Source organism: Spartinivicinus marinus (assembly GCF_026309355.1).
GTDB classification, from domain to species: Bacteria; Pseudomonadota; Gammaproteobacteria; order Pseudomonadales; family Zooshikellaceae; genus Spartinivicinus; species Spartinivicinus marinus.
The window spans coordinates 2,805,156-2,920,498 of the sequence record NZ_JAPJZK010000001.1 but is presented as its reverse complement, the minus strand read 5'-3'; the positions used below and the strand labels follow the sequence as shown (position 1 = coordinate 2,920,498).

Here is a 115,343-nt window from a genome sequence, read left to right as displayed (position 1 = left end):
ACCTCCGGAAATAACCAGAAAGCCAATGCAGCAACTAACATCAAACAAGCTCCCATACCTAACCCCAACCAACCATATTGACGACAAGCTTGAATGTTATTGTGCCCTAGTTCATGGCCTACTTTTATGCCCGTTGCTTGGGCAATACCCATTGCAACCATAAAAGGCACAGTAATAGTTTGTATGGTTATTTGATGAGCCGCCAATGTGTCATTGCCAAATAATCCCATCATAAATGCTGTCGTTGAAAATAATCCCACTTCGGCAAGGTAAGTAATACCTTGTGGAATACCTAACTTCAATGTCTCTTTACAATAAAAACCAAGGCGGAGTTTTCCAATAAAGGCATTACGTTGTTCAGCTAACTTAGGATGGTAAAGTATGTAAGCAACTAGTAAAATAAAGCTCGTTATATGCACAACACTTGTTGCCACCCCGATACCCTTAATACCTAAATTAGGAAAACCAAAGCTGCCCGTAATTAATAGGTAGTTAATCGGTATATTCAGTAATACATCAATCCAGGCAATTATTGTGACTACTCTGGTATGGCCTAATGGCATTACCGTAAACCTTAGCGCTTGAAACCATAGCCCAGGCAACACTCCCCAGAAAAAACCCTGCAAGTATTGATCTGCAAGTTCAGTAGTGACTTCACTTTGCCCAGTTAAATTTATAAGTTCTCTAGCCCAAAACAGAACCAATAAAATCAATACTCCAAAACCGGTGGCTACGATTAAGCTGGCATAACTGTATTGTTTAACTGTTCCATCAGGTGTTTTATGTGCACAAGGTGCAATCAAATTTGAGGTTGCACCCAACACCCCCAATGCCAAGGTTAACAATAAGCCGGTTATAGTTACCCCTAGACCGCCACCAGCCAAAGCCTCTTTACCTAGGATTCCCATCATAATGGTGTCGGTTAAGCCTAATGCAACTAAGGCCACTTGAGACAAAATAATGGGCCAAGCTAAAGTAGAAAGCGCCTTTGCTTGCTTTGAAAAAACCGACAACTGTTTCATATTTCTTAACAACACTTCATATAAGAAAGGCAATATAAAAGTAGCCTACTGGGGACAGTAGGCATATAAAGGGTAGACCCTAATGGGAGTTAATAAGGGCATCAGCACATTCTCTACCTAGAGTTTCAACCTACCTGGATAGGTTTCAGCGACCAGGCACACTACAAGAGGTTTGGGCCAACGGTTGTGTGGGTACCTGGCTAAGTCGGAGCGCTGGTATCTGTGCTGATTAGGACCACTGACCCTCGCTTGAAGGACACAACCACTTAAAGGGCGCAATCAGCCCAAATACCCAGATATTTTGACATCTGGCGAAATATTTAGGCTCGGGTTATGATCAAGCAAACGTCAACGGACGCTTATTAATTTATTACTATCTCTTATTAACTATCAAACGATATTAATTCATGGTAGGTATGACAAAAACACATGTCTTGGCGAAGAAAAAACTTACCACCCCTAAAAGCCTTGCGTGCCTTCGAGGCCGCAGCGCGTCATGGCAGCTTTACTGAAGCAGCCACTGAGTTATTTGTTACCCAAGGCGCTATCAGTCGCCAAGTAAAAACCCTGGAAGACTTCTTCAACTGCCAACTATTTAAACGTACTTCCAGGGGATTGCAATTAACGCCTTCTGGTCACGACTTATTTCAAACACTTTCTGAATCCTTTGACGCTATTTGCCGTACAACAGACTATTTATTACAACCACGCAATCGATTAAATGTAGTTGTGCCTCCTACTTTCTCTGTTAAATGGTTATTGCCCCGGCTGGCTAAGTTTCAGCAGCTTCAGCCCAATATCGAGCTATCTCTTACTACTATGTGGGAGCAACATCATTATGATGTACAGCATGAGTTTCAGGCTGCTATTGTGAATGATGCTATCGTTGAAGTACCAAACCATGCTATTCCATTATTTAAAGAAACCATGGCACCTGTTTGTTCACCTGCTTTTTTAGCAAAGCATGAAATAAGCAATATCAGTGGACTTAGCACAGTTAATCTGCTTCATCCTACCCGAGACAAAACAGACTGGAAAAACTGGTTAAACGCCAACCATGTTAATAATATTGATACCGATAGTGGCTTAGTGTTTGATGCTATGGAACTAGCTATTAGTGCAGCTGTACGAGGTCATGGCGTTGCGATGGTTGACTTAACCATGGTGCAGGAAGAGCTTGAATTAGGTTATCTAGTAAAACCTTTCGATGAGTCGCTTGAAAATGGTATTGGTTATTTTTTGGTTCACTCTTTCGAGCAGCGATTTCAGCAACAAATAGAGGCGTTTAAAAACTGGTTATTTACTGAAATAGCGCTAGACCAACAAAGCGAGCCTAGCACTTAAGGGCTGATTTTCGGCAGGCCATCAGCATGCCTTCAAACCAACCCCTTGATTGCGAATTTACCAGAAGGCCAGAGACAGCAAACAATGATTAGAGGTGCCCCTAGATATTATTTCGCTTTTAAGGTTTTAACCCCTTCTTGGGTGCCAAGTAATAGGATGTCAGCAGGACGTCTGGCAAATAGACCATTAGTTACCACACCAACAATTTGGTTAATGGCTTCTTCTAGCTGAACGGCAGAGCCAATATCTAGGTTCCATACATCCAAGATGATGTTGCCATTATCTGTGACAGTGCCGTCTCGATAAACAGGGTCACCACCTAACTTAACCAGCTCTCGTGCTACATAACTGCGAGCCATTGGTATTACCTCAACCGGTAAAGGAAAAGCGCCCAACTTACCTACCAGTTTTGACTCATCTGCAATACAAATAAACTGCTCAGCCACAGCGGCTACAATTTTTTCACGAGTCAGCGCTGCACCACCTCCCTTAATTAAGTGCAGGTGCTCATTAGCCTCATCCGCCCCGTCGATATACCACTTGATTTCGCTGACCACATTCAGGTCATAAACAGGAATACCATGCCCTTTTAAACGCTCTGCACTTGCTTGGGAGCTAGCTACAGCACCATCAAAGCGATCTTTATAAGCAGCCAATGCATCAATAAAGTAATTGGCCGTTGAGCCAGTGCCAACTCCAACGATACTGTCTTCTTCCAATTGGTCAACAATCTGCTCAAGGGCAGTTTGTGCTACAGCCTGCTTTAATTCATCTTGGTTCATGAGTGTGTGTTCCTGGGAGGAGATTAATCAGTTAGCACATTATCCTACAAATAATCAGGATTTCCAGGCTACTCTTGTATTCTTAGCTCAAACAGTGTGAAATGCTGAGTTTATAATTATTTGGCACCATTTGCGCCAATATAATATATAGCCAAAGTGAATGGTTTTTAGGGGCGGCCGTCGAGCGATAAAGCCCCATGAGTTTATACAAAATAAATGATTGGGGTGAAGAGCGACGACAACAAACCCTAAAAATCATTCGCGAAGGATATACAAATTCAATTCCATATAGTTTAAATCAGTGTCTTAGTTATTATTATGCTTCAACCGTATGTAAAAAAAATTCTCGAAGCCCCTGTTTATGATATAGCAGTAGAAACTCCGCTAGATCATGCCACCTTTTTATCTGAAAGACTGCGAAACTCAATTTTAATTAAGCGAGAAGATTTACAGCCGGTATTTTCATTTAAAATTCGTGGTGCCTATAACCGAGTTGTACAACTCACCAAAGCCGAACAGCAACGAGGAGTTATTGCTGCATCTGCGGGTAATCACGCTCAAGGGTTAGCCTTAGCTGCACAGCGGCTTGGTATTAAAGCAGTCATTGTAATGCCACAAACCACCCCCGAAATTAAAGTAAAAGCCGTAAAGTCTCGGGGGGCAGATGTTATTCTTCATGGTGATGCATTTGATCAAGCTTTAGCTTACTCCATGCAGTTAGTGGAGAAGCATGGTTACGTTTATATTCATCCTTATGATGATATCGATACCATTGCTGGCCAAGGCACTATTGGTATGGAAATCCTCCGCCAGCATTCCGGGCCAATTGACGCCATCTTTGTACCTGTTGGTGGTGGTGGTTTAATTGCAGGTATTGCTGCTTATGTAAAATATTTGCGCCCAGAAACCCAAATTATTGGGGTGGAGTATGAAGAGTCTGCTTGTCTTAAAGCTGCTCTGGAAGCTGGGGAAAGAGTTGTTTTACCTCAAGTGGGTATTTTTGCTGATGGTGTTGCAGTTGCTCAAATCGGGCAGGAAACATTTGAAGTATGTAAGCATTACGTTGATGAAGTGATTACGGTGACTGCTGACGAAATCTGTGCCGCAATTAAAGACATCTACGATGATACCCGTTCGATCACGGAACCTGCTGGTGCTCTAGGTATTGCAGGCATTAAAAAGTATGTAGAACGCAAACAAATTAACGGGCAAACCTTATTAGCTATTGATAGCGGTGCCAATGTTAACTTTGATCGGCTACGCTATATCTCTGAGCGTGCAGAACTAGGAGAGCGCCGTGAAGCAATCATTGCAGTAACAATTCCAGAAAAACCCGGTAGTTTCAAAACGTTTTGCCAAACCTTAGGCAAGCGAAATATCACTGAATTTAACTATCGCTATTACGATAATAAACAGGCACATATTTTTGTTGGCGTGCAAACCAAGCCCGATACTGATACCAAAGAGCAGCTCGTTCAACAGTTGCAGGATGCAGGCTACCCTGTTGTTGATTTAAGTGATAATGAAATGGCAAAACTACATATTCGTCATATGGTTGGCGGCCATGCAGAAGCCGTAAAAGACGAAGTAGTTTATCGATTTGAGTTTCCTGAGCGGCCTGGCGCACTACTTAACTTTTTAAACAAGCTAGGGCAACGCTGGAATATTTCCATGTTCCATTACCGCAACCATGGAGCTGCTTATGGCAGGGTAGTGGTTGGTCTGCAAGTACCCAGCAATGACCGCGAAAAAGTGCCTGCGTTTTTAACTGATATTGGCTATCACTACTGGGAAGAATCTGAAAACCCTGCTTATCAGCTGTTTTTATCAAATCAGTAGTTTTTATAGATAGTTAAAAGTGAAGATTTTTATGGACTATTAGCGAGTAAGGGTTAGTGGTGGTTTTTCATCCTGGTGCGAGCAGGTGCGATTACGTCCTTGCTTTTTAGCCTGCATAAGCGCTGCTTCTGCTTGTCTCAATAATTCGTGACTACTGCTACCTGGTTGCGGGGTACAAGATGCTAAACCAATGCTTAAGGTAATATAGGTCGAAACATCTGAAAGGGGATGGCTAATGTAAGCATCCCCAATATTATGATGAATTCGGCGCGCAATTTCCTGAGCGCCTCGTAAATCAGTTTCAGGCAAAATTGCGGCAAACTCACCGCCACCATATCGAGCCAGTAAATCAGTACTACGAGTAATTGAACGCTTAAGAATACTCGCAATATCCTTCAAACAAATATCTCCTTGCTGATGCCCTTGGCTGTCATTATATTTTTTAAATCTATCTAAATCTGTCATCATGAGAGCAATAGGTTCATTTTGTCGAATGGCTCGGCTCCACTCCTCCTCAAGACAATTATCAAAATGCTTGCGATTAAATAGTCCGGTTAACGAGTCCCGAGTGGCTAAATTAATTAAGCGTTGCTCCATCTCTTTATTTGCAGTGACATCATGAGCCACAATTATTAAGTATTTTTTATGATGATGGTTAACCATGCGAGTTGTTATTTCTACCTGTAAAGCGCCGCCATCTTTTTTTATTACTTCCATTTGATAGATATTTGAGGTGAGTTTTCGTCGAGAGCTCATCGCTTTCTTTATTACTCGGTCCATTTTTTCAGCAATAAGCGTTCCTTCCTCGAGTGCTGCAACAAACTCTTCTTCTGTATAACCTAATGAAGCATAAGTGGACGTATTATAATAAAGCAGGTCTCTTGTTTCAGGGTCTACCACCATCAGTGCATCACGCGACTGATTAATCAGATCAAAAAACAGTTCAAGCTGAGTATTACTTTCCTTGAGTGTTTTTTCTGTTTCATTGCTCCTTGCAACTTCCTCCTTTAAACTGCTAATCGCTTGCTCAGCCGTACGGTCATCTAAATAAGAGCGACGCAATAGCACGATGCTGGTGCAAATCATCATGGTAAAAATAAAGCCTGAAAATAACACAACGGTTGGAAGCAATGATCGACTGCGGCTTACCAGTTCTGCACTAGGGTACGCTTGTACAACCCAAGGAGAGTGCTGATTAGGGTTAATCGTATGTTCAGCTGCTGGTTTACCAAAAAAGCCGCTGGGTTTTAGCACAGTAGATGAGAAATAAATAACCTTATTCCTTTCTCTAATCTCAAAATAAAATCCCTTATAAATAGGCAGCTGAGTGATACTTTCAACTAATGCTTTAACCCGAAATACTGCCACAATATAGCCATGAAAGCGGCCAGTTAAATCAAAGATAGGCGTATAATTAATAAAACCCTCCCCTCCCTGTTTCAACTGAATAACTTGAGTAATCACACTGGTTTTACTGCTAAAGGCGCGACGTAAATGCACTACGGCCGGATTATCAGCGGGCACTCGAAAATTCAATGCCTGTTCATTGCCTTCATAAGGGACCAACCAACGAATTTGGTAATCGGAGTCCATCCATTCTATCGCTTGAAACTCTGGGAAATCCTTCAGCAGTTGATTTGCATCAGCCATCCAGGTCGTCTTATCCATATCACCCTGGTGTGACCAGCGGGCAGCCATTCGCTCAACAGCTTTGCGTTGAGTATTCAAAATAGACGATATTCCATTCCCCAACTGCTGTGCAGTATGTTGTGCATGATGCGTTAAAAACCGTAAATCTTTTTTCTCCATGATTAAGGCAAATAACGTTGAGATAATGACCAGCACAATCGCCAAATAACCAGCAATCCACTGCGGTATTTTATCCTGAACGGTAGCCTGCCAGTTGGTGAAGGCTGCCAGTAAGCACAGTCCTATTGTTATTAGAGCAATATTGATCAGCAGACTGAAGCTTAGAATTTGAGCAAAACCATAGCTATCTGGCAGCTTTAGCGCCATCGCGATTAGCCCTGATGCACCAAAAATTAAGGGTATAGCAGCCAAACCACATTTATATAAGTGTGAGTTGCTAAAAAGAGGTAGTTTATCTGGTTTGATTAGGCATAACGCTGCACACACCAGGCTAACCGTGACACTGCCAGGTATCGCTATAACCTCATGATCATCCCCATCCAATGTTAATAGCTCATTCTCAACATAAAACTGTTGAATAGAAATGCCTTCAAATAGCGAGAACAATGCAGAAACAATAGCCACACAAGCGATGCCAATTGCCAGCCAGGCATTATGGAGACGGGCTACCATACCTATCCCTAGTAACATCAAACTGATAGCCACAGGTTGAGAAATTTCAGATACAAAAAGATAAACGCTGATGAGGGATACTAATAAGCCACCACCAACATTAATCCACTTAACTAAACTCGATTCTGTTGTAGGGGATAACACAGCTGCCCTTTCCTGCTCCATATTTCAAGCATAGTCACAACCGATTTAGTTGGCTAGAGCTTAATATACAGGCTTGTTATCCACTATTTTACTATTAATCAACTGATTGGCGAACTCATGTTATATGCATAAAACTGGTAAACGTCTTCAAAGTCATTTATTTTCTGGCAAGGTACTTTTTTGTAGTCATTGTGGACTGGTACCAAGAAAAACCAATGTCACCAGTGAAACAGTTATTACTTTATTAAACTCACCGACCAGGCACCATAGCTAAAATTTCATTCCACTGTTTTTCAGCTACTGGCATGATTGATAAGCGACTACCTCTTTGTACAAGTGGTAAATCCTTTAACAGAGGATTTTCCTTTAAGTGCTGCAACGAAACCAAGTGTGTGAACTTTTCTACAAACCGGATATCTACCATAAACCAGCGAGGATTATCGACTGTACTTTTTGGGTCAAAATAAGCGGAGTCCGGATCAAGTGCCGTATGATCTGGGTAAGCTTCTTTGACGACTTTCGCTATTCCTGCAATTCCAGTGTTTTTGCAACTGGAGTGATAAAAAAACACCAAATCCCCTTTGTGCATTTGATCACGCATCATATTTCTCGCCTGATAATTTCTTACCCCATCCCAGTGCTCTGTTTGATTAGGGCAATTGGCAAGATCGTCTATACTGAAAACACCGGGTTCAGACTTCATTAACCAGTAATTTGGCATGTAAGAAATATTCCTTGCGTTTTATATGCTAATTGGTTTTACTTCACACATATTTTAAACTGTGGCTATAGTCACGTTCATTCAATTAACTAATGAGTACAATTAAACCACAATGCTCATACGGCACATGTGAAGTACTTAGTCAGTGACTTACTTAGAGATCAATGTACTTCGTAGTCAAAGTACTTAGTAACTCAGGCCATTGGTGACTAGCAAACAACTAATACAAATAAGCGATAAATTTGCTACATAGACAATTGTTACATACATGGACCACAAAACAAGTAGCAATTTGCTCACCACAGTTTACTAGAACGTGTGTAGTAACACCGCTGAGAAAGATTAAAAGTCTCAGTGTGGCAATAAAAGAGCTTGTGACTGTCTTGCATACTGCAAAGACCACTTGGGGAAATTTAGTAATTAACTGAAAAACCAGCAGGGTTAGTGGAAATGACACAAAAAAACAAACCTGATTTTATGCTGGTGTTAGTTTTTATTTTTGGCTTGGGGGTGCTAACCACAGGTTTTGCTCAAATGACTTTGTCAAAAAGTTCAGCTGAGCTCGCCACCGTTACAAATAATGCTACACCAACAGTAAACCAATCAAACACCAAAACACAACGCACACTATAAATAGGTATACTCAAATAAATCCAGAGTACATAATTGCTTACTAGCAAGTCATTTAGCACTCCGACACCACTACATTGTTGTCTAGTGGTACACTTGCCTGCTAGCCATACCTTACCTAGCTATATAGTAATTACTATCGCTGGCAATTCCTGCCAGCGGAATATCCCAGCTAGCAGTGGGTAGTTTATCCACTTGTTGGCACTCATGGGCCAAACCTACCAAATTAGGGCGAGGCTTCAATGGATTTTTCACAATAAATTCAAAGGTTCTGTCATAAAAACCTCCCCCCATTCCTAAACGGCCTCCATATTGATCAAAGCCTACCAACGGCAACAATACTAAGTCCATCGCCCAAGCAGACTTTAGACGCTCAGTTCGTACAGTTGGTTCCAATATATTAAAGCGGTTAGGTGCTAGTTTTGTCTTCGGCCTATAACGAAGAAACCACAATCGATTATGATAAATAGGATGCAACACGGGTAAATAACAGTGTTTATTCATTTCCCAAGCTGCTTCAATTATTTTCAGGGGATTAATTTCACCATCATTCGCTAAATATACTGCTATATGTTTAGCCTTCAGAAATTCTGGTCTATTTAATAAAACTTTAAGTAGTCGCTGGCTAGCTAACTGTTGTTGCTGAAAAGTAAGTGCCTGACGAGCTTGACGCAACTGAGCTCTCAACTGTGTTCGTGACATAGGGTTTTGGACGTCTGATGAGTCCTCTAGCTGATTACAATCTAGCACCAGGATTTCTTTATCTGTTGTCTGGTTTTTAGTTATTATTAGCCGGTGTTGTTAGTGGAGGATAAACTACTGGAGTTAAAACCGCCCCCCAATCCGCCGCTGTCAATTGGGCCCTTGAACCCTAGGTTCAAGGTGGTGGCTGCTGAGATGTTTTGGGCTTTCCGCCTATAGCGGACTTGCACGCCGACACCTGCAAGGAGCCTCCAGTTCCTAAATTATCGGCTCAGGGACATTCATGACTGGCCAACAGAGCAGGGAGCTTGATTTCATTATATCGATTTGAGTTAGATTGTCGCCCCTTTTTTTATGAAAATTTCTAATCAAAAGCAGGCGTATCACCATCTGTTAATACTTGTTCGACTTTATCCAGCAAGGACTGCAACTGTGCTTGGGTATCTTCTTCTGCTAGCTGCCGCTGCTGGGCTAGCTGTAATAGTTCATGAGCAATATTCAATGCTGCCATGACAGCAATCCGCTCCAATCCAACCACAGCACCTCTTTCCCGAATCTCTCGCATTTTGTTATCTAGGTACTGGGCTGCATCAACCAGAGCACGCTGCTCTTCAGGTTTACAACTTACCCGATACCCTTTATCTAAAATATTAACTGTTGCTGTTTGTGTTGTTGTGTCACTCATGATTCTTGTTCCAGCGTTCTTAACCGAGTGATCATCGCCTCAACCTTAGTGCGGGCAATTTCATTTTTTTCTATCAAATATACCCGCTCTTCACGCCACTGCTGTTCATTGGCACGAAGCTGAGCATTTTCCTGTTTTAATTGTTCGCACAAGGCGACCAACTGTTCAATTTTATTTGCAAGCTGCTGAAATAAGTGATGATCCATTTTAAACGACTAAGGTATCAGGGTATAAGGCTTGCGATTACTATAGTGGGCCGTTCTGTCAGGGTCAATCCAACACCAGCTATTTCAACGCCTTCCTTTTAATATTAGGTTTTAAAATTACTCTTTATATCAGTAATCGCTTCACTCTTAAGGTGTACAGTAGTTTGCAATACCCTCAAATGTTAGGATAGAGACAAACTAAACATCTAGGTAGAATTGCAATGACAAATGCAGCTCAAACTTCTTCAGCAACTATTAGCTTTGATGATGTTGCTAACCTGTTTGTTTCATTGGAGCTGTTTGCCTCTCCAGCTGAATTACATGGTTTGTTAACAGGTATGCTAGCAGGTGGCCTGAAGTTATCAGCCGATAGCTGGCTTTGCCAAGTTCAACAACTGTTGGATATTGAAGAAGTGTTGCCTGATCAGGCTAAGGTTTTGCTAGTTTCCTTATATCAGCAAACAGAGGAGCAGTTGGCTGACCCTGAATACGGCTTTCGTTTGTTACTGCCAGATGACAACGCTGAATTGGAAAGTCGTCTGAAAGAACTCTCTAACTGGACTCATAGTTTTTTAGCTGGGTTTGGTTTATCTGGCCAGCAACAAGCCCAACTATCTACTGATGTAAAAGACATTCTTTTAGACTTTACTGAAATTTCACAAGTACAAAGTGAAGACATAGAAGAAGCAGACTCTAATGAAATGGACTGGCACCAGGTCACTGAATATGTCCGTATTAACGCAATACTGGTGTTTAGTGAGTGTGGCCCAAAAGGCTCTACTGAAAAAAGTGACAACCAGCTTCACTAGTTTGAATATACTAATTAGGGGTTAAACATAATAATGAAACAGCTACCCACTTCAGAATACAAACAACGTCGCTCCAATTTAATGGCAGAAATGGACGACAACAGTATTGCAATAATACCTTCAGCCCCCATCCAAATCCGCAATAGAGATGTTGATTACCCTTATCGACAAGACAGTGATTTTTATTATTTGTCAGGTTTTCCTGAACCTGAAGCGGTGCTAGTACTTATTCCAGGGCGTAGCCATGGCGAAGCCATTTTATTTTGCCGAGAAAAAGATCCAGAAAAAGAATTATGGGAAGGCTTACGAGCAGGCCAAGAAGGTGCTTGTGAAAAATACGGCTTTGATGATGCCTTTCCAGTCAGCGATATTGATGAAATATTACCAGGGCTAATTGAAGGCAAGTCTCGTGTTTATTATGAAATAGGCACCAATGAGATTTTTGACCGCCGAATGATGAGCTGGATTAATTCCATCAAAGCCAAAACTAAACAGGGGGCAGTTCCACCAGGCGAGTTTGTTGCACTTGACCATATTCTGCATGAAATGCGTATTTTTAAGAGTAAAGCAGAAATAGCGCTTATGAAAAAGGCAGCGGAAATTTCTGCCAATGCCCACTTAAGAGCTATGAAGGCCTGCCAACCTGGCTGTTATGAATATCAACTCGAAGCAGAGCTACTGCATGAGTTTGTTTACAATGGCTGTCGTGCAGTAGCCTATAACAGTATAGTTGGTGGTGGCGTTAATGCTTGCATACTACATTACACTGAAAATAATGATGTGTTGGCTGATGGTGATTTAGTACTGATTGATGCAGGCTGTGAGCTAGACCATTACGCCTCTGATATTACCCGAACTTTTCCGGTTAATGGCAAATTTAGCAAAGAGCAGCGAGCCATTTATGAACTGGTATTAAAAGCTCAATTAGCTGCAATTGAAGCAGTCCAACCAGGTAATCATTTTAATCAGCCCAATGATGTAACAGTGCAAGTAATCACTGAAGGGTTAGTTGAACTTGGTTTGCTCTCAGGTGATGTTGAACAACTAATTAAAGAAGAAAAATATAAACCTTTTTATATGCACAAAGCGGGTCACTGGCTGGGCATGGATGTACATGATGTGGGTGAATATAAAATTGATGGTGAATGGCGTAAATTAGAGCCCGGCATGGTACTCACCATTGAGCCCGGTATTTATATTGCCCCTGATAATGAAGATGTAGAAAAACGCTGGCGTGGCATTGGGGTAAGAATAGAAGACGATCTAGTCGTTACTGAATCTAGCCATATAGTCCTGTCAGCAGATGTGCCTAAAGAAGTTGCAGCAATAGAAGCTTTAATGGCCAAGTCAGCTTAAAGGTATTGTGAAAAGTGATGAGTGCCGTAGTTTTACAGCATACTCCATTAGTCGGTGATGCTAAATGACTCAAACTAACCAGCCTGACAATCATTTTCCTGTGGTGATCATTGGAGGCGGCATGGTAGGTGCTTCATTAGCGCTTGCCCTGCAAACTAGTCTAGCTAAACATAGTAACTCGCCTCCTATGCCTGTGGCGATTATTGAGCCTTACCCAGCCAATCAGCTGAGCCAGCAACCTAGTTATGATGCTCGTTCTACTGCATTATCTCTTGGTAGTCAGTTGTTATTAGAGCAGTTAGCCGTTTGGCAGTCACTGGCTCAGCATGCAACAGCAATCAAGCATATTCATGTGTCAGACCAGGGCCGGTTTGGCTTTACCCGAATGAGTGCAGATGAGTATCAACTGGATGCCTTCGGCTATGTGGTGGCAAATCAGCAGTTGGGACAAAGTTTATTCAAAGTAATCCAGCAATACCCTGCTATTGAGTTATTATCACCAGCAACTGCCAGCCAAGTAAAACCTTTACCAACAGGCTATGCCATTGAAGTACAACAGGGAGAGAAAAAAAGCTGGCTAACGACAGACTTGCTGGTAATTGCAGATGGCGGTCGTTCGCCATTAATCACCCAGCTGGGTATTAATGTGCAGTGTACGGATTATCACCAAACAGCCATTATTGCCAATGTAACAACCTCAAAACCTAATCAAGGCCAGGCCTTTGAGCGCTTTACTGAACAAGGCCCCATGGCTTTGCTGCCATTAGCTAAAAATCATTCAGCATTGATTTGGTCTATATACCAGGATCAAGCCCAGCAGTGGCTGGAAGCAACAGACAGCCACTTTCTTGAGTCATTACAAAAACATTTTGGTTACCGCCTAGGCCGCTTTACTAAAATAGGGCAGCGCTTCTATTACCCGCTCTCATTAAAATACAGCTCTGAGCAAATTCGACCTGGACTGGTGGTATTAGGTAATGCAGCACATGCCTTACATCCTGTGGCAGGTCAAGGCTTTAACCTGGCATTAAGAGATACCCTACAACTGGCGAACTTATTAAAAGACAGCTGGGAGCAACACGGAGCCATCAATGACTATGCCATTCTGCGTCGTTATTTAGCTTTACAAGAAAGTGATCAAATAATCACAATGCTTGGTAGTGACTGGCTAGTAAAAGCTTTCAGCAACCAACATACTGGACTATCCGTTGTTAGAAATATTGGTTTAGTTGGGCTAGATCTATTATCGGAAGCAAAAACTATTTTTACCAAGCAAGCAATGGGTGTCGGTTTTAACCAAACAAGCATTTAGCTTAGCAGCTTAACCTCAAATTAGCTTCAAGTTCCCTACCAAGCACGGATTATAGAGCGCGATTTATGAATAATATTAATACCACAGACATTATCATTATTGGTGGTGGACTGGTTGGTGCTACTTTGGCTCTAGCTTTGGCAAAAACCACTTCTCTCAGTATTGCTTTAGTTGATGCCTCCCCAATCCCCATCGAAAAACCTGATACATCAACTGCTGTGTTTGATAACCGGGTTAGCGCCCTAACCCATGCATCTTATAAGCTACTGGATAATCTTGGAGCCTGGAATGCTATTCAACAATCAAGAGTGCAACCTTTCCAACATATGATGGTTTGGGATGCTGAGGGAACCGGCCAGGTAAATTTTGATGCTGACTTAGTGCAACAACAGCAACTGGGGTATATTGCAGAAAACTCAGTTATTGTCAGTGCACTTCACCAGCAACTAAGCCAATACGATAGTATCAAACTAATCCCTAACAGCTCATTTAGTGAGTTAGTTGAAAATAGTGCTGAACAAGTAGTGATTAAACTCGCTACAGGCCAGCAATTAAAGGCCAAATTGGCTGTAGCCGCTGATGGGGCTCACTCCAAGCTACGCAGTCAAGCGAATATTCCACTATCAGAGCAAGACTATCGTCATCATTCATTAGTTAGCACCATACAAGCTGAGCATTATCATAATGATACCGCTTATCAGGCATTTTTACCTTCAGGCCCACTAGCCTTACTACCATTAGCCTCACAACAAAATCAGCACTTTGTCTCTATTGTCTGGTCAAGTTTTCCTGACCATATTCAGCATTTAAAAACTATTGATGAAGAGGCATTTTTGAGTGAATTATATGCTGCAACTGAAGGCTGTTTAGGTCAATTAATCAGCTGCTCTGAGCGAGTAAGTTTTCCACTAAGGTATCGTCATGCTCAATGCTATCATAATGACAGGGTGGTTCTGATTGGTGATGCCGGGCATACCATTCACCCATTGGCTGGACAAGGCGTCAACTTAGGTTTGTTAGATGCAGCTGTGTTAGCAGAAGAAATACAGCAGGCCTCTCAGCGAGGGGGGAGTTACAGCAATCCTCATATTTTGGAACGCTACGAGCGGCGGCGGCGAGGCCATAACCTGTTAATAGCAACCGCCATGCAAGGCTTTCAAGAGCTATTTCACCATGACAACCTTGCCCTACGAGTGTTGCGTAATAAAGGAATGAAGCTAGTGGATGGTTTGGCACCTCTTAAACAAAAACTTATCCAACAGGCAATGTTAATTGATAACAACCAATTACCTGAGTTAGCGCAATAACTAAAGCTAGTGCAATGAGAGCTATCTAACAGTTGTTTATAAAAGGTAATTGATTGATCAAATGCTAATCATTATCATTGGTAGGTGTTAGCATTTCAATAATAACCCCAAATAAAGAATCTCAAATAAATGAGTTAAGGTTTTCTCATGCTCAAATCTCTCAAGCACACCTGCCTGGCAGCTACTGCGGTTATCAGTGCATTCACCTCTATTTATGTAGCAGCTGAGGAAAAACTAGTCGTATATACCGCTCGTAAAGAGCATCTAGTAAAACCTATTTTTGACTTATACACCAAACAAACTGGTGTAAAAATTGACTATATTACTGATAGTGCTGGTCCTTTAATTACACGGCTTCAAGCTGAAGGTAAGAATACACCAGCAGATTTACTTATTACTGTTGATGCTGGCAACCTCTGGCAAGCTCAAGACAAGGGTGTATTACAGTCAGTTAAGTCCAAGACGTTAGAACAAAATATCCCTGCTCACCTACGCGACCCCAACAGCCACTGGTTTGGTTTATCAGTACGGGCTCGCACCATGGTATACGCCACTGACCGAGTAAAGCTGGAAGAACTATCAACCTACGCCAACCTAGCAGACAAAAAATGGGATGGCCGCCTGTGCTTACGCACGTCTAAGAAAGTGTATAACCAATCCTTAGTTGCCACTATTATTGAAAGACTAGGCAAAGAGAAAACTGAGCAAGTGGTTAAAGGCTGGGTAAATAACTTAGCAGCTCCTGTATTTTCTAACGACACGATGGCAATGGAAGCCGTTGCAGCAGGTCAATGTGATGTAACTGTCGTCAATACCTATTACTACGGTCGCTTATTAAAAGAAAAACCAGATACCAAGTTAAAGTTATTCTGGGCTAACCAGAAAACTACTGGTACACATGTGAATGTATCAGGTGCCGGAGTGACCAAATATGCTAAGCACAAAGCAGCTGCCGTGAAATTTTTGGAATGGTTAAGCACCCCCTCTGCACAAAAGATTTTTGCTGATGCTAATATGGAATACCCAGCTAATAGTGCAGTTAAACCAGCTAAGTTAGTGGCAAGCTGGGGAGAGTTTAAAGCAGACCAACTGAATGTTGATATTGCAGGCAGAAAACAAGCAGAAGCTATTAAACTGATGGATCGGGCCGGCTATAAATAACAACGTAATTTTGCGTATGGGCTACTAGTACTAGCTATCTTATTAATACACGCTACAATGCACAACGCTCGCCTTGGAAACTTGGCGGGCGTTTTGTTTTTTCAGTAGGTTATTCCTGTGCAATGACACATCATCGATTTTGGTTTTGGTTGGTTTGTGCTGTCGCTATCATCGTATTACTGCCAATCACGAATTTAATTATCAGCTGGAGCAATTTCCAAACAGATATCTGGCTTCATCTGATAGAAACTCAACTTGGCCAACTGTTGAGTAATACCTTTTGGCTGATTTTTGGTGTTTCTATTGGTGTGACAGTGCTTGGTGTAGGGCTAGCCTGGTTGACTGCCATGTGTGAGTTTCCTGGTCGTAAATGGCTGGACTGGGCATTAATGCTGCCTTTTGCGGTGCCAGCCTATGTAATGGCATTTGTATTTTTAGGAATATTTGAGTTCAGTGGCCCAATTCAAACCCAGTTGCGAGAATGGTTTGGGCCAGGCAATTATTTTCCAGCTATTCGCAGTACCGGTGGGGTGATCACGGTATTATCTCTGGTATTTTACCCTTACGTTTACATGCTAGCCCGAAGTGCCTTTATCAGCCAAGGCCGCGGCTTAATGGATGCTGCCCGTATTTTAGGTTTAACCCCCTGGCAGGCTTTTTTCAAAGTCACCTTACCGATGGCACGTCCTGCCATTGCGGCTGGTTTAGCCCTTGCACTAATGGAAACTCTGGCAGATTTTGGTGCTGTAGCCACATTTAATTACGACACCTTTACTACTGCTATTTATAAAGCTTGGTATGGTTTTTTTAATTTACAGGCTGCTGCTCAGCTAGCTACCTTATTATTGCTATTTGTTGCCTTAGCTGTTTTTATCGAAAAAAATGCGCGTGGCAGAGCCCGCTATAATCAAGATAGCCAACACCTATTTCATCGCTATCAACTCACTGGTTTGTTAGGTATTGCTGCAAGTTTATTTGCCTGCTTAGTTGTCTTAGTTGCCTTTATAATGCCAATAACTCAGTTGATTATCTGGGTGATTAAAACTGGTTTAACTGATTTTGATAGCCGCTTTTTATCCTTAGTTGGCCATAGTCTTAGTTTGGGCGCGATAGCAGCCGTCACTACAGTCACAATTGCCCTGTTGCTAGCAATTGCGCAAAAACAACCCAACCAGCGTTGGCTACCTAAAATGATTAATATTTCCACCTTAGGCTATGCTCTGCCAGGCTCAGTATTAGCTGTAGGAATAATGATGGGTTTTAGCTGGGTTGATAACCATATTTTTGCTGCATGGTTTAGTTGGATGGGAGAAGAGCCACGACAGGTGTTACTAGGAAGCCTGTTGGCATTAATTGTTGCTTATGGCATTCGCTTTTTAGCCGTTGCCTTTGGCCCAGTAGACAGCAGCTTATATAACATTAAGCCTTCAATCACTGAGGCGGCACGCAGCCTCGGCGCCAACTCAAAACGCATTATTTTACATATTTATTTGCCTATGATGACGCCCGGCGTGTTGACTGGAGCACTGCTGGTATTTGTTGATGTATTAAAAGAAATGCCCGCAACCTTACTAATGCGACCTTTTGGCTGGGATACCCTAGCAGTAAGAGTATATGAAATGACATCTGAAGGTGAGTGGGCAAGAGCTGCTCTACCAGCACTGACGTTAGTGATTGTTGGTTTATTGCCTGTTATTTTATTAATGCGACGCTCGAATAAGTATTAACATGTATTTTTTTGTAGTTTACTTTAGTTAATCTACGATAATACAAACTAACCAATTACAACAAAAGCAGCCTAAGACAGATACACCATTAGAGGGTAAATAACATTATGAGTAATATTCCTTCAGAATTACGTTATGTAAGCTCCCATGAATGGATTCGATTGGAAAGCGATGGCACAGCTGTTATAGGAGTCACTGACCACGCTCAAGAGCAACTCGGTGATGTCGTATTTGTTGAACTACCTGATCTAGGCGCAAATTTATCAGCCAGTGATGATGCAGGTGTTGTAGAGTCTGTTAAAGCAGCGTCAGATATTTACGCTCCAATATCAGGTGAAGTAGTCGCCGTTAATGAAGCATTAGAAGATGAGCCTGAACTAGTCAACTCTGACCCTTATGGTGACGGCTGGTTTTTTAAGGTAAAACTTACTAATGAAGAAGAAATAAACGAATTATTAGATGCGGAAGGCTACGCAGAACTATGCGAAAGTGAAGAGTAGCAGTTCCTAGCTTTGCACTAACAGGGCCTGCTATTAGCGGGCTCTATCATTGATCAGACTTTTTACCAAGATCCTTTAACTCAAACCACAGTTTCGGCTCATTGAGTGGCGTATTTACAGGTAAGATAGGATTGGGGATAGTGAATATTTTCCGCTGTTCCAGCTTAGCTTTACTTAATATCTCTTGATGATGCTCCATAAATAAGCGATCAAAACTACCATCTTCAATAGCCTGATACAGACCTTTACTCAACAGCCTGGCTAAACGTTGACCACCTTTATTAACAAAATAGTAGAATGCCGTTTTGTATTTAATAACAATACTATTTTCTACAACAATCCCTTTGTCAGCATGATTTTCTGCTTCAGCCCAAATTTCAACAATAGAACGAGGGAAATAATCAAAACGTCTTTGCGACAACATTTTGAAAAGACCTTCGTAAGAAGCTACCCCACTCACTTGAAAGCCATTTTCCCTTAAAATTACTGTGTCTGGCCAATCATGGCCTTGGCCAGCATATAGTGGTTTAAGCAAACCCAAGTGGGAAATGGCAGCAAATTTACGTTGATCTATCTCTCTAATAAGTGGTAGTCGCCAGCCAATCAACCCCTTATAAATCGGTACCCTGATAGGCAATAGCTTCTTCTCTCGGTCAATAGAGGTCATTGACCAAACCACATCTACAACCTTACCAAGTTCTAAAAGTTTCAGCGCCCTACCTTGTAACATAACGCCTTCACTAGGCTGAATTTGAAACGACTCACCTGATTTACTCAATCCTAAGTGCAATAGTTTTGCTGGGTATTGGGTACGCTTATCGTCTGCAGTTACAGGCCGAGGGTAAGTCACAATATCAGTTGCTTTAGCAAAAGCTATGGAGGTGGACAATATTAGGCCACAACTAGCAATGACACCAATTAGAGTGATATCAGTCATAGGTCGTACAATACAGCGCTACTCTTAACAAGTAATTGTAGCTGCTGTAATGGCACTGGAAATAAAGAGTGTCTCTAAACACTTAACCCTATGCAGAGAAGTCAGTAGCTTTTTGTAAGCGAACACAATCAAAGATTGAGTTCAGTTTCGGTTAATATCAACTATATAAACTATTGAAAGTCCGTATGTTTAGTGAATTACCCAGGCTAAACTGCAAAACTTTTTTGATATGTTGACCAAATGAGGACTGAATGCCTATAACTCAACTAAGACTTACTATACTAACCCTGTTAACTAGCTGCTTGCTCACTTTACTTTTAGGCTGCAGCTTCTCTCCATTGGTATCAGAAGACCCCTTAAGTGCTTCAGCTTCTGAACACACTATCACCAAAAGACTTGAGCAACACTATCAACACTGGCAAAAAGTACCCTATCGATATGGTGGAACAAATAGGTCAGGAATCGATTGTTCATCTTTCGTTCAACAAACCTATAAGACGATATTCAACCTTGAACTACCCAGATCAACCAAGCAACAAGCTCGCACAGGCAAAACAGTTTCACTAAAAAACCGTCGATCAGGTGATTTATTATTTTTTAAAACCAGCCGAAACTATCAGCATGTTGGAATATATTTGGGAAACAACCGCTTCTTACATGTTTCCAAATCCAAAGGGGTCATTATATCTAAGCTTAACCAGTCTTATTGGCAACGACACTACTGGAAAACAACACGAGTGTTGTAAAAATAAGGCAGACTGGAAACAACCCGGTCTGCCTTTTAAAAAGACTTATAAATTATTTCTGTGGATAAGTGTTACCTAACACGTTTCCACGAACCATTTGGTAATCCCTAGGGCCCATAATTGAAGTTTCAGACCATTTAATTACACCCACTTCGGGTGCTAACCATAGCTCAGTTACACCTGCATCCGCACAATTATTACGGAACGACAGTTTAATTATATTATCAAAGGTACCAGCAGGAACTTTTGCTTCTTCTGCACGGCTAGTAATTGTTACCTCACCATTATTACAAGGAGCAATGCTTACTTTCTGCACATTGCCTTCAGCTGAATTTAAATCGACAAACAACTGTACTTTTTTATCAGTTTCGGACCAAACGTATATTTTATTATCATCACTTAAATGCAACCAAAGGTCACCTAAACCACCAAAGTTTTTGAAGTACTTCCAGGTACCGTCATCTTCAACTACTTTTGATGGGATTTGCTGATTACTTTTTTCACCTTGATAAACAACATAGTCCCCAATAGTCATTGGAAGATAATTGTTTGCCACTGCATTACCAACAAAAGCAGCACTAATTAAAGTCGCTGTGGTGAGTATTTTTTTTGCTATTTTTTTCATAACTCTATCCTTTTATTTAATTTTTGAGTAATAATGTTTTTGGTGACAGATATGATAGCAAGTTAAATTTTTCTTTGTCATTAATCAACAGAAGAAAACCTACTAAAAACAACTTTCGTTTGTAAACGATACTTTACAAGCAGTTATTGGTAAAACAACAATACGTCTGAGTACTTATATGTTTTTCGCAAAACGCTACATCACACTACCAAGCACTACAACTAAGGTATAATGGCAGCCCGTACGAATGTTTTTTTAAGTATGACCACAAAGAGACGAAGCCTCACAATCCTGTAAATAACAAGTAATTAGGGTGAAAAACAACGACAAAACCTAAAAATCATTCGCAAAGGGTATAGGATCTTATAAAGTGATGACCATCTAGTCTGTTTCTCTTTTCTAACTGGTTTGCTACTATGCAGCTATTAGCAATATACAACTAAAGTAGAATTTCTTTTCTCTATAGGTATTCTTGCTAATTTTTACACCTAAAAACAAGTCCCGACTAGCACAAATAAAATAATTGGAGAACATTAACAATGGCAAAAAAAGTAGCTGTTATTCTGTCTGGCTGTGGCTTTCTTGATGGCGCGGAAATTCATGAATCTATTTTAACCCTGCTTAACCTTGACTTATTAAATGTAAATTATCAGTGTTTTGCAGTTGATATAGAACAAACAGATGTCATCAATCACCTAACTGGTGAAGCTACTCCAGAAAAACGTAATGTCTTAGTTGAATCTGCAAGAATTGCTCGTGGTAATATAAAGGATATAAGCCAGCTAGCTACCAGTGAATTTGACGCACTAATATTACCTGGTGGATACGGTGTAGCAAAAAACTTATCCAACTTTGCAGCTAAAGGGGCCGCAATGGATGTGCCTGAAAGTGTACTAAGAGCATGTCAGTCATTTGCAACAAATAGCAAACCTATTGGTTTAATTTGCATTGCTCCAGCCCTTGCCAGCAAAATTTATGGTGACTCTGTTATCTGCACTATTGGTAATGATGAACAAACTGCTGCTGCACTTGAAGAAATGGGTGCCCAACACCAAAGCTGTGCAGTTAGTGATATTGTTGTTGATGAAAAACATAGGCTGGTAACCACTCCAGCCTATATGTTAGCCAATCGTATCAGTGAAGCTGCCGAAGGCATTACTAAGCTAGTGAAGCAAGTCATTGCTCTTATTTAATACAACAGGTTGTGCTTAATGATACAATATCTCTAGAGTTCAATCGCCACCCCGAATATTACATTAATCCATAGAAATATTCGGGCTAGCGGTTAGTCCATTGACAACCAACTAAACGTTGGTACTAACTGATTGCTAGAGTATTGCAATATGACTACTGGATATGAAGAGTTTTTACCTGAAATTAAAGCCGCCGTTATGAGCTTTATTGACAAAGTCCCTTTCAATCAGTTGGTTGGTATGAAAATAACCAATGTCACTCCTAATTTAGTTGAAATGCACTTACCAATGAAGGAGGAGTTGATTGGCAATTATATCACAGGCATTTTACATGGTGGTGTTATCTCATCCATGATTGATGTCAGCGGTGGTGCCATGGCGCTGGTTGGGGCATTTTGCAAGCTAGAACATGTGGATATTCAGGAACGTATCCAACGTTTAGCCCGAGTGAGTACCATCGACTTACGAGTCGACTATTTGCGCCCAGGCAGAGGAGAAGGTTTTTATGTTAACTCCACATTATTACGATCTGGAAATAAAGTAGCAGTGACTCGGTCTGAGTTTTATAATAATCGAAATGATTTATGTGCAGTAGGCACAGGAACTTATTTATGTGGGTGATTAGCCCATAGCCCAGACAATAGAATAAAAAATAGTTAGAGATCTAAGCCTGATTATATTTATTCAATATAATCATTAATTTTTTATCTAACTCAACAATCTCAATAGCATTGCCCTCTGGATCATGCATAAAAATTAATAGCAGTCATTTTAAGCAATATATCTCCTTTTAAATTAATCTGTAGTTTCTATTTAATTTAATTTGTTTCATTCCAACAACCATCCTGACTCCGTTACTCTCATGCGATGATCAATTTTATCCATTACAGTACTTTAATACTTAAGCTATGATGGGATTAGTCTGACATACCATAGCTCAGATACAATGGTACTGCCAGGCTCTGTCATCGTACAAACACTTGACACTTGGCTACTTTATACCCAACTCAAATTAAACAGGGAGTGGCCCTAGTTTGCCTGAGGAAGGAAAGGTTGATTAGCAGTATATTGATAAATATCTCTGGGACATATTGCAATAGTTGTTGATACTCATCATCAGTGGTGATTTGTTTTCTATTCTGGTTTCTTATTACCTGAGTTTTCAGCTTATCAATGATAGTATCTAACTCTCTTAACTCAGACAGTTCAGTTAGTTCAGACAATTTTATTAACTCAAGCAATTCCTCCTTTATAATAGAAGGGTAAAATTTTAACTTGACGACTAAACTATGACTTTGCTTAGTTACAACACTATCTACATAGCTACTAGAGCCTACCCCATTGAATAATGTTTCTTTTATAAAAGTGAGAAAGTTTGCTACAACTAAAGGTATGGTAGCCGTTGCTGTGTGCGGCTTGCTGACTTTTTGTTCTCCTTGACTCAAAATACGAACAATTTTTAACCTAGCTAATTTATGAAGGCTGCTTTTGGTTTGAACTGAACAGGATTTCGCATGTTGATCAAACCGCTCTTTAGATTTTGAGTCAGTCAGCCGTAATTTCGCTGTGCTCCCATTCGATAGTACACCTAAGTAGGTTTCACTAAATGTGTTTGGGGCTTCTTGATAGGTATACAAATTAGCTGGTTGGCTAACACTAAAAATGGCAGGCATGAATTTTCTTAACAACAATAAATATCTACGACACTATATATACCTTATGCAAATGACGCGAAAGGCATACCCAAAGCGCAGGGCGTAATTTATCTTATGTAAAAGTTAGTTATTGCAGGATTTAGCAACTATTTTTTATATTTTTGGATATCCACTAAGAAACTAACAAACCTTTTCATCCTTTTCCAAACTTATATTGAATTTATTAGTAAATATACTCTCTTGATGCAAATGGGATTTATTCGCTACAGCTTGCTCCATGAGCAAAGCAACTAAAACAACGATGGTGCTTTAAGCTTATCCTGGTCGTAAGGGCTGCTGTCAATGTATTACCTATTTCATAATCTTTATCATCATCCACCAGGGTACAAGCATACACTTTGACTTTCCCACTTACTTTAACCAACATTTTACTATAAGCACACATAAACTGTTGTCTGCTTTCTTCTGTATGATAAGTAGTCATACAAGTTTCGCTTATTTCTGGTACTTCCACTGTACTACCTGGCTGAAAGAAATTTGGAAATGCAATAATATTAATGCTATCAGGCAAACCATACTGGCTTAATAATTGGTAAAAAGCCTGGTCTTGCTTGACCTTATCTTCATTAGGATCAACCATTTGTCTTGCGATAGAAACTTTGAAGCCGTTGTGATGGAGTAATTGCAGGCTCTGTAGAGACTTCACAAATGAGCCCTCCCCTCTCTCCTGATCATGTAATTGCGAGTTTACATAATCCAAACTTATCCGAAAAGCAATAGGATATTTAGTATCTTTTAAAGATAGAATACTGTCCATTCTTTTGAGCACTGGATCAGTACCATTGGTTAATACCAAACAGGGCTTATATTGTGCCGCATAGTTAAGGATTTTAACCATATCTTTAGCGACAAACGGCTCTCCACCAGTAAAGGAAAACTGTTGTACACCTAATGTTAGTGCCTCATGAATAAAAGGCTTAACATCTGCCAAGCGCATTAACTGTAATCGATTGTCACCAGGCTTAGAACCTTCTAAACAGAACGAACAAGACAAATTACAAGCTGTACCAATATGAAACCAAAGTTCATCTAAGCCTCGGGGTTGGATATATCCCCTTTTTTCTCCTTTACTGGTAAAGTGCCATTCATTACTTCTTTCTAAGCGACTACTTGCTATTAGCTCCATTTCACTACGCCTCTCTTAGCAACAACCTGCAACAGCTGCTCCTGCTTCATCCTTGGCAAATGGTAGTGTTATACCACAACCTTCAAAAGCACCATAATGCTTAGAGAAGTCACCAATAAATTGAAAATAAGGTTGAAATCGAGTTTCAGCTAGCATACGCCAGGTATTACCGCAGACAGGAAATACTTTTCCAGTTTCAATAATATGATGCTTATCGAGCACAAACTGTTCTTCATTATAAGGAATTGATCCATTATAAATAACCGCCTGCCCATAATCTTCACAATTACTATCTAATTTTGGCAGTTTAAATAATCGATAAGTGGCTGAATAAAAATTAATACTAGCTAGCTTTTGCTTAATTTCGCTCTGTTCTATTTTTATTACTCTGTCACTAACTAATCTTGGGTCTATAAACCCAGCTTGTTTAGCTATAGTTAGAAAGTCTTGCCAATAAAGTGCCCCACTTAGACATTCGCCGTATAATATAGGGTCATCAATTAGCTCTGGCGAAATTCGCCGATCAGCATAAACATCAGCAAAGTACATCTCTCCACCAGGTTTTAATAAGCGATATGCTTGCTTTAATACCGACTCTTTATCGGGTGATAAATTAATTACACAATTAGAAATAATTATATCAAAAGAGTTTTCTGCAAAATTAAGCTCTGCCAAGTTTTCAATATAACCTTTATAAAAAGCTACATTACTATTTTTAAAACCAAACTGCTGTTGGTGATAATCCAAAAACTGAGATGCAATTGCCAACTGTTCATCAGTCATATCGACCCCAGATACATGCCCAGACTCTCCTGCCAGCTGGGCTAAAACATAACAGTCACGGCCAGAACCACAGCCTAAGTCTAAAATTTTGCATCCAGTTAACCCTTCTGGAGCGACTAATCCACAGCCGTAATAGCGGCTCAATACGGTTTCATGTACATTAGCAAGGGCTTGTCGAATATGGGGAGGCAGTTTTGTGTCTGTAGTGCAAGCATTGGTTTTTAAGTCTTGTGAATTTTGCAAGACCTTTCCATAATAATTTTTGACCGTTTGATGCATTCTTATCTCCTATCACTGCCCGTTAGCCCTACACAGTAAGTATACTCTTCTTTGTGAATAATTATATAACCTGCTTTTACACGCTACAGGCATTATTAAAGGTTAGACCACAGAAAAGCTTGTAATCTTTCAATAGCAGAAGGGAGTAGAGAACTTCAACAAACTACAGAACGTATGACTAAGCATCAGCTCGGTCTAAACGCTGCAGAATAGTTAGATGTAAGCATGAACTATACTGAGAATATACCCTTTGTACTGGGTACAACTGAAATGTTGTGCAGTTTACCTTGCACCCAAATCAACAACATTAGTAAGCTCTAAAGAAGGAAGTGAAATAATAAACTTAGCACCTTTATCTGGCTGGCTTTCACAGATAATAGTTCCTTGCAGTTTCTGAGTAACAATATTGTAAACTATGTACATGCCAAGCCCTGTTCCTCCTTTGTTTACTTTTGTTGTAAAAAAAGGGTCAAAGATATGAGCAAGCGTTTCAGGATCCATACCTTTACCATCATCTGCTACTGTTAATACAACTGTATCTCCCTTTTCCTCAGCACCTACTTTAAGCACTCCAACAGCCCCCTCTCCAAAACCATGTTGCAATGCATTGCTAACTAGGTTTATTAATAACTGATGAATTGCTGCTGGGTAGGTTGATAAAAGAATAGCTTCATCAATATTTATGATGGTATTGATGCTTTTTGTTGGGTGCTGGGACAAAACAGTATCTACTACTTCTTCTACCTCTTCCTTTAATTTAACATTTTTAAAGACCGCTTTTTCTCTATCGCTAGCAAATCGTCGAATATTAGACGTCATTCGGTGTACAGAATTCAAATTTGAAGTAAGGGTTTTAATATGATTCTGGCAATTATGCAGAAGCGCTAAAATAACATTTTTATTGACTGATTCTTCATCACACTGATGCTCAGCTTCTAACAACTGATTTTGAAGGGCTTTAGTAGCTGACTTACTTGTTGATAAAGGATGCTCTATATCCTGAGTTATTCCTTCTAATAATCCACCTAGTGCAGCCATTTTTTCTGTTTCAACTAAAACATCTTGCTTTTGTTGTTGCAATGTTACATTAGCAGCATTACTATCTTCATTTGCAGATTCTTCACCAACTTTTTTATAAAGAACACCTTCATTATCAGAAATACTTGAATAGTGCTTATTACTTGCATAGTGTTGATAATTGTCATTTATTGCATTAACTAATATATCCAACTCATCATTTTCTTTACTTGGTCCACGTAATAAAGTCAGCTTTTTCGTAGCATCTCCTGGCTCAGTGCTTTTTAAATATTCAGACATTCTAATGAGATGGCGTGTTACAAGGTTCCAAAATACGAGTAAGATAACCACAGCTACAATTGCTGTTTTTATGCCATTTGAAACTAGAATAACTGCAAACTTATCTATAAGCCGACTATAAATCTGGCTCATATCAGCCACTACTTTCAATTTCCCTAAGTCAATTGGAGATGAGTTAAGAGGCTTAGCAATCAGCTCAAATTCTTCTTCTTTTAGAGTCCGGTCTGCTTCAATTTTACCAGCCTTCCAAACAACTTCATCGTCCTGGCGAATTTCGGCATATACCACTTCTGGTATTTGAACAAATGCATCTAGCTGAATTTTTATTTGAGGCTCATCAAATAACCATACCGAACGCATAATACTTGGCACACTAGAAGCCTTAATTTGTTGAAAAACGCCATTCATTCTGCGCATATCTTCCCAATAATCAAGCCCTAGCTGTACACTGGTAGTTAAAATAGCAATTGTAGTACTCACCCCAACAACAGCGATGAGTAATCGTTTGGCAACAGCTCCATATTTCTGTTTACTAAGCAGCATACCGTCAGTAACCTGTAGTAACTTGTAACACAACAAGCCACTTACATTGTAACCACATTACTTTTGTTCCACTTTTAGATGCACTTATAGTGGTGAGCCCTATGTACATCGTCATAAAAGTAATATTTGCACCTATATGGCAAACAATAGTCAAACTATTGTCATTTTTAAGAAATCTTTACTTAGCAATCAGTATAGACAAGAATTTAATAGATTTTTTTCACAACCGAGTGTAATCATTCACCAGTTTTAGTGCTATTTATTAAATTCATATAGAGCTTTATATTCAGCCGAACCTTTATATTCTAATAATGCTTTATTAATTATTTTTATGTCTTTGTGGCTCACTGTTTTTTTACTAAACATAAAATAGACAGGGTCAGCATTTACCACATATGGGTGAACTTCGATTTTATCCAGTATTCCTTGCTCCATTGCTTTATACTTCGCAGTTGGGGGCTCCATAATCAGGCCATCCACATGACTGGCTAACAGCATTTTGAGTGCTCTGTGGTCCACAAGTGGCATTTTCAACAGCAACTGCTCAAAGCTAGCATTTTTTCTAGCAGTATTATATTCATCCCCAAGCCATGCGCCTAACTCAACCAGTAAACGCATCTGTAAGCTAACAACATCAGACAGCTTGTTTAATGGCCATTGTTCAGCCTCTCCTTTTCGGACAATAATTCGATATTCTTCGTCACGATATTCAACACTAAATAGAGCATATTTTTTTCTTTCATCTGTAATTGAAGCAGTAGGCAGCATATCCAAATTGCCTTGCTTAATTTCTAACAAAGAGCGTTTCCAGGGCATTTCTATAAATTGATATTTGCAACCAGCTCTATCGAATACCCTTTTAATTACTAATGTATCAAGTCCCGTAACTTCTTTATGCTCATTTTGATATAAAAAAGGTTCATAACCATTCCAGGCGATTAAGAACATTTCTTTTTGACATTGAGCCAATACATATGAACTAGATAGCCCAAAGCAGACCAACAATAAGAGTAATACTTTTTTTCTTAGCGGCAAAACCACAGCCCCTACTACTTTTACTTTATAGTCAATGTTAAATTGATAGTATAGCTCACTGACTTACAGGGATATTTAAATGCCAACTTTAAATACTCAGCTAATAATAACTATCGACAAACTCATCAGTTGCAAGCTTAATAAGGACTTTCACACTACAACAGTCTTTCCCATTCAAGGAGGAGATATTAATCAAACCTTTAAACTAGAAGGCGCTAATCAGCAATTCGTTCTTAAGCTGCAATCTGGCGCGCCATCTGATTGGTTTCAACAAGAGTTCAATGGGCTAACTGCTATTCTGGCTACAAAAACAATGGATGCACCTGAGCCAATAGTATTTGGAGAATATGAAGATAGCCAGTTCCTTGTTTTGGAATATCTCAATCTAGTCACTACGGGAAATTGGTTTCAATATGGTGAGCAGCTAGCACTCTTACATAAAGCTAATAATGATAAGCAACACTTTGGTTGGCCCAGTGATAATTTTATTGGGCACACAGCTCAAAAAAATAGCTGGAATAATGAGTGGGCAAGTTTTTTTACCCAACAACGCATTGGATATCAACTGGACTTAGCAGTTAATAATGGCTACAAACTAACATTTTCAAACCCACAGATTATTGATGCTATTTACAATCAACTGAATGATCATCAGCCACTAGCATCTTTAGTACATGGAGACTTATGGAAAGGCAACACTGGTTTTGTTGAAACAGGACCAGTGCTATTTGATCCTGCCTGTTATTACGCAGACCGAGAAGTTGACCTTGCCATGACAGCGTTGTTTGGACGCTTACCCAGCGCATTCTACCAAGGCTATCAAACTGTTTATCCACTTGAAAAAGGCTATCAACAGCGCAAAACACTATATAACCTCTACCATTTACTTAACCACTTAAATTTATTTGGCAGAGGCTATTTAGAATCAGTAAACAGCACTATTCGTCAACTAATCTAGTTTCTTATACACTACGACAAGTGTTCACAGCATACTACCAGCTTACTCCACCAGTACATGTCCTCACCTGTTGATCAGTCATTGTAGCGGGCGGCGTATCAGTTCCTTCAACCCAACAACGAGCGCCTGTTGAAGATAAAGCCAAATAGCCATCAGTTACTTGTGGGCCACCAACAACTGGCTGGGCTGTAATCACATACATAGTTGCAGTGGCATTATTAATTCTCAAATCATGAGATGGATTAGTAGGGTTTGTTTCATCAATGGGTACTTGGTCTGGAAAAAAACCAGCATCAGGCACCCCCGTATTAGCTCCTCCATTTGCTAAGCCAGTATAACGAGCCGGCGACGCTTCTGTATAACGCCGCTCCATAGCATTGGCCATTTGCATTAAGGCAGACTGCGCATCAGCACGACGAGATCTCATAACATATTCTTGGTACGACGGATAGCCAACTGCTGCCAAAATCCCCACAATTGCAATGACTATCAGCAACTCTATTAAACTAAAACCTAATGCCAAAAGACCCAACCTGTCTAGTTTCATCATTATTTTTCTCTATTTTTATTGTGGAGGAGGTGCCATTTCTTCAGGTAATTCCCATATTTCATTAATATAGCTGGTATCGCCAAACTGTTTGATAGTAAATCCTATTACCATGCCTGGCTTTAAATCAACCAAGTTGCCAAACTCAGTTTTCAATAAATGCACCTTGGCATTGTTCCATATACTAAAATGCAGCGCGTCTGCTTCCAGAAAATTCTTTCCAGAATTAATCGTATTAATAACCCTTACCTGCTCAAACTGAGCAGGATAATAAGCTGGCAAATTATCAGTTACTATATTTTGCTCAGCAATATCTTCTGCATTTGCCAAGCTAACAACAAGCAGCATTGGCATAATATATAGTTTTAAGTACTTACATATCTTGACATATTTCATCACTTTAGCTCCAAAAGTTACTCAGAGTACAACTGTCTCCATGAGAGTCGCCCTGTATTCATTCCTTCCAAGTTGGCTCCAAAACTAGTTACTTTTCCACTATGCTGCTGTATCACTATTCTATTGCCAATAAAAGATGGGTCATTTGGTATTTCATCCAATCTAATACCTGATATGGATGTACCATTGGGCAAGCTATCTTTATCATCAAATGTTCCATCATTATTCAAATCAAATAAAACAGTGGTTTTTGACTGTCCTCCAGTAACTGGATCAATGCCTATCAAGAAACCGCCAGGCAATACCGCACATGCTAAAGCAGGGTTAGGTATTACAGTGCTTGTTAACAGACTATTACCAATTAAGAATAGCTTGCGCACAGCTCGTTCACCTGGGTATTCAATACCCCCTCCTCCTGCTTGGGTCGCATCAAAGTCAAGCCGCCAGCCCATTACATTTTTATCTTTAGAGTAAGTCACTGTTTTATTAGTTAAGCTTCTAACAGTAAAGCCACTGACCTGATTAACTTCATTAATAAAGTTTTGCTCAATTAGTTCACTTTTGCTGACAGGGTAACCTTTACTGGTAAAATCATCCCAAACACCATACATGGATTGAATATCCGTCGAGCCAATATCATCCTGTTTAATCCAAGTACCTGTGCCCACTACTACAATTACACCTGCTAACCCTGGTTGTGGGTTACGCACGACTATAGGCTGATTGACGATGGGCTGTGGGTTGCCATTAGGATCCGTTGCAGTAAAAATAATTTGTCGATTTTTCGCGTCATTCCAAGAGCCAGGGTTAGTTCCCGATAAATCAAACCGCCATAAGTTGCCTTGCAAATCACCAACATACACATAGTCAGTAGTTCCATTTCCATCTACATCTACTGCTCTAGGAATACCTAAGCCATTAGGAGTTAGCCCATCACTGCTTTCTGCCTTACCTTTACCGGTAACTGATTTATAGTAATCCTGATTGATAACCCAACTTCCATCAAGGCCACCATTTAATTTTGCAATAAACAGAGTTGCATCACCATCAACACTGCTACTGTTATAGCCATTACCAAAAATGGCTACCCATATTTTTTCTCCACCTTCCTTAGCATTTGTCATGGTAATAATGGGGCGACTATAGGTAAAACCCAAGTCAGCATCATCTTTTGAGGTAAACTCCCACATAACATTATTGGCAGCACCCGCTTCAGTTGCAAAAGTCGCTGGATTGGTAACATCCAGAGCAAATAAACCTTTACCACCAGCACCTAGTGCACCAATTAATACGGTATGCCAGGCATTATTATAAAAAGCATCATTAATACTAGGCTTTTCATCCACATACATTCTATGGACATAATCAGGGTGGGTCAGCTCAGTTAATTTATCAAAAAATATATTGGGTATATAAGCAAATACTTCTTCACCAGTATTAGCATTAAACCCATGGAGCATGCCATCATTAGCACCAACATAAAGCATTGGGGTTCGATTACTATTGGCTGAAGCAAAACTTGAATAGGGCTTACTGGTAGGATAAGGATCATTATCTCGGCCTGTAAATATAGGGGCACCAACATAGCTAGGAGTTGCATGAATGATGTCTCCTAACCGCCCTTTATTTTTTAAACGGCCACGAAACTGTCCCTGATCGGCTTTATCCCCTTCGTTAGATTGGTCACCTCTTAAGTAGGCAAGGCGCTCGTCTCCTATTTTACCATCATTATCGCCATAACCAGCAGGTAATGCGAATGGCACAGGGTTATCCAAATATGTTTTTTGAGTAGTATTTAAGTGAGAGTCATAATTAAAGGGAATACCTGTTTTTGTGCCATCGGCATTAACTCGATAAGTAATTATATTACGGTTATTGACACTGTTACCTGATAGTTTTTCATCCAGTTTTTCAGCTGCAGACCATAGTGTTGTATTCGTATCGACAATGCCTGTAATCGGATTAACAGGGTGAGCAAATACATCACCATTATTTAATTTAGGGTTATATACAGCTCGATAGGCTACTGAGTTTGTTTTAATACTTTGGGTATTAAATGCTACAGCACTGGCTGCACCAGAATCAGCCTGAATTCCTCGGAACATTTCTTGTAAACCCGCAACTAACTGGGTTGGATCACCAGCACTTAAGTAGTTGCCTCTCCCGTTGTATGCAGCATGTAACAAATCATCAACTTTTGCTAAATTACTCGCAAAGGGATTAGGCCAATTAAAAGCTGTTGAAGGGTTAGTGGGGAAATTGCTGACACTGCCTTTTAAGCCAAAACCCACTGTAAAAGTCGCCATATGCTGATGTAAGGTATCATCCGTTGTTAACGAAGTAGAACGCTCAATATCATATTTAGTAGTAGGCACCTTATTATCTAAGCCTGATAAATCCGTTTTATAATATTTCATTGCTACATCTGCCAGCGTTTCACTTACACCATCAGCAAACGCGCCGCCATCAAATTGATTACTACTGTTTTTATCCTGGTTACCTACACTAGGAGACCCACCATTATAAAAGCCATCAGTCATTAATAACGAATAATTTTGTTGACAAGTACCAATAGGAGCAGGTTGGATAGGGCAGTTAACACCACTAGCATCAAACCGGTTTCCAACTTCACAGGCAAAGTATTTACCTACATCGCGTAAGTTACTTCTTAGCGGAGTTCCTCTTGCAGGAATGGGTGTGCCGTATATTTTATCCAATAATGCTTTTTTATTTCCAGATAGTGCAGAAGCATTCATTGACGCCACAGGAAAATTATTTGCCTTGGTATTGATAGTGGTAAAGCCAATTCTCGCATTGGTTAAATCTTCCAAAACAAAACCTAAGGCTCCTTTTGCTACCAGATCTCTAGAACGGTAATAACTAAACCAGTTAGCAAAGTTTTGTTTAGTTTTTGCATCAGCATTTTTTATTCTAAATGCAGTTTGCTCACCATTTTCAAAAAGGCCATCACCGTCGTCTTTCCATGTATAATATTTAAATCCTACTGTAGAGCTACCTCTTGGAAATATTTCATTATCTTTGGTTAAGTCTATAAACTCTTTAGGGTCATAGGGGTTATCAGGCGCTTTAGTGACATCAATATCTGTAAATGGATTCCCATTTTTATCTAAACCAGGCCAGGGCTTGTATTCTTTATTAGGATCAAAATAAAGTTTATTAAAGTCACTGTTCCTAAATCGCCAGTTATTGGTTTCTGCCACATAACAATGAGAGCCATAAGTATTCGAATTAAAGTCTACACCATAGTAATAAGCATAAGTACAACCTGACTGATGGACGACAGTGCCACTTGCACCACTTATATTTGTTCCATTTGGTTGGTTAGCGGTCATTACACCTGAAGGCATTAATGCTTCCCAATCCATACTACCAGAGTCGTCAAACAAAATGACAACGTTTGGCTCAGCCCCAGGTGCGATTTCTAACGCATTTTGAGCTAAGTTTAGCGGCCCAGAATGTGATGATTGTAAAGTTATGATTGATGCAACTGCCAGCGCAATAGGCGTCCTTTTCATTATATGCTGCTTATGGCATTTCATTTTAGTACCCCTCAAAAACCCTAAACTACATTTGTTTTGCGAACATGCTTTGTAAAATAACTTGCGAGTCAGGTGAAGTACCCACTCCCCTTGCTGTTACACGAAAAACTTCAACTTCACCTAAAGCTGCACTTTCTCCGTAATTATCTTGATTCAAAGAAGCATTTTCAGGTTTTATGGTTGCGTAATTTTCTATATAGTATTCAGGAGTACCGCTAACCTTAAAGTCAGATTTTTTCTGCGAAGATATTTCCTTGGTATTAATATTTTTCCAGTTCTGCCACATAGAACTATCTGCAGCATTTTTAGAATAAAGACCATTTGCCCCAGAATCAGAAAAGTCAGCTAACGTTCCAATATTATTCTGCACAAAGGTTTCTGCATCCATTAATGTTGCTTCAGCCGTTTGAAATGCGACATTATAGTCTCTGAAATTTGCACTAATTTTAGAGTCCAGGTTAGTACGATCTACCGCATTAATACCAATAACTGATAGCACCAACAAAATAATTAAACTAATAAACAGCACAGCACCTTGCTGTTTAGCAGCTAATTTATATTGACCAATATTTTCAGATATTAATTTAGAATACTGCGGGTTCGGATATTTAGTTGTTAGCATTTTAACTACCTCTATTTCTTAGTCTTACCGTATGCGAAAAAGTCCTACGTAGTACACCATCACCTTGGGTTCCAATAGCATCGATTGAATTGACTGTTAGTTCCACCCTGGCAGTAATTACGCGATTGAAATCCGCCACTGCAGAGGCATTTTGATATTGATCAATTGTTCCATCAGGCGAACCGGCTGTCGTATCTACGCCATAAAGTATTTGTAAATTTTCTACTCCTCGTAATATTTCAACAGGGGCAGCAGCTGCTTGTCTCCTCCATAAAGAAAGTACTGGATTGCCTTGATTATTATTAATGTTATTTCCATTGGTATCTTGTGCTCTGCCAATGTAATAAACATTGGAAACGAATTTATAGATACTAGCTTCCCCAGGGTTATACCCTGGTCCATCAGTTAGCGGCTCATTTTTATTGCCAGGTGTAAATTTGCCACCTGCATTATGGGTTAAATTAATATGACCAGTTCCTTTTTGTATATTAGCACTTGTAACTTGAAATAATGTTGCTTTGGTGCAATCACTTATAATTACTATTTCATCATCTTCAAGTGTCGTATTATCTTCTATTTTCATATCTTCTGATGGAGAAGGGTTATTACTTACCAGAGAAGCCCCATTATCAATAACTCTTCTAATCACAATAACATCGGTATTTGCCTCAGGTGCGGGAGCCATACCTGAAATAAAAGCAGGTAATACAGGTGCCCAGGTTGCTCCATTACTGTTAAATCCTTCTATTCCTATATTAAATTGATAGGCAAAATCATCTCCAGTATTATTCAATACATTTTTTAGTGAAATATTTGATAAATTCGACAAACACCCCATGTAGCCAGCCATACGAATATCTTCACCAATAAGGTCAACCGCAAATCGGGCATTATCTTGCAAATTTGCAGTCCCTTGAATAATACGATAGGTTTGCTGGTTGTTAGTAAATAGACTGATGATACCGCCTAATAATAATGCTCCTAATACCAGCGAGATCATCATCTCAATAATGGTGAAACCCTTATTTTTAAGCATTTTATTAATATTCATATATCCGTAACCATACTATAAGATGAGCGGTTGTTAACACCTGTATTGGCGGGATCATTAGGGTCTGTTACATTGGTTGGATCAGCCCACTCAATTGTGATGGTATAACGTACAGTCCCTCCTGCAACAGTCCTGGCTATAGAACCAGTTCCATCACTTAATAAACCTTCTACTTGTGCTTCCTGGCCATCACCACCAATGGTCAATGTAGCGCAGTTACCATTACTATTAAACCTTCCTAATAAACACTTCCACTGGGCAAGGTCATAATCTCTTAACTGACTAGCATTACATGCTCCTGTCTCACAGCTATTAGCTGCAACTGAAGGAGCAGTATTCAGATTTGTCGTATAATCTGCGTTAGGGTTTGCTCTAATTCTATCTAAAATATTATTAGCCAAAAATACAGCATAACTTCTATCAAAAGACTGGTTATTATTTTTCAAACCAACTGCCTGCATTCCAGCCAAACCTAGCAAACCAATAGAAAGGACCAGGATGGAAATTAGTATTTCCATTATTCCAACACCTTGCTGTTTGAAACTTATTTCGTTCATCATGATAGGCAGTTTTTTTACAGATAAGTTACCGATAGTTTTCATTATTTTTTCTCTATCCGTGTAACACCAGAAGCAGTAACTGTAATTAATCTGGTTGAGCTTGCACCCGGCAGCTGAAGATTAACCGTATCTTGATTAGTTGCTAAAAAACCACGAGCATTAAAGGTAATGGTGCTGAAATTATTGGTACTATTTAAACTAATATTTTGTTGATCTAACGAGGGAAAATCCCTAATTACATTACTAGCCGCATCCTGCACAGTCCAACCTCTCCCCCACTCATTATTATTATCACTTGCATCTTTAGCTACAACACTAATTTGCACACCTCTTTTAATAGCTTCATTACGGGCGATAGATAATGCTCCAATAAAAGAGTTTGCTGTTGTGGTTAGCCTATTTTCATTAATCATATTATTAAAAGCAGGGTATGCAGCACCTAAAATAATAGAAGCAATGACCAAAGTAATTAACATTTCAATGAGCGTAAAACCTGTTGTCCGCATATATCCTTTTCTCCATGCATATTGATTCGCTCTTCTAATAAATAAGTTAGTACACTGGGAGTTTTGCGGTTGCGTAAAAGACAAGCCACAAATTTTTAGTGATGAGTGGCCATTCTTATTATGAATTGCATCAAAAAGAAGCGTCAATTAGTCGTCAGAGTTATATAGAATCAATGTCAATTTTGTTTATTTGACGAATTATATGGATATATTTGTCAAATTTATGTCTACCTATTTAAGGTGGACTAGGGATACAAGACTCTTCACTCAGTGAAGTTGCCAAGCTATTCACAAGGGCCATTAGCTGATATATACCCATCATGAATCATTTTTAGGTGTAAAAATAAAGTGGTATATACTCACAGAGAAGGTTTATTTAGGCGAGGCCACCGAGCGATGAAGCCCCAGGAGTTTAGATAAACTAAATGACTGGGGTGAAGAGCGATGGTAACAAAGCCTAAAAATCATTCGCGAAGAGTATACATGCCCCAAACTAACAAATAATTTCGTTATTAGTCCGACCTTGCTTCTATACTTACAATGGTAGTTACCGTTTTTTGAAAGCTGTTTGATGAAAGTTATACAATGGCCAAACGAATTATCTTATGCTGTGATGGCACTTGGAACCGGCCAGATCAAATAGACAAAAAGACAAAACGCATGATTCCTACTAATGTAGTAAAAATCATGCGAGCAATTGAGCCGATGGCTTATTCAGGCCCTGGTTTGCGCTTGAAAATTCCCCAAGTGGTTTTCTATGACCCAGGTATTGGCACCGAAGGATTGATTGAAAGATACTTAGGTGGTTTTACTGGCTTTGGTATTTCACGAAACATTCTGCAAGCCTACCGATTTCTTGCCAATAATTATTGTAAAGGAGATGACATTTACTGCTTTGGGTTTAGTAGAGGGGCCTATACTATCCGGGCACTCTGCGGACTTATTGGCTTAATAGGGTTATTAAACAAAAATGACTTGGACTTGTTACCAAAAGCTTACAAATATTATCGCATGTCTCCAGAGCAACGGTTTCTGACAAATGAGCATGAAGCCTATTTACATATTAAACAGATTTCTAACAATAATGTTGCCATCCGCTTTCTAGGTGTTTGGGATACAGTAGGTGCACTAGGAATTCCCTTACCTTTTTTACAAAAGCTGTCGCATAAATACTGGGTTGGCTTTTTTGACACAAAACTTGGCAACAATGTTAAAATTGCCCGCCAGGCTATCGCTATTGATGAAAAGCGCGGTCCTTTTGACCCTGATCTCTGGACTAACTCAACTGCTGAGTTATCACCTGAACAAAATATAAAGCAAGTTTGGTTTAGTGGGGTTCATGCCGATGTTGGCGGTGGTTACATAGATTCCTATTTATCAGATCAAGCCTTATTGTGGATGATGGGAGAAGCCAGTGAGGCAGGTTTACAATTTAATGCCAAAATGGTGTCTGATATTGAGCAATATATTCAACAAATAGAAAACACCTCAGGTACATCACTCCCGACCATCAACCAGACTTACTCATTGCTTTATCATTTGTTTGACTTAACCAAACTAAAGAAACCTGGCCGAGCAATCGGAACCAGTCAACGTCATAAAAAAGGGTTACTTCCGGCTTTGAATGAATTTATTCATCCTAGTGTCGAAAAGTTAATGGAACTAAATAAAAATTATCAACCAGAAAACTTACTCAAGTCGTTAGACTATGATGAAGTACAATACTTAGGCATTGGGCCTGGGGCCAATCAACCTCAAGACCGTCGTATTTCCCCCCGTATCAACTGTTACGAACCCGCCGAAATTGATGCAGGTAATGGCCACGAGCATATTCATTGTACTATTGTTAATCAGTCTGCCGGCGGTGCAGCAGTATGCTGTGATGAGCCATTAAAACTTGGCCAACTGGTGCAGTTGAATCGATCGAGTAATTCCAAGGTAGGTGAAGTAGTTTGGCAGCACCAAGACAATGTAGGAATAAAATATGCTGCTTAGCACTAATCATTCACACTATACCCGTCGTGAATCATTTTTAGGTTTTGTTATCATCGTTCCTAATCACCAAGGATGGTGTGAATGCAGTTAATGCATGGAGCATTTAACTGTCACCCCAATCACCTATTAATATAGGCTCATGAGGCTCCGTCACTTGACGGCCTCACCTAAAAATCCTACGCATTGGGTATATTAACAACGTCCTTTTTTTGCTTGACCTGGGGGGCAGAACTTACCGTTGTTAGGTGATGCCCCTGGTTCAATGTGGATTGTCTCGGGCACATCAACTTCCACCTCACCTGTTCGAGGGTGAATTGTACATCCCGCAACCCAAACAACAAGGCTTATACAGCTTATATACACTACTGTCTTTACTGTCTTTAGTTTTTTTAGCTGATTCAATTTTCTTAATTTCAATTATATAAGCCTCTATTTAATTTTTATAGACTCAACAGCTGCGCTTGCCTACACCATAGTAAAGTGCTTTTTGATAAGCAATTTACAAATTAAAACTGTCTAGCGATAAAGCCTCAGAATCTATAACAACATATCAGACTTCTTATATTTAAACTGTTAAAAGCTTGTCAAAAATAAATCTATCTTTTTGAGCACACAATCAGATATTATCTAACTTGAGTGACTCGTTTCTTTCTGCGCATATTTAAAGTATTTTTCTAGAACAGTAGAAGATGCTAGAGATAAAAATTCAATATAATCATTTACTCCACAAACAGCAGAGTTTTTGTCATAATAAGGGCCTATTGTCTCACCTTCCCGAGTATAAAAATACCAGCCATGGCTTGCTTTAAAATAACGATCAGAGAGCCTTCTTGCATAGATACAGAAGTTGCTTTGATTGTCATCTTTGCGTAACTTCATGCTTTTCTTCCTTTGCCTATTATTTTTACAGGCTTTACATTGAGCTACTAGTAAAACAACAATTAATATATTAACTATACACAAGCACAATTCAGCTGACAATACAGAGCAACAAAATAATAGATTAATCTTTAATTAAAAATATAAATACAATAAATAAGATGTTTTTATTAAAAATAACCATTTAAATTATGCCATTTTATCAGTTTTTATTTCTTCTGCAGACTTAACTCGTTTTACACTTAGGCCTTCCGCAGTTAGTGATTCACCTGCACCTATTCCAGCACAACAAGCTCGCATGTACTCAATATCTCCTATATATTCTAACTCTACTGTGTTAGACAGCATCATTGATGTAACAGAACCAGGTTGAACCTCTTCTATGATAACGCCATACTCTCCAGTCATATCTTTATATACAAGCATAAAGGTAATAGTTTGTTTAGGCGGTATAACAAAGTGCAGCCACACAACAGCATTCAGCTTAATCACGTGCTTTCCTTTTTTTATTTGCGGTATTTTTTTAGATTGTTTCTGACTACGTAATAACTTAAAGAAAAAACTACGCTTTTCTTTATCTAGTAAGTCACCGCTATTAGTAAAAGTATCGATGAATTCGGATCGAGCAATCTCACCCAATTTATACAATTTGAGTTGTTTTATAGGAAATTTATTACTCATATTGCAGCTCTGCTTCAATATTAAAGATTCGCCTACTTTTTAATATACGGTTCACACCTATTGAGCGGAAAAACGTATTTTTAACACTGACTTTAGGCCGCCTTATTAATATCCTTCTGGTACTAACCTGATATGATGAATCCATAACCCTCCATCTCGTCTTGGAGCAGCCCATAACTCATGACTTCGACCTTTATGCACTCGCACTCCCATTGGGGGAATGTCTGCGCCTACATTATTATTGGCTTTTTTATTACAGCCTTTGTCAGGAGGAGCATTACAGCCCTCTATTGACTCAGTAGTACTGCTGTTTGCGTAACTATCATAAGAGTCGACATGTTGATAAATCGATTCAAGCTCACTGTAGTCATGCCCATTTGGCCACTGGCTATCAAGATCTGTAGAGTAATCCATACAAGTTTTTTGGCTGGTGCCATCTTCACTCGTATGTCCTAAACCTAAAACATGCCCTATTTCCTGACATATCACATGATTTTTTTCACCTAAAATTGCCCAATAGGATGTATAAGAGTCATTCATTTTCGCAGTGCCACGATCAATATGACCACTAGCATCTAAACCTATTGTGGCAAGCCCCAGCCACCCATTAAAACCATATTCAGCATTACATACCCGTATCTGGCCTTTCACCATACGACACCTTTTCCGGGTATGGTGACTATCATTTGCGGAAGTAATAGCTAAACTGATGACATTTGAGTAAGACCACCTAGACAGGGCTTCAACCAGCTCTCCTTCCCAACTGGCAGTCATACTATCAACCACCTGTAAATTAAAAGCCGTTGTTGTTCTGGCCCAATGATAATTATTCCAGTTATGATTTGCATAACCACTAGCTGCGAACAAAGTAAAAAAACATGAAGCCTTAATTGCATTTTTTAACATAAACAGCCTGCTTTATTTTATTTTGTTTTTATAAAAACCATCTATCTTCATTCATTATAGTTTATTTAATGTTTTTCATATTATTATTTACACTTATATATCCGCATAAACTTTATTACTTATCAACTTAAGAAACTAAAAAACTATCTTTAACAGCACTTCTCTATTTAAAAACGAAACAACAGCAACCCTATGACATTTGGCAATTTATTTGCATTTATTAAAATTACAAGCTATTTCTATTCTGAAGCAATTTATTTAAGCATGGTGTAAGGAGTTGTAATTATGCGACAGTCAATTTATAGCCAGAATAATTCTGGAAATGAAGATGAAGCAGCTATTCCACAAATGCTTCTTAATGAATATGAGAGTTTTTTAAAAGTTAGATATAAAGAGGTCTGTGCAGGCCTTAAATTAGATTTTTACGACTGGGCCCATTTTATTTTACATGAAACTATAGTGTTATCGCCATTTTATAAATTTAAATCTGATGAATTTAAAGAAATACTTATTTTAACCATTAAGTCATTTGCAACCTCAATCACATCGCCTCTACAGAGAGTGTAACCTGCTAAAACCACACCACTACCTGTTCAATATTTATACACTAGTTAGGGGTAACATAGCTATTAGGCTCACCCTTAACTTAAACAGGTAGTGAAAATCACTCCACCATCTTAAATATTAGCTATTCTAAGTGTTCGTTTTATCTAACCTGTTAGTTTTCGGTAAATTGCTCGGCTAACCATCTTTAACTGTGTTTTTAAAGGAAATCTCTTTAAGTTAGTAGTAACAACCCCATCGGTAAATCGAGTGCGTTTGCTGTAGTCAATCGCAATGTCAACGACTACTGGTTTATTTTCGCTAGCCAGGGCAAGTGCTTGCTGTAGTTTTTCTGCTATTACATCCTCACCCTTAATTTGTATATATTCACAACCTGTAGCAACCGCTAATGCTGCAAACTGAATTGCTCCCAACTGTGTACAGGTTTTTCTGTTATAGGGTATTTGCTGAGCCTGAGCAATTTGTGCCAACTCACCATCATTGAATATTAAACAAATAATACCCAGTTGATATTTAGCGGCCGTTGTTAACTCCATACCGCTCATTAATAGCGCCCCATCACCAACCACAGCAACAATCATTTGTTCTGGGTGAGCCAGTTTAGCTGCTATAGCCGCAGGAACTGCATATCCCATACAATTAAAATCAGTGGGTGAAATAAAGTGCCGTCCTTCATAGATAGGCATTAGCTCTGCTGTTAAAAAAGTATGATTACCATCATCCGCTATAATAAATGTGTCGTTATCAACTAATGTTCGTAGCTCTCTAAATAAAGCAGCAGGATTCACTCTTTCATTACTATAATGAGCTAACCATTCAGTTAAATAACGCTGCTTATTATCCTGAATATTACCAGCCAACTCTGTATAATTTCTTGGTGTACTTAGCTTTTCTAATTCAACTAACAGCTCAGCTAACACTTGTCCCGCATCACCTTCAATTGCCACTGCTGCCTGATAGTTTTTATTAAAAACCTGAGGATTGATATCCACATGTATGAGCTTATCTGGTACAGGCAAGCCATAACTACCAGTGGCTATTTCAGCAAATTGTGTCCCTACTGCCAACAAACAGTCACATTGGTTAAATGCCTCCTCTGCTGCGGGCACTGCTGCTGGTCCAAATCCCATTCCGGTATGAAGTGAGTGATTAGCAGGAAAACTACTTAACCCCTGTAATGTGGTTGCTACGGGTGCTGATAAATATTCAGCGATTGATTGTACTGTCGATACTGCATCCACCGCCCCCCAACCAACAAATATACCTGGCTGTTTAGCCTCAACCAACATGGCTGCTGCTGTATTAATAGACTTGAGCGTATCATTTGTTAGTGGTGCTGGTGACAACGGCTGATAGTTAGATATTTTTTCCACAACACCTGTTTCTAGTTGAATATCAACGGGGATTTCAATAAATACTGGGCCAGGCTCACCAGTAGTAGCAATATCATGAGCTTTATATAGTGTTTCTATAATTTCTGCATGATTTTGGATATGAAAAGTAGCCTTAGTAATAGGTGCTAACAACTCATGTTGCCGTATATCGTGCAGCTGATAGTGAAATTCCCCCTGACTACGAATACCCCCACTAATTACCAGTATGGGGATACCATCTAGGTAAGCTTCGGCAATTCCACTCGCTGCTTGAGTCACTCCTGCGCCCGGTACAATAACTAATACTCCTACTTTTCCAGTAGTACGACTGTATGCATCAGCCATAAAAGCACCATTACCTTCATGAGTAACCAAAATAGGGGTAATTTGCTTTGAACTGGCTAACTCATCATATATTTCTGTGTTATGCACACCAGGTATGCCGTATGTAAAGGTAATCTGTAGCTGCTCTAAGGCATACCTTAGCAACCATGCACCTGTTTTTTTCATTTTTCTACTCTTCCCTAAACGTATTTCACACTAACAGTCCTTTGAGGACACTTTACTGTGTTTTTGTAATATTAGCTGCCGCATTCATTGCTGTTAAAATACATCCAGATAAAAAAGTTCCTTCTAAAGAACGTTTTCCACACATGCCTCCGCCACCAAACCCTGCTGCCTCCCCTACTGCATATAAGTTTTCTGTCACTTGATGGTTTTGCTGTAATACCTGACTAGCTAAATTTGTTTGAATGCCACCAAGACTTTTTCGTGAAATTAAATGCAATTTAATTGCTATGAGAGGATAAGCTTTAGGATCATCAATCGGCTTTATCTGGCAAGTTCTTACTCTATCGCCCCGCCAGGTGCGCAGCTGATTTATACGTCGCAACTGATCATCATTGTAAAACTGCTTGCCTCTATTAATATTTTGATCATAGCAATGAATAGTACTTTTTAAGGTGCTACTACTTATATCAGGCTTCCTTGATATTTGATTCATTTTATCAGCCAACTCAGTAATACTAGTTGCTATGACCACATCACTCGATTGCTGAACTAAGTATTCTATCAGTTGATGATTACCTCGGAGATTTTCCAGTAAAAACTGGATTAGCCTTCTGTCCCGTAGCGACGGATTATGCTCCGCTCCTGAAATAGCAATTTCTTTTAGTGCAATTCGTTTATTTAAAACCTGCCACGTATAACCTGCTGACTCTTTAGCCACTTGCTGACATAAAAAGTGTGTATCATAACCAGTAATTAATGGCTCTGGCCCAATCCGCTCACCTTTAGCATTGAGCCATAATGCTGATTTTGCAGGAATCAAGCTTAAGCCATGATTAGCAAACTGTGGTGTTGGATGGTGAATACCTGCAGCATAATTCCACATTTTATCTAGATGAGTAATGTTACCGCCTAGCTGTTTCACTTGGTGATGCATACGCCCATCTGCTGCTGGATGCGAACCATTAAGCAAGCCCTCTAGCTGACTGCCAATTCTCCAGTGTTTTTTAACTTGCTCAAGATTACCTGCAACGCCCCCGGCAGCTACTACTAATGAATGGCAACGATAATGAGCAGCTTCACCTGACCCAGCGATTACATTTAATTCAAAAACACCTGATGTATCTCGGCTAATGTGCTGGACGACCTGCTGGTCTTTGATTGATAGTTGTTGTGTATCATTTTGCTGATTAATACCAGCCATTAACTGCAAGATAAGCCTATTACCAGTACCCCATAATATGTGATAGCGGGGCACTGAGTTACCTGGGGTATACAAACCTCGTTCAACCCACTGCACTACAGGAAAAAACCGCAGCTGTAGCGATAATAACCATTCCCATAGTTTAGGAGAAGACTGAATATAGTGTTCAGCCCATCGCTGAGGCCAGTGATCTTCTGCAGTAAATTCAGCAAAGTTTAGCCAATCTTTGCTAGCCAGTTCCTTACTGTCTTTTATCCTATTGAGTTTCTGTAGTGGTGTATCTACTAGTAACATCCCACCAAAAGCCTGCCTCGCTAACCCACCTAAATATTTGATTGAGTTTTGTTCAACAATAAGAATACTTCCTTTATATGGAGATCGTAAAAGTTCATAGGCCGTTACCAACCCTGCCAATCCACCACCAATAATTATCGTGTCATAGTAGTTGTACATAATAAGTAGTGATATAAGAGTTTAATGTAGAGGTAGAGCACTGCTAAGAAGTATTAGTATCCCTAAATCAGTTTTCTGGATAAATAAAGCGTGATACTTTCACTATAAACTGTCGATAGTAAATTTTGCCTATGGCTCATCAAACTATTAATAGTCAAAACCAAAAAATTAAAAATACTCTGTCAGCAACTGCCTTTGATGACCAAACGAACTATAACGATTTTGACTTAACAGACTCAGTGGAACCATTTATCAGCGAGCTTTATCGTGCAGCATTACACACCACACCTAGTTGCTTTTATCACTCTTCATTGACGAAATTAACTGAAATAACGGAGTCCGATGCTGCAATCTGGTGTTATGGGCACATTGCAACAATGAGCTTTCACACTTATACGACAGTTGGTGTCCCTGCTAGTTTTGCTAATCGCTTGATTAGTCACTGGGCAGTGAATCCAATTCTCACACCGTTGATTCACCACGCAGAACAGCCCATTGATATTAAAGACTTTATTTCAGATGAAGTTTTTTTTCAGTCTGCATGCTATCGAGACTGCTTTCAGCCTTTTCAATTAAAGCGAGCACTTAGTTCCATTGCTTTCAACTTTAAGAGTGGGTTCTTTGACTTACTAACCATTTACCGAAAACGCCAGGAGCATACTTATAATAGCCATCAAAAACAGCTACAAACACGGCTAAGTTATCACCTTCGTCAGGCAGCTAAATTACATAAGGAGTGTATAGTAACCAGCAGCCAGCAAACCGAGAAGTACAACAATTGCTCATTGGCCCTGTGTGACTTGAAAGGTTTTATTTACTATCAGCAACCGGGTTTTTTAACCTTACTAACGAATGAATTTAAACAGCAAAGCTTCCATCAACTACCAGAAATCATAAATGCAACAAGTGAACAGCAACTTCAGTTAAATGAAATTACCGCATACATACAACCATTGCTCCCTTGGAAAATTGTTGCAATTAGAAAAAATGGAGCACTGGATAAATTATCTTGTAGGCAACAACAAGTTGTTCAATTATTGACCCAAGGGTTTTCCTACAAGCAAATAGCCATCAAACTAAATGTTGCACCATCAACAGTAGCCAATCACTTATATCAATCCTATAAAAAACTCAACATCACAAGTCGCAGCCAGTTACAAAATATTTTGGCAACAATATCTCAAGACTAAAATGACATAACTCACCTTCAAAAAGAAAGTAAACAACCATACAACACTTCATGTAACAAATTGGAAGATTTTCAGTACAGTCACTACATTAATCTGTTTTTTTTAATGGTTGTTTCTCAGAAATTCATTCACAGGTCGTGTAATTTTGCCACCTATCAGTCTTGCATGATCACTCCTTAATAAAGTGTGAACTAACGGCTATGTAAATGTGAAGTGCTAGCAAATCGCTAGTATGGAATATTGCTAAGCCATCATTTATGGATAATGCCATAAAATTGAGGTGTTACCACAAATTAGGGTACTGTCTAAATTAAGGTGTTGACTGACTTAGATCGTGTAGGGCTCTTGGTAGACCATAAATAATTAAATGACCACAAACCGTAAAGGTGAAATTAACTGACTGAACTTATGTAAAAATATAACTCCTTTAATAAGGTGTTATGCATAAGCATGCTCATAAAGCCTATATCCACTGATAAGAGTATATATGTCAGTTAAATTTGGTCTGAACAACAAAAGTAAGATGAGGTTTCTATGGGCCGTCCTATAGAGTTTAACAGAGACGAGGTCCTTGATCAGGCCCTCGAAGTCTTCTGGAATACTGGCTATACAGCCACTTCTGTAGCTGATCTGGTCGAAGCCACAAGCTTAAAGCCAGGCAGTTTATATGCAGCCTTCAAAAGTAAGCGTGGCCTTTATATGGCTGCAATTGACTGTTATGCACAGCGCCGGTTGGATAAACAGGTATGTTGTTTTGAGTCAGTTGACTCGCCATTAACAGCCATAAAGCTTTACTTTGAACAACTAGCTGCTGACATTTTGCTGGATAATGAGTCAAAAGGTTGCTTTTTAGTAAATACATTACTTGAAGTAGCTCCCCATGACGAAGGCATCCATCAAAAAGTCAGTAGTTATTTAAGACAAATAGAAGCTGGCTTGCGTCATATGATTGAAAAAGCACAAAAGTGTGGCGAAATTTCAGCAGAAAAAGATCCAAAAATTTTATCCCAGTTACTCATGTTAGGTATCACTGGTTTGAGAGTACTTACAGGCACAAAGCCTGACAAACAGGACTTGGATCGTATTTTAGCTCAATTACTAAGCAACTTAACGAGCCAATAGACGTAGTTACATGGAATTTTCTAAAACAAGCACTGTTACGATTAATTAAACAGTGCTTGTTTTTTATTCAAACTAAAGGGCATCTCTAATACCCCTCCGCCGACTGACGTAAAAAAAGATTCTCTTAGCTCAATTCCTTTGTCATGTTTTCTAACTCTTCCTGAGCCATCATCCAGTCATCTTCCAATATTTGCTGCTGTTTTTTTAGCTGACTCTGCTCATCCAGTAACTGGCGTAATTTCCCTTTATTTTTTTCCTCATATAAAGACGCATCACCCAGAGTTTCACTTAATGCTTCAAGTGATTGCTCTGTTTTATGAATATCGACTTCAAGCCGCTCTACTTTTTGCTTAAGAGGTCTAAGCTGGCTACGAATTGCAGCTTCTTCACGTTTTTGCTCCTTTCGTGACTTCCCTACTGGTTTCTCTTGCACTTGCTGATCATGTTCAGTGCCATCACTTACCTTTGCAGCCTGTTGTGCTTTCTTCTGCTCTATTAGCCACTTGCTGTACTCAGATAAGTCTTGCTGATAAGGCTTTACTTCTCCATTACTCACCAGCCATAAATCATCTACTGAGCTATTTAATAAGTGGCGGTCGTGAGAAACTAATACCACTGCGCCGTCAAAGTCTTGTAAGGCTTTCGTCAAAGCAAAGCGCATATCAATATCTAAGTGGTTAGTAGGCTCGTCCAATAGGAGTAAGTTTGGCGATTGCCAGGCGATCACTGCTAAAGCCAACCGGGCTTTTTCTCCACCAGAGAAGTTTTCAATAGTGGCGACAGCCTGATCACCTATAAAATTAAAGCCACCTAAAAAGTCTCGAATCGCCTGCTCTGATACAGTGGGCGATAGCCGTTGGATTACCAAAAGAGGAGTAGCCGAAATATCTAAGGCATCCAAATGCTGCTGAGCAAAATAGCCTATTTTTAAATTTTGCCCCTCCAGCTTTTGTCCTGACTGGACAGACAGCTGGCCTGCAAGGGTTTTAACCAGTGTCGACTTACCCGCTCCGTTTGCACCAAGCAAACCAATTCTCGCTCCAGGTTCAATATTAAGATTAACTGAGTGCAAAACTGTTTTGTCAGGGTAACCTAAATCGGTTTTCTGTAATTGAAGTAGAGGATTAGAAACCCGACTGTTGTTGCCAAAATCAAATGAAAATGGGCTATCTACATGAGCTTGAGCAATTCGCTCTAGTTTGTCCAACGTTTTTAACCGGCTTTGTGCCTGGCGAGCTTTAGATGCTTTGGCCCTGAATCTATTTACAAATTTTTCAAGATGAGCAATTTCTCGCTGCTGCTTTTCATACAAAGATTGCTGTAAAGCAAGTCGCTCTGCTCTAATTCGTTCGTAAGCCGAATAGTTTCCAGAGTAGCTATGAAGTTGCTGCTGTTCAAAGTGAATAACCTGCCCCACCACATTATCTACAAAATCCCGGTCATGAGAGATGAGTAATAAAGTACCTTGATAACGTTTCAGCCACTCTTCCAACCAGATAATTGCATCTAGATCTAAGTGGTTAGTGGGCTCATCTAATAATAGGATATCTGAACGACACATCAGTGCTTGAGCTAGATTCAGCCTGATCTGCCAGCCACCAGAAAAAGTATTTACTGGTTTCGTATAGTCTGAAGGGCTAAACCCCAAACCTTGTAATAACTGCTCGGCTCGATAATGTGCCGTATAACCATTGATAGCATCTAATTCAGCATGGATAAGGGCTACTCGCTGATGGTTCTGCTGTTGCTCAGCCTGTAGTAAAGACTGTTGCAATATTCTTAATTGTGCATCCCCATCAATAACATATTCAACTGCAGCTCGGTCACAACTTCCTACCTCTTGCTTCATATGAGCAATACTTGCTTTTTCCGGCATAAGCAAGTCACCACTATCAATAGTGAGCTGGCCTAGCAACATTGCAAAAAAACTTGACTTACCAGAGCCATTAGCTCCGATTACTGCTACTTTCTGGCCATTATGAATAGTTGCACTGGCTTTAGCCAATAACTGCTTGTGGCCTCGATATAATGAAATTTTTTCCAACTTGATCATAGCCAAGCATTATCCTAGAAAAGTTATGAATATGCACCTATATAAAGGCACCTCTCAACTAAATTTCAACCTAGGAGTTTAAGTGAATCTCAACACCATTCCTCAAGTTTCAACAACAACCAATCCTTTCTGGGAGTTTTCATGTACGGTTTACCAACAAACTGAAATCGCTAAAACAGCTTTACATTTTCAAGACAAATGGCAGTTAAGTATTAATTTTTTATTGTTTTGTAGTTTTTGTAGTCTTAATAACAAACAACTTAGCCAACAAAACAGCCTACAGTTGTGGCAACAGTTGGCTCAATGGCATCAAGAATATACGTTGCAAATAAGAAAACTACGGCAAAAACTTAAATGTTATAGTTCAGATGAAGAAGGGAGTTTGCTCTACCAGTTAATTAAGCAGATGGAATTACATTTTGAGTACCACGAGCAGCAAATTCTTTTCCGTCACTTCAACGAGCTTGATCATATTAGCCAGAAAAAACCTGCGGATCTATTTATTACCAATACATCAAATTATCTTAATAGTATTAATCAATTTCCATTTCAAGAGTTACTAACAGCTCTTTCAGTATGGTTTAACGAAATAATACAATATTGGCAAACAATCTCAGCAAAAAGGCAGAAATAAAAACGCGAAATGGGGTTATTTACCCCATTTTCGCCAGCCACGGCTTCAGCTTTTAGTACTTTTAACAGGCAGTCAAGCCTGACCAGTACTACAGATCTGTTGCCGGATCAAAAATACTACGGATATTGTCGTCTGATGAATCATCAGATTTATCTTCAGGCGTAGATTCTTGTTCTACTACTTGTGGCTCTTCTTCAGCTACAGGTTGCTCTACCGCTTCAACTATTTCTTCAACTGGCTCAACCACTTCAGCTTCCGGTTTTGCTTCAACAACCTCAAAACCAGCTTCATCTGTTAATTGATCTAACAGTGATTCTTGAGTTGCTTCTGGAGCAGCAACTTCTGCTACTTTTTTCTTGGGCGGACGGCCACGACGGCGAGGTGCTGCTTCTTTAGCCTCTGTAGTCTCTGCTTTTTTAGGGCGACCACGACCTCGCTTGGCGGTAGTACCTGCTTCAGTGCTAGCGGCTTTTTTCGGACGGCCTGGACCACGCTTAGCAGTAGTAGCTGCTTCTGCTGTTTCGGTTTTTTTAGGGCGACCACGACCTCGCTTGGAAGCAGTTGATGCTGCTGCTTCTGCTGTTGCGGCTTTTTTCGGGCGACCTGGGCCACGCTTAGCAGTAGTAGTTGCAGTAGTGGCAGCTGCCGCTTTTTTCGGACGACCACGACCACGTTTGGCTGTAGTATCTACTGCAGCAGTTGCGGCTTTTTTCGGACGACCTGGGCCACGCTTAGCGGTAGTACCTGCTTCTGCAGTTGCCGCTTTTTTCGGACGACCACGCCCGCGTTTAGTGGTAGTACCTGCTGCTGCAGTTGCGGCTTTTTTCGGACGACCTGGGCCACGCTTAGCGGTAGTACCTGCTTCAGCAGTTGCCGCTTTTTTCGGACGACCACGACCACGCTTAGCGGTACTAGTTGCTGCAGCTGTAGTCGCTTTTTTCGGGCGACCTGGGCCACGGCTAGCTACGGCTTTGGCAGTTTTTTCAGTTTTTACAGCTTCTTTTTTAGCTATTTTAGCTTCTTCTTTGGCTATTTCCTTTTCTGCAACAGCCAAAGCCTTAGCACGTATTTTCTGATACTTAGCGTTCAGTTTTGCTTCAGCCTGGATTTGCTTCATCTCGTCAAAAGCTGCTTTTAACTGATCAAGCTCATCTTTAGCTGTGCTAACTGCCAACTTAGCTTTTTCAAGTTGATTAATTGCAGTTGCTGTCTTCTTCAGCTTAACTTTTGCCTGAGCAGCTGCTTGGCGAGCTCTTGCTTTCTCATACTTAGCTTTAACCTTAGCTATTTGTGCTTTAGCTTTAAGGCTATTTTTTTCTGCATCTGCAAGGCGTTTCTCTTTTGCTTTTTCAAGCTGAGCCTGCAGTTTGTCTATTTCCTGTTGTATTGTAATAACGGGATCAACCGCCTTAGCAGCAGCTTTCCGTTGAGTTACCTTTTTTTTGACTGGCTTCTTGGCTGGCATTTTACATCCTCATCGAAAAGTGGATAAAAGAATTATACGATTAAAACAATTAATATCCATATTTAATGGAAAAAAAATATTATTTTTTTGCTAGCTTATCGAAAATTAATCCTCAACTGCAAATCTTTAATGAGAAAACTGCCACATGAGTCCTGTAATAGCCTTCATTCAATTGGGATATCTCTGCCTATGTTTAATATTCACTATATATACCCAACGTGCTGGGTATTAGAAACCAGCCAGACAATACACTAAACTGCTGCCTGAAACGGACTAGCGCCCTGTAAACCAAAATATCAAGAAGCCCCTATCGTCTACTCATTAATCCTACTCAAGTACTAGCAATAATTTAGCTCATTAAGCGATAGAAGCCTGACTAAATATACTTCAAACCATTAATAGTCAATACTTATATAACTCAGTTGCCTTTTAACAGACAACCAATTGCAAGATAACAATCATTTTGCAACAAATTTGGTCAATACTTGTTCTTAGTAGGGGCAATTTTCTGTACCCCTGCCAGCTTTCATACCTGACTATTGCGAGGGCCCTTCATGATCAAGCGAGTAGTTTTTAATCAAAAAGGAGGCGTAGGAAAATCAACTATTGCCTGTAATCTTGCCGCTATAGCTGCAGCCCAAGGTAAACGAGTGTTACTCATTGACTTAGATAGCCAACGAAATTCTTCTTGTTACTTACTTGGACACCAATACAACAGTAGCCTATCTACTGTAGCAAACTTTTTTGAGCAGAGCTTATCCTTCAGTTTAGGCGGCCTAAACCTCAAGGATTACACCTTAAAAACTAACTACCCTAATTTACAGTTAGTTCCCGCAGCAATGCACTTAAGCGAACTACAACATAAACTAGAAACCCGGCATAAAATATACAAACTTAAAGAAGGGATTGACCGGCTTGAACCCTATTTTGATGAGGTTTATATAGATACTCCACCAGCATTCAACTTTTATACATTATCAGCCTTGATTGCTGCTGATAATTGCTTAATTCCGTTTGACTGCGACCAGTTTTCCCGCCAAGCGCTAACTGATTTATTAGCAAATGTTACGGAAACCCAGACAGACCACAACGAAAAATTAATAGTTGAGGGAATTATCGTCAACCAGTTTCAACCACGAGCCAAGTTACCTCAACAACTGGTTGATGAGCTAATTGTTGAACAATTACCAGTATTAAACGCTTATATTTCTACTTCAGTAAAAGTGAAAGAGTCTCATCAAGCTTCAACTCCACTTATTCACTTTGAGCCGAAACACAAAGTTACCCAGGAGTTCTGTCTTCTATATGAAGAATTAAGTACGGCTGCCTGATTGATTCTTAATTAAAGCACGCTTACCGGTTATTAAGATAACCTCTGCAGCCGAACTTTTGCCTTTACTGCGACTCAAAGGCAAGATATGGTTTGAGCGAAGGAGTTGACCACCCCATACTCAAACCACAGGGGACAGTACAAACCCTAGGTCAATACAAACCCTAGGTAAGAGTAGCGCTAGGTCATAGAGGCATGATTGATCACAGAATGATTAGTCGTAGTGATCATGGTGGTCAATAGTAATAATGTAATGAGATAAAGAGATGACAATGAAATTTAAAATGCTTGCCGCTGGCATTCTGCTAGCATCCACTTCTGTAGTTGCTATCGCAGAATCTAAAGCTGTCGAGCTAAAGGATGAAAAACAAAAATTAAGCTATGGCCTAGGGGTTATCTTGGGTGAAAGACTGAAAGCTGATTTTGATTCAGTCGATGTCAAAGCCTTAGCAAAAGGCGTTGAAGATTCTATTCAAGGAAAAGAGCCTGCTATTCCTCAAAAAGAGTTGATGGCATTGATTCAAAAAGCCCAACAAGAAAAGGCTCAAGCTGCTCAAAAAGAATACGCAGCTAAAGCTGAAACCAACCGCAAACGCGGTGATGATTTCTTAAAAGAAAATGCGAAAAAGAATGGCATAAAATCAACTGAATCTGGGCTGCAATATAAAGTATTAACAGCTGGAAAAGGTGAAAAGCCTAAAGCAGAAAGCACAGTTGTTGTTCACTATGAGGGACGCACTCTAGACGGCAGCATATTTGATAGCTCTTATGAGCGCAAAGAACCAGCAAGCTTTGGTGTAAAACAAGTTATTCCAGGCTGGACCGAAGCCTTACAACTGATGGGAAAAGGATCTAAGTGGGAGCTTTATATCCCGTCAAAGCTGGCTTATGGTCCAGGCGGTTTCCCTCCTAAGATTGGACCAAATGAGTTGTTAGTATTTAAAGTTGAGCTGGTAGATATTAAGAAATAACTGATATTCAGATAAAAACTACCACTTGATAATGAATAATGAGTTAAAAAGTGGTGGTTTTTATGACAGCTTGCTTATTTTTTTAACAAATAAGCATAACCGTTTGATCCTAACGCATAATAAGTCCCTGTTTTTTCTCCAAATGCTACAGACTGCAGAGCCACCCCCGTTGGTAGCCACCAACTTCTTTTGGATACAGTCCAACGTTTTAGAATTTTTTTATCCTTAACTCGATAAAGCTTAATTTCACGATTATTAGATCCAGTTAATAGTTGCGACGAGTCCAAAGAAAACCTGGCGCTGGTATAGGTATCACCACGCTGCATCCAATGTACATACTCATTTAGCTCATGAACTAATTTACCAGATCCAGTTTCTCTGATTTGCGCCAGACCACTTTGGGCACTAATAAAAGCGTAAAAACCATCAGACGATAGCTCAACTGTGGTAATTTTATTTCCTAAATCCCAACTATGTAGCATTTCACCGGTATTTAAATTCCATAATTTAGCCGTAAAATCATCAGAACCTGTTATTCCTAAATCACCGCTAGCTGAAATAGCAACATCATTCACTCTATCTTCATGCTCAACCGTACGAATTATTCCACCTTGCTTGATATTAAAAACAATGGCTCGTGTATCACTGCTGATCCCCAAGAAAGCTAGCCCACCATCCTGAGTTAGGCTCAGACTAGAAACTTCTCCAGGTGCTTGCCAATAGGCCAAAGATTTTCCCGTTGCTAATTCCCATAGAACAATGGTACGTAAATCATCAACTGTTGCAGCAACTAAATTATTTCCAGCAACACCTACTGATACCAAGTTACTTAATTGACCTTTGGCATGATTCCAGTCGTAAAGACGTTCGGCTTTAGATAACTTCCAGCAGCTTCCACCATGGTATATAGAGCCAATGACTGCATAGCTACCATCAGCAGAGAGTGCTGAGCTATAGTAACCCTGTAATGCCAGCTCCCATAACTTATCTTCGTCAGACCCTGTACAACCAGTCAACAGCAATACCCAGGCAATAATAATAGGAAGCCTTTGTAGCCTATAAGCAGTCAACGTTTGTTGTATGTGGCTCCATGCCTGACAGTAAAGCATGATAGTTTTGACTTTTAATCTGTTAGCAACGGGTTAGAGGTGCTCTTAAGTGTAGTATATCCTTTGGGAAGATCTGGTAAGGTGGACGCTTTGTTTTCAATCTCACTCATCATCACTGACGTGAAAGGCTATGGCTTTTAACAAATGGCAATGCTCTGGCGTATCTGCTTCAGAGTGACAATCACTCATCAACCCCTCAAGAGCTTGTTTAATTTGTAATAGGTCTGCTACACGCTTTTCAATATCAATAATCTTTTCTTTTGCAACAGCATGAATTTGCTGGTGTTGATTGGCCAGACCTGGTGTATGACTCAAATTAAGCAGTTCTTTTATTTCTTTTAATGAAAACCCAAGCTTTTTCGAACGAATAACAAATTGTAGGCGGTTAGTATCTGCCTCGGAATAAATACGATACCCCGAAGCTCTTCGATGAGGGGATGGCAATAAGCCTTGTTTTTCATAATAGCGAATAGTATCAACTGTTACATTACAGTTTTTTGCCAATTGGCCAATGGTAAAGCCTCGTTCCATAGCACGACTCCAAGCCCAAAAATTTCACCAATTGTCATGATTTTACCACCAGACTGGCAACTATCCGACCAAACATAAGCTTGCTGCTATAAGCTGATATAACTAAGCTGATACAACTAAAGTGGGCTTGTTTTTGGACTAAACCACTAACTCCTTATGAGCATTATGTAAGACTTCTATCAGCTGATCTTCCAGAGTAAACCTTTCTTCAAGGGCTTGGCCTACCACTGAAAGTTGGGAAGGAAATTGATCAATCAGCTCATTACAATGCGCCGCTGTATCAAATTTATCATTGAAGTTTAAAAGCATTTCTGTAGTAGCCTGAATTTTCGGATAAATTTTTCCAGCCAGCTCCAGGCCTCCATCATTAAACTCTTTGCCTTCTTTTAATAACTGCTCATACACTTCAAAGTGACCAGCAGATATATAGTCTACTAAAATCTGGCAAAATGCTTGGATTTTTTCAGGAAGCACCTCGCTATCAACTTCACTGTCAAAAGCATTCAAACCACTGAGCTTACAATAAATTACTAGCAACGCTTGTCTTTCATTTAACCAGCGATCGATTATTTCAGACACTCCTCCCCAGCGCTCTTTGGCAGTTTTACAACTCTCAAGCATTTTCTGTTACCCCACTATTTTGTTGCTGTTTTGCTCTCACTTTCTTGGTTGCCAGCTTTCTAATGTTGGCAAATACTGCATGCCATTGGTATTTAGCAGACTGTTTACTTGGTCACTAAACACACCCTTGGCAGCACTAGCTTCTTTCTTCAGCACTATAAGCCTGCTTCCCCATCTAAGCAGAGTTGGCTCATATTCGCTAGATTAGGCCAGAGCGATTTTTGCAGCAAGTAAAATAATTGATTGATAACTGACAAATTTGCTTGACAAAATCGTATTAAAAAAGCGTCTTGTAACTAAAAAAAACAAGGGGTAGGATGAACCGTTTAAACAACCAAACCAGTGTTTAACTGAAGGTTGTTTAACTGAAGATAGTTTAATTGAAGAAAGCTTAGCTAAAGAGAGTTCGTGGCCCTCTTTGCCTGAAGACCTCCACCAAAGAAAATAATGTAAAGCAGATAAAGGCAACTAAAGTCCAGCCAGGAATACTTAACCCTAAGAACTCCCAAACTACTTTTGCACAGTCACCGGTACCCGTTAGCATGTGGCCTAGCACTTCGGTAAAAGGTAGTACATCAATCATATATTCAACACTGGGCATACATTCTGGCACTTGGTCCGCTGGCAAGCTCTGTAGCCACAACTGTCTTGACGCCAAAGCAACACCAAAACCAGAAAAGAGTAAGGCAATGCCTCCGTAGATACGATAGCCTTTATTTTCTGGCCCATGCAACACAGCTATAAGGCAGACTAAAGCAATTGCCATAAAGACGATTCGCTGCATGATGCACATTGGACAAGGCTCCAAACCAAGACCATGCTGCATATACAAAGCCCCTCCAAGTAGCGCCAAACAAACAGCTAAAGCAAGCAAAAATAAAAGTCTGGACTTAGGTAGTGTCATAGATAATTGCTCCCGCCTTAAGACACCTAATGGTTAAAATAGAGCTACACTAGTGTAGAGAAATACGATATGCAAGGGCCACATTTCTTGTTGTAGAGCGCCACCAACACAGTAAGTTCACTTATTGCATAACCAAGGTGGGTTTATGCTTAAAAAAGCGCTTTTTTTTATCAATTTTTTGTTTATAAGCTTATGTTTAATTAGTCACCATAGCACTGCTGAAGAAGGTGATGAGAAAGGGGCCGTAGAATACATTGAACTTAAACCCTCATTTGTGGTGAACTACGGTGAGATAAAAAACCGACTAAAATATTTAAAAGCAGATATATCCGTTCGCGTGTATGGTAAAGATGCCGTTACAAAAGTTGAGCAGCACATGCCGCTATTGCGTGATGGCTTGGTGTTATTGTTTAGCCGCCAACTTGATAAGGATATAAGCAACGCCGAAGGGAAAGAAAGCTTACGACAAGAAGCATTAAAAATTATCCAAGACCGTCTCAAAGAAGAGGAAGGCAAACCTATTGTTGATGACCTGTTGTTTACATCATTTGTGGTGCAGCGCTAACCTCAAGAGATCGTCCACTAACTTGCTAACGCTTATCTGCATAGTGAAGCTACTAAGCAGCAGAGATACTTAACTCATACTGATGTAAACCATCATCAAACCCTGCCAGCCATGCAGCTGCCAGCCTTTTATGCTGATAGGGTGGAAGATTAAAAATTGTGCGAATACCTGCCTGGTAGCCTTGTTGGTATGCATTTGTTAAATCATCCAGCGAGCACTCCCCCATCTCACTGGTATCAGACTGATCTGGCGCTTCCTTTTTAGTCATATCTGCCGCCCTGGGTATATTGCTTTAGGGTAATAATAAAGCGCTACATACACTCTAACTTTTGCTTATTTGTATATTTATTTAAGTCTCTACTCACAGCTTATCTATTGATGATATCAACTATACAACTCCACCCTACACAGGGGGTGTCGCATATTTTGTTAACTAGATAACCTGTTACACGACTGTCTGTTTTGCCGCAATCTGTTACATCACAACCAGTGGTGTAGTTATACTTTTAGTTATAGTGCTTTTATAAACTAAGCAGCGTGACAGCCATCACAAAACTCAATATTCCACTGACTCTGCTATGCATTTTTACCCATCTGCCCATCTGAAGGTGGCGCAGCCCGAATGGATTTGAAATCCCCCCTTTAGGCTGGCCTTTAAATGCTAATTATTTACAAGATGCGGTACTAGTTGGGGAGGCACGAAAGTAGTCTGCCAAAAACTCAGGAAAACTTTGTGAGTCTTTAGTTTCCAAATGGCGTTGATCTGCCCAAGACTGCTGAGTTAACGCATTAAAGTAATTTTGGCGTTTACTACACAATGAAGTCCCTAAAAAATAATCTGCATGCTGTTTGGCAACGCTAATACCAAACTCATTAAAACTGGATTGGCTTTGTTGTAATTCTGCTATTACTTTGGCCGAAGGTGTCAGACTACTGTCTTCTATTTTCGTTAGCTGCTCTTCAATAGCTACTTTGTGATTGTTACTTCCCCAGGCACTATCCAGCAGCTCTGCTACTGGTATTAGCTCCGTTAACAGTTGCTTGGCCCAGTCAGTTAATTGAATGGGTTTATCTTGTTTTATCAGGGTTAGTTCAGGCTTACGCCCTTCAACAACTGTTTGATCAAAATTGTGCTGAATGGCTTTGCATTCTTGCAGATCAATATCTGGGCTATCCGCTAAGGCACAATAAGTTAAAAAGGTATCTAAAAAATGACTGGTAGTTAAATCAATACCTAATGGAGCAAAAGGATTTAAATCCATACAGCGAATTTCAACATACTCCACTCCCTTATCAGCCAACGCATCAATAGGATGCTCACCTGACTGAGTAATTCTTTTTGGCCTAACCGGACTATAATATTCATTCTCTATTTGTAATAAATTAGAGTTCAATTGCCGGTAGTGCCCATTAACTTCAACTCCAATTTGTTCATATTTGGGGTAAGGAGTTTTTATTGCCTTACTAATAGTATCTACATAACTCGGTAAAGTGTTGTAGCATATATTCAAACTAGCCTGAGCATTATTTTGGTAGCCTAAATCACTCATGCGAAGAGATGTTGCATAGGGTAAATACAGCGTCTCATGATTAAGTGATTGCAGGCCATGCTTCCCATTTCTTAAGAAATTTTTACTGACTGCAGGTGAAGCACCAAATAAATACATCAACAACCAGGCATAGCGACGAAAATTACGAATCATGGCAAAATATTTTGTAGATTGGTAATCATCTAACGTTAGCCCTGGCATCTCTTTTTCTTTTAATAATTCCCATAATTCCGACGGCAATGAAAAATTATAGTGAATACCCGCTATTGTTTGCATTGCTTTACCATAACGGTGCGCTAAACCTTCCCGATAAACATACTTCATTTTACCCAGGTTAGAGTCACCATAATAAGCAATCGGTATTTCTTCATCCGAACCTAGCAGACAAGGCATGCTATTTACCCACAACAATTCAGCATCTAAATGTTGGTAGGTGTATTGGTGTAGCTGGTGTTGAAAATGTAAAGCATCTGCTGGGTTTTGATAAACAGGCGTAATAAACTCCAGCAAAGCTTCTGAATAGTCAGTAGTTATATAAGGATGGGTTAATTTTGAGCCCAGCTGGTCAGGATGAGGCTGTTGAGATAAGTAACCAGCCATATCAGTCCGCAGACCTTCTTTTTCAATGCCATGTTGAAGCTGCGTCAATAATTGTATATTGTCTTTTTGACCTAATACTGCAAGACTTGCCTGATACTTAGTAGTCAAAGCGCTACTTCCTTCAATTAAAAGTAATAAACAACACCACTATACAGAGCTTACTTGATTGTCAGTAAAGTAAAGCGTTTTTACCAGTATGCAAAAGTCTAAGTGCTCTCTATATTACAATTACAGTTACTCAAGTTTATTACATGCAGACTAACGATTTTGTTCAAGAATAGCAAAATTCTACTTACCACCAGGATTAGTTACTAGCCTTCTGTCGCAACAAGAGTAATGGAGAATAAATATGAAGTGATAGGGTATTCTTCCACCGCCCTATCACTCCCTATTTCCCTGCTTTTGCGACACCCTTCAAAGGGAGTGGAGTGAAAGCTAGGGAGAGCATTAATTTAAGTATTACAGCTCTACTTTTTCCGTAGTGTTTTTGCATTCGCAAACAGGTCGGCAAATGTTCCACCACTTGATTGACTACCTTTACCTTTTTGCCCCCCAGACTTATTTTTTGGTTGCGACTGTCTGTTACCTTTAGTCGACTGTTGCTTTTGTGCCTGAGTGTCAGTTGCCGAATCAGTTAAGCGCATAGACAGTCCGATACGCTTTCTTGGAATATCCACTTCCATAACTTTGACTTTAACAATATCACCAGCCTTTACGACCTCACGCGGGTCTTTGACAAACTCATTGGACAGCGCAGAGATATGCACTAAACCATCCTGGTGAACGCCAATATCTACAAATGCTCCAAAGTTAGTCACATTAGTAATGACCCCTTCCAGAATCATATCTGGCTTCAAGTCTGCCAGGGTTTCTACGCCTTCTTTAAATTCTGCCGTTTTAAACTCTGGCCTTGGATCACGCCCGGGCTTATCAAGCTCTTTAATAATGTCAGTTACGGTTGGAATACCAAAGGTTTCATCTGTAAAATTTGCGGGGTTAAGTTGTTTTAAAAACTGGCTGTCACCAATAATAGCTTTGACATCCTTGGCACTACTTTCTGCAATTTTCTTAACCACAGGGTAAGCTTCTGGGTGAACACTAGAAGCATCAAGCGGGTTTGAACCATTCATTATTCTTAAAAAGCCTGCCGCTTGCTCAAAAGTTTTTGCGCCCAATCTTGGTACTTTCTTTAAGTCGCTACGCTTATTAAAGGCACCATTTTCATCCCTGAATTGCACAATATTGGTAGCAATAGTTTGGTTTAAACCTGATACACGGGTAAGCAGTTGAGCAGAAGCTGTATTTACATCAACACCTACTGCGTTTACACAGTCCTCAACCACTGCATCCAGTGAGCGAGCTAATTTTACTTGGCTGACATCATGTTGATATTGGCCAACACCAATGGATTTAGGGTCTATTTTTACTAGCTCTGCTAATGGATCTTGTAGCCTTCGGGCAATTGAGACTGCCCCACGGAAGGAAACATCTAAATCAGGAAATTCTTTTGCAGCTAGCTCTGATGCAGAATAAACCGAAGCCCCAGCTTCACTCACCATGATTTTGGTAAGCTTCAGCTCTGGGTAACGCTTCATCACTTCACCTGCCAGTTTATCGGTTTCACGGGAAGCAGTACCATTACCAATGCTGACTAAGTCTACTTTATGCTTAGCACACAGAGCTGCCAATACACTAATAGAACGATCCCACTGGTGTTGTGGGGCATGAGGAAATATGGTGGTGTGATCAACTAATTTGCCGGTACTGTCTACAACAGCAACTTTTACACCAGTCCGCAAGCCAGGGTCCAGGCCAATAGTGCAACGAGGGCCTGCTGGGGCTGCCAGCAATAAGTCATGTAGATTATCAGCAAATACTTTGATGGCCTCTTCTTCTGCCGACTCTCTTACCTGCCCCATTAGCTCAGTTTCTAAGTGGGTTAATAGTTTTACCCGCCAGGTCCAGCGCACTACTTCCTTCAGCCAAGTATCAGCTGGACGACCTTTGTCTTCTAGCTGCCAAAAATCAGCAATCATCACTTCGCATGGACTGGTCGCTGTTTTGTCTTCTTGGTCACCTACTACAATACTGAACTGTAAAATACCTTCATTACGGGCACGGAAAATAGCCAAGGCACGATGGGACGGCATTTTTTGTAACGGCTCATCATGCTCAAAATAATCGCTGAATTTAGCACCTTCATTTTCTTTACCAGCAACCACTCGGGCTGATACGGTACCATCGTCCCATAAGAAAGTACGTAACTTACCAAGTAACTCTGCATTTTCACTAAAGCGCTCCATTAAAATATATTTGGCACCATCAAGTGCAGCTTTAGCGTCTTCTACTTTAGCTTCTGGGTTTAAAAAGTCTTGGGCTTCTTGCTCAGGATTGAGCTCAGGGTTTGCTAATAGTTTATCAGCCAATGGCTCAAGCCCGGCTTCAATAGCAATTTGTGCCTTGGTTCGGCGCTTGGGTTTATAGGGGAGATAAAGATCTTCCAGGCGGGTTTTAGTGTCAGCGTCTTTAATCGCCTTGGCGAGTTCAGGTGTGAGTTTTTCTTGATCTTCAATACTTCTTAAAATGGTTTCTCTTCGATCTTCTAACTCACGAAGATAGCGTAAGCGCTCTTCAAGGTTACGTAACTGGGTGTCGTCTAGTGCCCCTGTGACTTCTTTTCGGTAACGAGCAATAAAAGGGACAGTTGCACCCTCATCTAATAAAGCGACCGCTGCCGCAACTTGTTGTGATCTTACCTCGAGTTCTTCAGCGATACGCTCAAATATACTTTGCATGAATAACCTGTTTTATACGTTGTACACATAAGTCAGATTATACCTATGATTTGTTGCTTTTCGAGAAATACAAAAACAACCTTACATTATCTTTTGTTGGGCTTATCACAAATAGTTTATGAAGCTAGCGGGGATATGTTGGTAGGGTGCCCCAAAAAGCTTGGGAAATTAAAAATGGAGCAATAGGATATTCTTCCACCACTCTACAAGGCCATCCATGGCCTTTAGCGCTTTAGCTGCTCCCGACAGCAGTTCCAGAACACCCCATCACTCCATTTTTCCCAACTTTTGAGTCACCCTACTCTTGAAAAAGTGAAGGGGGAAGAAGGATTAGTCTTCTAACTGAGGGCCTGCTTCTTTTATGGCTTCAGTTACATCAAACTTAGTGAAGTTTTCAATAAACTGATTCGCCAGGTCTTTTGCTGCTTCATCGTAAGCAGCTGGGTCAGCCCAGGTATCTTTTGGATTCAACAGGCGAGTCTCAACCCCTGGCACTTCAACAGGAATTTCCAAGTTTAGTAACGGCAGCCGTGTAGTTTCAACATCAACCAAGGCACCTGTTTGTATTGCACTAATAATTGCCCGAGTGATTGGAATGCTGAAACGCTCACCACCTTTACCATTGGCTCCGCCAGTCCAACCTGTGTTGACTAAGTAGACCCGGCTACCAAATTCCTGGACTCGCTTCATTAATAATTCAGCATATACGCTAGCGGGGCGAGGGAAGAAAGGCGCGCCGAAGCAAGTTGAAAAGGTTGATTTTAAGCCTTTGCCGCCACCCATTTCAGTAGAGCCTACCAGTGCGGTATAGCCACTCAAAAAGTGATAAGCCGCTGCTTCTTTCGATAAGATAGAAACCGGTGGTAAAACGCCTGTCATATCGCAGGTTAAAAAGATAATTGCATTTGGCTCACCAGCACGATTGATATCCACACGTTTTTCAACATGCTCTAATGGGTAAGCACAACGACTGTTTTCTGTTAAAGAAACGTCAGTGTAATCCGGTAGCCGGGTTTGCTCATCAATCATTACGTTTTCAACAATTGCGCCAAAACGTATGGCATTCCAAATAACCGGCTCATTTTTTTGGCTTAAGTTAATGCACTTAGCGTAGCAACCGCCTTCGATATTAAATACGGTGCCCTTGCCCCAACCATGTTCATCATCACCAATCAAGAAGCGGCTTTCATCTGCAGACAAGGTGGTTTTTCCAGTGCCAGACAAACCAAAAAACAAGCAGGTTTCGCCATCTTCACCCACATTGGCTGAACAATGCATTGGCAGTACATCTTTTTCTGGTAATAAAAAGTTTTGTACCGAGAACATGGCTTTTTTCATTTCGCCGGCATAACGCATACCTGCCAGCAATACTTTCCGCTTAGCGAAATTAATGATAACTGCACCATCAGAATTAGTGCCATCCCGCTCAGGTGAACACTCAAAGCTTGGCACATTAAGAATCTGCCAGGTTTCTTTAGCTTTAGGGTTATATTCTTCAGGACGAACAAACAGGTTACGACCAAACAGGTTATGCCAGGCAGTTTCTGTTGTCATGACCACAGGTAAATAGTGCTCAGGATCAGCCCCCACATGCAGATGCTGCTCAAACTGGTCACGACTCGCTAAAAAGTCAGCGACTCGCTCCCATAGCTCATCAAACTTATCAGCTGGAAAAGGTCGGTTGATATTGCCCCAAGCAATTGCATCAGAAGTGCTTGGCTCTTGGACAATAAATCGATCTTTCGGCGAACGGCCGGTACGAGTACCTGTAGCTACAACCAATGAGCCATTTGCTGCTAACTGGCCCTCTCCCCGCTTAATTGCAAGCTCAGTTAATTGAGCAGCACTTAAATCACTATAAGTTGTACTGCCCGTCTGGGTCTCTGTCATTCGTCAATACCTCGCCGGTTTATAAAAAACCGAAGTCTTTTTTGTTATCTGATTTGTAGCGCTCTTATAAAAGCTAAGCGTGTTTTGACCAGATAACAGCTAGTTAATCAATCCTGTGTGTTCAGACTTTGCTATTAATTAGTACACCTAGCAAAGTCTATTAAGAACATCTCTAAAAAACTGGTCTTTAGTAGTGTTCATTTTATTGTATAGTCCTAGTGCTGCATTCTAGGGAGCGCAATTATGCCAAATATTCACGATGTGAGCGAATTTCAAACTGATCAAAGCTCACACATTTGTTTATAACACGTTGTTTACCACATCATACTGAATGATAAAAATTAACCTTCTTTGAAAAAATTGCGGCTACTTTATTTGCTCAAGCATAATGATAATTTCAGGCTATAAGTAACTGAAGCATTTAATGTACAACGGGTGCTGCACCATCACCATCAGGTGCATCAAACAGCTGTTCTACCTCTGGAGCAGAAAACTCATAATGTGCACCACAAAACTGGCAGTCCATACTAACCTGTTGCTGTTCTTGGAGAATGTGGGTTACCTCAGCATAGCCCAAGGTGAGTAGTGCTTTTGCTGTACGCTCTTTTGAACAGCTGCACTTGAATTCGGCAGGGTGAGGCTCATAAAGCCTGACATTTTCTTCATGAAACAGTCTATGCAACACGTCTTTAATTTCAAGGCTGAGCAATTCCTCTGCAGTAATCGTATCAGCTAAGCAGTTTATTCGTTGCCATGCCTCTTGCTGCTCTTCGGAATTATTATCTGGAAGCGCTTGTAAAAGCATTCCTGACACACGACTCTGGTCAGAAAACACCCAAAACCGTGTAGCCAGTTGCTCAGATTGTTTGAAATAGTTAGCTAAGCAGTCAGCTAAAGTCACTCCATTAGTAGAAACGACCCCTTGGTATCGTTTCTTACCCTTAGGATCCACGGTAATTGAAAGCACCCCGTTAGGCATCAAACTAGATAATTCTGTCTCATTATTAACATCTTCTTTCCAGCTTGCCACGGCCCGAAATTGGCGCTTTTCATTACACTCGGCCATCAATAACGTCACAGAGCCTTCGCTTCGAGCCTGCAATGTTAAGGTACCTTCAAACTTTAAAGTTGAGCTTAGCAAAATAGCCGATGCAATCAGCTCTCCTAGCAGCTGCCGAATAACAGGAGGATAATCATGGTTTGCCAGTGCCTGCTGATAGCTATCCTCAAGCGAGACTATCTCTCCTCTAACTGCTGTGTCATCAAAGCTAAAACGCTGGGCGATATCTTTTGTATTACTCATAAAATCAAACAAACCACCTATAAATTGTAACCACAGTATAAACACTGCAGTCTTTGATTTCACTGGGCTACATGGAAAATTTCAGTGGTTTATTAAAACATATCGGCCAACACAACAGCTTAAGTCGCTAAAAAGCTTATGTGTTGCGAATATCAAAACTTGAGTAGTTATGGAAAAACGATGTTGACGACGGCAACATGTATGGTTTATATGTTTACAGTGTAAACATTATCGATTTAACAGCTTCCCTCTTACATCATGGAAGGAAAGGAAGAAGAAACCATGAACCTGCAGCTTATTAATCGGGTTGCCGCTATCCTCTTTGTCATGCCTTCTATCTGGGGAGTTGCGGACCCACTGACAACTAAGCCTACCATTGTCGTTGCCACGGCTCCTGTGATTAAAGAAAAAAGAATTATCCCCATTAAAACCAGTGGTAGGTTAGCTTATAAAAAAGAGACCCGGCTGGCTTTTAAGACCAGCGGCTTAATTAATAGAATTCATGTGGATGAAGGAGAAACTTTCCAGCAAGGTGATACGTTAGCAAGTCTGGATCTTGCTGAAATTAATGCCCAAGTCACTTCAACAGAATCCAATGTAGCAAAAGCCAAGCGTGACTTAATACGATTCACCGATTTATATAAAAAAAATGTCATTCCTTTACAACAACTGCAGGATGCTCAAACTGCCTTACATTTAGCTGAGTCAGAACTGAAAATAGCCACCTTTAATCGTCGTCACTCAATAATTAAAGCGCCATTTAATGGCAAAGTCTTACAGCGTTTCACTGAAGAAAATGAATTAATCAATGCTGGCTCCCCACTTTTCACTGTGGCAAAAAATCAAAACAGCTGGGTGGTTAGAGTAGGGTTAGCAGACCGAGATGTTGTCAAAACATCAGTTCAAGACCCTGTAAAACTAGCATTTGATGCTTACCCGCAAACACTCTTTACTGGAAAAATTACCAAAATTGCAGCGGTGGCTGACCTCAAAACTGGTACTTTTGAAATAGAAGTCAGCTTAAATAATCCACCTTTACCACTTCGTTCAGGCTTTATTGCCCGAGTTGATATTCTACCTAAAAGTACTCAGCCGCTAGCCTTTATTCCCATAGAAGCCATTGTTACTGCTAAGAGCAATCAAGCCATGGTATTTGCTTATGATCAACAAACCAGCCAAGTCAGTCAGCACTGGGTCACCCTAGCTGGCTTATTAAATAAGGAAATGGCCGTTCGAAGTGGATTGGAAAATGTTACAGAAGTAGTAACCGAAGGCGCTAGTTATCTAAAAGACGGTATGACTGTCCAGCGAGTAACAGCCACCAACGCCAATGAGCTAAGACAATATTCAGGCTTATAAAAGCTGTAGGTCACCTTTAATGAAATTACCACACCTTGCCGTTGTTAATTACCAATTCACCTTAATCGTTGTACTGCTTATGGTGGTATTAGGGGTGGTATCACTCAATACCATGCCACGTTCTGAAGACCCTCAGGTAACCATGCCAATGGCTACGGTGTATGCAGTTTATCCCGGCACTACTCCTATTGATATGGAAAAATTAGTGCTTGAACCTATTGAGGAAGCTATTTATGAGCTGGAGGATGTTAAGGTTGTAAAAAGCAAGATAGAAGATGGACTGGTGCTTGCTCATGTAGAGTTTTTAGATATTGAAGACCCAGAAGATTATTACGATGATGTCGTGCAAGCAATGGCATCAATTCGGGACGACTTACCTGATGAGCTACATCGATTGGAAGTACTCAAAGTATCTCCTTCTGATGTCAATATTTTCGTAGTCAGCTTGTTATCAGAAACCGCTTCTTATCGCGAACTAAAACGGTATGGGGAACAGCTTGAACGACAGTTTGAGCGTAGTAACGGCGTTAAACAAGCTGATGTTTGGGCTTACCCTGAACAGCAAGTGCAAGTACGCGCCGACTTAGAAAAAATGCGCGAGCTACAAATATCTTTAGACAATTTACTGGACGCTCTAGAGGCAGCCAGTGTGAATGTACCTGCCGGGCATGTTGACGCAGGGGCCCGCCGCTTTACCGTGCGTACTAGTGGTGACTTTAAAAACCTCCGTGATATTCGCCGCACTACAGTTAAAGCAACGAAAAATCAAATCGTATTTGTTGAAGATATTGCTGAAATCAGTTTTGCCGATGCCGAGCCTACCCACAATGCACGATATAATGGCCAACGAGGTATTTTGATTTCAGTCAAGCAACGAGAGAACACTAATATTTTCTCCGTCATGAAAGGCCTTGATGCCACGTTAACTAATTTCCAGAAAAAATTACCTGCCAATATTAAAGCCGTGGCTATTTTTGACCAGACCAATAGCGTTACCAAAATGATTAATGTCCTAACTGGCAACCTAGTTCAAGGTCTAGTGCTGGTTGGCATCATCGTATTTTTAGTACTTGGTTTTAAACCTAGTCTTGTCGTGGTATTAGCTATCCCCACTTCTATATTGATTGCAATTGGCTTAGTGGATGTGAGTGGCTTCGGACTACAACAAATTACTATTGCAGGTTTAGTGATTGCACTTGGTTTATTAGTCGATAATGCAATTGTTATTATTGAGAATATTGGTCGATTACTAAGACAAAACCAGGCACCTTTCCATGCAGCAGTTTTAGGTACTCAACAAATGAGCAGTGCAGTAGCCAGTGGCACCATTACTACACTGTTAGCTTTTTTGCCCATGCTTATGTTACAAGGCCCTACGGGTCTATTTATTCAGTCTTTACCAGTAACCGTCATTTTAACTTTATCGGTTTCACTCATTATTGCGTTAACACTTACACCTTTATTAGCCAGTCGACTACTAACTAAAAATAACTGTGCTTATGACTTTACCAAGAAACACCTTATTAATAGCCAGAGTGCCAATAATAAATTTTTTACGAAAATCTATCGTGGTATTACGTCAATTAACCCTATTCCAAAATTAATCAACCTGTTAACCCATAATATTTACGGCCCACTACTGCAGTTTTCATTAAAGCTTCCCTGGTTACTATTACTCATTGCCTGCCTGATTTTCGCTGGCAGCTTAACGTTATTCCCTAAAGTAGGCGTTAGCTTATTTCCAAAAGCTGAGAAGCCTCAATTAATGGTAGATATTGATACTCCAGAAGGAACAAGTTTTGATAAAACTCAAGCTATCGCATTAATAGTCGAACAAAAGTTACTATCCCACCCCCAGGTAATAAGTGTGATCACTAATACAGGCAGGGGTAATCCAAAAGTTTATTATAATGTTGACCCTAAACGGGAAACTCCAAATCATGCACAGTTATTCGTACAATTAAAAGATAACGATAAACTGGCTATGCCTGCGTTAGTAACATCATTTCGACAACAATTTCGTGATATCCCTGGCGCTAAAGTTGCTGTTAAAGAATTTATTCAAGGCCCTCCAATTGATGCCCCCATTGCCATCTGGGTAATAGGCGACAATATCAGACAGTTGAAACAGGTATCTACTCAAGTAGAAACAGTCATTAAGCAAACAGCTGGCACTGTAAATGTGCGTAACCCAACGAGCAACTATCGAACGGACCTAAAAGTTAATATCAACCGAGATAAAGCAGGGTTATTAGGTATTCCCCTGATTACCATAGATAAAACAGTACGGGCTTCTTTAGTAGGCACCTCGGTGGGTAATATGAGGGATGAATTAGGTGATGAATATAGTGTGGTAGTCAAGCTTGCTGATGCAGATAAGCCCACTCTAGACGACTTTGACCGGGTAACCGTTACTGGTATGACAGGCAATACCGTGCCATTACGTCATGTGGCAACCCTTGAGCCTGACGAAGGACAAGCTATGTTTCGTCACCTTAACCTAGAGCGCAGCGCACTAATCACCGCAGATGTAAAACATGGTTACCAAGTGGCTGAACTAACTCAAACTATTGCAACAAAGCTAGACCAACTACGCTGGCCTGTCGGCATGAGCTATCAAATTGGTGGCGAAGAGGAAACCCGAGCAGAGTCGTTTGCTGGCATCACCAAAGCACTTATTGTTGCGTTATTGGGTATCTTCGCTGTATTGGTTTTTCAGTTTAAATCCTTGTCTCAACCCCTCATTGTGTTTGCTGCTATTCCTTTTGCCATCATAGGTACACTCATTTGCCTTTATGCCACTGCAAACAGCTTCTCTTTTATGGCTTTTATTGGTTTCAGCTCTCTAGTTGGGATAGTAGTGAATAACTCCATCATTTTAGTCGATTATGCAAACCAGCTTAGAAATGCAGGAAAAAGTGTTATCAGTGCAGCATTTGAAGCAGGCATAACCCGCCTGTCACCTATTTTGCTAACAACACTTACCACTGTTGGCGGGTTACTTCCTTTAACCTTATCCGGCAGTAGCCTGTGGGAGCCCATGGGCTGGACCATCATTGGTGGGCTACTGTCTTCAACTGTTCTGACCTTGTTTGTAGTACCAGTGCTATACGTACTGTTAACACCTAAAAGCAACGCACTGCGTACAGATAAAACGACCTTGGAAGCAAGCCTATTGCCAGAATCTAAGTAAGAATTAACAATTTTAGTAAGCAAGCACTTGATGGTAGACAGCTAAGTCAGCATCAGAAAAACAGCAAAATATAATTTCCTCCAATGACGTTTCTTGCTGTGAAAAGTGCTTAGCTTCTGCTACTGCAATTTCAGTTGCTTGCTCAATAGGGTAGCCATAAACCCCTGTGCTAATGGCTGGAAAGGCTATCGATAACAATTGATGGTCTGCAGCTAGCTTCAGTGAGTTGGCGTAACAATTAGACAGCAACTGAGGCTCATGATTATGGCCACCTCGCCAGATAGGTCCAACTGTATGAATTACATGCTTAGCCAGCAAACGATAGCCCTTAGTAATTTTAGCCTCGCCAGTATCGCAGCCATGTAGCTGCCGACATTCTGCTAACAGCTCAGGCCCAGCAGCTCGATGGATAGCCCCATCAACTCCTCCCCCACCAAGTAAGCTACTATTCGCTGCATTCACGATTGCATCCACAGCAAGCTTAGTAATGTCCCCTTGAATTACTTCTATTTTTGTAGCCATTCGCTTCTACCAATCAAAGTTGTTACTTATAGCATAGAAGATATTGTACTCTTTATGCCGTATAGAAAAACTACTCTTAGAACAACAATATAACGAGCAGTTGGATACTTATAAAAATCAAGTAATGATGCCTTATTCATTTACCCCATACCCGCATTATTTTTCTTCGATGCAGCCCAGTGATTGATAGGGGTTCACTAACATAAAGGGAAGCCAGCATGCTTACCCGTCAACGGTTTCAATTTTACCCACTTGAAAAAAAAATATATAAAATTTACTTGTGATTCTTATCTCATTTGCAACTGGCAGGAAGACATAATTCCTGCTCATAATACTAATCGTTGTTGAGTGGCGACTCATCACAGCTAAAAAACTTAGTAAGTAAATAAACAGAATAATGAGTAGATGCAATAACAAATAAATCTAAAATAATAAGGAGCAATTCATATGCTACCCATACCACCAAGCACAGCATTATCATTGCTTAAAGTAACAGCAAATGTGTTACCAACTGCCGTAAACAGTCTAAAAGATGGCTTTCAACCTGAAGACCTATTAACCATTGGTCATAAAGCTTTTAATAGCACAGCCGATGAGTTTTTAGGACCAGCGGCATCTCCATTAAAAAGCCTGATAAATTTTATTGTGCCTAGTATTCTTGCAAGCCTGAATCAGAATTATCAGTAATAGCGCTTTTGTCAATATTGCTAAACATCAACCTGTCGTTCAATTAATAATAAACTATTGGCATACCCACCAATAGTTTATTTCATTAACCATAGCTTTTATCTTTCAATAAACTCTTTAATATTTACAATAAATTTTTCCGGCCCCTCAAAGTGTGGATAATGACCAGAAAACATGAAAGATTCTGCTATATAGCTGGAAAAGGAGTTAGGTAAATCAAACAAACTTTGTAAGTCTACTTCTAGCTCTTTATAAGTATCTTCTTGAAAAAGCTTCAACAGCAGCAAATCTATCATCATATTGCGGTTGGCTGGTGTCAATAAATCAGGCGACCGTCCCACTAGAATGAGTTTTTTATCTATATCCTTATTTTTCCAATGTATCACCATAACTATGCCCCATAACAGGAACACCACTACACCAGCGCCTTTTACTTTTCATCTTCAGGCTTTTCATATTGAAGTATATCTCCTGGTGTACATTCCAATGCTTCACATAGTGCTTCCAAGGTAGAGAATCTGATACCTTTTGCTCTCCCATTTGCCAACACAGACAGATTTTGTGGTGTTATACCAATTTTCTCGGCTAAATCTTTAGACTTGATTTTTTTCTGGGCTAATAATAGTTGAATTCGGCATTCAATAGGCACATTATTTCTCCACTGAGTCAAATATACTCTTCTAACTCTGATTTAAGTGCACTGCCATGTTTCAGGATATAGACTATGGGCAATATGACAATACCTGCAATTAAGTAAATCTCTGTTGCCATAGGCATAAGATTTATATTTACAGTAAAAGTACTAGTTATATTCAGGGGTTGAAAAACTGCATCTAACAAGAAGTCAATGCCATATGAATAAACAGGGTAAAGCAAACAAAGCCAGCCTATAGCAAAGCTATAGCGAAGGTTAGTTAAATCAAATATTTTTCCATTATAAAACTGAAAAAACACACACATTAACAACATTATCAATATAACCTGATAAAGCAGTTCTAACCCTATAAAGGTCATGACTCTCGTAAAAACCTCTACATTATCACTTGTCTCCTTGTCCAAAACAAACCCTTCACCGCTGACAAACAGGTAAATATTATAGGTAAGAAAAATTAACAAGCTGACGACTGCCATCCCACTCGTTAGCTTTATTTTATTTAGCGAGTTCATATTCATCTCCACACAACATAAAATTATCGTAAAACAATAACAGATTATCGTTTTACGATAATTATTACAATAGCTAATGCCACAATCAAAAAGCTGTGTACACTTACAGCACACTCTGTGCTTTTGCTAAACACTGCCAACAACGGTATAAATCAGGTACAGTTAGTTTGCTTTTGGACTTTTACTAATACCCAATGAAATCACCCCGCACGAAATCTCGTCATGCTCACAACAAAAAGGCTACCAGTTACTTACGTATCATTGGTGGCCAATGGCGTAGTCGTAAACTGACTATTCCTGACTTGCCTGGACTACGGCCCACCACAGACCGGGTACGTGAAACCCTGTTCAACTGGTTAATGCAGACTATTCCTGGTGCGTACTGTTTAGATGCATATAGTGGCACAGGTGCACTTGGGTTAGAGTCGCTATCCCGTGGTGCAAAATTTGTTCAGTTTATTGAAGCCTCATCAGTTGCAGCTCAACAACTAAGTCAGCATTTATCCCAATTGCAGGTCCCTGGAGATGATGCGAACATAACCAATACTGATGCGGTGAAGTGGCTTAGCCAGCCTAGCGACCAGCAGTTTGATGTAGTATTTCTTGATCCTCCTTTTCATCAGGGCCTACTTAACCAAACCTGCCAGTTGCTTGAAACAGGTAACTGGCTTGCTGCTGATGCTTATATCTATGTGGAAGCTGAACAGGACTTAACTACACTTCAAGTGCCGGCCTGTTGGCAGATTCACCGTCAGAAACAAGCAGGACAAGTATGTTTTTACTTGTTTAAGAGACACTTAACAGAGAGTTGAAGGACTTTATGAAAAAAGTTGTAGGCTTAGGCATTGTGGCCATAGCGGTTGCAGGTGCACCTTACCTCACAGGAACCTTGGCAGAAAAGCATTTCAAAGCGGAAATGGAGCATTTACAAAGTTCTTCCACTCTGCAGTCTGTGCCATTTGATTTAAAAATTGATGTTGACTATCAACGCGGTTGGTTTACATCAACTGCCGTAAACACTGTAACAGTAAAGCTGGCAGATCAAGAACCATTCACTTTTCAAGTCAATAACCATATCAGCCATGGCCCTATTTTGCTAAAAGGTCCAAACACCTTTGGTTTAGCGGCAATTGATAGTAAGGTTCCCTTTTCTGAAGAACAACAAGCTGGCATTGCCAAAATTTGGAAAGACAATAAGAACCCAATTCAAGTTCAAAGCCACATTGGCTTTACTGGCAACTCTACAATTGAAGCTTCAGTTGCCGGTTTTACTTTAGACAAAATAGAAGGCAAGCCTTCTGACTCAGTGGCATTTCAGCCAGCTCAAATAACGCTTTCGCTATCTAATAACATGACGCAACTTGTTGCAGACTTCAACTGGGATGGTTTACAAATTAGCTCCAGTGATATGAACATGTTTATTGGCAAAGTGACTGGTCACTCGAAAAAGCAACTGTTACTTGAAGACTTATGGCTAGGTGATGACGAAATCCAATTAAGTGCATTTACCATAAACTCAAATAAATCTGCTAGCAGCCCTCTTGGCAAAGCGCCATCCAACATCACCTTTGAAGGCCTTACTGTAACTGCTCATTCTGAAGCCGATAGTAACAAAATGATCAAAGCTGATACGACACTGGCAGCCCAAAAAGTCGTTGCTGAAAACAAGCCGGTTGCAAATGATATTAAGCTGACCATTGCTTTAGAAAACTTGCCTGCGGAGGCAGTACAGTCAATCACCAAAAAACTTACTGACTTCCAAAAGCAAGCAATGCAAAGTGGTACAGACCAACCAACACCCATGCCTGACTTTGCCGCAATGCAAGATGACTTAAACAAAATTCTGGCTGCAGGCCCTGTTATCAAGATCCCTACTTTGCAGGCAAATACAGAACAAGGCAAAATCGAAGCCGATTTAGAAGCTACTATAAAAGCTGAAAATGCGGCGATGTTACAAAACCCATTGTTACTGATGGGGGCAGTACAAGCTTCTGCAAATGTTAGCGTACCTGCTAAATTAATAGAAAATACCCCATTGGCAGCACAAGTCCCTATCTTTGTTAGTCAAGGGTATATAATTAATGAAAATGATCAATTGAAATCTGCCATTAAATTCCAACAAGGACAGTTAACAATTAATGGCAAACCCATGCAGTAATGTTATCAAGTAGTAGATTTAAACCGGCCTGGTGGTTACCAGGCCCTCACTTACAAACCATCTGGTCGCCCTTGCTGCGACGCCCTTTAGCATTAACCCGACAACGGGAAAGAGTTACCACAACCGATGGTGACTTTATTGACCTAGACTGGTACAACCCACAAAAATGCCATAACCTTGCTTTAATTCTGCATGGTCTAACTGGCAACTCAAACTCACACTATGTTATAGGCTTACAGCAAGCGCTACATAAAATAGGCTGGAATAGCGTCGCGATGAATTTTCGCGGTTGTAGTGGTGAACCTAATTTATTACCAAGAGGCTATCATTCAGGGGACACAAACGACCTGACATTCATTATAAATCACCTAGAACAAAAGACTCCTTACCTGAAAATAGCAGTTATTGGTTTTTCCTTAGGTGGCAATGTACTGCTTAAGTGGTTAGGAGAAGCGCAGCAGAACCGCTCAGTTATTGCGTCAGTAGCTGTTTCTGTTCCCTTTCAATTAGACTTGTGTGCCAAACAAATGAACCAAGGCTTTGCCAAGGTTTATCGAAATTTTTTTTTGCGAGACTTAATCCAATATATTGAAATTAAAAAAAGTTCTTTTATCGCTCAAGGCGCTACAGAATACCACAAAGCATTAAGTACTTTAGGCAATATTAAGCGCTATAAAACATTTTGGGACTTTGACCATAATGTCACTGCACCACTTCATGGATTTAGCGGGGCTGCAGACTATTATCGTCGTTCTAGTAGCAAACACTACTTGTCTGCTATTAACTGCCCTACTTTGATAATACACTCTTTAGATGATCCACTGATCAGTACCGCCTGTTTACCTAAAGAACAAGATCTAAGTGAGTTTACTGAGCTAGAATTAACAACTACTGGTGGCCATGTTGGTTTTATAGGTGGTGAGCACCCTATGAAACCAAACTATTATTTAGAGCAGAGAATCCCACAGTTTCTTGAAGAGTTTTAATTTGTCTCTTGATTAGATAGCTTTCTGCGTACTCGAAGTTATAATCAAACCTTCTTCTTCCTGCCATGCATTACCCATTTTCTTTACTTTCTCTAGCCATTTATCCGCTAATGCCAATCCCTCTTTTAGGTTAACGGTACCCTCATCGGAAATTATTTTTTGCCCCTCCTCACTCAATATAAATTGAACAAGTTTTTTTATGTCCGGGGAGGCATTATTATTTTGAATCGCTATATATAGAGGTCTAAAAAAAGGATAGTTACCTTTCATAATATTTTCTTTAGTAGGAACAAAACCATCAATGCCAATAAATTTTACATCAATTTTTTTAGCAGAACTGATACCATTAATTGCAATTGCACCTTCATGACTCATTGTTGCTTTTTCTAATGGACCGGTAGACTTATACCTATTACCTTTATTTTTAAACTCATAGTCGGGATCATCAAAAATCAATAACCGCGCCATATAACCAACGCCCGACAACTTACCTTTGCGTGTTAATGGAAGAATATCTATGTTAGCTCCTCCCAACTCACTCCAGTTAGTTACCTTGCCATCAAAAACATCCCTTAGATTTTGTACGGTTAAGTTATCTAATTTTTGGCTTTTATTCACCATTATAACTAGAGCATCCCAACCAACCTGGATAAGTTGCAGGTTGTTTTCCTCATCAACTATACCTCCAGATGTAGCTATTCTATGTCGACAAGAAGCACCTATATCTGTCATTCCTTTCGAAGTTAATCTAAGTCCTTTTGTTGCTCCACCGCCAGAAAGCCTGATTTTAATACCAGATTTTTTCTCATATATAGAAGCAATTTTCTCCATATAAGCTTTTTTACTAATACCACACCCTGTGATTGAAATTGTATCTTTAGCCAGTAAATGAATGCTGAAAGTACACATTAGCAATAATGTAAATGCATTAACAAATAAATTTTTCATTTTACAAATCTCATAAACTCGAGCACCTCTCTAAATAGTAGCTAATATATAAGTAGATATAGCTATTTAGTTAACTCTTTTTGAGATAGTAGTTATGGCTGCAAAGATTAAAAGCATCTATTACTATTTTCGTTTTATTAAAAATAGATTCATATCATTTTTTACCTGCCTGATTACTACTTTAATTTTAATAAATGCTTCTGCTACAGAACAACGCCTAACTAGCTCGCTTATTTGGATGGGTTGTGGTGTATCATTAAAAGCCTATATGTCTGAAGTTGCAAAGGCATTTTCAGAAAAAACAGGAATACCTATACGTATGGCTGGCGGTGGCGCCACTAAAGGTATCAGACTAGCAGCAACATCTGTTGCAGATATAGGAGGAACTTGCCGACATAAATTGACCAACTCTAAAGGAAAGGTAATTGACAAAGAAAAGCAAGCTACTTTATTCCCTGTTGCATGGGACGCATTGGTTATTATCATTAACAAAAATAACCCTGTAAAATCCATATCAGAGCAACAGCTAAAGAATATTTTCTCTGGTAAAATAAAAAACTGGAATGAGCTGGGTGGCAAAAATTTACCTATCCATGTGGTAGTAAGAGCAGGAAAATCATCCGGGGTCGGGTTAATGTTTCGCTTAATGGTGTTTAAAGACCCAAACTACGAATTCCCTAGCTCAGTATTAATCAGAAAATCGACAGGCCCTATTGAACGTTATGTGATGAAAACTATCAACGCAATTGCAATTGATGGAATCTCTTCTGCTAGAAAACAAGATTTAAAGTATCTTTCACTCAATAATATAGAGCCAACCAAAGAAAATATAATGTCTGGAGCATATGAGTTTTATAGACCTTTGTATATTTCTATACACAATACCCCATCAGCCTATGCGAGAGAGTTCGTTAATTATATTTTAAGCAAAGAAGGTCAATCGATAATTTCAAAGGCAGGTACCATCAACTTAGAGGAAGGAAGAAAGTTAGAGCATTTATGGCTAAACAAGTGCTATAGAATGCTCGACCAAGAACATAGTGAGTGCACTTATTTCTGATAAGAGGGTTGAAATATTTTTATGAATATTTCTCAATAGTTTAATTCCTTATATTCATAAATATTATCAAAATTCAAAAAAAACAGGACAAAATAAACAACTGTTTAAACTAGAACCACATAATCTAAGTTATTATTTTTATTGATAATTATCACTACATCCGCAGCTTATCCACACCATTATCCCCTAAATTTGTGTATTATTCACATGCGTGGATAACTCTGTGTATAACCTATGCATACGCTCTTAATATATTTTTTCATCACTTAAGGTTAAGTTCCCCCATTGATCACAATGATAGCTTTTACTTGCTAACGGGGTTTGCTCAGCTATATCATTCAGCCTTTTAACAATGCTTTGTATTCTCTTTTCCGGTAAAGGCTGCAAGCTTCTACCTTGTAAAAACCACCGATAATACTGATTGTCTTTAACAGAGGGCATAAGTTGTATAAAATATTTTTGTTGATTAAAGACAATAACTATAGAAAAACACTGGATATCTTTTACAGCCACCCAATGAATAGATTGGTTATTAACAATACTAGAAATCATTTTTTATATACTGCCTTCTTCGTATTTTTATAAACAAAACAAATCATTACACATAAAAGACAATAATAATGCTGAATAATTTACTTCAACTTACAGCTTCGCTGATACTCAGTGTAATCTCTACTTTATAAATAACAAATGACACCTATAACGTTACCTCATAATTGCACTATGCTTTTAACAGTATCCATTTATTAGCTTTAACCAAATACTTAATTAAATCTGGATATAGATCAATGCAATAAATATTTACAGTGTTTTACGATCGTTACAATGACTACCCAAGCTTGTTTATCAAATTTCAGAATATACTGGTTAGCCTTCATTCCTAAAGCAGCTTGCTGTATTCTTTTAGCTTTATTTTTCGGTTATTGCTTTGTAGCCGCAGCCGATCAAAAACACATACCAATCAAAATTGCAACGAATGACTGGGCTAGCCAAATCATTTTATCTTATGCAATCGGTTCAGTATTACAAAATCAAGGGTATACAGTTAAATACCAAACTATTTCTTTAAAACAGCAATGGGGGGGACTGAGATTAGGCCATATTCACTTGCAACTTGAAGTATGGCAGTTTTCAATGGCCAAAGATTTCAACCGAATGGTAGCAAAAGACGTCATTTTAGATGTAGGCGCCCATTCAGCCAAAACCAGAGAAGACTGGTGGTATCCTAGCTATATCAAACGGTTATGCCCAGGTTTGCCAGATTGGCAAGCCTTAAATAAATGCAGTCAGCTATTCAGCACTCCAGAATCAGGCAATAAAGGTGTCTATTATACTGGCCCCTGGATTAGTGATGAGGGCATTAGAATTCGGGTATTTAAGCTCAATTATCGTATCATTAGCATTGATGCTGCATCTCTTAATAAGCGCTTAATAAATGCCGTACACAATAAACAGCCCATTATGCTACTCAACTGGACACCAAATTGGACTGACAACCGTGTTAAAGGCGAGTTTGTGGAATTCCCTGAGTTTTCTCAGCAATGTATTACTGACCCATCATGGGGGGTAAATCCAACTGAAATTAATGATTGTGGTGCTCCTAAGAAAGGCTGGTTAAAAAAAGCAGCGAACCCTAATTTCCCTGTAAACTGGCCATGTGCTTATCAATTTATTCAAAATATCAGTTTTACCAACGACATGATAGCCGAAGCAGCTGCTTTATATGAATACGACAAATTTAGTTATAAAGAGTCAGCTATAAAGTGGCTAGAAAAATATAAAGCATCCTGGCAACAATGGCTTCCCGAGTGCATGACTATACCCAAAAGCTAAATAACTCTCTTAAGGGCACCTCTAATAATTTATTCCACTGAAATAGCCAGAGGGTGTAACCCCTAGCACCTTTTTAAAACTATGCGTAAAAGCGCTAACACTGTTATAACCAAGCTCAAATGCTACTTGAGTAACAGAACATCCCTTAGAAAGCATATGTAGAGCCTGATGCAATTTAGCTTGTAAACGCCACTGACCAAATGAAAGTCCAGTCTCTGCTTTAAAGTGGCGTGTTAATGTTCTTCTAGACATATTCACTTTTTCAGCCCATTCATCTAGCGATAAATGATTACTTGGTTCATTGATTATGGCTGATGCCATTTTAGCTAAACGCTCATCTACAGGCATGGGCAGCAACAAGGATTCATGCTTGGTTCTTATTATTTCATCAATCAGTACTTCTAATACTCTGCATTCTGGGCGGCCAATCGCCTTTTCTTTCATCGCAGCAACCAAACGTTCGACAAGTGCTTTCATTAAAGCTGAAGAGCCCATAACCGTAGGCTGGCCAGGCAGTTGTAAAGACTTCGCCTGGTCAATATGGATACTAAAGCCATTAACAGGACCATGCGTTTCTGCACTATGACAGCAGTGCGGAGGAACCCAGCCTAACCGACCTGGCGGCATTGACCAAATCCCAACCTGCGTTGTTACTGTCATTAACCCGCTGAAAATAGCAAATATTTGGCCTTTCTTGTGGGCATGGCTCGGTGTATGACTCGCTTTATCACGCACAATGGCTTGGATGGAAAAATCTAATTCATTACTCATACATTTGTTTCAACATTGGCCCAATATAACAAATGAAAGACATTATATCGTTATTAAGCCGCTATTACATACCTATACACTTGAGTAACACCAATAAACACTGCAACTGAGTTCTTTACCTTAAACAGGAAGAAATTATGAACAAATTTACCTTAACTGTTCTTTATGCAATAGGAGCATTTACTATGACAGCTAATGCCGAAAGCAATCTTCAACAACAACCATTATTCAACTGCACTACAGGCTTAAAAAGCTGTTTAGAAAAAATGTATACAGAAGTCTTTCATAATCCACAGCAAATTAATCATTTTTTTGCTAAAGATTATACTCAATATGCTGATGGAGAAATTCTAAACTTAACCGAGTTTAAAAAGCATGTAGAAATAGTTAGAAACAAAGTTAGCGATATTAACTTTGAAGTTACCGAAGCAGCAAAATCAGAAGACACTATCTCAGATAGACATTTAGTCAACCTTGAGCTTCATAGTGGAGAAAAAGCCGTAATTGAAATAATCCAGATATCTAAGCTTAAAAATGGGAAAATTCACGAACTACATGAGTTATCAAGAGTAATTTCTGGTGATAAAGCCTTAAAAGCTCTCGCATCTCAGAAACACAACGATTAACCACTGCAAGGCCTGTAAACTACACATAAATGTTATATACAGGCCTTATGTTTGTGTATTTAAGAAGCATTATTCCCTATCTTTTAATGCGTCTTTTATTTTTTGATCGGTTTTATATTGGCTTAATGCATATACTGACCAAATTGCCGCCGGAATCCAGCCAATTAATGTAATTTGTAAGATAAGACAAATAATTCCAGCAAATGGTCTACCAATCGTAAAAAATTGCAGCCAGGGTAATAGTAATGCAAGTAGTAACCTCATTATCAGTCTGATTCCTTATATAAACAAACAAGCAAATAATTTATCAACAATCCCTAAAAGTCTTTCGAGAAGGGTATAACCTAGAAAATAATCAAGATTACTACCCAAAAGCAAGTTAAATATAATTAATTAAACTCGAACCAATAAAAATAAACCTTCAACTTCATATTTGTATAGCTTTGATTTAAGTGATAAACGTAAATTTTCTATAAGACTTTACGTATTTTCCGCAAAGCCTTATATCAGTCATAAAGAGTATTACCGTCGTTTTTTAGTTAATCACTTTTCCAGGGTTCATGATGCCATTTGGATCAAATACTTTTTTAATACCCTTCATTAAATTAATTTCTTCTTCACTACGGGTATAGGTTAAGTAATCCCGTTTAGTCATTCCTACACCGTGCTCTGCAGAAACAGAGCCTTGATATTTTTGTACAATTTCAAACACCCAATTACTCACTTCTGAGCATTTTTCAAAGAACGCCTCTTTGGCTAGATTATCTGGTTTTAAAATATTTAAATGGACATTACCATCGCCAATGTGGCCAAACCAGATAATTTCAAAATCGGGATAATGCTGGTTAACTACTGCTTCTACCTCAGTTAAAAAAGCTGGTACATGAGAAACACTCACGGCAATATCATTTTTATAGGGCGTCCACTTAGCAATAGTTTCAGAAATATCTTCCCGACACCGCCATAAAGACTCTAGCTGCGCCAGGCTCTGGCTCATCACTCCATCTTCAACCCAGCCTTGTTCCATACAATACTCAAACACTTCCATTGCTTGATCAGCAACTTGCTCATTAATACATTCAAACTCAATTAATGCATAATAGTCAGTTCGGCTTTCAAACGGGCGTTGTACATCACTGTGCTCAACCACTTTAGTAAGAGCCTTTTCAGAGAAAAACTCAAATGCAGTTAAATCAATTTTTTCTTGAAAGGCTTTAAGAACATCCATAATGGCACTGAATTCAGGCACACCTAAAACAAGCACAGTTAAGTCCTTAGGAGGGCGAGTGAGCTGCATAGTCGCCTCAACAATAAAGCCCAAAGTACCTTCACTGCCAATAAATAAATGACGGAAGTCATAGCCTGTATTATTTTTAACCAGACCTTTATTCAAATCCATCAGCTCACCGGTTCCAGTCACTACTTTTAAGCCAGCTACCCAATTACGGGTCATTCCATAACGAATCACTTTAATACCACCTGCATTGGTGGCAATATTACCTGCGATCTGGCTAGAACCACTGGAAGCAAAGTCAACTGGATAAAACAAGCCTTGTTCTTCGGCATATTGTTGAAGCTGTTCAGTAATCACCCCTGGCCCACACACGACAGTTCGATCAATTGGATTGAAGTTTTCGACTTTGTTCATGTAGTCAAAGGCCACCACAATTTCGCCATTAGCAGCCACAGCACCTGCACTTAAGCCTGTCCTCCCTCCTGATGGCACCAGCGCCAATTGATTTTCATTGGCAAACCTAACGATTGCCTGAACTTGTTCAATCGACTTTGGAAAAACAATTGCCAGCGGCTTCGGCTCATATACCTTGGTCCAGTCTGTGCCATAAAATGCTAGGGATTCCGGGTCGGTTTTTACCTTGTCAGATTCAACCAATGTTTGTAACTGCTCAACGATTTGCTCAGGGGTCATCTGGCTACTCTCAAAAAACTCAACTCAAATTGAATAAAAGTCATTCATTATAAACGCCTAATTTTGGCACAGTATGCTATCATATGCCTCCCCTGAACTTGGCCAGATCGGTCATTAATTGAAAGAAATGCGCCTAAGTTCAGGATTCAAGAAGCCTTTCAGCTGTATATACAGAGTTATTTTATACAGCTTAACTGGCTATTTTTTACTAAGTTGTACTATTAAGTAAGCCACTACAGCGGATTTAAAGTCATCATGGCCAAGACGTCTTTGGACAAAAGCAAGATCAAGTTCTTACTACTTGAAGGGGTGCATCAGTCTGCTATCGACACCCTGAACGCCCATGGCTACACCAACATTGAATATTTAACTACCTCGCTACCAGCTGAAGAGTTGAAAGCCAGAATCGCTGATGCACACTTCGTGGGTATTCGATCTCGCACCCAACTTACAGCTGACATTTTTGATGCTGCGAAAAAGCTGATTGCTGTCGGCTGCTTTTGTATTGGCACCAACCAGGTTGACCTAGCAGCCGCTCAAGAAAGAGGGGTAACTGTTTTCAATGCGCCTTTTTCTAATACCCGGTCTGTTGCTGAACTGGTCATTGCCGAAGCTATATTATTAATGCGTGGTGTACCTGAAAAAAATGCTTTAGCTCATCAGGGAGGCTGGCTCAAATCAGCAAAAAACTCCTATGAAATTCGTGGTAAAAAGCTCGGTATCATCGGTTATGGGAGTATCGGTAGCCAGCTCAGTGTTATGGCTGAGTCACTTGGCATGGAAGTATATTTTTATGATGTTGTTACTAAGTTACCGCTGGGTAATGCTACTCAAGTTAACAACTTAAATGAATTATTAGGTATGTGTGATGTTGTGAGCTTACATGTACCAGAAACCCCTAGCACTCAAATGATGTTTGATACTGAGCAGTTTTCTGCAATGAAACCTGGATCTATCCTTATTAATGCATCCAGAGGTACCGTTGTAAATATTGATTCATTAGCTGAATCAGTAAAGTCAAAAAAATTGTTAGGTGCTGCAATTGATGTGTTTCCAGTTGAACCACGCTCCAATGATGAAGAGTTTGTTTCGCCATTACGTGGCTTACACAATGTCATCCTAACACCTCATGTAGGTGGTAGCACTATGGAAGCCCAAGAAAATATTGGTCATGAAGTGGCTGAAAAACTGGTAAAATACAGTGATAATGGTACTACTATTTCTTCTGTTAACTTTCCAGAAGTTGCTTTACCTGCTCATCCTAAACAGCATCGATTATTACACGTTCATAAAAACCAACCCGGAGTGTTATCAGAAATTAACAAAATATTTTCTGACAATAATATCAACATTGCAGGCCAATACTTACAAACCAATGAAAAGGTTGGTTATGTAGTGATTGATGTTGATGCGGAGAAAAGCCAAATTGCTCTAGAAAAACTACAGCACGTCAATGGCACAATCCGCGCTAGGGTTTTATATTAAAATCGTTGTATCCCAGCTTCGTCATGAGGCCCCTTTTTCTAAGAAATCGGGGCTTTTATTAATTATTTAACTCAAGGAAAGACTCACTTTTCACCCATCCCATCAATACTATATTCATTACCCTTCGACTATTGTCTTAACTCCTATAATCAATTTCCAATTAAGCACATAGCTATTAAAGTACTAAACTAAGAGTTCATACACAAAAGGTATGGTATCAAGGAGTGAGGCTATGTTACTTAATATTTTAGCTATTTTGTTTGGTATATTAACAGGCTACCTTATTGTTGCAAAAATCGATAAACCACCTTTAGTCGTACAAAATTACAAAGTAATCCCTACTAGCCAAGTAATTAAACATCAACTGTCTGCTGACAATAGCTTACCTAATGAGTTTAAAGTAGCTGGCCAAGTTAGCTCTATAAAGCCTTATAATATAAGCAAAAATAATTAAAGAACTGGTTAGTCAATGACTAACCCAATAACTTTAATATTAGTGATTTACTTATAATTAATCACAACCAGCATAAGTTAACCATCCAACATATTGACCAGTTATATCTATTGCGCGAAGGTGTTTGCCACAAAAGGCGCTCACCGGATAATGACTTGGCGTGAAAATTGGGCCTAGCGGGAAACCACGAATATCATCTACTGCATTATATTTCTCAACTTGAGCACCTAATACCGGCACCTGACATTCAAAAAAAGCACCATCTTGGTTTTTTACCAATACACCAGCTTTCCCACCATCTAATGTCCAAGCACTATATACTGATGCATGATTTTTCGTCTGGCCTAAGCAAGTATGTATTGCTGGAAATAAATCAATAAAGTTTCCAGACCAATCTTTATTAGTTGAGTTAATGCTAAATTGACTTTGGTGTTGATCAATAAAACGAATTGAAGCTGTCACACCTAATAATGAAAATAGCAACTGTCTTGTTTTATTAGATTCATTGATAAAGTTAATAACTGTCCTTTTCCCTAAGATCATATTGTCAATCAGCTCATCAGCCTTATCTCTAGTCAACACAGTATAAAACGTTGCATCACCTAACGGCTTAATTTCTTCAGGATAATTAACATTAATTGCTTCTTTTTTATCTGTAACAAAAACCAGAGAAGAGCCAGCCTCGATACCATCACCTTTGTTAATAAAGCTTAACTCTAATGGCTGGTTAAAATGGTGCTTATGTATTTTTAACTGATACATCTTAGATCGTTTATATTTCGACCACTTGGCTGAGGTCATCATAGTGCAACTTGGCTGGTCTCTTTCACACTCTACTCGCCAGTCACGAAACACTCTAACCACTGGCTCACTGGCCGCCTCTACTGCAATACTAGCCAGACAACAAATAACTATAAGATAGTATAAGCGCATTAACACTCTCCTTAGCCCAAAAGTATCAGCAAAGCATACCCAAAGCGTAGGGTATAAAGCCGGCTAGTATGGCAATTTTTTATTAATAGCTTAAGCTATCCTTTTAGAGTAGGAGAGATGCATCACTCATCAAAAGTGATTTACTACTTATTATTCTCCTATTGGCTGTATTTTACTCCTTCAGTTTTATTTCATTTTTGCTAAAGCTCCAATAAAACAACCCAACAAATACACTCGCTCCTATTATTGTTATCCATATATTTTGCTGAGGCCACAGTAATAACACACCACTAGCTAATGCTATTAAACGCTGCACCCAACTCAGGGTACTTTCTAAATAACCTTCTAATGCAGCCGCTAAAGCATAAATTCCTAATAAAGCAGCAACAAATACTGGCAAGGCTTGAGTTAAATCACTGCTTAATAATGGAGTATAAGCAAACAATAAAGGCACAATATACAAGCCTTTGGCTATTTTCCATGCAGCAAAACCAGTACGCATGGGGCTGGTTTTAGCGATTGCTGCTGCCGCAAATGCCGTTAAACACACTGGAGGAGTAACATTACTGTCTTGCGAAAGCCAAAAAATAATCATATGTGCAGACAATAAGGCCAGAGCCAATTGGGCAGGATCAATAACAGTATCTATTAAAGTACTTTTTAAGTCTGCAGGTATTAAGGCGATCAAAGCCTGCGCATCAGTTAACGACATTGCACTACCAAACTGTTGTGCTTGTTCTGGCGCAACTAACATTAACATTGGTTTGACTTGCTCTGGTATTTGACCGTTCATAAGCAACTCTAGTAATTGTGCTTCTGCTATTAGGTTATAGATTGCTGGAGCAGCCAGGGTAGCTAAAATAATATAAGATGCGGTTACTGGTAGCCCCATCCCTAAAATAAGTGATGCCAAAGCCACCAAAACGATGGTCACTAATAAACTGCCGCCAGCCCAATCAGTGATCATTAATGAAAAAGTATTTCCAACACCTGTTGTAGCGACTGTATTTACCACCAAACCAATAGTGACCAATAACATCGCTGTGGCAGCCATATTTTTACTACCCAATACCATTGCTTGAATAACTTGGGGTAACTTCATTGGTTTAGTAGTGAGCCAAGTACTAGCAATAACGACCAGAATACTAAAGCCAGCTGCATAAGTTGGCGTAAAACCATAAATTAACATTGCCACTAGGCTTGCGATTGGCAAGGTAAAATGCCAGCCTGATTTTAGTAGTTTACCTATAGGCTCTTGATTTTCAGTTGTTTCAGCTATACCTGCTGCCTGTAAACCTTGTCGTTTAGCTTCAATTCTCACAAAAAAAGCAACAGACAAAAAATATAATAATGCAGGTAAAGTAGCTGCCCCCATAATTTCTAAATAAGACAACTGAGTATAGTTAGCCATAATAAATGCGCCAGCGCCCATAACTGGCGGCATTAGTTGTCCGCCCGTAGAGGCTGCAGCTTCTACACCTGCGGCAAACCGGGCAGGAAAGCCCGCTTGTTTCATTAAAGGGATCGTAATGACTCCTGTTGATACCGTATTGGCAACCGATGAGCCAGAAACAGACCCCATCAAGCCAGAACCCAATACAGCAACAAAACCAGGCCCACCGGTAAATCGCCCTGCGGCTGCACGCGCTATTTTAATAATGAAATCACCGGCCCCTGATTGAACTAAAAATGCCCCAAATAAAATGAACATAAATACATAGCTCCAGGAAATTCTGGCAATAGGGCCAAACATTCCTTCAGGGCTAAAGTAGCTGCGGTACAATAAAGTTTCTAAACTTAAACCAGGAAAATGAAAAGGGCCTGATATGAGCTTTCCCCACCAAACCACATAACTCAATGCAACTAAGGTCAACACTGGAATAAACCACCCCATAGTGCGACGGGTTAATTCAAGAGCTACCGTAATTGAGGCTATCGCCAACCACCAATCCCATTGAGATAACTCTACACCACGTGCATATAACTGGTCTTCAAATAAAATCAAATAGCCAGCACTCATGACTACTATGCCAGCAAGAACAATATCTACTATTTTCCAGTTTCTAGCTCCATCAGGCTCATTCTTCACAATAGGTACAGTCAAAATACATAACAAACCAAAACCAGAAAAATGAATAGCTGAAATCCAAAGCTCAGACAACGTACTAAATGTATTGAAATAAATATGTGTTAACGATAGTACTATTGCTAAAAAATAGACTATATATCGGGTGTATTTTATCGAATCTTGTGAGGATGTTTGATACTGATCCAGGGGCTCATTAATGGTATTGTACATACATACACCTCAATTGGTACTGCTTACCATTTATGCCCTTTCCGTAGTCATATTACGCTACTATTTTTAACGTTACTGCTTTTAACGTTATTTCTTATTTTGTTATTCAACAAATTTAGGGCACTTATAGATAATATAATTAAAACTGCTCCATATCGGATATAATATTCAATATATCCGATATGTTATTCTTTTAAAGTTTAACAATAATTTATGCAGAACACTGCCATTTACTGTAAATAACTAGGGATAGAAACTCCTTTTTCTTTAAAATATTTGGCAGCGCCTGGATGTAAAGGCAAAGGCAAACCTTCAATTGCCTTATTTAAGGCCATTACAGTAGTTGCTTTATGAATACCATTTAAAAATGATAGGTTTTCATAAATAGTTTTTGTCAGCATATATACTGTTTGCTCTGGTACATCATCCCGCACCGCTAAAAAATTAGGTTGAGAGATAGTTTTTACTGGCTTGCTTTGGCCATGGTAAGTGTTAGCAGGAATTTCGTAGCGGCTCCAAAGTTTATATTGCGAATTAATTTTTTTCAGCTGTTTATCCGTTACGTCTAAAATGCGTAAATCATCGCCTGATTTTGCAAAAGCTCTGGTAACCGCACTAACCGGTACCCCTGCGGGTGTATTCATGCCATTAATTGAGCCGTTTTGCAAAGCATCAGCACTGGGTCCATAGCCCATATAAGCAAGGGTAAACGTATTTGGGTTAATCCCAAGCTGACTCATAATATAGCGGCCAGAACCTTCAGTGCCTGAATTACGTTTACCTATTGAGAATTTTTTCCCATTTAGCTGTTTTAAATCATCTAAAGACCCAGTTTTAGATAATTTTTCATCAATAATAAAGTGCTCAACATTTTGCCAAAGCATGGTTATGGAACGCAGCTTATTTTGTGAACCTAAATTCTTCAGTTGCCCCTCACCTTTTTTAGCCCATGCACCATACAAACCTTGCAATATTGCAAACTGCGCTTCATTGTCATTCATTAATTTAATATTTTCACCAGAACCTGCAGAGCTAATAGCTGATAGACTGATATTGTAACTTGGCTGTAACTTCACCTTAGTCAAAGTGGCCAAGGCTACACCTACTGGATAAAAAGTACCTCCTGTTGACGCAGTAGCCAGAATATAGGATTGCTCTTGTTCTGCATGCGCAAAGCCACCATTAAGTGCCAATAAGACAACAGCAGTTGAACTGATAACTCTCTTTAAAAAAGCTCGACGCTTTAAGTAAACTCGCTTGCTAGTTTTTATCATGTATTAACCTCTTTGTTATTACTTCCTAACTTCAAATGTAGGTTACTCTTTGCAAATGGCTTCATGTATTCCCTAAAGGCAACCTATGACCAACCTAGATAGCAACCCTCATGCCAACCAAACCCAAACTGTAACCATTTGAAAATTAATAGATTTTAAAACCAATCAGGAAGGATTGGCAAAATATTGCTGACAAATACTCCTTGTGTAAGCAATTTTTTGCTTATTCTTAATTCCTATTGTTGTATACAGGTATTACCATTGTACTAACACACAACAACTCAAGCCTTTATAAAAGTATAAGACAGCATAATGGTGTCTATAAGATCACTCCCTCATCAGCAAAATTCTGCCTATACTCTTCGCGAATGATTTTTAGACTTTGTTACCGTCATTCTTCACCCCAGTCATTTAGTTTATCTAAACTTCTGGGGCTTCATCGCTCGGTGGCCTCGCCTAAATAATCCTTCGCTTTGAGTATATACCACTTTATTTTTACACCTAAAAATGATTCATGATGGATATATCTATATCCATTAGCTTCTGGAACATCTTGTGGCTTTAGACGGAGCAGCACCTGAATCCTCAAAGACGCGAAGAGCCCTCCAAATAATGAGCGTGGTTGATACTTCTGTATGGGTCGATCACTTCAGAAACCGAAACAATACCCTGATGATTGAGCTAGCTTGAGCAAAGTCATGGAGTTTATTGAACGTGAAAAGTTGTACAGTCTAGGAGGCTCGCCCCTCCTAGCAACTTTATCCTGTTATGGTCCTGGAAACATTGTTAGAACTTGATCAAAGCCAGTGTTGTACACGATGCTTGCTTGATTTGTTGTAGCACATGCATTGTTGCCTAGAGCCCCTAGGTCTTCTATCAAAGTACCAGTACCCATGATTCTACCTCCCCTTAAAGGTACTTCATTACAATTGTCTGCTGCTATTATTGCATTACAAAGCTCAGTCATTTTTTCTAATGAAAGGCAGTGGTTGCTATTAAAAGCGCTATTGCCACCATCTACACATTGGTTACTACAATAGCTGTTTTGTATATGTGTCCAAGTAGATGCACTTATGTTTGAACAATTTATGTTAGGGCATGCTGCTTTTACATTAGAAGATAAAGCTGATAATTGAATTACTAAAGAAAAAACAAGGGATTTTTTAGCTGATAACAACTTAGTCTGATACATGGTATTGCCATCCTTGATTGATTGATTGAATAAATATTTTTATCTGCAATTTATTTAATCTCCATACCAATTATGATTCAGATGGAATAATAATTAAATTACACCTTATTACGAAGATAGGTTTGTATATAAAAATAATAATTCTATACTTAATACGAATGATTTTAGTTGACCTTGCTTGTGCGAAGCAATGAATTTCATCTAGGGTGAAAAGTTATATAGGTTAGGGTATGGATTAGTGAACCCTATAAAATCAATAAATCAAGACTCAGGCAGACCGGAGCTACCTACCAAACAAAATAGAAAAACTGGACCTGCCAGGCAATTAGATGAGATAACATTTATAACAGTGGTATTAGAGATACAGCTAGAGTAACGGGTATCACTCAAAGACCAATAAAATGCATGATATCGCAATTGAGCGATTTTTATTTTTCCAAATAATCCAACCGATTTAACCCATATTTTTGCATTTTCTGATTTAACGTTCGTCTAGGTAAATCAAGTTCAGCCATTACCTGGCTTATATTACCCTGATATTTCTCTAGTGCTTTATGCAGTAATTGCCGCTCATACTGATTTAATTTTTGGCTAAGCGATAGAACGCTTTCCAGTATTCTGTCTGCTTCTTCTATTTCTTTACTGTTATCTGCATCAATCAAGTCAATAATAGATTTATCCCTGGCTAGAATATATCGGGTCGCAATATTTCTTAACTCACGAATATTACCTGGCCATGCATAAGCCATTAGCAAGTCAATATCGCTTGGAGCTAGTGTTTTAACTGGCCGCTGATACTGCTCAGCAGCCAGGTCTGCAAAGTGAGTAAATAAAAGTGGTATATCAGTTTGCCGTTCTCTTAGAGGGGATAAATTAATTTCTGATACATTTAGACGATAGTATAAATCCTGCCGAAATTCACCCGCATCTTTAAGAGATACTTTCGTCGCACTGATTACTCTGATATCTAAGTTAATGATTCTATTTGATCCCAGCCGCTCAATTTCTCCAGACTGCAATGCTCTAAGTAACTTCACTTGCAAATGTGAGGGCATACTCTCAACTTCATCAAGAAAAACCACTCCTCCATCTGCATGTTCTAATTTTCCCTTGCGTTGCTTTTGTGCTCCACTAAAGGCCCCAGCTTCGTGGCCAAATAACTCACTTTCAAATAGCGCTTCTGGAATAGCACCACAGTTTAATGCAACAAATGGTTTATTTGCTCGCTGGCTATATTCATGTAAACACTGTGCCACCAACTCTTTACCACAACCAGTCTCACCATGAATAAGTACTGGTGTATTAAAATTTGCCAGAGATAAAATTTCTTCTCGAACCAACTGTATAGCTTTACTTTCACCTAATAATTTAGCTGAAATGCCACTTTGCTCAGCCAATTGCTGGCGAAGCTGCTGGTTTTTTATTTTTAACTCAAGCTGTTCATGTGCGCGTTGAATTCGCTCTTTCAGCCTATCTGGGTCAAATGGTTTTTCAATAAAATCGTAAGCGCCTTTCTGCAGTGCCTCAACCGCCATACTGACATCACCATGCCCAGTAATCAAAATAATGGGTAAGTTGCCATTTAGTTGTTTTGCTTGCTCTAATAGTGTTAACCCATCCATACCAGGCATTTTTACATCACTAATCACTACCCCCATGAATCCTTGCTGTAGCTGGTTAATCGCTTCATGCGCCGTATTACAACAAATAACAGAAAAGCCGCTAAGCTCTAACCACTGGCTATTTGCTTTGAGCACTTGCTCTTCATCATCAACTAATAATACTTTGGGTGCTGTATTCATAAGCAACAGGCTCTTACATAATAATTAGAGAAGATTAACAAAACTCACATTTGTTACTCCAATAGTGACTTTATGTAGAATAGTGTAGTGTTCTTTAACGAGTTATAGATAGCTTATAGTCAAAGCGAATGGCTTTTGGGGGCGGCCGTCGAGCGATGAAGCCCCATGAGTTTATGTTTTTATAAATGATTGGGGTGAAGAGCGAAGACAACAAACCCTAAAAATCATTCGCGAAGAGTATATTAATGGAGTAACAGGAATGTTGAAACAATGAATGTAACTCAATCTCTTGCTAAAGCACAAAAAGAGCTGGCTAGTTTAGAAAAAGAAAAGATGGCCGAACTCGCCATCACTGCTGTTGATGTTGCAGGCATGGTTGATCCAACACCAGCTTCTGACCTGATTGGTGCAGGTATGAGCTTTGCCAAAGGAGATTTTCTTGGTGGCGCTCTTTCGCTAGTTTCTGTCATTCCCTATGTAGGTGATGCTATTGCCAAGCCAGCTAAAGCAGCGCGCACGGCACTTCGTGTAAAAAAAATTGCTGATAAAATAGCCAAAGCTAAGGCAAGAATTGCTCAACTTAAAAAGCTGGAAAAAACAGCCAAGGCATCAAGCAAGGGCGTAAGCAAAATCAGTGACTCTGTGACCAATGCAACAACTAAAGTCAAAGGCCAATTCAAAAAGCAGAAAAAGGGAAAGTGTGAATCCTGTGACTTCAACGCGAAACAATCCAAACAACAAAAAGCGGCTGCAGCCAAGCAAAAACCCGAAGTAAAAACCAATAAAGCCTCAGGTGAAAATGGTAATGGCCAAAAAGTCCCCAGCAATGATAAAACCTGCACCAATGGCTGCCCGATTAGTATGGTGGCAGGTGAAGAACTGCTTGAGCAAACCGACTTTGTATTAAGCGGGCCATTAGCTTTTATTTGGAATCGCACCTACCGCAGCAGTAATAATAAAGCGGCCGAACTAGGCATTGGTTGGACTACCCCGTTAGGTGAAAAGCTTCAACAAGCAGGTAGCCAACTGTTTTATTTCAATCAGGAAGGCCGCTCGATTCCCTTACCCATACCCCCAGCCAATGGTCAAAGTTACAACCAAGCGGAAAAACTACGGGCTTTTGATTTAGGTAGCGATTTAATTTCAATTAAACCCCAACAAGGCCCAGAAAAAATCTTCCGCTTAACCGGCAGTGCTTCAAGCAAACAAGGCCAATTAGTGGGGCTACGGGATGATTGTGATAATACAATCCAAATTACCCATGGTAATGCAGAGCAACCCACCAAACTAACTACCAGCTGGGGACAAGCCGCCTGGTTTTATCATGACCCACAAGGCCGGATTATTGCCATTACCCGAGGGCAAGATAGCGACACCCCACCAGATACCCAACCTGTCGTGCAATACCAATACGATAACCATAGTGATTTAGTGGCAGTATTAGATGCCTTAGGCCATGGGGAAAAATACGCCTATAACAACCACATTATTATTCAGCGTACTTTAAAAAGCGGCTTTAATTTTTATTTTGAATGGGATCAATACACCCCTCAAGGTAAATGTGTTCGCAACTGGGGGGATAATGGCATTTATGATTATCAATTTGCTTGGTTTCCAGAAGAAAACCGGAGTACAGCCACCGACAGCCGGGGCGCCATTACCCAATATAGCTATAACGACAATGGCCAGATCATCAGTGAAACCGATCCGTTGGGTGGTGTCACTGAACATCAATATGATGATGCTGGTAATGTCGTCAGCACCGTTGATCCAGCCGGTAATACCACCCTTTACGAATACAACCTGGATGGCTTGCTGATCAAAGTCACCGACCCGGAAGGCAATAGCCATGCGATTGAATATGACGATGAAAGTCGGCCAACTACATTAACCGATCCATTAGGCAACCGCTGGAGCCGTCAATACGACGAGCGAGGGCTATTAGTCAAAACCCTTGATCCAGAAGCCAACCAAACCCAAATTGATTACAACCCCCTTGGCCTGCCTGTGCAAATCACTGATGCTATGGGTAATGCACGGCAGTTACAGTGGAATGAACAGGCACAATTAATCAGTCAAACCGACGCAGAAGGCCAAGTTACCCAATACCGTTATGATCAGCTTGGGCAAGTCATTGCCAGCCAAGACAGCCAGGGAGCCCAAACTTACTATCAGTACGATGACCTTGGTCAACCAATTGCTGCACAATTACCCAATGGCAAACAAATTAAACTGGCGTATAACCCCGCAGGGCAGCTGACAGCCTTTACTGATGAAGTCGGGCGTACCACAAAGTATCAATATGAAGGGCTAGCACAGGTTAAAAAACGCATTGACCCTGCTGGCCAAGTGTTTGAGTATTTTTACGATACAGAGCGAAACCTAACTGGCCTGAAAAACGAAAACGGCGAAACCTATCAACTGATTTATGATTTAAATGAAAACCTGATTCAAGAGGTGGGCTTTGATGGCCGAGAACAACATTATGAGTACAACAAATCCGGCCAGCTAATAAAACATATCGACGGACCAAGACTTCCAGCCAGCGAACCTAAAACAGCAGACGCAACAGAAACAACAAGCACAACAGAAAGCCCCGATCAGCCCAGTATCCCCACCACCGAATTTAAACGTAATAAACTGGGGCTACTGCTTGAAAAACAAACCAGTGATGGCGAAGTCAGCACATTTCAATACGATGCTGCCGGGCGCTTGACTGAAGCCAATAATAATCATCGTAAACTCAGCTTTACCTATAATGCCATTGGCTTACTCACCGAAGAAAGCCAAGATAACCAAACCATCAGCCACGGTTACGACCCATTGGGTAACCGCACTAGCACTACTCTGCCCGATGGGCAAAGCATCAATTACCGCTATACGCCAGATGGTCTATTTACGGATGTCGCCTTAAACGGCCAGCTGATCACCCAGGTAAGGCGTGATAACCAAGGCCGAGAAATCGGCCGTATTCAAGGGGTAGTGGAAAGCCAGTTTGAATACGACATTATGGGAAGACTCACCCGCCACCGAGTCGGTAGCCGAGAAACACGGCAGTTAATCATCCAACGGGAATACGGATACGACAATGCGGGTAACCTAGCCTTAATCAAAGACTTAAAAAAAGGCGAAACTCAGTTTCAATACGATGCTTTAGATCGGCTGACTGTCGTCAATGGCATTATAAAAGAAAGCTTTGCCCACGACCCAGCAGGCACTATTTTAGCGCAAACTGATCAGCCAAACGGCCAGTCTCAAGGCAACCGACTGTTATTCCAAGGAGATCGCCACTTTGCCTACGACAGTCGCGGTAATTTAACTGCAGAAAAACGCGGTAAACACGGCAAGCTGGTCACCCGCTATACCTATAATCACGCAAACCAACTGATTAAAGTTGAAAACGCCAGCCAAACTACTGAGTTTACATACGATGCACTCGGACGAAGAATCAGTAAAAAAGACAGCTTTGGTGAAACCCAATTCCTCTGGAATGGCGATGTTCTGCTCTCAGAAACAAGAGAGAACATCCATAAAACCTACCTATATGAACCCGAGTCTTTTCGACCACTCGCGTTAGTACAAGATAATCAGGTTTATTTCTATCACCTGGATCATTTAGGCACACCCCAGGAAATCAGCGACGCCAGAGGTAGCATCGTTTGGTCCGTCCAATACCGGGCTTATGGGAATGTTGTTAGAAAACAGGTCGAGCATATCCAAAACAACCTCAGGTTTCAGGGCCAATACTTTGATGAAGAAACTGGATTACACTACAACCGACACCGGTATTATGATCCAGGGTTAGGGCGGTTTATTAATCAAGACCCCATTGGGTTGGCAGGTGGTACGAGTTTATATATCTATGCACAAAACCCAGTTAGCAGTGTAGACCCTTATGGGTTAATGCCTTGGGCATGGAATGGTGAAACAGGCATGGGGCACCATCTTGTGCCAAGAGGAAAAGCAAATAGTGTAGGACTAGACCTACTTAGCACTAAAAGGCATACACCAACTTATTTCCCAGAACCATACCAACCAGGCATGCATGAAGAGTTACATCGAGCCCAAAAACCATTTTTAGGTAAACTACAGGGACCATGGAAGGGTACTCAAGATGAGTTAATAAAAGCATCTAGACAAGGATTGGAGTCACTTAATCATATGAAAGGAGTATTAAAAATACCTGCTACAGGTGAAATAATAGCTAGCAATGTAACACCTACAGAGGCTTTTGATAAATTGACTGAGTGGCACGACTTGAAACTTGCCTCCACAAAAACCAAAAAAGATTGTTGATCATTATGCAAAAATTAATTGTAAGTACTGATTTCAATGGAATTGTACTATTTGACCCCAAAGTGCTAGAAGACTTTTATGGCAGGAAAATCGTTGATGGAGAAGACTTATTTCATCGATATATGACAACTGATGAAGGTAACGTAGTGCTAAAAAAAGGGGTTATTATTCCTATCTTAGCAATTGATGATGCTGGTTATGATATTTTCATCCGCACTAATACAGAAAAACAATGTATCAACAAAAGTAACATTGTATGTCAAAATGGTAACTATAACCTAATTATTAAAAAACAAGCTGTTATATGCGATTTAGTGGTTATAAAAGATTGGGAGTATAATACTGACTGGCAGTGGCTAGATATTGAGCCTGGTATTTATAGCGTGACTATAAATGGCTTCAAACAGTTAAATGACGAAAAAAATGAAATTATAGCAGCAGGATACGAATTTGTTTTTACCAGAGAAAATACATCAGGTAATTGTTCAGCTGACATAGAAAAAAATATGAGGGTTTTAGGAAGAGAATAGTACTGCAGCCCCCTCATCCTAACCTTCTCCCACCAGGGGAGAAGGAATAGAAGCTCATAGATGGCTTAACCTCAAAAGTGACGCACATGAGTTAAAACCTACCCATCAACCCTACCTAAATTATTTTAGTAATCTACCGTCAGCACTTAAAATGAACGATAAGATTAAAAACCAACAAAAAGCTATCAAAGATATAAAACACTAGTTTTATAATATTATTAATACCAATCTATTGAGTGCAGTCGTTTATACTGTCACTTATGTCACACCCCTCTTCCCAATCGAAAATTAATTCTATAGAATAATAAAATCGGAGTTGTTTTATTATGGACAATAAATTAAATGGAGATTTAAATCATGACATTTGATAATATTCTAGTTGTAGATAGCAAAGCTTTAGCTAGAGACTCTGTTGGATCAGACCTTAATTTCAATACACTATTTCAAATGCCCAAGCAGTATATAGCCCAAGCTATTCAGATGTCTCGTGTTTTTCAGAATGCAATTGATGGTGATAATCTTGAGTTCAACTTTGATAAAGCACTGAAGTTAGTAAATGATCATCCTGAAATGGCTGTTATTGGAACTGTAAACCAGTCTATAGTAAAGCAGGACAACCAAGTATCAGCTATGGTGGAAGATGTAATGCAATTGCTTGATACTGTTGTAGGTGTAGTTCTCGATAAAGAAACTGACACCTATAAAAAGTTTCAGAATACTATAGAGCAAGGATTTACTAACCTCAATGAGCAGAAAGATGGTAAATGGATTTTCTGGAGCAAGGAGAGCGAGCACAAAACAACTTATACCTATAATATTCTCTTCGCTGTAGCCAATAAGGAAACTGGCTCAGTTATGGCGGCAGCCCCCATTGGTCTGACAATTACAGTAGACGTTGACAAAGAAAAAGTCTTATGGATTACCACCAAAGACAAGCATAATTACTCTGTCAACGTTAAGTCTATTACGGTGGTTGAAGCCCTTAAAGGCTAAACAAAATGTATAAATGCCATGGCGATGACTATGGCATTTATACCAGCGTCGCTTAACTGAATTTAAAAAGCCAAGAGAGTAATATGGAAAATATTATTATTAATCCTACAGATATATCTACAGATAAAATAAATTTTAGCACAACATTAAACGTAGGTTTATCATACGTTAATCAAGCTGTTAACATGGTAAAAGCGTTTGATGCAGTTGTCTCTTCAAATGAAGGTTTAGACTTCGAAAAAGCACTGTCTATTGCCAAAAACCATGAAACATTTGCAGTTATAGGTACTAAAACCGTTAAAAGTAACAGCAGCAAGACACAGGCCTGGATTGCAATAGAGCAGCTTCAAAACCTAATTAATATGGTTCAAGGGGCGGCAACAGAAAACTGGGCAGCCTTTGGTGCTGCTGCTAGGGCATTTATTGATCTTAACACACAAAAAAATGGTGGGTATTTTACAATTTTTCATCAAGATAATGACTCTATACGCTATCAATACAACATGTTTAATGCTACCCAGAATAAAAAAACAGGTTCAGTCATGTGTGGACAACTGACAAGTGTCGAAATTAATATATCCAAGTCAGACGCTAATGTACTTGCTCTTGTTGCAGGATCAACAATTACTCAAACCTTGAATTTCAAGAGTATGACTATTGTAGAAGCACTCAGCTGATTATTGACAACACACCGACAAGCTCAATTCCGTTGAAAAACAAGGAGCAGAGAGTGAGCATCGAAATCCATCCTAATAAAACTACCCAAAGCCCATTTCAATTATTCCTTAACCTGGAAGATGAAAAATACGTTCAGCAAGCAACTGCTATTGCAGATCTATTTGAAAAAGATGTGGATGTTAATGGTCGATTTGATCTGGAAAAAGCACTGGCGACAGCAAAAGGACAACCTGATCTTGCAATAATGTCAACAAACAATACCACACTGAAAAAGTCATACAGCACTTTATCAGCAATCACCTCTAGCATTTCTGATGCCCTGGAGTCACAGGGAACAATTGGTATAACAGATAACAAACAATTGAGTAATGTATTGGCCCATGCTTTTTGCGATCTTCAGCTCCAAGAAGGAAAGCCATGGTTTCATATTACTTCCACTGCGGGGAGAGAAGCAGACAAAACTGTGTACTCCTACGATATGTTCATCGTCACTCAAGGTGCCAGCACAGGCTCTGTTATAGCAGCCGGTCCACTAACACTGAAAGTCACAGTCAATGATCCTATTGAAGAAATATTAGGGAAAAAAGACACAACCAAAAAGTTACGATTAACGTTAAAGGAACAGGAAATGACTATTGAGATCAAGGGCTTCCAGTTCGTTGTCCCATTAATCTAACCGGAAGAATATTGTTATCGTACCCTTTTTGTGCCTGATATCTGGATGTGTCAGGCCTAACACATAAAATATGGATGTTTAGCAGTGTATATTACAGACGACCTTCAACCAGCTATCTTTACCAGTCCAGTAATTCTTGGCGGGCTTAATTTCCCTCCTTTAATAAATACCATTGAAGCACAACCCAACCAAAGTTTACGCTTCAAGACGATGTTCAGTCTTGATTCAAAATATATTAGTCAAGCAGTTAAAATGACGCGTGTTTTCCAAAATGCATTGAGCCCTTCACTTGAGCTCAATATAGCAGAGGCAACCACAGCAGCAAAAAATGCAGGATTAACTATCGAACAGCAAATACAAACCCATTTTAGTAATGATAATCCTGGATCAACCATTCATCAGGTGTCAAATCAAGTAAACGCTGTACTTGGTGGTTCTATACCAGACTCATTGAAACAAAAAATTCTAGATTCAATTTCAGCTGGGTTTGCTAACTTGCATCGTCACAGTGATAGTGCCTGGATTTTCTGGTCAAAAGAAACAGGTAATAGTACAAGTTACTACTACAATATAATATTCGCCACTCAACAGGGATCGAAACTCGTCGCTATACCGCTGGTAATGTTTATCTGCGCCAGCGTCAGCAAAGAGAAAATTTTGTTTATCACAATTTCCTCCAGTGCTAGTTATAGCGTTGATATGGATGGACTCAAAGTAAGTCAGTCATTGGAAGACTAATCATTAACTGGAGCGAACAACATTACCATTGTACTTTTTTTAGCCATAAGTTGTGATGGTAATTAAAAACATTATAAAATTTTATATTTAAAATATAATTCTGCCAGATAAATATAACTTTATACAAAAGCATGTGCTATTCAAAAAATTTGTTTTTTAAACAAAAAATACTAATGATTCACCCAGCGTTAAAGAACACTCATACTACTATATAATATTTAACGAGAAACTATCAGTGACTAGGTGATACATAAAAATCCATTGAAGCTTTTTTAATCCTAAATATGCAGGAGAATGGTATAGATAATTTTAAAAATATGTCCGGAGCCTATGCACGCCTAGCCAAAAATTCACTCAGAAATAAAAAACTTACTCCTTATTGGCAAGATAAAGATACAATTTCTAAAACCATGCAACTTAAATTTTTTAGGCATGACCTCTTTATTTATTTCATGTTATTCCGTTATTATGTAAAAAATTAAATGGAGTCATCAATGTTAAGTCAAGCCCCCGGATATAATAAGCATGCAACAAAACAACACGAAGACGGCAAACACTTATTAACAAAATTGGATATCCGCCAAGGTAATTATATAATTGATATTGGTTGTGGTACAGGCAATGTCACTAATTCAATAGCCAATGCAGTTGGTGGCAATGGTTTGGTATTAGCTATCGATCCCGATAGAGATCGTATCAACATTGCTAAAACACAATACCTACAACCACAAATAGATTGGTTTGAAGGTTCATTGGATGAGTATGAGCCACAAGTCAATGAAACATTTGACTTTGCATTCAGTAATTATGTTTTTCATTGGATTGAGAACCAAACAGCTGGTATAAAGAAAGTTGTGAATTTACTAAAGCCTGGTGGAAGATTTGCTTTTTGTTGTGTAACTAATCATCCTATTTTCATAAAAGATCTTATTACGCCACTAGGTAAAGACGGAGAAAAGTTAATATCAAGCTTATACTATAAAAATAAAACTGCATGGAAGGAATTATTTACTAAAAATGGTTTAAGCATTAATGAAATTATAGCTGTCGACGGTTATCATTTTAACGATGTAGAAAGTGCCATGATTTGGTGGGAAGTCACAACACATGGGCTCTTTGCTAAACATAAGCTAAGCTCAGAACAAATGATTACAATAAAAAACAAATACCCAGGAGAAATCAATATTTTTGAAGAAGAGATACTGTGCATGATTGCAACGAAAAAATAATAACCCAATCAACAACTAGCTGACACTATACGTAAGTGATTTAATCTGGCAACAGAGTAGAGTATGCCGAGTCGGTTGTCTAGACTGCTCGGCCACATAAAGCTAAAGCAATGTTCCTACTCAGTAGATATGTGCGTTTGCTTAATGAATCCTTGATAGCCTAACCTTAATAATTTTTGGGGATAGAAGAAGTTGTCCAACAACAAAAATCTTTAAGAATAAGTCTATTCCCAGCCAATTAAATAAGTTGGTACCAACTTATTTAATTTCTACTTTACAAGCTACTATTAATGATTTAACTTCAATCCCGATACTCAAAAAAACATGATTATATATAAATAATTAAAAATGCTTGGTAAACAAACTATTGAAAAAAACCTTGAATTAGTATTCTCTAACCACTTACCAAGTTCTGTTCATCAACATAAAGTTCGAATTGTAAGTGGAGTCAAGCTTTTACCCAGCACAATAGCCCTATATAAGCTTTACAGTACATGGCCTATATACCTGAGGGAGCATTGGCCCAATACCCAAAAAGAAATACTACCTCTGTTACAACACTTGAGATACCAGTTTTTAATCAAGTTAAATGGAAATGCTGTTGGCTATTACGCTACTCTTCCTCTCTATACTGATTTAAGTCAAAATGTCTTATCAAATTATGGATATTCTTGGGCTTTGCAAGCAAGTCTAGAGCGAAATGTAAAGCAAGCAAACACTTTATGTGCAATCGCAGCAGTTTTATCACCAAACTTCAAAGGTATTGGGCTTAGTAGAGTGCTTGTAGAACTCTTAAAAAACACTGCCATATCTTTCAATTATAAACGGCTTATCGTACCTGTTAGACCCACTCTAAAATCATCTTTTCCTCATGAGGATATGCAAACATACATTAATCGGCAAAGAGACGATGGCCAAGCATTCGACCCCTGGATTCGAGCTCATCAAACAGGAGGAGGTATTATGCGAAATATTTGTCATCACTCTATTTGTGTTATCACTAAAAAGTCCAGATGGGAAAATTGGCTTAGACATAGTCTAAACGAAGGGGATAATATAATCCCAGGCGGACTGGCTCCTCTGAACATCAGTTCATCAACCCAATTAGGCTCTTATATTGAACCTAATATTTGGTTTGATTATAGCTTATCACATTATTAGGCTACATTTACAAATAATTATCATATGAAACCTAAAAATAAAATAACAAAAGTTATGCAGCAGCGTTCAACTTCTAGTAGTAGCGAATATAACTCGCTTGTTTCTGAGTTGATTAGTCTCGATCAACGTATTTTCAATCATGATAAAAAATCAAAGTCATTAGTTGACAAGGTATTCAAAGATAAATCTGATGATGATAATATTGCTTGTATTATTTATCGCGGGGTTCACCCTATAGGTTACTGTTTTATAAAAGTTATTTATACTGCCTATAATAATAAACCAATTCGTCTATTACAGGGTATTGTTGGTTCCCTCCCAGGGAACCACGGAAGTAACCTCATTTTTCCTACATACTTGAAGTTATGTACCAAGTTTCTGTTCGACTTCTGGCGAAAAACTTATGCTGTAGGATTTATTACTAATCCTGCACTTTATGGTAATGTTGCCAAATTTTCGTATCGATGCTATCCATCATTAACTAATCAAGATTCTTCTTCTGATGAAGCGATAATTTTATATAAGGCTGTTAAGCTATGGAACGTCATTGCAATCAAAAATACAAACTCACCTTACTTTATTACAGAAGATCTACAGGCCATTGATACTTATAATAAGGAGCCACGCAATCAAGAAGAGGCTTTTTTCTTTAAATATAATCCAAAATTTAGGCAAGGAAATTATTTAGGTTTTTGCACTCGTTTTTCCCTATTTCGGATGCTGCAATGTATAACATATTTAGGATTGAAAAGAATACTCAAATCTAATAAGGGGATACCTTCCAAGTCAATACCTCAGGGGTCACGAAATCGTACTTGATTTTATCGATACATACATCTACTATTCTTTGGCAAAGAAAGATTGGCTATGAGTAACAAAGTAATTAGTACAGATCCTGCCTTGTCACTCAACTATTTTTAAAGATGTACTCTTATAAAAAATATGCCTTCCTATTAAGGAGTTGCAGCTTGAGTTTTCCTTCACTAGCCCAAATATTTCATCAGATATCAAAGATTTTGGGCATTCGGGCTAGGTGATGCAGCGACCTGACTCCAAAACCTCTGTTAGTGCCTAATTACTCCCTTTTGTACGCAAACGCCAAGAGCACTTACCCCTAATTCTTTACGGTTATTGCTAATAATTTTTTGTTTAGCTTCCTCGCATTGACTTTTAGACAAAAAGCCTTCCACTTCTTGAGTATGAATTGCTCCATAACCTGTTACTAATGTAATAAATAGAATATATTGCATGATTAGGATTCCGCGTTGAGGTACATTAGTGGTAATAATTTCCATGAGAGGATATTGTAAAAAAAGAATAAATAAAGTAGTTTTTAGTGTCTTTTTGTGAGCCCTTGTAACACTAACAAAAGCAACCCCAAAAGAAAGTATATCGGTAGGTGTGGAAACTACAGATTATTATCCATATTATGATTTTTTAGATTACTTCACACATGGCCCTCTGGGTAATGTTACCGTAAAACAAGCCCCTCCTTCAGGATTATTACTAGCGACTAAAGTACCACCAAGGTCCCTAATAAAACTATAAGCAATTGATAACCCCAAGCCTAACCCTACCCCAACTTCTTTGGTGGTAAAAAATGGATCAAATATATGTTCAATAATATCCGATTCAATACCTGGTCCATTGTCGATTACCTGACAAATAACTTTCTCTCCTTGCAGCTTTAGCTTTAACTGTATGTTTTTATCAACCTTATCTATTACTGCACTTGCTGCATTACTAATCAAATTACTTATTACTTGTTCTAGCCGGGTTTTATCACCTATAACTGGTAACTGATGAATATCAGGCAGTAGTTGTAAATCAACTTTTGGTTGATTAGGCTGTTGATTAAATATCATTAAAACATCGTAGACTAAACTAACCAAATCAATTGAAACTAAAGCTGAAGGCTGACTATAAGCAAACGTTTTAAGCTGTTTGGAAATATTTGCCATTCGCCCTGTCAGCTGTTCTATTTGCACTAAATTATCAGTTAGCTCCGTGGTACGCTGATGCTTTAACAACAAATGGCAGCTAGATAGATAAGTTCTTATTGCTGTAAGTGGCTGATTAAATTCATGGGCTATTGCCGCAGACATTTCGCCTAGGGCTGCGAGTTTTTTCTTTTGCACCAACTCTGTCTGGGCTGCTTCTAATTTTTCAGTGCGCTCTAATACCCGCTCTTCCAGTTTAGTATTTGCCTCTCGTAAAATTGCTTGCTGACTGGCTAAATGTTCATCCTGTGTTTTTTTCATCAACTCTTTTGCCAGGCGACGCTGTCTTATTACGAAACCAGCCAGTAAAGCAAATAATCCGAATAAACTAGCTAGACCAGTTATTAACTGACTATATTGTTTTGCAGCGGTTGTACTGGAAAGAAATACTAGCGACCAGTTTAAGTCTGGTAGCTGCATCGCTTGCAGTAAATAATCATCTGAGTTCGCTGCAATTTTTATCCTTCTACCAAGTTGTGTTTCATTAATTGTTGAAATAGCTAATGGTTGTATTTGCTCATTACTAAATAACTGAGCCTCCTCAATTTCCTGCTTTACTTCTGGGCTGAGGGTTTTAAAACTACGGTATTTCCATTCAGGGTTAGACGCTAATACCACTACACCATAATGATCTATTACCATTACCGATTCATCAGCTTGTCGCCAGATAGCTTGTAATGGCTCTAAGTCTACCTTAACGACAGCAACGCCAATTAGCTTAGCTGTTGCAGATAATACAGGATAAGAATAAAAATAGCCTGGCTTTCCTGTAGTCACACCAATAGCAAAGAACTGCCCCGGAAGGTTCTGCTGTGCAGCTTTAAAGTAAGGCCTAAAACCATAATAATTACCAACAAAGCTAGCTTTAGTATCTGAATTGCTGGCGGCAATGGTATAACCATCAGCATTAAGAATAAATACAGCAGCCGCGCTTGCCGCCTGTTCTACTCGATACAGATAATCATTTACCCATCGCTGCAAAGATTCACTAGCAGGGTATTTTAATAGCTGTTTTACCTGGCTTACTTGGGCCACCATATAAGGTAAATGCCGGTATTTTGATAAAACACCATCAATACTGCTGTTATATAGCACTAATCGACTCTTACCCACACCCGCTAACTGCTGTAGTTGCTGATGCATCACCAGCTGGTATATTACACCACTTAGTAACAGGCCAACTAACAACACTATGATGAGCCCAATGGGCAAAGCGCCAGAGACTGTACGACATAAGTTAGATTTACTATAAACCACTTGGTTGATGTCCTTGCTGCCACAACAATGTACAGTTTACAGGCCCAACACCTAATACGCAGAAAATTCAACTGAGTTATTACAATGAGTGAGCCTTATTCGCCACTACCTGATGAGTTTGTTAAACGCCTTAAGCAAATTGTTCCACCACAGCAATTAGCATCGATTCTGAAGAGTTTTCATCAAGTAAAGCCTACCAGCTTTCGTATTAATACTCTTAGGAATGATCCAGAACAGATTAAACAACAACTGCAGGATGAAGGCTTTGACTTGCAACCAGGGGAAACGGTTTTAGACCTAGCGGCAGCCCCTGGAGGTAAAACACTTCAGATGGCCTGAATGATGAATAACCAAGGAGCTCTCTCTGCGATTGAGCCTGTTAAGAATCGATTCTTCAAGCTTAAAGCCAATTTAGAGCAGTAAGGCGCCTCTATGGTAAAAATGTACCTAACAGATGGCCGAACTGTAGGCGGTAAATGTCCTGAGCGCTTTGATCGAGTTTTACTTGATGCACCTTGTTCCAGGGAGTCACGTTTTAACCAGCTTTCCCCCCTGTCATGGAGCCACTGGAGCCTTAAAAAAGTTAAAGAAGTGGCCAAAAAACAGAAAAAACTATTACTTTCGGCACATTATAGCTTGAAGCCTGGTGGCGTTATGCTCTACAGCACTTGTTCCTTTTCTCCGGAAGAAAATGAAGTAATAGTTTATCGTATTCTGAAAAAATTCGATGCGGCAGTTAGATTAGAGCCTTTGCAGCTTGCTACTAAGGGCCTACAAATCCCAACAAATAACTTACAGGCTCATAATAGTGGTAGTATCCCACTTGAGATCCAGCCAGGCTTAACTGAATGGAATCAAAAGTCCTTGTATCCAGACCTTAAAAATAGTGCTCGGATCTTGCCTAGCAATGTTATTGATGGATTTTATCTATGCAAAATTAAAAAGTTAGCCAGTTTTTTTAAAACTAATTTAGCATTACTAACCTACCATGCAGCTTTGTTGCAACGATACAGCTTGGCTTCTCCGGGAGAATTTACCCCCGGCAGCCAATATTACTTATACCTATAACTTTTGCAGAATTCTCCGTGCTTTTGCCGTGAGATAAATCAGCTTAAACCGTTTATCATCAGGGTATTGTTTTACTCTGATCAATTTGTCACCTGGGTTTCCAGCTCTACCCTCCTCCAAACGACGTATAGTCGTAGCGACATTTTTTTCATTGACACCCATAAATTGAGACAACTCAGAAACTGAACAGCCTTCATTTTCACCAATTGCCATTAGGGTTGCCAGTGTCCGCACGGTTAGGCGGGGATATTGATTTGATAAGTTCACAAGCTTTTTCGTGTTCATGGTATTACTAGTCTTGGCCCTTTAATAGTTTTTTTAGAGTATTGGTCTATCCGTTGCTTGTACATCATGAGTAGTATCCGCTCAACTCAACTTTTAGCTAATACGCCTAACGACATGCCTATTAGAGTATTCATAACTTTGGCGGCTATTCATTAACCATTATCTTGGTTATAGGACATTTATCCCTAGTATCCTTTTATCTTTGTATCCAAGCAAATACTCCCATTACCTAGATACACTTCCATATCCCAACGTAGCCTATATCTAAATACCTCCCTCACCTCAATATGCCCCTCCCTGATGAGGATAGCCAAAGCTATTGTTTCCTGGTATTTGCTATTCCTAGTCACGATGTACTTTCTCCATGCCAACGAAACTGGCAGGTAATATTATAGCTGATTCAATATGTGTAGTATGTTTAAAATTGCAATTAAATTGTTAGCCTTTCGTAGAAAGCTAGAAAACATCACATTATTAGTCAATATTCAGTATTGATTTTCTATAAACAGACTTAGACTGTCTTCTTAATAAGCAATAGATAGGTCACATACTGGCTTATAGGTAATCATTATTTATTTTTATAGCGCTCAATATTCTTTTTCAAATAATATTGAAAAGCTATTAGTCCTAGCTAAACTATCACTCAATTAGCTATAACGTGTGTTGTTTTATTATGTACCAACACTTCTTTATGCATTTACAGTACTAATCCCATATTACTTCATTATATTCAGTGCGATTCTGCATAATTCATATCCATAACCCATACTGAATAAACATAAAATAAATACGACTTATATTACTTAATAAGCAATATAAGTTGTTGCTTACATTTTAATGACCTATTCCTATCAACTGTTATAAACAGCCGTATCACCACCGTTTACAACTCACAAGATCACTATGAGGTAAACTGAATACAACTACTAGGCATTAATCACTGTCGTAATTAATGCTATAGCTAACAGCAATCGTGATTGATAATGAGGGCTTATGATAAATGACAAAGGCTGTATAAATATACAGCTAATAATCTTGTTAGCAGAAATTGCGCGGTAAAACCCCTCATAAATTTTCTCAAAAAGGATGAGTGTAGTTTTTGATATGAATTGGTTATTAGTATTATATATCATGTCTGACCTTGGTTAGGGCTAGCCTACATATGTAGGAGGCCTAAGCCTACTGCAGCCCCCTCTTCGTTTTATTGTTTTTCTATCAGTTGACGCCTTTTTATTTACGTTGATTGTAAATAATTATTTTTAAGTTAACAACTGTAGTATTTGAAATTTTAAGTTTTCAAACTCAGCACCCTACACAATGAAACTGCTAGCATTCAAATCAAAAAAGCTTTCGTCAAAGCAATAAAGCTATAGTTTTGGTTAATTTGCACGAGCTCTCAATATATACAGCAAATGAATTGCTCACAATGAAGGATATTCTTAGGCTCTGAAACTATCGTCAAGATAAGTTTACCGCCAATCCAGTATACGACTATAGATTCACTCTAGTTCGCAGTAAATATATACATATCAAATACACGACTATAGTAGTATCTTGAAAAAACATAATAGCAATACAAACACTTCAACTAAGGTATAGCTTGTTAGACGCCCATAAAACTGCAAGAAAAGCACACTATAGTTTTCGCTTTACCAGATAGCATCAGTTTAAAAACAGAAAAGACCTGGTTTTTCGAACAATTCTTTCACTAACTTATTATCACTCTGACTACCTAGTCACAAAGTCGTATAGGCGCATCGGAAAAAATAATATAAAACAATTACATAACAATAAAAAGTTACTAGCACCTTAATAAGAACATTAGACATAAGCAGGGTGCGATTCTACTTACGGAGTGACCCAATGTACCAACCTACTCGTAGCTTACTTGCTGCCTTAGCTATTACACCATCTATCATTACCTATTCAATTGGCTCACAGGCTGTTGCTAGCACAGCGCTTGGCATACCTAAAGAGGCAATAGGCCAACCAGGCAGCCCTCACCAGTGGACATCCGCCCGAAAAGTCGGGGTTGGTACGTCTGCCAATGATCAGTCTAAAGTATGGTTTAGCCTAGTTGATGGCATAGTTTCAGAAGTATATTGGCCCCAAATAGACATGGCTCAAATCACTGACTTGCAATTGTTGATATCAGATGGCAAAAGCTTCTTCATTGAAGAAAAGCAGCTTCAACATCAAATCACCTATATGAATGACAAGTCGTTGGCTTATCATCTTACAAATAGCGACCCTAACAACCGGTTTACTATTAACAAGAAAATTATTACAGACCCTAATCGGGATACCCTCATCCAAAATATAAACGTGACAGTTAACCAGCCCAACCTGAAATTCTATGTGCTACTGAACCCAGCTATTAGTAACACTGGTTTATATGATTATGCGGAAGCTACACAACAAACACTGTATGCTTGGGATGCCAGAGCTAAACACGCAGACCAGCAACCACATGCCTCTCAAGTAATTGCATTGATTAGCGACATACCTTATCGAAAAACATCTAGTGGTTTTGTTGGTAAGTCAGATGGCTGGCAAGACTTGACTGATAACTTCCAAATGGACTGGCAATATCACACCGCCAGTAATGGCAATGTGGCATTGATTGCGGAGTTGGACTTACCTGAAAAACCTGGTAGTTATGAGTTCAACTTAGCGCTAGGGTTTGGACATTCTAAAAGCACAGCCAAACACTTAGCCAGCCAGTCACTAAACAGCGGGTTTAAGCCCCTGGCTCAACAATATATTAATGGTTGGAACAATTACTGTGACAGCTTGGCCGACCTAAGCAGTATGAGCTTTGATAATGGCAAGCTTTACTATACCTCTGCCATGGTGCTTAAAGCTCATGAAGATAAAACCTACCAAGGAGGAATGATTGCTTCACTGAGCATACCTTGGGGCACATCTCAGTACGATCATCAGTCTGGTGATGATCGTGGAGTAATACCAGGCTCACCAGCCGATGGCTATAAAGATGGTCCTGTTGGATATCATGTCGTTTGGCCACGAGATTTATATCAAGTCGCCACATCTATGATTGCAGCAGGTGATTTTGAAACAGCGAAAAGAGCCCTCCATTATCTAACAAAAGTACAATTTAAAGAAACTGATGGCAATTGGCAGTTTTGTGAAAATAGCATTCCAAAACACGGATCTTTTCCACAGAATTTTTGGTTATCAGGTAAACCACATTGGTCGGGTATGCAGTTAGATGAAACCGCCATGCCAATTATCTTAGCTTGGCGGTTATGGCAATTAGGTCAGCTATCTCCTCAACAATACTACCAATCTTTCATTAAGCCAGCTGCTTCATTTATCAGCCAAGTGGGACCATGGACCCAACAAGAGCGCTGGGAAGAAAACAGTGGTATTTCTCCTTCTACAACAGCTGCCGCTATAGCCGCATTAATTGCTGCAGCTGACTTTGCTGAGGCTGCTGGTGACAACAAAACAGCTAATCATTACCGTCAGCAAGCAGATCAGTGGGTCATGGGGATTGATTACTGGCTTTTTACTCGTACCGGAGTTTATGGAAATGGCCATTACTACGAACGAATTGACAGCAGCCAACAATGTGCAAAAACTGCCAACCCGAATGATCACCAACTGCTTTATATTGCGAATGGAGGAGGACAATACCAAGAACGAGCTATTTTAGATGGTGGCTTTTTAGAGCTTGTGCGTTTTGGTATTAAATCCCCTAATTCCCAGCAAATACTAGAAACATTAACCGAATACGACAAGTTGTTACAGGTAAGAACTCCAAGGGGTTTTGGCTATTATCGTTATTCCCATGATGGTTATGGAGAAACTTTATCAGGCAAAGATTACACAGGTGAAGGTAAAGGCAGATTATGGCCATTATTGACTGGCGAACGAGGACATTACGAGTTAGCCAAAGGTAATAATATCGATACCTATATTAAGTCAATGGAAAACTTTGCTAATGCAGGTCGAATGCTACCAGAACAAGTGTGGGATCAACGTACTGGTCCATATAAAATGGGAGAAGGCACTGGCGGAGCAACCCCTTTAGCATGGAGTCATGCTGAATATATCAAGCTACTAGCCTCAAAGCAGGCGAATCAGCCATTAGACACCATTAGTAGTGTTGTAGACAGATATCAAGGCTGTATAACTACGGTTAATATCAATGTTGATGTTGGGTATAACCACCAAGTCACCATCCGAGGTAACAAAGGCTCGCTTAATTGGAATAAAGGAGTTCAAGCTCATTGGCTACCTGGAAATACCTGGCAAGCTACTTTATTTGGTATTAATGAACCATTTGAATTCAAGGCGCTAAAAGATGACTCTCAATGGCAATCAGGCAAAAATAATATTGGTAAACCCTGTGAAGTGAATATAGTTAATGCCAGCTTTTAGCTTAAAAAAGCTTAATTCAATAAAAAACAAAGCCTCTATATCTTTAACACTTGATATAGAGGCTTTTATCTCAAGCAGACTGCAGGACAAATAGCTTTATTACATATACTTTATTTTTCGACAAAAATTACCGCAACTCCCAACATTAAAAATACACCAATAAGTATTTGCAGAAAAAATGGCAGGGTCATAGATCCTCCATTTGTGTTTTTTACTTCCGTCCTCAGTTGAGTACTCATAATTTAATTATAGGTAATAATTTATATGCTTCTATATTAATTTGCTCTATAGATTCTTGCTTGAGTGATTTAATTTAAAACTATAGTTTAAACTGCGATGTTTTTAGTAACAAATTTTGTAGATTATCATTATCCGTATTTAATACAGCCACTTCAGCTTTCGACAATATTTCATTCAAGGGGGTATTAAATGGCTTACATATTTCTTTTAAATCGTCTAAGCAAGACAGTAGTATATCAGTTTTATAAATTGATATCTTTTCTAACTCTACCAGGGAAGTCTTTATTTTTTCCTTAATTTTATCAGGTATCGAATCAGTATCATGCTTACTGCTATTAATGTTTATATTTGAGTTATCCAGGTGCTTTAAATATTTATGTAGCACTTCTGCAAGCTGCTCAATACTAATGGGTTTGGTTAAATAGTCATCTACTCCTGCATCCAAAGCCCGCTGCTGCTGCTCACAAAATGCCTCTGCTGATAAAGCCACTATGGGTACTTTTTTTTCTTTTAGTATTTGTCTAATCGCCCGGGTGGCATCTAAACCACTCATTTCTGGCATATGCATATCCATTATGATCAAATCATAAGAATCAGACTTAAGCTGACTTTCCATTACTTTATCAATGGCTGCCTGACCACTATTAACACAATCAACAGCTAAACCAAAATCTTCAAACATTGCCTTCATAACTTCTTGGTTTAAGATTATATCTTCAACAACTAATACTTTATTTTCTTTTGAAAAAAGTAATGAAGTTTCAGTTTTTTGTGGGTGTTTCTGCTCCTTATCAACAGTAGCCATATCAACAGTAGCTATATAAGGGATTTTTACCTCAAAAGTTGAACCACGACCAGGTTCGCTTTCGACACTAATAGTTCCTCCTAACAAGCTTACTAATTTACTGGTAATAGCTAATCCTAAGCCAGTACCTCCATAGTTTCTCGTAATTGAGTTATCTGCTTGCTGAAATGATTTAAAAATTTCTTTTTGTTTATCTTTTGATATCCCTATGCCTTCATCTTCAACTTTAAAAGCTATTATGCTATCAGATAAATTCTCTTTTTTAATATATGTAATTATTTTTACACTTTTATAGTTTGGTGTAAATTTAATTGCATTACTTATAACATTAGTCAAAATCTGATTTAACTTTGTTCTATCTGATCTAATCAAATCTGGTAATGTGCCTTTAAATTGATAACTATAATCAAGCTCTTTATTGTAAGCAGCAATTTTATTGATATGGAATATACCTTGAACTAAAAGCTTTATATTAATATCTTCATAGTGAACATCCATACGTCCCACTTCTATCTTAGACAAGTCTAAAATATTATTTATCAATTCAATCAAATGCTCGCCACTCGACTTGATATTTAAAACAAATTTTTTCAATTCACTATTAACTTTATTTTTATCAAAGCGTAACGCCAAAATTTGGCTAAACCCGATAATTGAATTAAGCGGCGTTCTTATCTCATGACTCATATTAGCTAAAAATTGTGATTTAGCCTGACTGGCTTTTTCTGCCCGTATTTTTTCATAAACGAGCTTCCCTTCTATTAGCTTTCTATTATTCAATTCTTCCTTAAGCCTACCCACCATATTACAAAAACCAACTTCAAGTTCTTTCAACTCATTATTACTTTTGTTGCCCGTTTCCAGTTTAAAGTTATCTAGGCTTTCAAAATTAATTGCCCTAGTTGTTCGAATTAGCACTTTTAATGGTTTACCTAATAGTTTTTCTGCAAAAAAAACTATTATTATAAGTAATGCCACTGTTTTAATAACTCCATTTACGATTAATAAAATAAAGCTGTATTCAACTCTTTCAAGTACTACTTGAGTACTTGAATATAAAGTTAAATATCCAAGCAACTGATTTTGATTATCAACTAGAGGCAACTGATAGTTAAACAAAGTTTTTAAGGTATTTTTATTAACACTTAAGCTAGCTTCAACACCATCAACATTAACGACTAACTGTGTATTTGTTGCTAACTCAGTATTTCCAACAATTCCAATTAACTGTTGTTCAGCATTTGTTAGCTCTACACCAACTACAACAGGTATTTGTATTATTCCAAGAAGGGTTGAATAGACCTGCTCATTATTTAAATGCCACAAAGCTTGCGTTAGCACTGGAGAAAAAATATTTGTATATTTAACCAAGTCGCTGTTGATGTTATTTTTTTCATCGTTATATTGAGTAGCCAGCTGAAAGACAGTTGTTACTACCGCTATTATCACATACACACCAAAAACAGCCTTAATTAATGAATAACCAACAGTATTCCTCTTCTCTCTTAACAGCAGCCTCAACATTTAAACACCTATAATATAGCTCTATTATTATAGATTCATACTCCATACAATTATTGTTTATATGAAATAGCCCTATGACTGTCTTTGAACCCGTATTTTCTAGCAATTTCAAGCCAGTCATTATCTTTATTAATATCTGTTAAGTGCACCTCCAAATCTTTTCTATTTTTTGATATCAAAAACATTCGGTAAAAGACAGTATGCTTTTCAGGGGCAATATATATTTTTTCTTTTACTGACATTTCGTCAATAAGGTAGTTTATTGTTGATGTAGGTAGTAATGTAAAGTCAATTCTACCTTTTAAAAGTACTTTTAAATTATTTCTTTCATGATCTCCATCAATTCTTTTTATTTTTCCCTGATCAACCAAACGATCAATTCCTACATATTTGTGGCCTGCCATTCCACCAAATATCAGCCCTTGTAAAGATTGAAGCCCCTTATACTCAACCGGTTTTTCTAGTCGTGAAATTATTGAGCTGGAGTCCTTAAGCATTGAAGCCCATCGATATTTTA

101 protein-coding genes and 1 other RNA gene (2 of these 102 cut by a window edge) are annotated in these 115,343 nt (G+C 39.3%); 45 read left to right on the top strand and 57 right to left on the bottom strand.

Features of this window, described 5'->3' with window-relative positions; genetic code table 11:
• Positions 1–1,022, bottom strand: the 5' portion of a protein-coding gene (locus OQE68_RS13145) for an MATE family efflux transporter (RefSeq protein ID WP_180568148.1). The gene continues 382 nt to the left of window position 1, outside the view; 1,022 of the gene's 1,404 nt are visible here — the first part of the coding sequence; it begins with the start codon at positions 1,020–1,022; its stop codon lies off the left edge, out of view.
• A gap of 429 nt (positions 1,023–1,451) precedes the next feature.
• Between OQE68_RS13145 and OQE68_RS13140 the strand changes: the two genes are divergently transcribed.
• Complete coding sequence (locus OQE68_RS13140) at positions 1,452–2,366, top strand: LysR substrate-binding domain-containing protein (protein WP_180568149.1); 915 nt, start codon at positions 1,452–1,454, stop codon at positions 2,364–2,366.
• Positions 2,367–2,473: 107 nt separating this feature from the next.
• Here OQE68_RS13140 and rpiA read toward each other — a convergent pair whose 3' ends face one another.
• Positions 2,474–3,148 (bottom strand): ribose-5-phosphate isomerase RpiA, encoded by a 675-nt coding sequence (gene rpiA / locus OQE68_RS13135; RefSeq protein WP_180568150.1) that lies wholly within the window; start codon positions 3,146–3,148, stop codon positions 2,474–2,476.
• Between the two features lie 318 nt (positions 3,149–3,466).
• Here rpiA and ilvA point away from each other — a divergent pair, with 318 nt between their 5' ends.
• Positions 3,467–4,987, top strand: coding sequence for a threonine ammonia-lyase, biosynthetic (gene ilvA, locus OQE68_RS13130; protein WP_180568151.1), 1,521 nt, complete (start codon positions 3,467–3,469; stop codon positions 4,985–4,987).
• A 39-nt stretch (positions 4,988–5,026) separates the two neighbouring features.
• On the opposite strand, the gene OQE68_RS13125 is transcribed toward ilvA, so the two are convergent.
• Entirely contained in the window at positions 5,027–7,474 is a 2,448-nt protein-coding gene (locus tag OQE68_RS13125; protein ID WP_180568152.1) for a sensor domain-containing diguanylate cyclase, read from the bottom strand.
• 229 nt (positions 7,475–7,703) lie between these two features.
• Positions 7,704–8,174 carry an EVE domain-containing protein gene (locus tag OQE68_RS13120; protein ID WP_180568153.1) on the bottom strand — a complete coding sequence of 157 codons (471 nt, stop codon included), beginning with the start codon at positions 8,172–8,174 and terminating at the stop codon, positions 7,704–7,706.
• 450 nt (positions 8,175–8,624) lie between these two features.
• Between OQE68_RS13120 and OQE68_RS13115 the strand changes: the two genes are divergently transcribed.
• Positions 8,625–8,807, top strand: coding sequence for a hypothetical protein (locus OQE68_RS13115; RefSeq protein WP_180568070.1), 183 nt, complete (start codon positions 8,625–8,627; stop codon positions 8,805–8,807).
• Between the two features lie 111 nt (positions 8,808–8,918).
• Here OQE68_RS13115 and OQE68_RS13110 read toward each other — a convergent pair whose 3' ends face one another.
• The 4 genes from OQE68_RS13110 to OQE68_RS13095 all read right to left on the bottom strand — a co-directional run bounded on the left by OQE68_RS13110 (position 8,919) and on the right by OQE68_RS13095 (position 10,397).
• The gene (locus OQE68_RS13110) at positions 8,919–9,554 is read right to left on the bottom strand and encodes a 5-formyltetrahydrofolate cyclo-ligase (protein ID WP_266195676.1); all 636 of its coding nucleotides are present in this window, start codon (positions 9,552–9,554) and stop codon (positions 8,919–8,921) included.
• Positions 9,555–9,635: 81 nt separating this feature from the next.
• Positions 9,636–9,815, bottom strand: a non-coding RNA gene (gene ssrS, locus OQE68_RS13105) — 6S RNA.
• A 55-nt stretch (positions 9,816–9,870) separates the two neighbouring features.
• A complete protein-coding gene (locus OQE68_RS13100; protein WP_180568154.1) occupies positions 9,871–10,191 on the bottom strand; it encodes a cell division protein ZapA in 321 nt (106 codons plus the stop codon).
• The gene (locus tag OQE68_RS13095) at positions 10,188–10,397 is read right to left on the bottom strand and encodes a TIGR02449 family protein (protein ID WP_180568155.1); all 210 of its coding nucleotides are present in this window, start codon (positions 10,395–10,397) and stop codon (positions 10,188–10,190) included. Before OQE68_RS13095 ends, OQE68_RS13100 begins: the two co-directional genes overlap by 4 nt.
• A 221-nt stretch (positions 10,398–10,618) precedes the next feature.
• Here OQE68_RS13095 and OQE68_RS13090 point away from each other — a divergent pair, with 221 nt between their 5' ends.
• From OQE68_RS13090 to gcvH, 7 genes are all read left to right on the top strand, one after another.
• Complete coding sequence (locus OQE68_RS13090; protein ID WP_180568156.1) at positions 10,619–11,206, top strand: UPF0149 family protein; 588 nt, start codon at positions 10,619–10,621, stop codon at positions 11,204–11,206.
• Between the two features lie 33 nt (positions 11,207–11,239).
• The gene (pepP, locus tag OQE68_RS13085; RefSeq protein WP_180568157.1) at positions 11,240–12,562 is read left to right on the top strand and encodes a Xaa-Pro aminopeptidase; all 1,323 of its coding nucleotides are present in this window, start codon (positions 11,240–11,242) and stop codon (positions 12,560–12,562) included.
• 64 nt (positions 12,563–12,626) lie between these two features.
• The gene (gene ubiH / locus OQE68_RS13080; protein ID WP_180568158.1) at positions 12,627–13,874 is read left to right on the top strand and encodes a 2-octaprenyl-6-methoxyphenyl hydroxylase; all 1,248 of its coding nucleotides are present in this window, start codon (positions 12,627–12,629) and stop codon (positions 13,872–13,874) included.
• 65 nt (positions 13,875–13,939) lie between these two features.
• Positions 13,940–15,181 (top strand): UbiH/UbiF/VisC/COQ6 family ubiquinone biosynthesis hydroxylase, encoded by a 1,242-nt coding sequence (locus tag OQE68_RS13075; RefSeq protein WP_180568159.1) that lies wholly within the window; start codon positions 13,940–13,942, stop codon positions 15,179–15,181.
• A gap of 147 nt (positions 15,182–15,328) precedes the next feature.
• Entirely contained in the window at positions 15,329–16,342 is a 1,014-nt protein-coding gene (locus OQE68_RS13070; RefSeq protein WP_180568160.1) for an extracellular solute-binding protein, read from the top strand.
• Between the two features lie 122 nt (positions 16,343–16,464).
• Positions 16,465–18,069: an ABC transporter permease gene (locus tag OQE68_RS13065; RefSeq protein WP_180568161.1), complete on the top strand. Its 1,605-nt coding sequence runs from the start codon at positions 16,465–16,467 to the stop codon at positions 18,067–18,069.
• Between the two features lie 107 nt (positions 18,070–18,176).
• Positions 18,177–18,569, top strand: a complete 393-nt coding sequence (gene gcvH / locus OQE68_RS13060; protein WP_180568162.1) for a glycine cleavage system protein GcvH — start codon at positions 18,177–18,179, stop codon at positions 18,567–18,569.
• A gap of 46 nt (positions 18,570–18,615) precedes the next feature.
• Here the strand turns inward: gcvH and OQE68_RS13055 are convergent, their stop codons facing one another.
• Positions 18,616–19,506, bottom strand: coding sequence for a type 2 periplasmic-binding domain-containing protein (locus OQE68_RS13055; protein ID WP_219339994.1), 891 nt, complete (start codon positions 19,504–19,506; stop codon positions 18,616–18,618).
• Positions 19,507–19,757: 251 nt separating this feature from the next.
• On the opposite strand from OQE68_RS13055, the gene OQE68_RS13050 reads away from it, so the two are divergent.
• Positions 19,758–20,252 carry an NlpC/P60 family protein gene (locus OQE68_RS13050; protein WP_180568163.1) on the top strand — a complete coding sequence of 165 codons (495 nt, stop codon included), beginning with the start codon at positions 19,758–19,760 and terminating at the stop codon, positions 20,250–20,252.
• A 52-nt stretch (positions 20,253–20,304) separates the two neighbouring features.
• Here OQE68_RS13050 and OQE68_RS13045 read toward each other — a convergent pair whose 3' ends face one another.
• Complete coding sequence (locus OQE68_RS13045) at positions 20,305–20,877, bottom strand: hypothetical protein (protein WP_180568164.1); 573 nt, start codon at positions 20,875–20,877, stop codon at positions 20,305–20,307.
• A gap of 539 nt (positions 20,878–21,416) precedes the next feature.
• Here OQE68_RS13045 and elbB point away from each other — a divergent pair.
• Both elbB and OQE68_RS13035 read left to right on the top strand, forming a co-directional pair.
• Positions 21,417–22,070, top strand: coding sequence for an isoprenoid biosynthesis glyoxalase ElbB (gene elbB / locus OQE68_RS13040; RefSeq protein ID WP_180568165.1), 654 nt, complete (start codon positions 21,417–21,419; stop codon positions 22,068–22,070).
• Positions 22,071–22,220: 150 nt separating this feature from the next.
• Positions 22,221–22,691, top strand: coding sequence for a thioesterase family protein (locus OQE68_RS13035; protein ID WP_180568166.1), 471 nt, complete (start codon positions 22,221–22,223; stop codon positions 22,689–22,691).
• Between the two features lie 386 nt (positions 22,692–23,077).
• On the opposite strand, the gene OQE68_RS13030 is transcribed toward OQE68_RS13035, so the two are convergent.
• The 5 genes from OQE68_RS13030 to OQE68_RS13010 form a co-directional block, all read right to left on the bottom strand.
• The gene (locus OQE68_RS13030) at positions 23,078–23,743 is read right to left on the bottom strand and encodes a hypothetical protein (protein WP_180568167.1); all 666 of its coding nucleotides are present in this window, start codon (positions 23,741–23,743) and stop codon (positions 23,078–23,080) included.
• Between the two features lie 238 nt (positions 23,744–23,981).
• Positions 23,982–24,911, bottom strand: coding sequence for a radical SAM protein (locus OQE68_RS13025; RefSeq protein WP_180568168.1), 930 nt, complete (start codon positions 24,909–24,911; stop codon positions 23,982–23,984).
• Between the two features lie 15 nt (positions 24,912–24,926).
• Complete coding sequence (locus OQE68_RS13020; protein WP_180568169.1) at positions 24,927–25,973, bottom strand: methyltransferase domain-containing protein; 1,047 nt, start codon at positions 25,971–25,973, stop codon at positions 24,927–24,929.
• 282 nt (positions 25,974–26,255) lie between these two features.
• A complete protein-coding gene (locus OQE68_RS13015; RefSeq protein WP_180568170.1) occupies positions 26,256–27,833 on the bottom strand; it encodes a sensor histidine kinase in 1,578 nt (525 codons plus the stop codon).
• Positions 27,834–28,088: 255 nt separating this feature from the next.
• Complete coding sequence (locus OQE68_RS13010; RefSeq protein ID WP_180568171.1) at positions 28,089–28,802, bottom strand: substrate-binding periplasmic protein; 714 nt, start codon at positions 28,800–28,802, stop codon at positions 28,089–28,091.
• Between the two features lie 145 nt (positions 28,803–28,947).
• On the opposite strand from OQE68_RS13010, the gene OQE68_RS13005 reads away from it, so the two are divergent.
• On the top strand, positions 28,948–29,826 hold the full coding sequence (locus OQE68_RS13005) for a fructosamine kinase family protein (RefSeq protein ID WP_180568172.1): 879 nt from the start codon (positions 28,948–28,950) through the stop codon (positions 29,824–29,826).
• Positions 29,827–29,860: 34 nt separating this feature from the next.
• Here the strand turns inward: OQE68_RS13005 and OQE68_RS13000 are convergent, their stop codons facing one another.
• From OQE68_RS13000 to OQE68_RS12965, 7 genes are read right to left on the bottom strand one after another with little or no spacing between them, the layout of a single operon-like run.
• Complete coding sequence (locus OQE68_RS13000) at positions 29,861–30,376, bottom strand: type IV pilin protein (protein WP_289623312.1); 516 nt, start codon at positions 30,374–30,376, stop codon at positions 29,861–29,863.
• A 15-nt stretch (positions 30,377–30,391) separates the two neighbouring features.
• A complete protein-coding gene (locus tag OQE68_RS12990) occupies positions 30,392–30,769 on the bottom strand; it encodes a hypothetical protein (RefSeq protein ID WP_180568173.1) in 378 nt (125 codons plus the stop codon).
• A gap of 17 nt (positions 30,770–30,786) precedes the next feature.
• Positions 30,787–34,305 (bottom strand): pilus assembly protein, encoded by a 3,519-nt coding sequence (locus OQE68_RS12985; RefSeq protein WP_180568174.1) that lies wholly within the window; start codon positions 34,303–34,305, stop codon positions 30,787–30,789.
• A gap of 49 nt (positions 34,306–34,354) precedes the next feature.
• Positions 34,355–34,951, bottom strand: coding sequence for a pilus assembly PilX family protein (locus tag OQE68_RS12980; protein WP_180568175.1), 597 nt, complete (start codon positions 34,949–34,951; stop codon positions 34,355–34,357).
• Between the two features lies 1 nt (position 34,952).
• Positions 34,953–36,002 (bottom strand): PilW family protein, encoded by a 1,050-nt coding sequence (locus OQE68_RS12975; RefSeq protein ID WP_180568181.1) that lies wholly within the window; start codon positions 36,000–36,002, stop codon positions 34,953–34,955.
• Positions 35,999–36,604, bottom strand: a complete 606-nt coding sequence (gene pilV / locus OQE68_RS12970; protein ID WP_219339995.1) for a type IV pilus modification protein PilV — start codon at positions 36,602–36,604, stop codon at positions 35,999–36,001. Before pilV ends, OQE68_RS12975 begins: the two co-directional genes overlap by 4 nt.
• A complete protein-coding gene (locus tag OQE68_RS12965; protein WP_180568183.1) occupies positions 36,604–37,068 on the bottom strand; it encodes a GspH/FimT family pseudopilin in 465 nt (154 codons plus the stop codon). The genes pilV and OQE68_RS12965 overlap by 1 nt, the downstream gene beginning before the upstream one ends.
• Before the next feature lie 585 nt (positions 37,069–37,653).
• Between OQE68_RS12965 and OQE68_RS12960 the strand changes: the two genes are divergently transcribed.
• Positions 37,654–39,063 (top strand): phospholipase effector Tle1 domain-containing protein, encoded by a 1,410-nt coding sequence (locus OQE68_RS12960; RefSeq protein WP_180571949.1) that lies wholly within the window; start codon positions 37,654–37,656, stop codon positions 39,061–39,063.
• Positions 39,064–39,690: 627 nt separating this feature from the next.
• Here the strand turns inward: OQE68_RS12960 and OQE68_RS12955 are convergent.
• From OQE68_RS12955 to OQE68_RS12945, 3 genes are all read right to left on the bottom strand, one after another.
• On the bottom strand, positions 39,691–39,942 hold the full coding sequence (locus OQE68_RS12955; protein WP_180570607.1) for a DUF6316 family protein: 252 nt from the start codon (positions 39,940–39,942) through the stop codon (positions 39,691–39,693).
• A 189-nt stretch (positions 39,943–40,131) separates the two neighbouring features.
• Positions 40,132–40,623, bottom strand: coding sequence for a hypothetical protein (locus OQE68_RS12950; protein WP_180570606.1), 492 nt, complete (start codon positions 40,621–40,623; stop codon positions 40,132–40,134).
• 105 nt (positions 40,624–40,728) lie between these two features.
• On the bottom strand, positions 40,729–41,529 hold the full coding sequence (locus tag OQE68_RS12945) for a zinc metalloprotease (protein ID WP_180570605.1): 801 nt from the start codon (positions 41,527–41,529) through the stop codon (positions 40,729–40,731).
• Between the two features lie 285 nt (positions 41,530–41,814).
• Here OQE68_RS12945 and OQE68_RS12940 point away from each other — a divergent pair, with 285 nt between their 5' ends.
• The gene (locus OQE68_RS12940; protein ID WP_180570604.1) at positions 41,815–42,096 is read left to right on the top strand and encodes a hypothetical protein; all 282 of its coding nucleotides are present in this window, start codon (positions 41,815–41,817) and stop codon (positions 42,094–42,096) included.
• A gap of 143 nt (positions 42,097–42,239) precedes the next feature.
• Here OQE68_RS12940 and OQE68_RS12935 read toward each other — a convergent pair whose 3' ends face one another.
• Together OQE68_RS12935 and OQE68_RS12930 are read right to left on the bottom strand one after the other, a co-directional pair.
• Positions 42,240–43,976: a thiamine pyrophosphate-binding protein gene (locus OQE68_RS12935; protein ID WP_180570603.1), complete on the bottom strand. Its 1,737-nt coding sequence runs from the start codon at positions 43,974–43,976 to the stop codon at positions 42,240–42,242.
• A gap of 52 nt (positions 43,977–44,028) precedes the next feature.
• Entirely contained in the window at positions 44,029–45,630 is a 1,602-nt protein-coding gene (locus OQE68_RS12930) for an FAD-binding protein (RefSeq protein ID WP_180570602.1), read from the bottom strand.
• A gap of 131 nt (positions 45,631–45,761) precedes the next feature.
• Between OQE68_RS12930 and OQE68_RS12925 the strand changes: the two genes are divergently transcribed.
• A complete protein-coding gene (locus OQE68_RS12925) occupies positions 45,762–46,820 on the top strand; it encodes a helix-turn-helix transcriptional regulator (protein ID WP_180570601.1) in 1,059 nt (352 codons plus the stop codon).
• Positions 46,821–47,354: 534 nt separating this feature from the next.
• Positions 47,355–47,942, top strand: a complete 588-nt coding sequence (locus tag OQE68_RS12920) for a TetR/AcrR family transcriptional regulator (RefSeq protein ID WP_180570600.1) — start codon at positions 47,355–47,357, stop codon at positions 47,940–47,942.
• 124 nt (positions 47,943–48,066) lie between these two features.
• Here the strand turns inward: OQE68_RS12920 and OQE68_RS12915 are convergent, their stop codons facing one another.
• Positions 48,067–49,995 (bottom strand): ATP-binding cassette domain-containing protein, encoded by a 1,929-nt coding sequence (locus OQE68_RS12915; protein ID WP_180570599.1) that lies wholly within the window; start codon positions 49,993–49,995, stop codon positions 48,067–48,069.
• Between the two features lie 82 nt (positions 49,996–50,077).
• Between OQE68_RS12915 and OQE68_RS12910 the strand changes: the two genes are divergently transcribed.
• On the top strand, positions 50,078–50,629 hold the full coding sequence (locus tag OQE68_RS12910; protein ID WP_180570598.1) for a TIGR02444 family protein: 552 nt from the start codon (positions 50,078–50,080) through the stop codon (positions 50,627–50,629).
• An 88-nt stretch (positions 50,630–50,717) separates the two neighbouring features.
• Here the strand turns inward: OQE68_RS12910 and OQE68_RS12905 are convergent, their stop codons facing one another.
• Complete coding sequence (locus OQE68_RS12905) at positions 50,718–52,094, bottom strand: hypothetical protein (protein ID WP_180570597.1); 1,377 nt, start codon at positions 52,092–52,094, stop codon at positions 50,718–50,720.
• A gap of 554 nt (positions 52,095–52,648) precedes the next feature.
• Between OQE68_RS12905 and OQE68_RS12900 the strand changes: the two genes are divergently transcribed.
• Entirely contained in the window at positions 52,649–53,425 is a 777-nt protein-coding gene (locus OQE68_RS12900; protein WP_219340168.1) for a ParA family protein, read from the top strand.
• Positions 53,426–53,696: 271 nt separating this feature from the next.
• Positions 53,697–54,395, top strand: coding sequence for a BamJ family beta-barrel-assembly machinery protein (gene bamJ / locus OQE68_RS12895; protein ID WP_180570596.1), 699 nt, complete (start codon positions 53,697–53,699; stop codon positions 54,393–54,395).
• Between the two features lie 74 nt (positions 54,396–54,469).
• Here bamJ and OQE68_RS12890 read toward each other — a convergent pair whose 3' ends face one another.
• The 4 genes from OQE68_RS12890 to OQE68_RS12875 form a co-directional block, all read right to left on the bottom strand.
• A complete protein-coding gene (locus OQE68_RS12890; RefSeq protein WP_180570595.1) occupies positions 54,470–55,504 on the bottom strand; it encodes a WD40 repeat domain-containing protein in 1,035 nt (344 codons plus the stop codon).
• Positions 55,505–55,606: 102 nt separating this feature from the next.
• Positions 55,607–56,035: a heavy metal-responsive transcriptional regulator gene (locus OQE68_RS12885; protein WP_180570594.1), complete on the bottom strand. Its 429-nt coding sequence runs from the start codon at positions 56,033–56,035 to the stop codon at positions 55,607–55,609.
• 138 nt (positions 56,036–56,173) lie between these two features.
• Positions 56,174–56,656 carry a sigma D regulator gene (gene rsd, locus OQE68_RS12880; protein ID WP_180570593.1) on the bottom strand — a complete coding sequence of 161 codons (483 nt, stop codon included), beginning with the start codon at positions 56,654–56,656 and terminating at the stop codon, positions 56,174–56,176.
• Between the two features lie 391 nt (positions 56,657–57,047).
• A complete protein-coding gene (locus tag OQE68_RS12875) occupies positions 57,048–57,560 on the bottom strand; it encodes a disulfide bond formation protein B (protein WP_180570592.1) in 513 nt (170 codons plus the stop codon).
• Between the two features lie 145 nt (positions 57,561–57,705).
• Between OQE68_RS12875 and OQE68_RS12870 the strand changes: the two genes are divergently transcribed.
• Entirely contained in the window at positions 57,706–58,125 is a 420-nt protein-coding gene (locus OQE68_RS12870) for a flagellar basal body-associated FliL family protein (RefSeq protein ID WP_180570591.1), read from the top strand.
• A 52-nt stretch (positions 58,126–58,177) separates the two neighbouring features.
• Here the strand turns inward: OQE68_RS12870 and OQE68_RS12865 are convergent, their stop codons facing one another.
• The 5 genes from OQE68_RS12865 to hslO all read right to left on the bottom strand — a co-directional run bounded on the left by OQE68_RS12865 (position 58,178) and on the right by hslO (position 66,263).
• The gene (locus OQE68_RS12865; protein ID WP_180570564.1) at positions 58,178–58,393 is read right to left on the bottom strand and encodes a ribosome modulation factor; all 216 of its coding nucleotides are present in this window, start codon (positions 58,391–58,393) and stop codon (positions 58,178–58,180) included.
• 397 nt (positions 58,394–58,790) lie between these two features.
• A complete protein-coding gene (gene gshA, locus OQE68_RS12860) occupies positions 58,791–60,383 on the bottom strand; it encodes a glutamate--cysteine ligase (RefSeq protein ID WP_180570590.1) in 1,593 nt (530 codons plus the stop codon).
• A 359-nt stretch (positions 60,384–60,742) separates the two neighbouring features.
• Positions 60,743–63,070, bottom strand: coding sequence for a Tex family protein (locus tag OQE68_RS12855; RefSeq protein ID WP_180570589.1), 2,328 nt, complete (start codon positions 63,068–63,070; stop codon positions 60,743–60,745).
• A 330-nt stretch (positions 63,071–63,400) separates the two neighbouring features.
• Positions 63,401–64,960, bottom strand: a complete 1,560-nt coding sequence (locus OQE68_RS12850; protein WP_180570588.1) for a phosphoenolpyruvate carboxykinase — start codon at positions 64,958–64,960, stop codon at positions 63,401–63,403.
• Between the two features lie 421 nt (positions 64,961–65,381).
• Positions 65,382–66,263: an Hsp33 family molecular chaperone HslO gene (hslO, locus tag OQE68_RS12845; RefSeq protein ID WP_180570587.1), complete on the bottom strand. Its 882-nt coding sequence runs from the start codon at positions 66,261–66,263 to the stop codon at positions 65,382–65,384.
• A 282-nt stretch (positions 66,264–66,545) separates the two neighbouring features.
• On the opposite strand from hslO, the gene OQE68_RS12840 reads away from it, so the two are divergent.
• Both OQE68_RS12840 and OQE68_RS12835 read left to right on the top strand, forming a co-directional pair.
• Positions 66,546–67,622, top strand: a complete 1,077-nt coding sequence (locus tag OQE68_RS12840) for an efflux RND transporter periplasmic adaptor subunit (RefSeq protein WP_180570586.1) — start codon at positions 66,546–66,548, stop codon at positions 67,620–67,622.
• A gap of 19 nt (positions 67,623–67,641) precedes the next feature.
• Positions 67,642–70,815, top strand: a complete 3,174-nt coding sequence (locus OQE68_RS12835; protein WP_180570585.1) for an efflux RND transporter permease subunit — start codon at positions 67,642–67,644, stop codon at positions 70,813–70,815.
• 12 nt (positions 70,816–70,827) lie between these two features.
• On the opposite strand, the gene OQE68_RS12830 is transcribed toward OQE68_RS12835, so the two are convergent.
• Positions 70,828–71,337, bottom strand: coding sequence for an O-acetyl-ADP-ribose deacetylase (locus OQE68_RS12830; protein WP_180570584.1), 510 nt, complete (start codon positions 71,335–71,337; stop codon positions 70,828–70,830).
• Positions 71,338–71,784: 447 nt separating this feature from the next.
• On the opposite strand from OQE68_RS12830, the gene OQE68_RS12825 reads away from it, so the two are divergent.
• Entirely contained in the window at positions 71,785–72,024 is a 240-nt protein-coding gene (locus tag OQE68_RS12825; protein WP_180570583.1) for a hypothetical protein, read from the top strand.
• 98 nt (positions 72,025–72,122) lie between these two features.
• Here OQE68_RS12825 and OQE68_RS12820 read toward each other — a convergent pair whose 3' ends face one another.
• Genes OQE68_RS12820 through OQE68_RS12810 form a run of 3 tightly spaced genes read right to left on the bottom strand, consistent with a single transcriptional unit; the run spans position 72,123 to position 73,191 of the window.
• A complete protein-coding gene (locus tag OQE68_RS12820) occupies positions 72,123–72,413 on the bottom strand; it encodes a hypothetical protein (RefSeq protein ID WP_180570582.1) in 291 nt (96 codons plus the stop codon).
• A 41-nt stretch (positions 72,414–72,454) separates the two neighbouring features.
• A complete protein-coding gene (locus tag OQE68_RS12815) occupies positions 72,455–72,694 on the bottom strand; it encodes a helix-turn-helix domain-containing protein (RefSeq protein ID WP_219340167.1) in 240 nt (79 codons plus the stop codon).
• Complete coding sequence (locus OQE68_RS12810) at positions 72,691–73,191, bottom strand: hypothetical protein (RefSeq protein ID WP_180570581.1); 501 nt, start codon at positions 73,189–73,191, stop codon at positions 72,691–72,693. The genes OQE68_RS12815 and OQE68_RS12810 overlap by 4 nt, the downstream gene beginning before the upstream one ends.
• A gap of 194 nt (positions 73,192–73,385) precedes the next feature.
• Here OQE68_RS12810 and rsmD point away from each other — a divergent pair, with 194 nt between their 5' ends.
• The 3 genes from rsmD to OQE68_RS12795 are packed head-to-tail and all read left to right on the top strand — an operon-like array spanning position 73,386 to position 76,335.
• Positions 73,386–74,003 carry a 16S rRNA (guanine(966)-N(2))-methyltransferase RsmD gene (gene rsmD / locus OQE68_RS12805; protein ID WP_180570580.1) on the top strand — a complete coding sequence of 206 codons (618 nt, stop codon included), beginning with the start codon at positions 73,386–73,388 and terminating at the stop codon, positions 74,001–74,003.
• A gap of 8 nt (positions 74,004–74,011) precedes the next feature.
• Positions 74,012–75,349 (top strand): YdgA family protein, encoded by a 1,338-nt coding sequence (locus tag OQE68_RS12800; RefSeq protein ID WP_180570579.1) that lies wholly within the window; start codon positions 74,012–74,014, stop codon positions 75,347–75,349.
• Complete coding sequence (locus tag OQE68_RS12795; RefSeq protein WP_180570578.1) at positions 75,349–76,335, top strand: hydrolase; 987 nt, start codon at positions 75,349–75,351, stop codon at positions 76,333–76,335. Before OQE68_RS12800 ends, OQE68_RS12795 begins: the two co-directional genes overlap by 1 nt.
• A 12-nt stretch (positions 76,336–76,347) precedes the next feature.
• Here the strand turns inward: OQE68_RS12795 and OQE68_RS12790 are convergent, their stop codons facing one another.
• On the bottom strand, positions 76,348–77,283 hold the full coding sequence (locus OQE68_RS12790) for a substrate-binding domain-containing protein (protein WP_180570577.1): 936 nt from the start codon (positions 77,281–77,283) through the stop codon (positions 76,348–76,350).
• Positions 77,284–77,377: 94 nt separating this feature from the next.
• Between OQE68_RS12790 and OQE68_RS12785 the strand changes: the two genes are divergently transcribed.
• Positions 77,378–78,343, top strand: a complete 966-nt coding sequence (locus OQE68_RS12785) for a phosphate ABC transporter substrate-binding protein (RefSeq protein WP_180570576.1) — start codon at positions 77,378–77,380, stop codon at positions 78,341–78,343.
• A 246-nt stretch (positions 78,344–78,589) separates the two neighbouring features.
• Here the strand turns inward: OQE68_RS12785 and OQE68_RS12780 are convergent, their stop codons facing one another.
• Positions 78,590–78,895: a hypothetical protein gene (locus tag OQE68_RS12780; RefSeq protein ID WP_180570575.1), complete on the bottom strand. Its 306-nt coding sequence runs from the start codon at positions 78,893–78,895 to the stop codon at positions 78,590–78,592.
• A gap of 273 nt (positions 78,896–79,168) precedes the next feature.
• Here OQE68_RS12780 and OQE68_RS12775 point away from each other — a divergent pair, with 273 nt between their 5' ends.
• Positions 79,169–80,176 (top strand): ABC transporter substrate-binding protein, encoded by a 1,008-nt coding sequence (locus OQE68_RS12775; RefSeq protein WP_180570574.1) that lies wholly within the window; start codon positions 79,169–79,171, stop codon positions 80,174–80,176.
• A gap of 21 nt (positions 80,177–80,197) precedes the next feature.
• Here OQE68_RS12775 and OQE68_RS12770 read toward each other — a convergent pair whose 3' ends face one another.
• On the bottom strand, positions 80,198–80,947 hold the full coding sequence (locus tag OQE68_RS12770; RefSeq protein WP_180570573.1) for an AraC family transcriptional regulator: 750 nt from the start codon (positions 80,945–80,947) through the stop codon (positions 80,198–80,200).
• Between the two features lie 137 nt (positions 80,948–81,084).
• Here OQE68_RS12770 and OQE68_RS12765 point away from each other — a divergent pair, with 137 nt between their 5' ends.
• Entirely contained in the window at positions 81,085–81,573 is a 489-nt protein-coding gene (locus tag OQE68_RS12765; protein WP_180570572.1) for a nuclear transport factor 2 family protein, read from the top strand.
• Between the two features lie 69 nt (positions 81,574–81,642).
• Here the strand turns inward: OQE68_RS12765 and OQE68_RS12760 are convergent, their stop codons facing one another.
• Both OQE68_RS12760 and OQE68_RS12755 read right to left on the bottom strand, forming a co-directional pair.
• On the bottom strand, positions 81,643–81,837 hold the full coding sequence (locus tag OQE68_RS12760; protein ID WP_180570571.1) for a YqaE/Pmp3 family membrane protein: 195 nt from the start codon (positions 81,835–81,837) through the stop codon (positions 81,643–81,645).
• A gap of 271 nt (positions 81,838–82,108) precedes the next feature.
• On the bottom strand, positions 82,109–83,500 hold the full coding sequence (locus OQE68_RS12755; RefSeq protein WP_180570570.1) for an FAD-binding oxidoreductase: 1,392 nt from the start codon (positions 83,498–83,500) through the stop codon (positions 82,109–82,111).
• 255 nt (positions 83,501–83,755) lie between these two features.
• Between OQE68_RS12755 and serA the strand changes: the two genes are divergently transcribed.
• Together serA and OQE68_RS12745 are read left to right on the top strand one after the other, a co-directional pair.
• Complete coding sequence (gene serA, locus OQE68_RS12750; protein WP_180570569.1) at positions 83,756–84,985, top strand: phosphoglycerate dehydrogenase; 1,230 nt, start codon at positions 83,756–83,758, stop codon at positions 84,983–84,985.
• A 232-nt stretch (positions 84,986–85,217) separates the two neighbouring features.
• Positions 85,218–85,439 carry a hypothetical protein gene (locus tag OQE68_RS12745; RefSeq protein WP_180570568.1) on the top strand — a complete coding sequence of 74 codons (222 nt, stop codon included), beginning with the start codon at positions 85,218–85,220 and terminating at the stop codon, positions 85,437–85,439.
• 57 nt (positions 85,440–85,496) lie between these two features.
• On the opposite strand, the gene OQE68_RS12740 is transcribed toward OQE68_RS12745, so the two are convergent.
• The 5 genes from OQE68_RS12740 to OQE68_RS12720 all read right to left on the bottom strand — a co-directional run bounded on the left by OQE68_RS12740 (position 85,497) and on the right by OQE68_RS12720 (position 92,939).
• On the bottom strand, positions 85,497–86,372 hold the full coding sequence (locus OQE68_RS12740) for a hypothetical protein (RefSeq protein WP_180570567.1): 876 nt from the start codon (positions 86,370–86,372) through the stop codon (positions 85,497–85,499).
• A gap of 172 nt (positions 86,373–86,544) precedes the next feature.
• Complete coding sequence (locus OQE68_RS12735; protein WP_180570566.1) at positions 86,545–88,671, bottom strand: TRAP transporter permease; 2,127 nt, start codon at positions 88,669–88,671, stop codon at positions 86,545–86,547.
• A gap of 230 nt (positions 88,672–88,901) precedes the next feature.
• The gene (locus tag OQE68_RS12730; RefSeq protein ID WP_180570565.1) at positions 88,902–89,945 is read right to left on the bottom strand and encodes a TAXI family TRAP transporter solute-binding subunit; all 1,044 of its coding nucleotides are present in this window, start codon (positions 89,943–89,945) and stop codon (positions 88,902–88,904) included.
• Positions 89,946–90,711: 766 nt separating this feature from the next.
• Entirely contained in the window at positions 90,712–91,137 is a 426-nt protein-coding gene (locus OQE68_RS12725) for a hypothetical protein (RefSeq protein WP_180571643.1), read from the bottom strand.
• A gap of 428 nt (positions 91,138–91,565) precedes the next feature.
• Complete coding sequence (locus tag OQE68_RS12720) at positions 91,566–92,939, bottom strand: sigma-54-dependent transcriptional regulator (RefSeq protein WP_180571644.1); 1,374 nt, start codon at positions 92,937–92,939, stop codon at positions 91,566–91,568.
• 270 nt (positions 92,940–93,209) lie between these two features.
• On the opposite strand from OQE68_RS12720, the gene OQE68_RS12715 reads away from it, so the two are divergent.
• The 9 genes from OQE68_RS12715 to OQE68_RS12675 all read left to right on the top strand — a co-directional run bounded on the left by OQE68_RS12715 (position 93,210) and on the right by OQE68_RS12675 (position 104,059).
• Positions 93,210–97,235 carry an RHS repeat-associated core domain-containing protein gene (locus OQE68_RS12715; protein ID WP_266195668.1) on the top strand — a complete coding sequence of 1,342 codons (4,026 nt, stop codon included), beginning with the start codon at positions 93,210–93,212 and terminating at the stop codon, positions 97,233–97,235.
• Between the two features lie 5 nt (positions 97,236–97,240).
• Positions 97,241–97,765: a hypothetical protein gene (locus OQE68_RS12710; RefSeq protein ID WP_180569092.1), complete on the top strand. Its 525-nt coding sequence runs from the start codon at positions 97,241–97,243 to the stop codon at positions 97,763–97,765.
• 357 nt (positions 97,766–98,122) lie between these two features.
• Entirely contained in the window at positions 98,123–98,758 is a 636-nt protein-coding gene (locus OQE68_RS12705) for a delta-endotoxin CytB (protein ID WP_180569091.1), read from the top strand.
• Between the two features lie 83 nt (positions 98,759–98,841).
• Complete coding sequence (locus tag OQE68_RS12700) at positions 98,842–99,435, top strand: type-2Aa cytolytic delta-endotoxin (protein ID WP_180569090.1); 594 nt, start codon at positions 98,842–98,844, stop codon at positions 99,433–99,435.
• 53 nt (positions 99,436–99,488) lie between these two features.
• The gene (locus tag OQE68_RS12695) at positions 99,489–100,112 is read left to right on the top strand and encodes a type-1Ba cytolytic delta-endotoxin (RefSeq protein ID WP_180569089.1); all 624 of its coding nucleotides are present in this window, start codon (positions 99,489–99,491) and stop codon (positions 100,110–100,112) included.
• A gap of 84 nt (positions 100,113–100,196) precedes the next feature.
• The gene (locus OQE68_RS12690) at positions 100,197–100,850 is read left to right on the top strand and encodes a cytolytic delta-endotoxin (protein ID WP_180569088.1); all 654 of its coding nucleotides are present in this window, start codon (positions 100,197–100,199) and stop codon (positions 100,848–100,850) included.
• A 494-nt stretch (positions 100,851–101,344) separates the two neighbouring features.
• Entirely contained in the window at positions 101,345–102,079 is a 735-nt protein-coding gene (locus OQE68_RS12685) for a class I SAM-dependent methyltransferase (protein WP_180569087.1), read from the top strand.
• 348 nt (positions 102,080–102,427) lie between these two features.
• Positions 102,428–103,240, top strand: coding sequence for a hypothetical protein (locus OQE68_RS12680; RefSeq protein ID WP_180569086.1), 813 nt, complete (start codon positions 102,428–102,430; stop codon positions 103,238–103,240).
• Positions 103,241–103,264: 24 nt separating this feature from the next.
• A complete protein-coding gene (locus OQE68_RS12675) occupies positions 103,265–104,059 on the top strand; it encodes a hypothetical protein (RefSeq protein ID WP_180569085.1) in 795 nt (264 codons plus the stop codon).
• 245 nt (positions 104,060–104,304) lie between these two features.
• Here OQE68_RS12675 and OQE68_RS12670 read toward each other — a convergent pair whose 3' ends face one another.
• Positions 104,305–104,535, bottom strand: coding sequence for a hypothetical protein (locus tag OQE68_RS12670; RefSeq protein WP_180569084.1), 231 nt, complete (start codon positions 104,533–104,535; stop codon positions 104,305–104,307).
• A 147-nt stretch (positions 104,536–104,682) separates the two neighbouring features.
• Positions 104,683–106,497 carry a sensor histidine kinase gene (locus tag OQE68_RS12665; protein WP_180569083.1) on the bottom strand — a complete coding sequence of 605 codons (1,815 nt, stop codon included), beginning with the start codon at positions 106,495–106,497 and terminating at the stop codon, positions 104,683–104,685.
• Between the two features lie 84 nt (positions 106,498–106,581).
• Here OQE68_RS12665 and OQE68_RS12660 point away from each other — a divergent pair, with 84 nt between their 5' ends.
• Both OQE68_RS12660 and OQE68_RS12655 read left to right on the top strand, forming a co-directional pair.
• On the top strand, positions 106,582–106,836 hold the full coding sequence (locus OQE68_RS12660; protein WP_219340063.1) for a hypothetical protein: 255 nt from the start codon (positions 106,582–106,584) through the stop codon (positions 106,834–106,836).
• Between the two features lie 93 nt (positions 106,837–106,929).
• A complete protein-coding gene (locus tag OQE68_RS12655) occupies positions 106,930–107,565 on the top strand; it encodes a hypothetical protein (protein WP_219340062.1) in 636 nt (211 codons plus the stop codon).
• Here OQE68_RS12655 and OQE68_RS12650 read toward each other — a convergent pair.
• On the bottom strand, positions 107,560–107,850 hold the full coding sequence (locus OQE68_RS12650; protein WP_180569082.1) for a MarR family transcriptional regulator: 291 nt from the start codon (positions 107,848–107,850) through the stop codon (positions 107,560–107,562). The two genes, OQE68_RS12655 and OQE68_RS12650, sit on opposite strands and share 6 nt — an antisense overlap.
• Positions 107,851–109,713: 1,863 nt before the next feature.
• Between OQE68_RS12650 and OQE68_RS12645 the strand changes: the two genes are divergently transcribed.
• Complete coding sequence (locus OQE68_RS12645) at positions 109,714–112,257, top strand: glycoside hydrolase family 15 protein (RefSeq protein WP_180569081.1); 2,544 nt, start codon at positions 109,714–109,716, stop codon at positions 112,255–112,257.
• A 319-nt stretch (positions 112,258–112,576) separates the two neighbouring features.
• Here the strand turns inward: OQE68_RS12645 and OQE68_RS12640 are convergent, their stop codons facing one another.
• Complete coding sequence (locus OQE68_RS12640; protein WP_180569080.1) at positions 112,577–114,826, bottom strand: ATP-binding protein; 2,250 nt, start codon at positions 114,824–114,826, stop codon at positions 112,577–112,579.
• Between the two features lie 50 nt (positions 114,827–114,876).
• Positions 114,877–115,343 carry the 3' portion of a type 2 periplasmic-binding domain-containing protein gene (locus tag OQE68_RS12635; protein ID WP_180569079.1) on the bottom strand. The gene runs 292 nt beyond the window's last position, so the window shows 467 of its 759 coding nt (coding positions 293–759); its start codon lies off the right edge, out of view; it ends in the stop codon at positions 114,877–114,879.

Coding starts and splice junctions, on each gene's coding strand:
- OQE68_RS13140 (WP_180568149.1), top strand. CDS start 1,452: ATGTCTTGGCGAAGAAAAAACTTACCACCCCTAAAAGCCTTGCGTGCC.
- rpiA (WP_180568150.1), bottom strand. CDS start 3,148: ATGAACCAAGATGAATTAAAGCAGGCTGTAGCACAAACTGCCCTTGAG.
- ilvA (WP_180568151.1), top strand. CDS start 3,467: ATGCTTCAACCGTATGTAAAAAAAATTCTCGAAGCCCCTGTTTATGAT.
- OQE68_RS13125 (WP_180568152.1), bottom strand. CDS start 7,474: ATGGAGCAGGAAAGGGCAGCTGTGTTATCCCCTACAACAGAATCGAGT.
- OQE68_RS13120 (WP_180568153.1), bottom strand. CDS start 8,174: ATGCCAAATTACTGGTTAATGAAGTCTGAACCCGGTGTTTTCAGTATA.
- OQE68_RS13115 (WP_180568070.1), top strand. CDS start 8,625: ATGACACAAAAAAACAAACCTGATTTTATGCTGGTGTTAGTTTTTATT.
- OQE68_RS13100 (WP_180568154.1), bottom strand. CDS start 10,191: ATGAGTGACACAACAACACAAACAGCAACAGTTAATATTTTAGATAAA.
- OQE68_RS13095 (WP_180568155.1), bottom strand. CDS start 10,397: ATGGATCATCACTTATTTCAGCAGCTTGCAAATAAAATTGAACAGTTG.
- OQE68_RS13090 (WP_180568156.1), top strand. CDS start 10,619: ATGACAAATGCAGCTCAAACTTCTTCAGCAACTATTAGCTTTGATGAT.
- pepP (WP_180568157.1), top strand. CDS start 11,240: ATGAAACAGCTACCCACTTCAGAATACAAACAACGTCGCTCCAATTTA.
- ubiH (WP_180568158.1), top strand. CDS start 12,627: ATGACTCAAACTAACCAGCCTGACAATCATTTTCCTGTGGTGATCATT.
- OQE68_RS13075 (WP_180568159.1), top strand. CDS start 13,940: ATGAATAATATTAATACCACAGACATTATCATTATTGGTGGTGGACTG.
- OQE68_RS13070 (WP_180568160.1), top strand. CDS start 15,329: ATGCTCAAATCTCTCAAGCACACCTGCCTGGCAGCTACTGCGGTTATC.
- OQE68_RS13065 (WP_180568161.1), top strand. CDS start 16,465: ATGACACATCATCGATTTTGGTTTTGGTTGGTTTGTGCTGTCGCTATC.
- gcvH (WP_180568162.1), top strand. CDS start 18,177: ATGAGTAATATTCCTTCAGAATTACGTTATGTAAGCTCCCATGAATGG.
- OQE68_RS13055 (WP_219339994.1), bottom strand. CDS start 19,506: ATGACTGATATCACTCTAATTGGTGTCATTGCTAGTTGTGGCCTAATA.
- OQE68_RS13050 (WP_180568163.1), top strand. CDS start 19,758: ATGCCTATAACTCAACTAAGACTTACTATACTAACCCTGTTAACTAGC.
- OQE68_RS13045 (WP_180568164.1), bottom strand. CDS start 20,877: ATGAAAAAAATAGCAAAAAAAATACTCACCACAGCGACTTTAATTAGT.
- elbB (WP_180568165.1), top strand. CDS start 21,417: ATGGCAAAAAAAGTAGCTGTTATTCTGTCTGGCTGTGGCTTTCTTGAT.
- OQE68_RS13035 (WP_180568166.1), top strand. CDS start 22,221: ATGACTACTGGATATGAAGAGTTTTTACCTGAAATTAAAGCCGCCGTT.
- OQE68_RS13030 (WP_180568167.1), bottom strand. CDS start 23,743: ATGCCTGCCATTTTTAGTGTTAGCCAACCAGCTAATTTGTATACCTAT.
- OQE68_RS13025 (WP_180568168.1), bottom strand. CDS start 24,911: ATGGAGCTAATAGCAAGTAGTCGCTTAGAAAGAAGTAATGAATGGCAC.
- OQE68_RS13020 (WP_180568169.1), bottom strand. CDS start 25,973: ATGCATCAAACGGTCAAAAATTATTATGGAAAGGTCTTGCAAAATTCA.
- OQE68_RS13015 (WP_180568170.1), bottom strand. CDS start 27,833: ATGCTGCTTAGTAAACAGAAATATGGAGCTGTTGCCAAACGATTACTC.
- OQE68_RS13005 (WP_180568172.1), top strand. CDS start 28,948: ATGCCAACTTTAAATACTCAGCTAATAATAACTATCGACAAACTCATC.
- OQE68_RS13000 (WP_289623312.1), bottom strand. CDS start 30,376: ATGATGAAACTAGACAGGTTGGGTCTTTTGGCATTAGGTTTTAGTTTA.
- OQE68_RS12990 (WP_180568173.1), bottom strand. CDS start 30,769: ATGAAATATGTCAAGATATGTAAGTACTTAAAACTATATATTATGCCA.
- OQE68_RS12985 (WP_180568174.1), bottom strand. CDS start 34,305: ATGAAAAGGACGCCTATTGCGCTGGCAGTTGCATCAATCATAACTTTA.
- OQE68_RS12980 (WP_180568175.1), bottom strand. CDS start 34,951: ATGCTAACAACTAAATATCCGAACCCGCAGTATTCTAAATTAATATCT.
- OQE68_RS12975 (WP_180568181.1), bottom strand. CDS start 36,002: ATGAATATTAATAAAATGCTTAAAAATAAGGGTTTCACCATTATTGAG.
- pilV (WP_219339995.1), bottom strand. CDS start 36,604: ATGAAAACTATCGGTAACTTATCTGTAAAAAAACTGCCTATCATGATG.
- OQE68_RS12965 (WP_180568183.1), bottom strand. CDS start 37,068: ATGCGGACAACAGGTTTTACGCTCATTGAAATGTTAATTACTTTGGTC.
- OQE68_RS12960 (WP_180571949.1), top strand. CDS start 37,654: ATGGCCAAACGAATTATCTTATGCTGTGATGGCACTTGGAACCGGCCA.
- OQE68_RS12955 (WP_180570607.1), bottom strand. CDS start 39,942: ATGAAGTTACGCAAAGATGACAATCAAAGCAACTTCTGTATCTATGCA.
- OQE68_RS12950 (WP_180570606.1), bottom strand. CDS start 40,623: ATGAGTAATAAATTTCCTATAAAACAACTCAAATTGTATAAATTGGGT.
- OQE68_RS12945 (WP_180570605.1), bottom strand. CDS start 41,529: ATGTTAAAAAATGCAATTAAGGCTTCATGTTTTTTTACTTTGTTCGCA.
- OQE68_RS12940 (WP_180570604.1), top strand. CDS start 41,815: ATGCGACAGTCAATTTATAGCCAGAATAATTCTGGAAATGAAGATGAA.
- OQE68_RS12935 (WP_180570603.1), bottom strand. CDS start 43,976: ATGAAAAAAACAGGTGCATGGTTGCTAAGGTATGCCTTAGAGCAGCTA.
- OQE68_RS12930 (WP_180570602.1), bottom strand. CDS start 45,630: ATGTACAACTACTATGACACGATAATTATTGGTGGTGGATTGGCAGGG.
- OQE68_RS12925 (WP_180570601.1), top strand. CDS start 45,762: ATGGCTCATCAAACTATTAATAGTCAAAACCAAAAAATTAAAAATACT.
- OQE68_RS12920 (WP_180570600.1), top strand. CDS start 47,355: ATGGGCCGTCCTATAGAGTTTAACAGAGACGAGGTCCTTGATCAGGCC.
- OQE68_RS12915 (WP_180570599.1), bottom strand. CDS start 49,995: ATGATCAAGTTGGAAAAAATTTCATTATATCGAGGCCACAAGCAGTTA.
- OQE68_RS12905 (WP_180570597.1), bottom strand. CDS start 52,094: ATGCCAGCCAAGAAGCCAGTCAAAAAAAAGGTAACTCAACGGAAAGCT.
- OQE68_RS12900 (WP_219340168.1), top strand. CDS start 52,649: ATGATCAAGCGAGTAGTTTTTAATCAAAAAGGAGGCGTAGGAAAATCA.
- bamJ (WP_180570596.1), top strand. CDS start 53,697: ATGAAATTTAAAATGCTTGCCGCTGGCATTCTGCTAGCATCCACTTCT.
- OQE68_RS12890 (WP_180570595.1), bottom strand. CDS start 55,504: ATGCTTTACTGTCAGGCATGGAGCCACATACAACAAACGTTGACTGCT.
- OQE68_RS12885 (WP_180570594.1), bottom strand. CDS start 56,035: ATGGAACGAGGCTTTACCATTGGCCAATTGGCAAAAAACTGTAATGTA.
- rsd (WP_180570593.1), bottom strand. CDS start 56,656: ATGCTTGAGAGTTGTAAAACTGCCAAAGAGCGCTGGGGAGGAGTGTCT.
- OQE68_RS12875 (WP_180570592.1), bottom strand. CDS start 57,560: ATGACACTACCTAAGTCCAGACTTTTATTTTTGCTTGCTTTAGCTGTT.
- OQE68_RS12870 (WP_180570591.1), top strand. CDS start 57,706: ATGCTTAAAAAAGCGCTTTTTTTTATCAATTTTTTGTTTATAAGCTTA.
- OQE68_RS12865 (WP_180570564.1), bottom strand. CDS start 58,393: ATGACTAAAAAGGAAGCGCCAGATCAGTCTGATACCAGTGAGATGGGG.
- OQE68_RS12855 (WP_180570589.1), bottom strand. CDS start 63,070: ATGCAAAGTATATTTGAGCGTATCGCTGAAGAACTCGAGGTAAGATCA.
- OQE68_RS12850 (WP_180570588.1), bottom strand. CDS start 64,960: ATGACAGAGACCCAGACGGGCAGTACAACTTATAGTGATTTAAGTGCT.
- hslO (WP_180570587.1), bottom strand. CDS start 66,263: ATGAGTAATACAAAAGATATCGCCCAGCGTTTTAGCTTTGATGACACA.
- OQE68_RS12840 (WP_180570586.1), top strand. CDS start 66,546: ATGAACCTGCAGCTTATTAATCGGGTTGCCGCTATCCTCTTTGTCATG.
- OQE68_RS12835 (WP_180570585.1), top strand. CDS start 67,642: ATGAAATTACCACACCTTGCCGTTGTTAATTACCAATTCACCTTAATC.
- OQE68_RS12830 (WP_180570584.1), bottom strand. CDS start 71,337: ATGGCTACAAAAATAGAAGTAATTCAAGGGGACATTACTAAGCTTGCT.
- OQE68_RS12825 (WP_180570583.1), top strand. CDS start 71,785: ATGCTACCCATACCACCAAGCACAGCATTATCATTGCTTAAAGTAACA.
- OQE68_RS12820 (WP_180570582.1), bottom strand. CDS start 72,413: ATGGTGATACATTGGAAAAATAAGGATATAGATAAAAAACTCATTCTA.
- OQE68_RS12810 (WP_180570581.1), bottom strand. CDS start 73,191: ATGAACTCGCTAAATAAAATAAAGCTAACGAGTGGGATGGCAGTCGTC.
- rsmD (WP_180570580.1), top strand. CDS start 73,386: ATGAAATCACCCCGCACGAAATCTCGTCATGCTCACAACAAAAAGGCT.
- OQE68_RS12800 (WP_180570579.1), top strand. CDS start 74,012: ATGAAAAAAGTTGTAGGCTTAGGCATTGTGGCCATAGCGGTTGCAGGT.
- OQE68_RS12795 (WP_180570578.1), top strand. CDS start 75,349: ATGTTATCAAGTAGTAGATTTAAACCGGCCTGGTGGTTACCAGGCCCT.
- OQE68_RS12790 (WP_180570577.1), bottom strand. CDS start 77,283: ATGAAAAATTTATTTGTTAATGCATTTACATTATTGCTAATGTGTACT.
- OQE68_RS12785 (WP_180570576.1), top strand. CDS start 77,378: ATGGCTGCAAAGATTAAAAGCATCTATTACTATTTTCGTTTTATTAAA.
- OQE68_RS12780 (WP_180570575.1), bottom strand. CDS start 78,895: ATGATTTCTAGTATTGTTAATAACCAATCTATTCATTGGGTGGCTGTA.
- OQE68_RS12775 (WP_180570574.1), top strand. CDS start 79,169: ATGACTACCCAAGCTTGTTTATCAAATTTCAGAATATACTGGTTAGCC.
- OQE68_RS12770 (WP_180570573.1), bottom strand. CDS start 80,947: ATGAGTAATGAATTAGATTTTTCCATCCAAGCCATTGTGCGTGATAAA.
- OQE68_RS12765 (WP_180570572.1), top strand. CDS start 81,085: ATGAACAAATTTACCTTAACTGTTCTTTATGCAATAGGAGCATTTACT.
- OQE68_RS12760 (WP_180570571.1), bottom strand. CDS start 81,837: ATGAGGTTACTACTTGCATTACTATTACCCTGGCTGCAATTTTTTACG.
- OQE68_RS12755 (WP_180570570.1), bottom strand. CDS start 83,500: ATGACCCCTGAGCAAATCGTTGAGCAGTTACAAACATTGGTTGAATCT.
- serA (WP_180570569.1), top strand. CDS start 83,756: ATGGCCAAGACGTCTTTGGACAAAAGCAAGATCAAGTTCTTACTACTT.
- OQE68_RS12745 (WP_180570568.1), top strand. CDS start 85,218: ATGTTACTTAATATTTTAGCTATTTTGTTTGGTATATTAACAGGCTAC.
- OQE68_RS12740 (WP_180570567.1), bottom strand. CDS start 86,372: ATGCGCTTATACTATCTTATAGTTATTTGTTGTCTGGCTAGTATTGCA.
- OQE68_RS12735 (WP_180570566.1), bottom strand. CDS start 88,671: ATGTACAATACCATTAATGAGCCCCTGGATCAGTATCAAACATCCTCA.
- OQE68_RS12730 (WP_180570565.1), bottom strand. CDS start 89,945: ATGATAAAAACTAGCAAGCGAGTTTACTTAAAGCGTCGAGCTTTTTTA.
- OQE68_RS12725 (WP_180571643.1), bottom strand. CDS start 91,137: ATGTATCAGACTAAGTTGTTATCAGCTAAAAAATCCCTTGTTTTTTCT.
- OQE68_RS12720 (WP_180571644.1), bottom strand. CDS start 92,939: ATGAATACAGCACCCAAAGTATTATTAGTTGATGATGAAGAGCAAGTG.
- OQE68_RS12715 (WP_266195668.1), top strand. CDS start 93,210: ATGAATGTAACTCAATCTCTTGCTAAAGCACAAAAAGAGCTGGCTAGT.
- OQE68_RS12710 (WP_180569092.1), top strand. CDS start 97,241: ATGCAAAAATTAATTGTAAGTACTGATTTCAATGGAATTGTACTATTT.
- OQE68_RS12705 (WP_180569091.1), top strand. CDS start 98,123: ATGACATTTGATAATATTCTAGTTGTAGATAGCAAAGCTTTAGCTAGA.
- OQE68_RS12700 (WP_180569090.1), top strand. CDS start 98,842: ATGGAAAATATTATTATTAATCCTACAGATATATCTACAGATAAAATA.
- OQE68_RS12685 (WP_180569087.1), top strand. CDS start 101,345: ATGTTAAGTCAAGCCCCCGGATATAATAAGCATGCAACAAAACAACAC.
- OQE68_RS12680 (WP_180569086.1), top strand. CDS start 102,428: ATGCTTGGTAAACAAACTATTGAAAAAAACCTTGAATTAGTATTCTCT.
- OQE68_RS12675 (WP_180569085.1), top strand. CDS start 103,265: ATGAAACCTAAAAATAAAATAACAAAAGTTATGCAGCAGCGTTCAACT.
- OQE68_RS12670 (WP_180569084.1), bottom strand. CDS start 104,535: ATGGAAATTATTACCACTAATGTACCTCAACGCGGAATCCTAATCATG.
- OQE68_RS12660 (WP_219340063.1), top strand. CDS start 106,582: ATGAGTGAGCCTTATTCGCCACTACCTGATGAGTTTGTTAAACGCCTT.
- OQE68_RS12655 (WP_219340062.1), top strand. CDS start 106,930: ATGGTAAAAATGTACCTAACAGATGGCCGAACTGTAGGCGGTAAATGT.
- OQE68_RS12650 (WP_180569082.1), bottom strand. CDS start 107,850: ATGAACACGAAAAAGCTTGTGAACTTATCAAATCAATATCCCCGCCTA.
- OQE68_RS12645 (WP_180569081.1), top strand. CDS start 109,714: ATGTACCAACCTACTCGTAGCTTACTTGCTGCCTTAGCTATTACACCA.
- OQE68_RS12640 (WP_180569080.1), bottom strand. CDS start 114,826: ATGTTGAGGCTGCTGTTAAGAGAGAAGAGGAATACTGTTGGTTATTCA.